94 protein-coding genes and 1 pseudogene (1 of these 95 running past the window's edge) are annotated in these 115,343 nt (G+C 38.2%); 33 read left to right on the top strand and 62 right to left on the bottom strand.

Annotated elements, in window-relative coordinates:
* From AAEU30_RS00475 to AAEU30_RS00465, 3 genes are all read right to left on the bottom strand, one after another.
* Positions 1-705, bottom strand: partial view of a sensor histidine kinase gene (locus AAEU30_RS00475; RefSeq protein ID WP_421958787.1) — the 5' portion only. 279 nt of this gene lie to the left of the window's left edge; 705 of the gene's 984 nt are visible here — the first part of the coding sequence; its start codon is at positions 703-705; the stop codon falls past the left edge of the window.
* 75 nt (positions 706-780) lie between these two features.
* Positions 781-2,646: a CIA30 family protein gene (locus AAEU30_RS00470; RefSeq protein ID WP_421958786.1), complete on the bottom strand. Its 1,866-nt coding sequence runs from the start codon at positions 2,644-2,646 to the stop codon at positions 781-783.
* A gap of 677 nt (positions 2,647-3,323) precedes the next feature.
* Positions 3,324-3,929 carry a short chain dehydrogenase gene (locus AAEU30_RS00465; protein WP_421958785.1) on the bottom strand — a complete coding sequence of 202 codons (606 nt, stop codon included), beginning with the start codon at positions 3,927-3,929 and terminating at the stop codon, positions 3,324-3,326.
* A 152-nt stretch (positions 3,930-4,081) separates the two neighbouring features.
* Between AAEU30_RS00465 and AAEU30_RS00460 the strand changes: the two genes are divergently transcribed.
* A complete protein-coding gene (locus AAEU30_RS00460; protein ID WP_421958784.1) occupies positions 4,082-4,963 on the top strand; it encodes a LysR family transcriptional regulator in 882 nt (293 codons plus the stop codon).
* 159 nt (positions 4,964-5,122) lie between these two features.
* Here AAEU30_RS00460 and AAEU30_RS00455 read toward each other — a convergent pair whose 3' ends face one another.
* On the bottom strand, positions 5,123-5,785 hold the full coding sequence (locus AAEU30_RS00455; RefSeq protein ID WP_421958783.1) for an FMN-dependent NADH-azoreductase: 663 nt from the start codon (positions 5,783-5,785) through the stop codon (positions 5,123-5,125).
* A 129-nt stretch (positions 5,786-5,914) separates the two neighbouring features.
* Here AAEU30_RS00455 and AAEU30_RS00450 point away from each other — a divergent pair, with 129 nt between their 5' ends.
* Positions 5,915-6,766: a LysR family transcriptional regulator gene (locus AAEU30_RS00450; protein WP_421958782.1), complete on the top strand. Its 852-nt coding sequence runs from the start codon at positions 5,915-5,917 to the stop codon at positions 6,764-6,766.
* 111 nt (positions 6,767-6,877) lie between these two features.
* Here the strand turns inward: AAEU30_RS00450 and AAEU30_RS00445 are convergent, their stop codons facing one another.
* The 5 genes from AAEU30_RS00445 to AAEU30_RS00425 all read right to left on the bottom strand — a co-directional run bounded on the left by AAEU30_RS00445 (position 6,878) and on the right by AAEU30_RS00425 (position 12,722).
* Complete coding sequence (locus AAEU30_RS00445) at positions 6,878-7,546, bottom strand: RloB family protein (RefSeq protein WP_421958781.1); 669 nt, start codon at positions 7,544-7,546, stop codon at positions 6,878-6,880.
* Positions 7,547-7,548: 2 nt separating this feature from the next.
* Positions 7,549-8,826, bottom strand: a complete 1,278-nt coding sequence (locus AAEU30_RS00440) for an AAA family ATPase (protein ID WP_421958780.1) — start codon at positions 8,824-8,826, stop codon at positions 7,549-7,551.
* A gap of 260 nt (positions 8,827-9,086) precedes the next feature.
* Positions 9,087-11,429: a S9 family peptidase gene (locus AAEU30_RS00435; RefSeq protein WP_421958779.1), complete on the bottom strand. Its 2,343-nt coding sequence runs from the start codon at positions 11,427-11,429 to the stop codon at positions 9,087-9,089.
* A gap of 147 nt (positions 11,430-11,576) precedes the next feature.
* Positions 11,577-12,221, bottom strand: coding sequence for a thiopurine S-methyltransferase (gene tmpT, locus AAEU30_RS00430; RefSeq protein WP_421958778.1), 645 nt, complete (start codon positions 12,219-12,221; stop codon positions 11,577-11,579).
* A gap of 9 nt (positions 12,222-12,230) precedes the next feature.
* Positions 12,231-12,722: a DUF2938 domain-containing protein gene (locus AAEU30_RS00425; RefSeq protein ID WP_421958777.1), complete on the bottom strand. Its 492-nt coding sequence runs from the start codon at positions 12,720-12,722 to the stop codon at positions 12,231-12,233.
* A 101-nt stretch (positions 12,723-12,823) separates the two neighbouring features.
* On the opposite strand from AAEU30_RS00425, the gene AAEU30_RS00420 reads away from it, so the two are divergent.
* Positions 12,824-13,714 carry a LysR family transcriptional regulator gene (locus tag AAEU30_RS00420; protein WP_421958776.1) on the top strand — a complete coding sequence of 297 codons (891 nt, stop codon included), beginning with the start codon at positions 12,824-12,826 and terminating at the stop codon, positions 13,712-13,714.
* Here the strand turns inward: AAEU30_RS00420 and AAEU30_RS00415 are convergent.
* Together AAEU30_RS00415 and AAEU30_RS00410 are read right to left on the bottom strand one after the other, a co-directional pair.
* Complete coding sequence (locus AAEU30_RS00415; protein WP_421958775.1) at positions 13,711-14,289, bottom strand: DJ-1/PfpI family protein; 579 nt, start codon at positions 14,287-14,289, stop codon at positions 13,711-13,713. The two genes, AAEU30_RS00420 and AAEU30_RS00415, sit on opposite strands and share 4 nt — an antisense overlap.
* A gap of 28 nt (positions 14,290-14,317) precedes the next feature.
* On the bottom strand, positions 14,318-15,694 hold the full coding sequence (locus tag AAEU30_RS00410) for a DNA recombination protein RmuC (protein ID WP_421959029.1): 1,377 nt from the start codon (positions 15,692-15,694) through the stop codon (positions 14,318-14,320).
* A 347-nt stretch (positions 15,695-16,041) separates the two neighbouring features.
* On the opposite strand from AAEU30_RS00410, the gene AAEU30_RS00405 reads away from it, so the two are divergent.
* Positions 16,042-16,590, top strand: a complete 549-nt coding sequence (locus tag AAEU30_RS00405; RefSeq protein WP_421958774.1) for a hypothetical protein — start codon at positions 16,042-16,044, stop codon at positions 16,588-16,590.
* On the opposite strand, the gene AAEU30_RS00400 is transcribed toward AAEU30_RS00405, so the two are convergent.
* The 5 genes from AAEU30_RS00400 to AAEU30_RS00380 form a co-directional block, all read right to left on the bottom strand.
* Positions 16,587-19,175 carry a protein kinase domain-containing protein gene (locus AAEU30_RS00400; protein ID WP_421958773.1) on the bottom strand — a complete coding sequence of 863 codons (2,589 nt, stop codon included), beginning with the start codon at positions 19,173-19,175 and terminating at the stop codon, positions 16,587-16,589. The two genes, AAEU30_RS00405 and AAEU30_RS00400, sit on opposite strands and share 4 nt — an antisense overlap.
* The gene (locus AAEU30_RS00395) at positions 19,159-20,148 is read right to left on the bottom strand and encodes an FHA domain-containing protein (protein WP_421958772.1); all 990 of its coding nucleotides are present in this window, start codon (positions 20,146-20,148) and stop codon (positions 19,159-19,161) included. The genes AAEU30_RS00400 and AAEU30_RS00395 overlap by 17 nt, the downstream gene beginning before the upstream one ends.
* A gap of 1,216 nt (positions 20,149-21,364) precedes the next feature.
* On the bottom strand, positions 21,365-24,514 hold the full coding sequence (locus AAEU30_RS00390) for an SNF2-related protein (protein ID WP_421958771.1): 3,150 nt from the start codon (positions 24,512-24,514) through the stop codon (positions 21,365-21,367).
* A gap of 403 nt (positions 24,515-24,917) precedes the next feature.
* Positions 24,918-25,880, bottom strand: a complete 963-nt coding sequence (locus tag AAEU30_RS00385; protein ID WP_421958770.1) for a transcriptional regulator — start codon at positions 25,878-25,880, stop codon at positions 24,918-24,920.
* Positions 25,881-25,894: 14 nt separating this feature from the next.
* A complete protein-coding gene (locus tag AAEU30_RS00380) occupies positions 25,895-27,133 on the bottom strand; it encodes an AAA family ATPase (RefSeq protein WP_421958769.1) in 1,239 nt (412 codons plus the stop codon).
* Between the two features lie 774 nt (positions 27,134-27,907).
* Between AAEU30_RS00380 and AAEU30_RS00375 the strand changes: the two genes are divergently transcribed.
* Positions 27,908-29,125 (top strand): replication protein A, encoded by a 1,218-nt coding sequence (locus AAEU30_RS00375; RefSeq protein WP_087534475.1) that lies wholly within the window; start codon positions 27,908-27,910, stop codon positions 29,123-29,125.
* A gap of 120 nt (positions 29,126-29,245) precedes the next feature.
* Here the strand turns inward: AAEU30_RS00375 and AAEU30_RS00370 are convergent, their stop codons facing one another.
* On the bottom strand, positions 29,246-30,121 hold the full coding sequence (locus tag AAEU30_RS00370; protein WP_421958768.1) for a DNA replication terminus site-binding protein: 876 nt from the start codon (positions 30,119-30,121) through the stop codon (positions 29,246-29,248).
* A gap of 999 nt (positions 30,122-31,120) precedes the next feature.
* On the opposite strand from AAEU30_RS00370, the gene AAEU30_RS00365 reads away from it, so the two are divergent.
* Complete coding sequence (locus AAEU30_RS00365; protein WP_421958767.1) at positions 31,121-32,470, top strand: class II 3-deoxy-7-phosphoheptulonate synthase; 1,350 nt, start codon at positions 31,121-31,123, stop codon at positions 32,468-32,470.
* Between the two features lie 74 nt (positions 32,471-32,544).
* On the opposite strand, the gene ppsR is transcribed toward AAEU30_RS00365, so the two are convergent.
* Positions 32,545-33,354 carry a posphoenolpyruvate synthetase regulatory kinase/phosphorylase PpsR gene (gene ppsR / locus AAEU30_RS00360; protein WP_421958766.1) on the bottom strand — a complete coding sequence of 270 codons (810 nt, stop codon included), beginning with the start codon at positions 33,352-33,354 and terminating at the stop codon, positions 32,545-32,547.
* Between the two features lie 155 nt (positions 33,355-33,509).
* Here ppsR and ppsA point away from each other — a divergent pair, with 155 nt between their 5' ends.
* Positions 33,510-35,885, top strand: coding sequence for a phosphoenolpyruvate synthase (ppsA, locus tag AAEU30_RS00355; RefSeq protein ID WP_421958765.1), 2,376 nt, complete (start codon positions 33,510-33,512; stop codon positions 35,883-35,885).
* A 69-nt stretch (positions 35,886-35,954) separates the two neighbouring features.
* On the opposite strand, the gene AAEU30_RS00350 is transcribed toward ppsA, so the two are convergent.
* On the bottom strand, positions 35,955-36,164 hold the full coding sequence (locus tag AAEU30_RS00350; RefSeq protein ID WP_421958764.1) for a hypothetical protein: 210 nt from the start codon (positions 36,162-36,164) through the stop codon (positions 35,955-35,957).
* 150 nt (positions 36,165-36,314) lie between these two features.
* Between AAEU30_RS00350 and ydiJ the strand changes: the two genes are divergently transcribed.
* Positions 36,315-39,359, top strand: a complete 3,045-nt coding sequence (gene ydiJ, locus AAEU30_RS00345; RefSeq protein ID WP_421958763.1) for a D-2-hydroxyglutarate dehydrogenase YdiJ — start codon at positions 36,315-36,317, stop codon at positions 39,357-39,359.
* 48 nt (positions 39,360-39,407) lie between these two features.
* On the opposite strand, the gene AAEU30_RS00340 is transcribed toward ydiJ, so the two are convergent.
* Both AAEU30_RS00340 and AAEU30_RS00335 read right to left on the bottom strand, forming a co-directional pair.
* The gene (locus AAEU30_RS00340) at positions 39,408-40,607 is read right to left on the bottom strand and encodes a cation:proton antiporter (RefSeq protein WP_421958762.1); all 1,200 of its coding nucleotides are present in this window, start codon (positions 40,605-40,607) and stop codon (positions 39,408-39,410) included.
* A complete protein-coding gene (locus AAEU30_RS00335) occupies positions 40,607-41,818 on the bottom strand; it encodes a tyrosine-type recombinase/integrase (protein WP_421958761.1) in 1,212 nt (403 codons plus the stop codon). The genes AAEU30_RS00340 and AAEU30_RS00335 overlap by 1 nt, the downstream gene beginning before the upstream one ends.
* A gap of 132 nt (positions 41,819-41,950) precedes the next feature.
* Here AAEU30_RS00335 and AAEU30_RS00330 point away from each other — a divergent pair, with 132 nt between their 5' ends.
* Positions 41,951-42,514, top strand: a complete 564-nt coding sequence (locus tag AAEU30_RS00330) for a lipid-binding SYLF domain-containing protein (protein ID WP_421958760.1) — start codon at positions 41,951-41,953, stop codon at positions 42,512-42,514.
* A 100-nt stretch (positions 42,515-42,614) separates the two neighbouring features.
* On the opposite strand, the gene AAEU30_RS00325 is transcribed toward AAEU30_RS00330, so the two are convergent.
* Positions 42,615-42,953 carry a DUF3693 domain-containing protein gene (locus tag AAEU30_RS00325; RefSeq protein WP_169017723.1) on the bottom strand — a complete coding sequence of 113 codons (339 nt, stop codon included), beginning with the start codon at positions 42,951-42,953 and terminating at the stop codon, positions 42,615-42,617.
* Between the two features lie 131 nt (positions 42,954-43,084).
* Between AAEU30_RS00325 and AAEU30_RS00320 the strand changes: the two genes are divergently transcribed.
* The 9 genes from AAEU30_RS00320 (at position 43,085) to AAEU30_RS00280 (ending at position 50,359) form a co-directional block, all read left to right on the top strand.
* A complete protein-coding gene (locus AAEU30_RS00320) occupies positions 43,085-43,285 on the top strand; it encodes a hypothetical protein (RefSeq protein ID WP_421958759.1) in 201 nt (66 codons plus the stop codon).
* Between the two features lies 1 nt (position 43,286).
* Complete coding sequence (locus AAEU30_RS00315) at positions 43,287-45,278, top strand: replication endonuclease (RefSeq protein WP_421958758.1); 1,992 nt, start codon at positions 43,287-43,289, stop codon at positions 45,276-45,278.
* Between the two features lie 39 nt (positions 45,279-45,317).
* Positions 45,318-45,635 carry a hypothetical protein gene (locus AAEU30_RS00310; protein ID WP_339691079.1) on the top strand — a complete coding sequence of 106 codons (318 nt, stop codon included), beginning with the start codon at positions 45,318-45,320 and terminating at the stop codon, positions 45,633-45,635.
* Between the two features lie 266 nt (positions 45,636-45,901).
* Complete coding sequence (locus AAEU30_RS00305) at positions 45,902-46,180, top strand: hypothetical protein (RefSeq protein WP_339691077.1); 279 nt, start codon at positions 45,902-45,904, stop codon at positions 46,178-46,180.
* A gap of 63 nt (positions 46,181-46,243) precedes the next feature.
* On the top strand, positions 46,244-47,863 hold the full coding sequence (locus tag AAEU30_RS00300; RefSeq protein ID WP_421958757.1) for a hypothetical protein: 1,620 nt from the start codon (positions 46,244-46,246) through the stop codon (positions 47,861-47,863).
* A 12-nt stretch (positions 47,864-47,875) separates the two neighbouring features.
* Positions 47,876-48,214 (top strand): DUF5455 family protein, encoded by a 339-nt coding sequence (locus tag AAEU30_RS00295; RefSeq protein ID WP_369678222.1) that lies wholly within the window; start codon positions 47,876-47,878, stop codon positions 48,212-48,214.
* Positions 48,215-48,216: 2 nt separating this feature from the next.
* Complete coding sequence (locus tag AAEU30_RS00290; RefSeq protein ID WP_421958756.1) at positions 48,217-49,458, top strand: zonular occludens toxin domain-containing protein; 1,242 nt, start codon at positions 48,217-48,219, stop codon at positions 49,456-49,458.
* 87 nt (positions 49,459-49,545) lie between these two features.
* Entirely contained in the window at positions 49,546-49,731 is a 186-nt protein-coding gene (locus tag AAEU30_RS00285; protein ID WP_421958755.1) for a hypothetical protein, read from the top strand.
* A gap of 217 nt (positions 49,732-49,948) precedes the next feature.
* On the top strand, positions 49,949-50,359 hold the full coding sequence (locus tag AAEU30_RS00280) for a hypothetical protein (RefSeq protein WP_421958754.1): 411 nt from the start codon (positions 49,949-49,951) through the stop codon (positions 50,357-50,359).
* Positions 50,360-50,384: 25 nt separating this feature from the next.
* Here AAEU30_RS00280 and AAEU30_RS00275 read toward each other — a convergent pair whose 3' ends face one another.
* Positions 50,385-51,143: a hypothetical protein gene (locus tag AAEU30_RS00275; RefSeq protein WP_421958753.1), complete on the bottom strand. Its 759-nt coding sequence runs from the start codon at positions 51,141-51,143 to the stop codon at positions 50,385-50,387.
* Positions 51,144-51,323: 180 nt separating this feature from the next.
* Between AAEU30_RS00275 and AAEU30_RS00270 the strand changes: the two genes are divergently transcribed.
* Positions 51,324-51,710, top strand: a complete 387-nt coding sequence (locus tag AAEU30_RS00270) for a hypothetical protein (protein WP_421958752.1) — start codon at positions 51,324-51,326, stop codon at positions 51,708-51,710.
* Positions 51,711-51,874: 164 nt separating this feature from the next.
* The gene (locus AAEU30_RS00265) at positions 51,875-52,198 is read left to right on the top strand and encodes a hypothetical protein (RefSeq protein WP_421958751.1); all 324 of its coding nucleotides are present in this window, start codon (positions 51,875-51,877) and stop codon (positions 52,196-52,198) included.
* Between the two features lie 412 nt (positions 52,199-52,610).
* Here the strand turns inward: AAEU30_RS00265 and AAEU30_RS00260 are convergent, their stop codons facing one another.
* From AAEU30_RS00260 to AAEU30_RS00205, 12 genes are all read right to left on the bottom strand, one after another.
* Entirely contained in the window at positions 52,611-54,011 is a 1,401-nt protein-coding gene (locus AAEU30_RS00260; protein WP_421958750.1) for a GGDEF domain-containing protein, read from the bottom strand.
* A gap of 87 nt (positions 54,012-54,098) precedes the next feature.
* Positions 54,099-55,142 carry a patatin-like phospholipase domain-containing protein gene (locus tag AAEU30_RS00255; RefSeq protein ID WP_421958749.1) on the bottom strand — a complete coding sequence of 348 codons (1,044 nt, stop codon included), beginning with the start codon at positions 55,140-55,142 and terminating at the stop codon, positions 54,099-54,101.
* A 66-nt stretch (positions 55,143-55,208) separates the two neighbouring features.
* Positions 55,209-56,615 carry an alanine/glycine:cation symporter family protein gene (locus tag AAEU30_RS00250; RefSeq protein ID WP_421958748.1) on the bottom strand — a complete coding sequence of 469 codons (1,407 nt, stop codon included), beginning with the start codon at positions 56,613-56,615 and terminating at the stop codon, positions 55,209-55,211.
* A gap of 408 nt (positions 56,616-57,023) precedes the next feature.
* Positions 57,024-57,470 (bottom strand): hypothetical protein, encoded by a 447-nt coding sequence (locus AAEU30_RS00245; protein WP_421958747.1) that lies wholly within the window; start codon positions 57,468-57,470, stop codon positions 57,024-57,026.
* Positions 57,471-57,473: 3 nt separating this feature from the next.
* Positions 57,474-58,505 carry a hypothetical protein gene (locus tag AAEU30_RS00240; protein WP_421958746.1) on the bottom strand — a complete coding sequence of 344 codons (1,032 nt, stop codon included), beginning with the start codon at positions 58,503-58,505 and terminating at the stop codon, positions 57,474-57,476.
* Positions 58,492-58,761: a hypothetical protein gene (locus AAEU30_RS00235; RefSeq protein ID WP_421958745.1), complete on the bottom strand. Its 270-nt coding sequence runs from the start codon at positions 58,759-58,761 to the stop codon at positions 58,492-58,494. The genes AAEU30_RS00240 and AAEU30_RS00235 overlap by 14 nt, the downstream gene beginning before the upstream one ends.
* On the bottom strand, positions 58,754-59,023 hold the full coding sequence (locus AAEU30_RS00230; protein WP_421958744.1) for a hypothetical protein: 270 nt from the start codon (positions 59,021-59,023) through the stop codon (positions 58,754-58,756). The genes AAEU30_RS00235 and AAEU30_RS00230 overlap by 8 nt, the downstream gene beginning before the upstream one ends.
* Positions 59,024-59,026: 3 nt before the next feature.
* Positions 59,027-61,891 carry an FtsK/SpoIIIE domain-containing protein gene (locus AAEU30_RS00225; protein ID WP_421958743.1) on the bottom strand — a complete coding sequence of 955 codons (2,865 nt, stop codon included), beginning with the start codon at positions 61,889-61,891 and terminating at the stop codon, positions 59,027-59,029.
* Between the two features lie 10 nt (positions 61,892-61,901).
* Entirely contained in the window at positions 61,902-62,561 is a 660-nt protein-coding gene (locus tag AAEU30_RS00220) for a hypothetical protein (RefSeq protein WP_421958742.1), read from the bottom strand.
* Between the two features lie 344 nt (positions 62,562-62,905).
* Entirely contained in the window at positions 62,906-63,889 is a 984-nt protein-coding gene (locus tag AAEU30_RS00215) for a patatin-like phospholipase family protein (protein ID WP_421958741.1), read from the bottom strand.
* 180 nt (positions 63,890-64,069) lie between these two features.
* Positions 64,070-65,068 carry an LLM class flavin-dependent oxidoreductase gene (locus tag AAEU30_RS00210; RefSeq protein ID WP_421958740.1) on the bottom strand — a complete coding sequence of 333 codons (999 nt, stop codon included), beginning with the start codon at positions 65,066-65,068 and terminating at the stop codon, positions 64,070-64,072.
* Positions 65,069-65,134: 66 nt separating this feature from the next.
* A complete protein-coding gene (locus AAEU30_RS00205) occupies positions 65,135-65,902 on the bottom strand; it encodes a siderophore-interacting protein (protein ID WP_421958739.1) in 768 nt (255 codons plus the stop codon).
* Positions 65,903-66,011: 109 nt separating this feature from the next.
* Here AAEU30_RS00205 and AAEU30_RS00200 point away from each other — a divergent pair, with 109 nt between their 5' ends.
* From AAEU30_RS00200 to AAEU30_RS00190, 3 genes are all read left to right on the top strand, one after another.
* Positions 66,012-66,440, top strand: coding sequence for a MarR family winged helix-turn-helix transcriptional regulator (locus tag AAEU30_RS00200; protein WP_421958738.1), 429 nt, complete (start codon positions 66,012-66,014; stop codon positions 66,438-66,440).
* 96 nt (positions 66,441-66,536) lie between these two features.
* Positions 66,537-66,950 carry a LexA family protein gene (locus AAEU30_RS00195; RefSeq protein WP_421958737.1) on the top strand — a complete coding sequence of 138 codons (414 nt, stop codon included), beginning with the start codon at positions 66,537-66,539 and terminating at the stop codon, positions 66,948-66,950.
* Complete coding sequence (locus tag AAEU30_RS00190) at positions 66,938-68,200, top strand: Y-family DNA polymerase (RefSeq protein ID WP_421958736.1); 1,263 nt, start codon at positions 66,938-66,940, stop codon at positions 68,198-68,200. Before AAEU30_RS00195 ends, AAEU30_RS00190 begins: the two co-directional genes overlap by 13 nt.
* On the opposite strand, the gene AAEU30_RS00185 is transcribed toward AAEU30_RS00190, so the two are convergent.
* The 7 genes from AAEU30_RS00185 to AAEU30_RS00155 all read right to left on the bottom strand — a co-directional run bounded on the left by AAEU30_RS00185 (position 68,195) and on the right by AAEU30_RS00155 (position 77,024).
* On the bottom strand, positions 68,195-68,662 hold the full coding sequence (locus tag AAEU30_RS00185; protein WP_421958735.1) for a hypothetical protein: 468 nt from the start codon (positions 68,660-68,662) through the stop codon (positions 68,195-68,197). The genes AAEU30_RS00190 and AAEU30_RS00185 overlap by 6 nt on opposite strands.
* A 147-nt stretch (positions 68,663-68,809) precedes the next feature.
* Complete coding sequence (locus AAEU30_RS00180; protein ID WP_421958734.1) at positions 68,810-75,097, bottom strand: M4 family metallopeptidase; 6,288 nt, start codon at positions 75,095-75,097, stop codon at positions 68,810-68,812.
* Between the two features lie 194 nt (positions 75,098-75,291).
* Entirely contained in the window at positions 75,292-75,810 is a 519-nt protein-coding gene (locus tag AAEU30_RS00175) for a DUF4240 domain-containing protein (protein WP_421958733.1), read from the bottom strand.
* Positions 75,807-76,001: a YwbE family protein gene (locus tag AAEU30_RS00170; RefSeq protein ID WP_087531427.1), complete on the bottom strand. Its 195-nt coding sequence runs from the start codon at positions 75,999-76,001 to the stop codon at positions 75,807-75,809. Before AAEU30_RS00170 ends, AAEU30_RS00175 begins: the two co-directional genes overlap by 4 nt.
* A gap of 58 nt (positions 76,002-76,059) precedes the next feature.
* Positions 76,060-76,521, bottom strand: coding sequence for a hypothetical protein (locus AAEU30_RS00165; RefSeq protein ID WP_421958732.1), 462 nt, complete (start codon positions 76,519-76,521; stop codon positions 76,060-76,062).
* A gap of 1 nt (position 76,522) precedes the next feature.
* Positions 76,523-76,810: a hypothetical protein gene (locus AAEU30_RS00160; protein ID WP_421958731.1), complete on the bottom strand. Its 288-nt coding sequence runs from the start codon at positions 76,808-76,810 to the stop codon at positions 76,523-76,525.
* The gene (locus tag AAEU30_RS00155; protein ID WP_421958730.1) at positions 76,803-77,024 is read right to left on the bottom strand and encodes a hypothetical protein; all 222 of its coding nucleotides are present in this window, start codon (positions 77,022-77,024) and stop codon (positions 76,803-76,805) included. The genes AAEU30_RS00160 and AAEU30_RS00155 overlap by 8 nt, the downstream gene beginning before the upstream one ends.
* A gap of 102 nt (positions 77,025-77,126) precedes the next feature.
* On the opposite strand from AAEU30_RS00155, the gene AAEU30_RS00150 reads away from it, so the two are divergent.
* Positions 77,127-77,933, top strand: a complete 807-nt coding sequence (locus AAEU30_RS00150) for an ion transporter (RefSeq protein WP_421959028.1) — start codon at positions 77,127-77,129, stop codon at positions 77,931-77,933.
* Positions 77,934-78,142: 209 nt separating this feature from the next.
* Here AAEU30_RS00150 and tnpA read toward each other — a convergent pair.
* Positions 78,143-78,518, bottom strand: a pseudogene (gene tnpA, locus AAEU30_RS00145) (IS200/IS605 family transposase).
* Between the two features lie 222 nt (positions 78,519-78,740).
* Here tnpA and AAEU30_RS00140 point away from each other — a divergent pair.
* The 3 genes from AAEU30_RS00140 to fhuF all read left to right on the top strand — a co-directional run bounded on the left by AAEU30_RS00140 (position 78,741) and on the right by fhuF (position 82,211).
* Positions 78,741-79,109 (top strand): hypothetical protein, encoded by a 369-nt coding sequence (locus tag AAEU30_RS00140; protein WP_421958729.1) that lies wholly within the window; start codon positions 78,741-78,743, stop codon positions 79,107-79,109.
* Positions 79,110-79,154: 45 nt separating this feature from the next.
* Positions 79,155-81,302: a TonB-dependent siderophore receptor gene (locus AAEU30_RS00135; RefSeq protein WP_498049580.1), complete on the top strand. Its 2,148-nt coding sequence runs from the start codon at positions 79,155-79,157 to the stop codon at positions 81,300-81,302.
* 123 nt (positions 81,303-81,425) lie between these two features.
* Complete coding sequence (gene fhuF, locus AAEU30_RS00130; RefSeq protein ID WP_421958728.1) at positions 81,426-82,211, top strand: siderophore-iron reductase FhuF; 786 nt, start codon at positions 81,426-81,428, stop codon at positions 82,209-82,211.
* Between the two features lie 63 nt (positions 82,212-82,274).
* On the opposite strand, the gene asd is transcribed toward fhuF, so the two are convergent.
* The 10 genes from asd to AAEU30_RS00080 all read right to left on the bottom strand — a co-directional run bounded on the left by asd (position 82,275) and on the right by AAEU30_RS00080 (position 96,784).
* Positions 82,275-83,411: an aspartate-semialdehyde dehydrogenase gene (gene asd / locus AAEU30_RS00125; RefSeq protein WP_421958727.1), complete on the bottom strand. Its 1,137-nt coding sequence runs from the start codon at positions 83,409-83,411 to the stop codon at positions 82,275-82,277.
* 168 nt (positions 83,412-83,579) lie between these two features.
* Positions 83,580-84,383, bottom strand: a complete 804-nt coding sequence (locus AAEU30_RS00120) for a polyphosphate kinase 2 family protein (RefSeq protein WP_421958726.1) — start codon at positions 84,381-84,383, stop codon at positions 83,580-83,582.
* 137 nt (positions 84,384-84,520) lie between these two features.
* The gene (locus AAEU30_RS00115) at positions 84,521-87,211 is read right to left on the bottom strand and encodes a TonB-dependent receptor domain-containing protein (protein WP_421958725.1); all 2,691 of its coding nucleotides are present in this window, start codon (positions 87,209-87,211) and stop codon (positions 84,521-84,523) included.
* A 72-nt stretch (positions 87,212-87,283) separates the two neighbouring features.
* On the bottom strand, positions 87,284-91,393 hold the full coding sequence (locus AAEU30_RS00110; protein ID WP_421958724.1) for a beta-helix domain-containing protein: 4,110 nt from the start codon (positions 91,391-91,393) through the stop codon (positions 87,284-87,286).
* A 290-nt stretch (positions 91,394-91,683) separates the two neighbouring features.
* Positions 91,684-92,991, bottom strand: coding sequence for a tetratricopeptide repeat protein (locus AAEU30_RS00105; RefSeq protein ID WP_421958723.1), 1,308 nt, complete (start codon positions 92,989-92,991; stop codon positions 91,684-91,686).
* A 47-nt stretch (positions 92,992-93,038) separates the two neighbouring features.
* Entirely contained in the window at positions 93,039-93,644 is a 606-nt protein-coding gene (locus tag AAEU30_RS00100) for an energy transducer TonB (RefSeq protein ID WP_421959026.1), read from the bottom strand.
* A gap of 15 nt (positions 93,645-93,659) precedes the next feature.
* Positions 93,660-94,070, bottom strand: a complete 411-nt coding sequence (locus AAEU30_RS00095) for an ExbD/TolR family protein (RefSeq protein ID WP_058559390.1) — start codon at positions 94,068-94,070, stop codon at positions 93,660-93,662.
* A gap of 49 nt (positions 94,071-94,119) precedes the next feature.
* Positions 94,120-94,647 carry a MotA/TolQ/ExbB proton channel family protein gene (locus AAEU30_RS00090; protein WP_256827525.1) on the bottom strand — a complete coding sequence of 176 codons (528 nt, stop codon included), beginning with the start codon at positions 94,645-94,647 and terminating at the stop codon, positions 94,120-94,122.
* A 3-nt stretch (positions 94,648-94,650) separates the two neighbouring features.
* Positions 94,651-96,018, bottom strand: a complete 1,368-nt coding sequence (locus tag AAEU30_RS00085; protein WP_421958722.1) for a MotA/TolQ/ExbB proton channel family protein — start codon at positions 96,016-96,018, stop codon at positions 94,651-94,653.
* A 13-nt stretch (positions 96,019-96,031) separates the two neighbouring features.
* Positions 96,032-96,784, bottom strand: coding sequence for a DUF3450 domain-containing protein (locus AAEU30_RS00080; RefSeq protein WP_421958721.1), 753 nt, complete (start codon positions 96,782-96,784; stop codon positions 96,032-96,034).
* Between the two features lie 497 nt (positions 96,785-97,281).
* On the opposite strand from AAEU30_RS00080, the gene AAEU30_RS00075 reads away from it, so the two are divergent.
* The gene (locus AAEU30_RS00075) at positions 97,282-98,103 is read left to right on the top strand and encodes a 2-keto-4-pentenoate hydratase (protein ID WP_421958720.1); all 822 of its coding nucleotides are present in this window, start codon (positions 97,282-97,284) and stop codon (positions 98,101-98,103) included.
* A 66-nt stretch (positions 98,104-98,169) separates the two neighbouring features.
* Here AAEU30_RS00075 and AAEU30_RS00070 read toward each other — a convergent pair whose 3' ends face one another.
* From AAEU30_RS00070 to AAEU30_RS00050, 5 genes are all read right to left on the bottom strand, one after another.
* On the bottom strand, positions 98,170-98,796 hold the full coding sequence (locus AAEU30_RS00070) for a DsbA family protein (protein ID WP_421958719.1): 627 nt from the start codon (positions 98,794-98,796) through the stop codon (positions 98,170-98,172).
* Positions 98,789-99,886, bottom strand: a complete 1,098-nt coding sequence (locus AAEU30_RS00065; RefSeq protein ID WP_421958718.1) for a GGDEF domain-containing protein — start codon at positions 99,884-99,886, stop codon at positions 98,789-98,791. The genes AAEU30_RS00070 and AAEU30_RS00065 overlap by 8 nt, the downstream gene beginning before the upstream one ends.
* A gap of 29 nt (positions 99,887-99,915) precedes the next feature.
* Positions 99,916-101,805, bottom strand: a complete 1,890-nt coding sequence (locus AAEU30_RS00060) for a methyl-accepting chemotaxis protein (protein ID WP_421958717.1) — start codon at positions 101,803-101,805, stop codon at positions 99,916-99,918.
* A gap of 326 nt (positions 101,806-102,131) precedes the next feature.
* On the bottom strand, positions 102,132-103,403 hold the full coding sequence (locus tag AAEU30_RS00055) for a sugar MFS transporter (RefSeq protein ID WP_421958716.1): 1,272 nt from the start codon (positions 103,401-103,403) through the stop codon (positions 102,132-102,134).
* Positions 103,404-103,562: 159 nt separating this feature from the next.
* The gene (locus AAEU30_RS00050; RefSeq protein ID WP_421958715.1) at positions 103,563-105,299 is read right to left on the bottom strand and encodes a polysaccharide lyase family 7 protein; all 1,737 of its coding nucleotides are present in this window, start codon (positions 105,297-105,299) and stop codon (positions 103,563-103,565) included.
* Positions 105,300-105,638: 339 nt separating this feature from the next.
* Here AAEU30_RS00050 and AAEU30_RS00045 point away from each other — a divergent pair, with 339 nt between their 5' ends.
* The gene (locus tag AAEU30_RS00045; protein WP_421958714.1) at positions 105,639-106,016 is read left to right on the top strand and encodes a hypothetical protein; all 378 of its coding nucleotides are present in this window, start codon (positions 105,639-105,641) and stop codon (positions 106,014-106,016) included.
* 153 nt (positions 106,017-106,169) lie between these two features.
* The gene (locus tag AAEU30_RS00040) at positions 106,170-106,394 is read left to right on the top strand and encodes a hypothetical protein (protein WP_421958713.1); all 225 of its coding nucleotides are present in this window, start codon (positions 106,170-106,172) and stop codon (positions 106,392-106,394) included.
* Positions 106,395-106,398: 4 nt separating this feature from the next.
* Here the strand turns inward: AAEU30_RS00040 and AAEU30_RS00035 are convergent, their stop codons facing one another.
* From AAEU30_RS00035 to AAEU30_RS00025, 3 genes are all read right to left on the bottom strand, one after another.
* Positions 106,399-106,911: an RNA methyltransferase gene (locus tag AAEU30_RS00035; protein WP_421958712.1), complete on the bottom strand. Its 513-nt coding sequence runs from the start codon at positions 106,909-106,911 to the stop codon at positions 106,399-106,401.
* Positions 106,911-107,408, bottom strand: coding sequence for a YcgN family cysteine cluster protein (locus AAEU30_RS00030; protein ID WP_421958711.1), 498 nt, complete (start codon positions 107,406-107,408; stop codon positions 106,911-106,913). Before AAEU30_RS00030 ends, AAEU30_RS00035 begins: the two co-directional genes overlap by 1 nt.
* 105 nt (positions 107,409-107,513) lie before the next feature.
* Positions 107,514-109,334 (bottom strand): DUF885 domain-containing protein, encoded by a 1,821-nt coding sequence (locus tag AAEU30_RS00025; protein ID WP_421958710.1) that lies wholly within the window; start codon positions 109,332-109,334, stop codon positions 107,514-107,516.
* Between the two features lie 146 nt (positions 109,335-109,480).
* Between AAEU30_RS00025 and AAEU30_RS00020 the strand changes: the two genes are divergently transcribed.
* Both AAEU30_RS00020 and AAEU30_RS00015 read left to right on the top strand, forming a co-directional pair.
* On the top strand, positions 109,481-110,746 hold the full coding sequence (locus AAEU30_RS00020) for a Xaa-Pro dipeptidase (RefSeq protein WP_421958709.1): 1,266 nt from the start codon (positions 109,481-109,483) through the stop codon (positions 110,744-110,746).
* 205 nt (positions 110,747-110,951) lie between these two features.
* Positions 110,952-113,363, top strand: coding sequence for a TonB-dependent receptor (locus AAEU30_RS00015; protein WP_421958708.1), 2,412 nt, complete (start codon positions 110,952-110,954; stop codon positions 113,361-113,363).
* Between the two features lie 56 nt (positions 113,364-113,419).
* Here the strand turns inward: AAEU30_RS00015 and adhP are convergent, their stop codons facing one another.
* Complete coding sequence (adhP, locus tag AAEU30_RS00010) at positions 113,420-114,430, bottom strand: alcohol dehydrogenase AdhP (RefSeq protein ID WP_421958707.1); 1,011 nt, start codon at positions 114,428-114,430, stop codon at positions 113,420-113,422.
* Between the two features lie 191 nt (positions 114,431-114,621).
* Between adhP and AAEU30_RS00005 the strand changes: the two genes are divergently transcribed.
* The gene (locus AAEU30_RS00005; protein WP_290210906.1) at positions 114,622-115,164 is read left to right on the top strand and encodes a GbsR/MarR family transcriptional regulator; all 543 of its coding nucleotides are present in this window, start codon (positions 114,622-114,624) and stop codon (positions 115,162-115,164) included.
* Positions 115,165-115,343 lie beyond the last annotated feature (179 nt).

Below are 115,343 nucleotides of genomic sequence, written 5' to 3'. Positions count from 1 at the left end.
AATATGAATATTTTTTAACTGCTCAGGCAAGGTGTAATTTACCTGCAGTTTTTCACCAAAGCGGGCTTTTTCAATATTTAAGTACTTCTCGATAATAGCAAGCTCTTGCTCAAGCGGGATCAATGTTTGTTCTGCTGTATCTAATGAATACCTAAGTATATCGGCGAGTTCATGCAATACCTCGTCAGCTAAATCAGGGTTAGTATGAATATAGGCCGAGATAGTATTGAGGCTATTAAACATAAAATGTGGGTTTAGCTGATAACGTAACGTGGCAAGTTGTGCTTTTTTGCGCGAATGCTTCTCGGTTGCGACCTTTTTTTTGCTCTCAATATAAAGACTTAAAAAGTAAATACATGAACCCCAAATCAAGCCGTTAAAAATAACAAAAATACCAAGAGGCCGATAATCATCATATAGACTTAGTAATACATTATCGGTCACAACGTTACCCGCTGCCATAAATGTTACGGCGATTAACCACTCAACAAATATTTTTGTATTGCCCTTATCACGAAGATAAAAAATTAAAGCAGCAGCAGCCCATACAGGTATCCAGTAAAAAGTAACAAACCAAACAAGAGAGGCAATCACGGTATCACTAGAAATAGGGGCTGAATTGGCGATTACCAGGCCAAATGCGTAAGCGATATCTACAATTAATAGAATACAGAAGCTGTATTTATAAAAAGGATGTTTAAACATAATTAAGATTCTTTTTTAAAACCATAACAAATAAACAAGGCCAAAACCAAACTTATTGATTTTGGCCTTGGCTGTTTAATAGTAACTAAACTCTTTAATTTCTAATGTATTGTTTAATATAGTGTCGGCTGCGCCAGGCATTTTTCGCCACATTAGATTGAATCCAGTAATTCTTTGCGCCGACCACGTAACAGGATTACCAAAGCCAAACTGTTTAAATTCACTAAAAGGAATGTCGATTGTTCGCCATTGTTCGCTCGGCTTAGCTAATACGCTAAAGTTATCCCAATCTTTAACATCACTTTGGTAAATTGCGAGAGCAAATGGCACCGTTGACCCTTTGTAAGTAAGTCGCACACCGGTAAAGCCTGATGCATCTACTGGCTGCGGGTATTTAATTTCTGCCCCTGCCCAAGCTCCAAAGTTTGTAGGTTTAGCCACTGCCGTACTAATCGTCATGCTGTGTGTATTTGACGTTAATTCAACGCTGGATTGGCCGCCCATTACCGCATCACTTAAACCTTGCCAAGGTGACTGACCGCTAAAGTCATCAATACTCTGTTGTGCCTTTGTACTTTGCGCTGTCTGATTACATGCAGGGCCTTGTGGCTCAATAGCTGCATTCTCTGCTATAAGTTTTTTACGGTTAACTTGCTCACCCGATTTATAAACCTGAGAAATAGTATGAATCGCGTTTATGTTTTCAACTGGGTTTTGCTCAAGCAAGATAAAACTTGCCTCAAAACCTGTTGCTAACTGGCCTATATTATTGCTTTGGTTTATTGCTTGCGCGCCATTAATGGTTGCAGCATCAATAATTTGTGCGTTTGTTAAGCCCGCCTTTTTTAGCGCATCTATTTCATTATGTAAGCCTAACCCATGCAAAGTATAAGGGTTACCTGCATCAGATCCCGTGCCAATCATAACGCCCGCTTGATGTAACTTTTTAATATTGGCATACGCAATACTGCGAGCTTGCCAGCTGTGATCTTTCCACTTTGATGGCTCTGGGACTTTCTCAAATAAGCAACCTTGTAGCTTACTAGGTACGGGTTTTAGTAATTCAGTCTGCGAGCTTAATGCGTGATTATGTTTTTCATCACTGTGATTATGATAAACCGCCAGCGTAGGAATATACGTCACCTTATTTTTTTTCATTAAGGCAATAAACTCATCATCAATCGCTTCACTATTAATACCGTGAGCAAGCGCAGTTGCTCCCGCTTTTATAGCTCGTTTACCATCAGCTAAGGTAGATACGTGCACAAAGTAAGGGAGGCCAGCTGCTTTTGAGCGTTTACCAAGCTGTGCTAACTGGCTATCTGTAAGAGAGCTGCCACTCCCCCCAAATGTTTCAATCACTGCTTTAGTAAGATGTGGATTAGTAGCCAGATGCTTTTGCCATAGTCCATCAATATCACTGTCGTTACTGATTTCATAAACGCTGCCACCAAATTGAGTACCGTGACCACCAGGGTTAGTAAATAAGGTACCGGCATAAAATAAGTTAGGCGTAACCTGCGTCACTTTTAACTTTGCCGCTTCATCAAGCGTTTGTTGAAATGAAAACAAATCAACAATATTAGTCACGCCTAGATATAAATTAGCGTTAAAATGCGACTTTACTGGTAAATATTGAAACTCTGTAAAATTGCTCCCTGAAGAGCCTAAATGTACGTGCAAATCAATCAGCCCTGGTAATGCAAATTGGTTTTTCGCGTTAAAGGTTTTATCAGCCTGCTGCTTCTCGCTCGACGCTTTAGTAATGTTTACTATTTTTCCATCATCAATATACAGACTACTCGGCGCTGAAAAATTTTGCGACCCATGCTGGTACACCCGTACATTATCGACTCGTAAGTCCATGGCGTGTACATTTAACTGAGCGACTAAACTTAATCCGATGAGTGTTTTTGTTATAGGTCTTGCTATAGCTTTCATTTTAAATTCCTTATCAACATAATTTCTGAGCTGTTGATATGAAATTTAGCGTTTTAAATTACCTCATTCATTAATGTTTGGCTGAACCGACACGGTTTGCACTTGAACCGACACAAACCTCTATTAATAACTTCACTCCCTACCTTGACCCTTAATCTTTTACCTAAGCTGTAAACCCCCGTTACGTTTTGATTAAAAATAACGCAGTTCAGGGTTGTAGTTAGCTATTAAACATTGATGAGTGTAGCGAGATCCAGAGCTTATTTATAAGCGAATTTTAGCGCTAAGAGAAATACGGCGGTTAAGGTATTGAGGGTAGTAAAAGGCATAGATATAGATAGAATTTTTACTTATTTCTTTAATTAGAGATCAATAACTATCTATTTCATCGTTTAAACTATTTAGATGAATGTGGTCTACACCATTTAACCATATGCTTATGACGAGGTATTTTTTTACATTCCAGATTAGAGCCAGCGCTTGACTCGCTAACATATTGCGAACTTGGTGCTATATTCGCGCAGCTAGATACAAATAATATAATCAATGCAGGGGTTAATTTTTTCATTTCACTACCTTTAAAAATATGTTCAAAAGCGCTCTGTGTAGGTTTACCAACTTCAAAGCGCTAATTAGTCTGTTTATTATGCTAACGTATTAATTTATAGCTGAGTAAATTAAGCATCAACAAAGATAACTTCGCCGTTAATAAAGCCATCTACCGAACGCTCGAATGCTTTACCTACTAAAGTGCTTGGCACTGGCTGAAACCCCGGCATCATCTCACCGTATACATCCCATGCTTCTTCAAGTACGGTAGGGTTAACCACGTTTATACGTATACCGCGCGGCATTTCTAGTGATACACACTTAGCAAAAGTGTCTATTGCGCCACTCGTTGTTGCATCAGCAATAGCAAATGGAATTGGTTTAACGTTTAAAATACCGCTAATCAGTGTAAATGAGCCTCCATCAGCAATGTACTTTTGACCAATTCGTACAAGATTAATTTGCCCCATCATTTTGCTCATAATGGTAGTCATCCACTGTGCTTCGCTCATATCAGCAAAAGTCTCGTACTCACATAAACCCACTGTATTTACTACCGCATCAAACTGGCCTACTTTTTCATACAGCTCAGTAATTGACTGCTCGCTGGTAATATCAACAATGTGGTCTACATCGCCAGAGCGACCTGCCGTAATAACTGTGTGCTTAGATAAGCCGGTTAATGCGGCTTGACCCATCTTTCCAAGTGCGCCGATTAAAATTACTGTTTTCATTGTTTGCTCCAATCATTTATTCAAATTAGTGTGTAGGAGCATAGTAATGGCGCGCTTAAACAATTAGAAACAAGCCTTTTTTGTAAGTGATACAAGAAAAGTTGGTAATGTGCTAAATTATATAGGGTCGTTTAAATATCAAAGGCAGCAATATGAGTAAACTAGATAGGTTAGATATAAAGCAACTGCGTATTTTCCAAGCCTTAATTCGCGAAAGAAATGCATCAAAAGCTGCAAATAAACTCGGTTTAACGCAACAAGCAGTAAGCGAGCAACTAAAAAAATTACGCGATATATTTAACGACCAGCTGTTTTTAAGAAAAACGTCTGGTTTTGTGCCTACACCTTATGCAGAAGAACTCTCGATAAACATAGACAAACTGCTAAATGATTTTCAGGCACTCCTTGCACCTAAGATCTTCGACCCACAAACGGTTAGCGGTGCATTTGTAATCGCAGCGACTGACTATGCACAACAAGTTGTTTTACCTGCGCTTGTAAAAGAATTAAGAGAACAGGCACCAAATTTAAAGCTAATAATAAGGGACTTTGAACTCGACCACCTGCACGAGCTAATGGAAAACGGAAAAGTAGACTTAGCCATAGCCTTTCCTGATTATATTCCAAGTACTTACCCCCTTATTAAATTATTTGAAGAGCAACATATTTGCGTTACATCCCCCAATTCATCGATAGCCGATACTAAACCAACACTGGCAAAAATAGCCAGCTACCCAAGCATTATTGCATCGCCTTCGCGGCCAAACTTTAAAGGCTCAATTGATGATTGGTTTAAAAGCTTTGACCTTACCCGTAACGTCGTGGTGTCGGCACCGTGTTTTTCTATAGTGCCTATGTACCTAGAAACCACTGACTCTATTGCGTTTCTTCCTTCACGCGCAGTGAGTTCAGATCTTGTAAAAATAGATCTACAACAACTACCTCCAGCGTTCGACGTAATAGCGGCTTGGCATCCACGCTACAGTAAAAACCCGTTGCACAAATGGGTAATATCAAAGTTGGAAGTAGAGTAAGTTAAAATATAGAAAATTTTTAGCGCTTAAACCCTCGTATACAAATTTTTCTAAAAGAAATAAATGAAAGGAACATCTAACCTTTTTCACCTATCAACACATCTGTAAACCCCCATTACGATTTGATTAAAAATAACGCAGAGCAGGGGGTGCTAACGATTAAATATTGATATGTGAAGCAAGCTCCATCGCTTGTTTGTGAGCATCAGCTAGTGATTGCTGATGACGCTCATCAGCAAATTCTTGATACTCTGAAGCAATTTCATAAATAGTACTCACGCCTAAATATTTGCTCAACGTACGTAAGTGCGGCACTAAGTGACTCATATGCTCACGTATGCCGCCTTGCTCAAAACCAAACTCACCAGTTGAAGTGATCACAACTAATGTTTTACCGTCCAGTAAAGGCTGCAGTGGAAAATCCCCACGAGCAAGATCAAAATCAAAGGTTTTATTAATACGTATTACTTGATCAAACCATGCCTTTAACTGTGCAGGCATGCCATAGTTATACATAGGCGAAGAAATCACAATAATATCAGCGGCAGCAATTTCAGCGATTAATGTGTCTGACAAAGCCAGTAACTGTTTTTGCTCTGCGGTTTTTTTATTCTCAGGGGTAAATACCGCGCCGATCCAGTCTTGGGTAATAAAAGGCGGCGGATTCATACCTACATCACGATAAATATACTCATCTATGCTTTGTTGCTGGGTAAAGTTATCTGTAAAACACTTAGCAATATTTTTAGAAATTGAATCGTAATCTGGATTGTCATTTTTTACGGATCTGATGCTTGCATCAATGTGAAGTAGGGTAGTCATACAGTTTATCCTGTTAGTAAGTGTGCAACAATCATCTAACTAATAGTGTTTTTTCACAAACGAGTTAACCTCAGTCATAAGTAAGTTATACTCATCTATAATTAATTTCATTATTTGTGAATATCACTTATGCAAGTTTCACTACAAGCGCTTAAAGCCTTTGAAGCTGCGGCACGTTTAGGCAGTTTCAAAGCCGCCGCGGATGAACTATCCATCACGCCAACCGCGATTTCACATCATGTAAATAACCTTGAAAGTCGTTTAAATGTGGATCTATTTTATCGCCAAGTTAGAAAGGTAGCCCTCACACCGACTGGTGAATATTTAAGTGCCGCAACGAGCGACGGCTTTAACCGCATAGACCAAGCATTAGCAACTGTGCAAGCTACAGGGGCAACCGTTAAAATAACCACGACTTCGTCACTCGCCGCACTGCGCTTAATACCCGCATTACAGGAGCTATCGGTCAGCCAGCCTAATCTTGAGGTGGATATATCAACCAGTGAAGCCGTTGATAAACAATTGCACACCTTACCCATTCGCTTTGGTCAGCAGCGCAATATAAACGCTGATGACATTATAAAAACCGAACGATTTAACGTATTCGGCTCATACAAAGTCGCCGATATCCCATGGCAAAATGGCTCTGTTACGCTCTATACCACAAAATGGAAAAACAACGCGCTGAGTGAGCCACCACTTAAACAATGGCTTACTCAAAACAACTTAGATCCTGCGTTATTTAGTATTAAAACATTTGATCAAGAGCTTTTTGGCATTCAAGAAGCTATGGCAGGCTCAGGACTGGTTTTTTGCTCAAGCACGCTGGTACAACGATTACTAAATACCGAGCTACTTAAAAGCTTTGATATCCAAGCAGTTGAATCAGAGTTTTGCTACTACATACCGGATAAACAACGCTTTCAAACCCGAGATACACGCCTCGTTTTAGAATGGCTAGAAGGGTTGCTGGATAGATAAAGAGCTATTAGTTTGTAGTGAGTTATATGAATCGAGAAGACTTCAGACTAATTTTGTTAAAGCTACCAAATTATACATTTTGCATTACAACTAAAATCAAAAGCACTATATTTAAGCTAATTGTAAATTTTGAAGATAATCAACAAGCTCATGTATATTAGTAGATGGATTGTCTGTATAATTCTGTCTTGCTGAAGCAGTTGAACGGATAGCGTTCTGTTTGGCAAACTCAATTTGGTCAATCAAAGTGATGAAAGTATTTTCACAACCTTTAGAATAATCTGGAAAAACCGCCTTTAACTCACGAAGTACCTCATTAGCTACGCTAGAGGAGCCCGTTGCATGATAAGGCTTTGTGGTATATTTAAAGTGTAATAATAACCAATATTCAAAACATGGAACTGACACACCAGCGTAAAATAAATTCGCAGGGCTTTTTTCCGATATTTTTCTTATTGTTTCTGCATATGTCTCATGAGAATCTTGATCAAAAATACAATATATTCGATCATAGCCATCGCCCTTATCTGCTTCCTGCTTAGTTAGTTTTTCGGCTCTTTCTAATACGCTTTTCGGACTTGAACCACATGTACCATCAATTTCTACATTTGCAGAGTTGAGTTTATAATAGTTCACTAACTCAGTAAAATAGTTAGGTTCTGTTTTCTCACCCTCACAAACTATCAATATTTTATCATACGAAGATCGTCTCGATTTTCTTCTTTTTAGCTCCTTTGCAACTTTAGCTTTTCTTCTATGATGAAGGTTATCTGATCCCATAACTACACCTCAGCACTTTTACAAGGCTTAATGAATGGTAAAGCCCCGTATCGCCCAGATAAATAACCCAATTCAATATTCTCTCGATCTTTTCTAGGGCTAAAATCTGTCAATGGATATACTGTTGTTGCTTGTGATTTATCCTTTTCACAGAACCAAATTTGATCACGCCTGAATACATCTTGATTCAAAATTGATGTTTCATGAGTAGTGAAAATTAGTTGAGCATTTTTAGGATTAGTTTTACTACTATGAAATAAGTTAACTAAATATTTAACCATCTTTGGATGTAAGTTATCATGTAATTCATCGACAATTAGAATGTAACCTTTCTCTAAAATATCAATCCATGGCCCTGCAAAGGAGAAGAATTTTTGTGTACCATCTGACTCTTCGGAAAAGTCTAAGGGAATTAACTTCCCAGACTTGGTTTTATGGACTGTTTTAATGTCAATAACTTCCTTCCCTTTCATTTCTTTAGTAATTTTTTCTTTCAACACTTCGGGAAAATCTTCAGGTAAAGAATTAGGGTCGAACTTCTCGGTTTCAATCTCAATATCATGAATATTAAAATCAGCCGACTGTAAAAAATCTAAAATTTGCTTTTTTGACTTTTCTTTTTCACATAGTGATGCTGTGTAACCTGGGCCCCAGCCACCAACATTAGAAGGTCTCAATTTGTCTTTGAACCAATTAAATGCAGGTTTTAACTGTTCACTATTTAATTGGACTGCTGTAGAGAGAAACAGTGCATTTGACCTAGTTGCATTTTGCCAAACACTTTTAGCTCCAGATAGATAATCACTAAACTTGTAGTCATATTCATTATTGTCTTCATCAAAAACACGCGAAAACCACCTTTGAGCCCTGCCTTTAGGATATGCAATCAACCACTCTGCTAGCAACTTTTCACTATTTAATGAAAATCCGTATTGAAACTTTACACCCTCATTAATAAAAATCATTTCGAACTCTGTAGGTTCATCAGGTGTCAAGTCATCAAATAAAAATGGAGTAACGGGTAAAGAGTCCCCTTCTTGACTTTTTGAAGCGGAATTCCTAACAATTGCCTCCATATCCATTAACGCACGAATTAAATTAGACTTGCCGGCCGCATTTGCGCCATAAATGACAGCAGAGCGAAGCAATGGTGTATTTGTAATAGCTTCAGGAATGAAGGTATTAGTTGCTTCTAGTTCTTCTCCTTTAGCTTTTACCATGCTAAAGACTTGCTCTTCTTTAATTGAACGATAGTTTTTAACAGTGAACTCGATAAACATTTTACACCTTGCTTAATATTATTTCTGGATGGATATTAGCATTTACAACTCACATGTCACCATTTAAGTCTAACTTTTTGACAGTTTTTGTCAAAAAAACAAATCTAATAGACAGTAGCATCTAAATTTATTAAGGTACTTCAGACTGAGGACTCTGTATTCAAACTTGAAATTTGTAAACCCCCGTTACATTTTGATTAAAAAAGCCACACACTAATAATTAGTATGTGGCTTTTTAGTCTCTAAACTAACTAATCAAGTTACTGATTCAGTAAGTTCTTTTCAAAAAACTCGGCCATCATTGTATGGTAATGCAGAGTCGTGCCTTTGCCTTCACGTAGGCTGTGTGAGCGGTTAGGGTATGAGAAAAACTCAAACTGTTTGTTGTGCTTTACAAGCTCGTCAATTAAACGTTCTGAACCTTGGTAATGCACGTTATCATCGCCAGTGCCGTGAATAAGCAATAGCTTACCGGTTAGGTTTTTAGCAAAGGTAATAGGCGAGGTGTTATCGTAGCTATCTGGGTCGGTATTTGGGTTACCCGCATAACGCTCTTGGTAAATGGTGTCGTATAAACGTATATCCGGCACGGGTGCTGAGGCTATACCCACTTTAAATTTATCACCATGGCGGAACAATAAGTTAAGTGTTGAGCTACCGCCCCCAGAGTGACCCCACACGCCAACGCGCTCGGTGTCGATTACATCCCAGCGTTTAGCCATGGCATCTAGCGCGTCTACTTGGTCTTGCACGGTAATTGAGCCAATTTTTTTATAAATCGATTTGCGCCAATCTCGGCCTTTTGGTGCGCGTGTACCGCGGTTATCAACCGATGCGACAATAAAACCTTTTTGGGTTAGCAGTGATTTATACAAATAGCTATTGCCTTCATAGCGGTCTTGTACTGTTGAGCCCCACGGTTCACCGTATACGTAAAAAACTATCGGGTATTTTTTACTTTTATCCATGTTCTCTGGGAACATAATATAGCCGTCAAGCTCGGTGCCATCCTGCGCATTCACTTTGAAGAATTCGTGATTTGGTAAGCTTTGCTCAGCGAGTTTTTCTTTTAGCTCTTTATTTTCAACTAAGGTTTTTACATTGCTGTGATCGCTCACTTTAATGATTTCTTTCGTCGGTGGTGTGCCAAATTTAGAGTAGCTGTGCATGGCCCATGAGGCATCTTTAGACATGTAATAGCTATTAGAGCCTTCAAACTCAGCAGGGGTTACACGCACAGGCTTGCTACTACCATCCAGTGGTGTGCTGTATAAATAGCGCTGGCCTGGGTTCTCTGGCGAGGCGATAAAGTACATAACGTTTTTTTCTTCATTGATAGTGAGCATATCAACAATATCGTAATCACCAGGTGTTAGGTCAATAATGGATTTTCCATCACGCGATACACGGTAAAGATGACGCCAGCCGTCACGTTCGCTGTGCCAAATAAAGAACTCGCCGTCTTTTGACCAATTGGCTTTATAAAACCATTCGATAAAGGCATCGTCTTTGTCTTCTAAAATTTTAGTCAGTTGCTGCTTTTGCCAGTCAAATAACCAAACCTTATTATGGCTTTGTGGACGATTTAAATCTTGGATCATTAATTCATCGCCTGTGCCTGCCCAGCTAATACGCGGAATGTAGCGATCGCGATTATCACCTTCGAGCTTTGCCCAGCGCGTTTGTTTGTCAGCGAGGCTTACCACACCAACACGTACTGCTGAGTTAGTTTCACCGGCTTTAGGATAAGGGAATTCTTTTAGAGTAGGGTAGAGTTCATCTGTGTTGTTGATCATAGTGAAAAATTTAACATCACTGGTATCAAGCTGCCAATAAGCGATTGATTTGTTGTCAGGGCTCCAACGAAAGCCATCAGCAATAGTGAATTCTTCTTCGTACACCCAATCAAAGTTGCCATTAACAATGGTAGCGCTGCCATCAGTTGTGAGCGCAGTTACATCGTTATTGCCAACCGCTTGCATATAAATATTGTTATCACGCACGTACGCTACTTTTGAGCTATCTGGCGAGAATTTAGCAAACATGAGCTTAGTTGGTTCAACGTCTGCGCCACCCAATTGCTGTAATTTATTAGTCTCAAGGTTAAGTAACCAAAAGTCACCACGACTGCGTGAGCGCCAAACTTGTTCACTATTGGTAAATACCATTAACCATTTACCGTCTTTTGACCATTGGTAGCTCTCGATTGCAAATGGCTCGTCTGCGTCTTCTGGCAGTAGCTTTTCAAACTCAACTAGAACTTTGCGACCTGTACCGTCAGCATTGTAAAATACAATGTCGTTACCTTTTACGCCGTGCTCTTTTTCATCATCGGTTTTGCTATTATCAGCGTCGTCTTTTTTATCTTTTTCACTTTCACGTTCTTCAAGCACTGTGTAGCCGGTGCCATCATCAAGCCATTTAAAGTATGTATTACGTTGTGCTTTGAAGTATTTATCTTTATAGATTTGCTCAAGGGTGAGTGGGTTACTAACTTGGCTCATCGCTGTACTCCCGGCGGTATTTTGCGTTACAGAGCAGCCAGATAACGACAGCCCGGCCAATACAGATAGTACTAAAGCCGAGGATTTAAGTAGTTTCATGTGGAGATCCTAAAGTGAGGTAATGCTTTTGTTATTGTTAAAGGTGTTTTGCAATAAGCTTACTTTAGCAAACTTTTTAATTAATAGTTTAAAGCTTATCGCAGATATCTATCCATCGGCCTTAAGTATTGCATGCAATATACAAAACTAGCAATTATTTTTACTCAATAACCATACGAATGCATTTGCAGGCTCAACACCTTTAATACCATTTTTTATAAGCTGGCATTTTACTAACTTAAGTGTATAAACACGGTGGTAATGATCAAATACTTCTTGAGCAGTCACACTATAAGGGGTTCCATCTCGTTTAGATTGATCATACACGCAACAAATAAGCAGCTGTGGCGCATTATTTGTGATCTGAATTAAATGAGCTGTATATTTTGCTCGCAACTCTAAGGGTAGAGCAACTAAAGCTCCGCGGTCGTATATTGCATCAACCACGCCAATTAATGTGCTGCTTAAAGAAAAAATATCTCCTACCCAAATAGTTAAGTTATTTGCCTGATAAAGTTTTAGTGCACCGTAAGTAGTGACTTTAGCTGTTAAACTTAATGAATCAAACAGTTGGATTATTGCCTCTTCACTTAGTTCGACACCAACAACCTTAAACTGTTTTTCTAAAAGCCAGCCAATGTCGTTTGTTTTACCACATAAAGGCACAAAAACTCGCCCATTTTGCTTTACGTTTAGGTTAGTAAAATAACGATCTAAATAAGGATTTACTTTTTGCTCATGAAAACCAATGTCATTATCTTGCCATCGTTTTAGCCAGTAATTATTCGTCATACCGATACCTTAAAATAATGTTAATACAAGCGTACTGAGATAAAGCCCGGCACCAAATACACAATGAGAGGCGCAGCTTTTGGCTCTAGCATGAACTGGCTTTTTAGTATTGCGGGCGGCAATACCAAGACCTAAGGCGGGTTGCATAACAAAAAATGGTATGCAAACTGTTATCAAGCCAAATAATAGAGCCTGCCAAAAGGAGGGGGAATATGACCAGTTACTTGGCATTATAATCAAGAATACCAAGGCAAAAATAATCCCTATTAAATAATGTATGACCCAACCTAACGCACATTCTTTATTTTGCGCTGTAGCCTTACCAATTGCAGTATGCCTAAATTGGCCTGTACGCATTAAACTCACCCAGCGACCTACCAAACAAAAGTTTAACGACGACACAGCAAACACTTTTGCAAGCACTATACTCCATACATCGAGCAATAGCGTTGCGCCAATGCCCAAAACAACCACTGCTATCCAATCAATATTTTCAAACATTAAAATTACTCTTTACTAGGAAAACTTGATTACAATGATATAGACTTACAAAAACGTTAAATACAAAGCTTTTATCAAACTTAAATTGCAAAAATGGAATCATGCTAGACGATATTGTGTTATTTGTGCGCATAGTGCAACAAGGTGGCTTATCTCAAGCTGGAGAGTATTTATCACTGCCTGCGGCTACCGTTACACGACGCTTACAACGCCTTGAGTCTCGACTTGGGCAAAAGTTGCTGCATCGTTCTGCGCGCCAATGCACACTGACTCAACAAGGGCAGGTTTATTACCAAAGCTACGTAAGTTTAGTTGAGCAGTTTGAACAAACCAGTCATCAACTTAATCAACAAAAAGAGCAACTAAGCGGTAAGCTCAAAGTGCTTGCGCCACTTAATATTTGCCATGGCTTTTTAAGGCCAATGTGGTTGTCGTTTACCAAAACCTACCCAGATATTCAATTAGAGCTAATTTTGAGTAATCAACTTGAAGATATAATAAAAAGCCAAGCCGATTTAGCACTACGAATAGGCCCACAAATAGACTCGTTATTGCAGCAAAAAAAGCTCGGGCAAGCTGATTCTATTTTAGTGGCTTCACCTGATTACTTAGCCAAGACCGCAGTGCTTAAAGAGCCAAGCGATCTTAAACAGCACAGTTTAATTGGAACAACACTGAGAAATAGTTGGCCACTCACCAATAGTCAAACACGTGCTAGTTACACACATAAGTGCCGCTTTAGTAGTATTTATAACGATACAGGTTTTGTTAAATATCAACTGTGCGGCCATCAAGGAGTAGGCTTACTGCCGCGGTTCGAAATCATAAATGAGCTTAAAACTGGCGAATTAGTCAGAGTGTTACCTGCTTGGCAAAGTCTGCCAAGGGAAATTTTTGCTATTTGGCCCAGCGGGCGTTTACTTAGTAAAAAATCGGTTTGTTTACGTGATTACATGCACGCATTTATACAACAGCAGCTCCCAGAGGGTTAAGTATTTTTGTGCCACTGAAATTCCATTTGCTTTGCCGTAAGCTCTGCATGTTCCAGGCTTATTAACTCAGCAACCAATTGTAAGCTCATATCAATACCTGCAGAAATACCGCCGGAGGTGGTAAATTTACCTTGTGACACCCAGCGCTTATTTGCGATCACATTTAGATTTGGGAATATACTGGCAAGATCAGTTTGATCTTCCCAATGCGTAGTAACCGTTAGATTATCGAGTAAATCAGCTCTGGCTAATAAAAATGCTCCCGTACACACAGAAGCAACTTTAGTAGCAGTGCCTGCGTTTTTTCGTATCCAGTTTATTACAGCTGGTTTTTCAAGCTCATGGGTATGCACACCACCAACAACGATTAACAAGTCAATAGCGGGATGATCTGCAAAACTGTAATGGGGGTTTACACTAAAGCCTGCACGCGCAAGTACTGGTTTGTTTTTCTCTGCCACAAAAAACACCTTCCAGTTATTATTTGCCAAGCGTTTAGCAGTACTAAATACTTCAAATGGGCCTGAAAAATCCAACACTTCAGCATCATCGTAAATATATATCCCTATGTTCATTTTGAGCCCTTTTAATGAAAACTTTAGATCAATCTAGCTCTAATTGCGCCCGTTCAACACTTTCTTTTGGGAGTTCTTTTTGTACTGATACACCAAGCTCTTTAAATTCAGAAGCTTGTTTAATTAAGTTACCTTTACCACGGTATAACTGTGAAAACGCTTTATCGTAGCTTTCTTTGGCTTTATCTAACTGTTTACCAACGCCTTCCATACTGGTTAAAAAGCCATTAAGTTTACTGTAAAAGCGTTCCGCGCGGTTTGCCAGCTCTTTTGAATACTTTGTTTGCTCTTCAAAACGCCAAAGTTGTTTAACAATATTTAAGCTAGTTAATAGGGTGGTGGGTGTGGCAACCAGTATATTTTGCTCTATCGCTTGTTGGTAAATATCACTTTGATATTTTAATGCTTCAACGAACGCAGATTCTATCGGCACAAACATGATAACGACTTCAGGGGAGTTAAGCCCGGGTAGGCGGTCGTACGATTTACTGGCTAATTCATTAATACGGGCTTTAACCGCCTCTACATGCTCTTTAATCGCTTGCTGAGCTTGTAGTTCATCATCTGCATTAACAAAGCGAGTGTAGGCATTCAACGATGTTTTAGCATCAATAACTAAGTGACGACCTTGCGGTAAATACACCACCACATCAGGGCGAAGGCGGCCGTCTTCGGTATTAAACGAAACCTCTCGTTCGTAATCCGTACCGGCTCGCAGCCCCGCGCTGTCTAACACGTTTTCAAGCATTAACTCGCCCCAATTACCTTGGGTTTTCTTTTGCCCTTGTAGTGCGTTGCTGAGCTTGTCTGCTTGTTCGGTAACGGCTTGGCTTTTAGCTTGTAAATGCAGTAACTCAATTTTAAGTGCTTCACGTTGTTTTGAGTCTTCAACATGAATAGATTCAAGCTTATCGCGAAAACCTTTAAGCTCACCTTGTACGGGCTTTAACAATTGCTCGATGCTTTCTTGATTGAGGGTTTTAAATTTTTGCGATTTGTCTTCTAGGATTTGATTAGCCAAATTTTCAAATTCTTTTTTAAGCTGCTCTTTACTGTCTTTAATATGTTGTAGCTGCTGCTCAAAATGAGTTTGTTTTTGTTCAAGCACAGTCCGTAAAGAATTAAGCTCTACATCTCGAGCATTAAATTCACTACGTAAAGACGTTAAATCAGCTTCGGCTTTGCGCCAATAATTATTATATTGCTGGCTGTGCTTTTCTTGTTCACTAAAGCGAGTTTTAAAATGCTGCGCTTCGTCTCTTTGCTCTTGGTAGCTTTGTTCAAGTAAATCTTGTTCATCAACTAATGCCACATACTGTTGTTGCTTTTCATTATATTGAGTTTGTAATGAGACGATCTGTTGCTGCTGCTCGTTAAGCTCTTTGTAAAGGCGCTTACGACGCATAGCTCCTATGATACTAAAAAGCACGGCACTAGCTGTAAAACCAACACCAACGCTAATCCAGTCGAAATTTGTAAGTAGCTGTAAATACATAAATAAACTTAATTAACCAAAAGACAATTCATCATAGCGAATCTAAAAATACCAAGATAGGTATTTTTGCTACTTCGAGAGCGAAATAATTATTACACGACATTACAGATGTTGTTTTTAGTTTCGTTTTATAAAAAATATCTTCTACACTGAAAGCAAATTAACCTAATCTTAGGTTATGCAGCAATTAATATGTGCTAACAAGCCTAAATTAGCTGCTGTAATTATAATGACCCCCTTATACAAGGATCGATCACATGAATAACATTCAAACTCCAAATATTGAAGTGCTTTGCCAACCAGATAATTACTTTTCGGTGAAAACCCTTACCGTGTTACCTCACGTTAATGAGAACTGGCTAACGTTTTTTGATAATGAAACAAACCCAACGGAGGAGTTAAGTGTTTTATTTGATAACGCAAAACAAGGTGTATCAAAAAGCACTGAGGCTAAACAATATGTTGAACTAATTATTCAGCTAGACCCTTCTGTTGCCGCTGATTGGGAGTTTTACGGTAATGGTGTTGAATATTGTGGTGCCGATAGTAACTGCCAATATAATCTATCAACTGAAATCACAAATGACGACACGTTAGTTTTACGCATTACTCAAGTAGTACCAACTTACGAATTTAACGGCGTAGATAAAGACAATTTAGATAAAGTTATTGAAGTCACCGAAGGTGAACATACTCAATATTTACCTATCTCATTTAGATACACAGCAAAACATCTGCCGACTAATAAAATTTATATGTCGCAGGACCCTAAAATTATAGTACGTAGACCTGGTGCTACACTTTAATTTAATACACTACCACAATTAAAAGAAGGGTCATATTGCTGCACTAAGCTTATAAACCCTTCTTTTTGACACCATGGCTTAAACCAAGGTAGCTTGAACCACATTGGGTGATAGCCTATTTCTAGTGACTTTTCGATATACATTAACGCTGATTGATACTCACCTATCACGCTATACACTAATGCTGCGCTAAACACGTATTCGTAATGGTCTGCTGCAATACTTATTGCTTTATTTAATGCCTGCAATGCGAGCTTTGCTTCGCCTAATTGGCTGTATGCTTGAGCTGCTTCTAAATAGCTATCCAATGTTTGCTGACTCTGAGTAAGTTCTATCACCTTTAAATAATTAGCTGGGTAAGATTCACTAAGTCCGAGTGATTTTTCAATATCTGCTAAATTTAGCCTAAAACCTATATGCTCAGGGTTAATATCAACGGCTTGCTGCGCAACGTGTAACGCCTGCTCAAATTCACCTTGTAATGAATAAGCAATGCTTAAATTACTTAAATCAGTGCTTTCGGGCTTAATGGCGATTGCCTGATTATATTGGTTTATTGCAACACTTAGTTCACCTTCGGTGAGTGCGATATCTGCGAGCAGTTGGTTTGCTGTATAGTTATTTGGACTTATGATTATTACTTCGTTGAGTAATTGTTTTGCCTCAGCTATTTTACCTTGCCACCACAACACAAGCGCCAAATTTTGTTTTATTATAGGATTAGGCCGTATTTTTAACGCCAGTTCAAATACTTGCTGTGCCTCAAGCAGTTGATCTTGTTGTAGATATAACATTCCTTTTAATTCGTAAAGCGTTAATGTACTGGCACCTACTTGTTTTGCTTTAGTTAAATACTGCTCCGCCGCTACCCAATCCTGCTTTGCTATCGCAATAAGCATGGCATTTTTAGCGAATGCAGGGGTGTTTTGATATTCAGAAGGCGCATTAAACAGCAGCTTACTAGCAATATCTAAATATCGCTTTTGCTGCGAGAGTTGATACAAACTCAGTGCAACTTCACGCAATAGCTCATAATTAGCATACAGTTGCGGGGTAAGTTCAATCGCTTCGGTAATACGTATAAATAACTGTTCTGAATGCAGCTCAACTTGTTGAACCTTTTGAAAGAGCGCAATATGCTCAATTTGTACGGTATCACTTAGCTCAGATAAGGTTAAATATTTACTATCAAAATCAGGAAAAAGCGCGGTTAACTGCTGTCTACTTGATTGATACATTTGGCTGTAGTTGTCCACAATAATAGGCCATTGTTTACGCGCTTTTACTGTCCAGTTTGGTGCCTCTAAACGAACAAGCGTTAAGTAACACTGCAACTGAGTGCAATTGAGCTCTGAACTAATAGCTTCTTGCAACCCTGTAGCTTGACTTAGTTTATTAAGCTGAGCAGTTAAATTAAGCTGTTTATGTTCACCCGTTACAATTGTGTCAACTTCATCACGAGAAATTAAATGTAAGTGCTTACTATTTATTATGCCTTGCCTTACAGCATCATCAATTGTCGCTTTTATCATATCAAGATCCGCATTAAGCATTGATTGTGCTTTTATTACAGGCGGTAAAAATGCAACATAATGTTCACTTGGTGGCTCATTAAGTTTATAAGTCAGCCCAACGGCCACCAAAGCAATCACAGATACGGCGACCAAAAAAGCGGGTTTAAAAAGGGATTTTTTTTGTATCGCGAGTTGCTCTATTGGAATAGTATCTTGTGCTAGGATTTCTTGTTGTTTAATGGCAATAACTACATCTTGCAACTTACGTGCAACCTGTTTGGCATCAACAGGACGAAGCTCTTTTTTTCGTTGCAAAAGTTGGTTTAATAAATCACATAATTCATTTGGTAGTTTAGGAATAATTTCATGTGCATTTAGAGCCTTCCCGTTAGCTATATTATTAGCCAGTGTTTTTGCTGAGCCTTCTCCAAATGGATGTCGGCCACTAACAAACAAAAATGCCAGCATACCAAACGAAAATAAATCACTGCGAAAGTCTAATGGTTGTTTATTTAGCTGCTCCGGCGACATCGCGCTAGCGCTACCAAAGCTAGATTCTAAACTTTGCTCTTTTAGTGGGTTACTCTGTAACGTAGCAATACCAAAGTCAGTTATTTTTAATTCATGATTGTCGATAAGTATATTGCCTGGTTTTAAATCACAGTGCATTACACCTTGGCTATGCGCATGAACGAGTCCAGCGCACAGTTGTTGTAATAAATTAAGCTTTTCTTCAATTGTCGTTATGTGCTGGTGTTGAAACTGGAGTAACGTTTTACCTTTAAGATACTCCATAACAATACATATTTGCTGCTCATACAACAGCACATCGTGCACTTGTACTATATTTGGATGGTTCAAACGAGCTAAAAGCTGGGCCTCTACAAGTGGGTCACTATGATTTACTAGATGTTCTGTAGATTTTAATATTTTAATCGCAACATAGCGCTTTAAACGTGTATCTTCAGCAAGGTACACACTTCCCATACCTCCTTGGTTAAGTAACTTTATCAGTTTATAGTTAGTGATGATCTGATTAAATTTTAATACTGTTTCATGCTCTAACGACATCCGAGGTACTCTCTAATTCACATCCTTTATAAATTGTAAAAGATGAGCCAGCAAACCGTACTTTTCGCAGTTGTCTTTCAATTATATTTTCAGCGTCATGAACATTTGTTAAAACTTCTGAAAATTGCTTGCGAGCACGATGTATCTGTATATTTAAATAGCGCATGTCGACACCTAAATCTTTCACTAATTGCTCCGTATTAACCCACCCCTGGTTTGCAGGTAATACTCCTTTTTTAGCATCTTGCGCTCTATAGCGTGCTAAATTTAAGGTTAAATAGTGATGACAGCGTACATGCAGGTCATAATCTTTATTATTTATATGATGTTGAATTTTTAATGCTGAAGTTTCTTCATCCAAACTAAGGTTAAAAATAAAATCTAAATCACTAATATACAACTGGGGTACTGAGCTCATTTGAGTAGTCACTTCTAAGTGACTAGATAAAAACATCCAATTGTCATGCCCTAATGAAATAATGCTATTATCTTCTAATACCTCTTGGTTAACATGCTGTGAATCTTCTAATGACTCTAGCAACCACTGCCCTGTCTCTTTTTGATAAATCACAGCGCTATCTGGTTGTGATTCAGGCAGCAGATGATAATGTTTAAGCTTAATTGATTCTGCGGTTTTATTTTGCTGTTCATCTAATTTTATTAACTGATCTGCTGGAGCACTTAGATCTTTTACAACATAAGTCGTGTCAGAGTTACCTGCGAAGTAAATTTTATCACCTACGCTTAACGCTTCACTTTCATCTTTGGCCAAACGCTTATGGTTTAACCAAGTGCCGTTAAGACTCAAATCTTTGATATACCACTTATCGTTTAACCACTCGATGATAGTGTGTATTTTTGACACGCTTAAGTCATTCACAAGTGTATCGACAGAATACTGGAAACGCCCAAAACTATGGTGCGCATATAAAAAGCAATATTCACTTGTATTTTTATTAATTAAATAAGCCATTATCAATACCTTAAATCAAATGATGAGGTAGATATCTAACTATTGATATTACAACGAATTACCAAGAATAGACACAACCTAACAAAAATAAAACACAAGAAATTAACATTTCATTGCATTTACGGTTTTCTCCGCATACAACTGCGGTTAGATAACAATATTTTAGAAAGAAAAATAGCAAATAAATATTACGTGTTATTACAGCAAACGAATGTGAAAGGGTAACTAAAAAGAGTAATTAACTTTGCTAAAAATTCAAATCAGTATAAAGGGGCAGATTTTTCAAATGCATAAAAAAAGCCAGCTCAAAGTGAGCTGGCTCAATATTACTAAAATAAGTAACTAAATAGGGAAATCAACATGATGCATGGGTAAACTGCAATTTAACCACACGCAATTAAGTAGACGCCCACAATTTACATTAGTTCAAAAAAGTTGATAAAAGATCAAATTAGTAAAATAGAGCACGCATTTTACTCAAGTATAAAAAAAGCCAACTCAAAGTGAGCTGGCTCAATATTACTAAATAAGTAACTAAACGGGGAAATCAACATGATGCATGGGTAAACTGCAATTTAACCACACGCAATATAGTAGACGTCCACAATTTACATTAGTTCAAAAAAGTTGATAAAAGATCAAATTAGTAAAATAGAGCACGCATTTTACTCAAGTATAAAAAAAGCCAGCTCAAAGTGAACTGGCTCAATATTACTAAATTAGTAACTAAACGGGGAAATCAACATGATGCATGGGTAAACTGCAATTTAACCACACGCAATTAAGTAGACGCTTACAATTAAAATTAGTTCAAAAAAATTTAATAAAAGATCAAATTAGTAAAATAGAGCACGCATTTTACTCAAGCATAAAAAAAGCCAGCTCAAAGTGAACTGGCTCAATATTACTAAATTAGTAACTAAACGGGGAAATCAACATGATGCATGGGTAAACTGCAATTTAACCACACGCAATATAGTAGACACTTACAATTTAAGTTAGTTCAAAAAAAGTTGATAAAAGATCAAATTAGTAAAATAGAGCACGCATTTTACTCAAGCATGAAAAAAGCCAGCTCAAAGTGAGCTGGCTCAATATTACTAAATTAGTAACTAAATAGGGAAATCAACATGATGCGTATGTAAACTGCAATTTAACCACACGCATATAAGTAGACGAATAAAACCTTATTTAGTTCAAAAAAATTAAAAAAACTTTACTGCTTTATTAATGACAACATTTGGCTTTCATCAAAACTTGTAAAACTCATTGATTTATCAGTAAATAATGCATCTACTAATGCTTGCTTTTCTTGCTGCATTTTAAACACTTTCTGCTCGATTGAATTAGCCATTATTAACTTATAAACAAATACAGGGTTGGTTTGTCCAATGCGATACGCACGATCGGTTGCCTGCTTTTCAACAGCAGGGTTCCACCAAGGATCAAAATGTATAACCGTATCGGCTTGAGTTAGATTAAGACCAGTCCCCCCAGCTTTAAGGCTGATTAGAAATACTGATGTATTCCCCTGAGTAAACTCATCAATCACTTTTTCTCTATGGCGAGTTTGACCTGTGAGTAAACTATATTTAATCGCTAAATGGTTAAGCTGCTCAGCAAGTATATCCAGTACAGATGTGAACTGGCTAAAAATAATTACCTTACGACCTTGCGATAACATTATTGGCAGATGCTTACTTAGCCATTCTAATTTAGCACTACCAGCTTGTGTTTGCGGTTCTACTAATCGGGGATGACAACATACTTGCCTAAGCTTTAATAGTGCATCTAAGAATGCTAGCTTGCTCTTTTGCACTCCTTGAGCAGCAAATAAGTTTATCATTTTCTCCTCTAACGAGTTAGTGATCCCTTCATACAGTGATTTTTGTTGTGCTTCAAATTCAAACTCTTTGACTAGCTCAGTTTTAAGTGGCAGCTCTTGAGCAACTTCTGCCTTAGTTCGACGCAGGATAAAAGGCATGATTAGAGACTTTAATTCATTGGCTCTATCGTTATCACCATCACGCTCAATAGGAACTTGAAAGTGCTGCTTAAAATGACTAACAGAGCCAAGCAAAGAACTCATGGCAAAGTCGAGTAACGATTTAAGTTCAAATAAATTATTTTCAATTGGGGTACCACTCAAACACAATTTAAAATCAGCGTTCAACCGCTTTACTAAACGAGACACTTGAGCGTTATCATTTTTAATATATTGAGCTTCATCAAGGATGATATTTTCAAAGTACAATGGAGTGTAATACGCTATATCCCGCTTTAATAAGGGGTAAGTCGTTAATATACAATCTGACTGTGCAAGGTGTTGTAATTGTTCTATACGTGAAGCACCAAAGATTGTGGTAATTTTTAAACTACTGGTAAATTTTTCGATTTCATTTTGCCAGTTACTTACTAGACTTGTAGGACAAACAATAAGTGTAGGTCCAGCTTGCACTTTTTTCTTTGAGTTAGCTAAGAAAGCAATAACTTGCAATGTTTTGCCAAGCCCCATATCGTCAGCAAGAATACCGCCTAATTTATGCCGTTTCAAAAACTCTAACCAATCAACTCCTTGCTGCTGATAGTCGCGTAATATAACCCCGTCATTGAGGCCTGAGAGAGGCTTGTTTTTTATGCTATTTGAGTGTTCAAGTTCACTAAGATAAGACTCTAAATTATCATCAACTAAATTTACGGTTAAACAGTCTAACGCCATTAGCTGCGGCAAAAATGACAATGGGATCAATAATTCATCCCTTGTCTTTATGAGCTCAAAGCGGTTTGTGAAGTCATTAAGGGTATTAAACGCTCTCTTATCTATTACAGCAAAGCTTTTACCACTAGAAAAATAGAAAAACTGATCACTTTGTCTGTTTAAAGATTGAAAATCAGGATTTTCATTAGCAAGAACAGTCGCTGCTTTAGATTTAGGGATCAATATTTTACTAACTATTTGATGCCCTTTTCCGCGTTTAATATCAAGTGACACCGATAGACGAGACTTTTTGATAACAAGGTTTTTATCTGCAACTTTCCAGCCTCGTAACTTTAGACTAGGAATAACATCGTATTTAAACCAATGCTGATAGATAGAACTTTGTTTATTAAAAATAAACTTCTCTTGTAAAGGCCCTTTACAACTCTCAAAACCGAGGTTAATTAATTCAGTAATAACCGTATTTTCAACAGCCGAGTTTAGGATGTGAGTGGGGGCAGAGTTTGGAGGATAATTTTTCCCCTGATAATTAAACTGCAGATTAAGATTAAACTGATTATTACTGTTATCTACTTCAATTACGGCTTGGGTTTCAGTGTGACGTTTTAACTTTTGCTGCGCTGAACGCTTATAATGTGGAATAACACCATCACCAAAATTAGACGTTATTTGTTTATAAACACGCGCTAAATTATCTTTATGTATAGCAGGAATAGACTGAATATGAGCAACTTCTTCACCACTAAGTGGTGTACGAATACGGCCAATCTTTAATGTGTCTGTATCAAGGTAAGTCGGTGGGGTGGTTTTTAATAACAGCCAAGAGTCTTTATTATTGATACCTACTTCAAGCTGCATAAGCTCTGAAGAGTCAGACCAGTTGAAACTTAAATCAACAGCGCTATCTGGCTTGATCGGCTTTCGTGCACGACCAAAAAACAGCCTTTGGGTTGCGATAAGTTGCTGTAATGCAGCAAACCCCCATTGACCCTTGAGCTCTAGGTTCCCGAGGGCATTTTGTGAACGGATCCAACTAAAAAGTCTAAAATCACTTTCGAGTAAATCTGTAGGAGTAACAAAACTATTTAGCTGTTGGTCAGTGAGATTACGGCCTAAAGTATAATTATGCTCACTTGATGAAGCCGCTATTTTTGGCGTTAAAACGACTTTAGACGCGTCAACTTCAAGCACAAATAATAAAACGTTTTTTGCTATGTCTGATTGGTTTTGTTTAATTTCCTTAAGCTCATCAAACCAATCATTCATAATATAATCTTGGCCATACTCGCCAGAATTATCAATTTTTAGTTTTAATAACACAGCGGCCAGATGCCGGCAGTTAGTTTTTGCATTACATGAGCAATGGCGGTCAACAGAAAAACCATTTGCTAATTTTTTAATCTCGATATGTTGGGTAAAAGTACTTCCTTCATTACCAAACATTGAAGCATCGATGACTGAAAAGTCGCTATTATGCTCTAACCAATTAATTTGACCATTGGCTAAATACTCTTTTGCCTGCACTAGAACCTGCGGGCTAAATAGTTGTTTAATAAACCGCTCAGAAAGAGGAAACAAGGTTGCTTGTTCTTGTTTAATTTCTTCAAAAATAGCAAGTAGATCAGATTTTGATAAATTAGCAGACATAGCGCCTAGGGCAGTATAAATAAAAAATAATTTTCCCAGTATATGATTTATCGCTCAAGAGAAAAAGCATTAAAGTACTAATTCAAACTGGTTGGAGTAGATAAGTTAGTAAAAAATCGGTTTATAGAAAAAATTAGGTAAAACAGAACTAACGAACAACAAACGCACAAGTTATATACAAGTTAATAACAAACAGGGGACTATACAGATCAAATTTTTACTAAGTACTAGTGAATATGATGACTGAAAGGATAATAGCGTGTGTTTTGTTAGTAAAATAGTGATCTAAGAGGCTTAAATGAACATTACAGGGTGAAAAAGATCATTATTTTACTAACAATATAAGGTGTTGAGATCATATTTTTACTAACAAAAGCATGATCTCAGATCAGTATTTTATTAACTAATTAAAAGCTTTAAGAAGTTTGGTTAACTGTTCTAAGCGCTTGTCTGTCATAACTTTATTATCTATTTTAATAGATAAATCACCACTTTTCAGATTACGTTGAACGCTAATAAAATCATTTTCAAGAACAGCTTCTTTACGTTGTACAGACTGTGGCTCTGCAGTCAGTAATTTAGTTATAGCCAATGCTCTTTTTTCATCACCCTCTATTTGGCTAAGACTTTTATCATCAGCCAACTCTATAACTAAGTTTATAAACGCACTTTCGTCTCGCTCTTTTGCTGCAATGAGTTTTTTTGCAACCTCACGGCCAACGTGATTAGCAGTAGGATAGAGTGATAAAACGCTCTCAGGGAGCTTTTCATAGGCTTTAATAGCATCTGCAACCGCAGTATGGGAAACTCCCTCTATAGCCGCTATTTCGCGATATGACCCCTTTTTACCTTGTTCGATTAACTCATCTTTTGTGTATTGATACGCTTGGCCTAATTCCCAAAGACTCGGTGCAATATATTGATCCGAAGAAACAGCTAAAATTCTAGCATCTAAATCAGTAAAATCAGCAGAGCTAAGTACCATATAATCAGCATTACTTAGGATACAGGCCATACGGCGGCGTGAACCGGCTAAGACGAGAGTCTCGTTGCCTTTATCCCAACATAATGCAGGGTGTTGGTTACGGCCATCTTGTGCAATTGCAGGCAGTATATCAGCTACTGACTTCTCGTTTAATAGTGCTTGGACACGGCGATTTTTACCATAAACTTTTGTTGTTTGTTCAATTTGTTCATGGGGGATAACTTTACAGATCAATGTAATAGACCGTGAAGGATCGCTAGGTGCAGGCATTTTTATAACATCACCAGCACTTGCTTGCTCTAAAAGCTCATCAAGATTACTGTTGCCAATAGAGGTAGCAAAAGGATCTAAGCTGGTGTCATTTTTACGTTTTTTAGCCATTTTTATTAACTACCTTACTTAGGGTTTTTTAATTGTGATTCGGTTGATTTCCAATTAGAACGGATCAACATTTCTAGCTCATCAACTACATCCTTGATATTTTCTTGAGCACGAAGTAGAGATTCTCGGCTTGCAAGACTATCAGAAGTTTTTTGATCAAAAATGGTATTAAAAGATGATGAACTAGCAGTAATTGCAGAGCTATGATTAATCGGGTAACTCATTACTTGACGACCAAAAGCACTACGTACGTCTTTAACAATGTCGCGCTGAGAGTGATTACCCTTTACATAATTAGTCACTAAGAATTGCATGAAATCCCAACCTTCGTGACCTAAAGATGCCACAGTGTGATAAATTTCACCTAAGCGCTTTAAATATTTATTGTTAGCGTCAAAATCAACCGCTTCAGGGTGAACGGGTATTAACATGGCTGTTGATGACATTAAAGCGTTATAAAACATAAAGTTAAGAGAAGGTGCAGTATCAATTAAAATGATATCAAATTGATCTTTTACCGGCTCAATAACTTTTTCTAGTAATTTATGGTAATGGCGAGTTTTATCATAACTCGAACTATCTTTTAATAATGTTGCTGTTTCATGCTCAAAATAAAAGTCATCCATTCCTGAAGGTAACATTCTAATATTGGGAATATGAGTAGGTAAAAAAGAATTAGATACCAATTGTGGCCAGGTTTCACCATCGTCAAGTTCAATACAGTCACGCATTAAGTCGCCAACTGTAATAGGATCCGGTTCACTTGGAGGAAAAAAGCTAGATGAAGAACCTTGCGGATCCAAATCGATGATACCAATACGATAACGTTTAATATTTGTAGTCGCTAACGCAGCTGCAATATTAACCATGCTCGTTGTTTTGCCACAACCACCTTTGAGAGAATTTATTACAATAACTTGTAGTTTATCATCTTCATTGCGGTGATCAGGCTGAATATCCATAATATCAGCCATTGCAAAGATATTAACTAAAGTATACGCATAATGCCCATTAGCACCACGTTTGATATTCAATTCATCAAAGTCACCATTATCATGGCGACGTTTTAACGTTCTATTGTTACATCCTAAAAGGTCTGCTGCTGCTTTTTGAGTATAGGTACGTAATTCTTTTTCTTCTGATTTCAAATGCGCACGATAATGCTGAATACGTCCTTCTAAAGATTTTTCTGCAACTTCTGCTGTTGCTTTTAAAAGCCGATAAGTGGCTAAGGCATTATTATGAATTGACATGCTTTATTCCTCAAAGTTAGGCTATAAGTATAATGTCCATTCAAATCGCTGTAAACAAGTATTTATAGCGACATGTATTTTAAATAGAAGACATTAAAAACTTAATTTATAAATTTTAGATTGCTTAGTATAAATAAAGAAGATTAAAGGTGGTTAAATATATAAGGTAGTAAAGGTTAGAGGATAAAATATATAGCATAAGTATATGATTTTAATCAATAATAGCTAAAATATTAGATCAGGTTTATACTTAGTTAAGATCAGATCTTTAATAACTGATAGATCACATTTTTACTAACTAGTAATTCAACTTGTAACTTATGCACAGCTTGGCCACAAAGTTAGTCACAAAAAGTTAGTGTGAGATCAATTTTTTACTAAGTAAAATAGTAAGTTATACACTGCAGAAGTGTTTATCTAGTACATTTAATTAGTATAGATCTGATCTGTAGTAAGTACAGATCAGATCTATGCTAACTCAAATCACCTTTATACACAGGCAAAATAAAAATTAGCGATTATTGTCGTGTGTTTTTGCTAAATAAAACAGTTTTACCTGACAAAAAAGCAATTGAGTTAGTAAAATTTCGGTTTGAAGCTGTTACCTTAGTATAAAACTGATCTCAAAAACATGATTTACACTTGTAGTTAGTAAAATAGTGATCTAAAGATATATTTTAAACTCAGATCAAGTTTATACTAACTTAAACATTTAACTTTTCTCGTTATATGTGTTGTTATTAACTTTCGCAATAAAATTTGGAAATAAGAACAATGAGCCGAAAGGTTAACATCTCGGTAGATAACTTGCCCGATACTTTACGGGGTCAAATCCACGGGGTGGAAAGTGCAATCGATAATGAAAGCTTAGCATTATTTACTGATAATAAAGATGTACGCATTTCAATTGAAAATGCAGCACATGGATTGCGAGCATACTCGAATACATTTAACCATTATGATTTGTGGGGACGTTTTGTTCGCTCTGGTCATAAAAAATTACCACTTGAAGAAGCCCCTAAAAAGACAATCATTACGCGTAAAATTTCTGAAAAAGTCGATGGCATTTTATACGATGGTGAAATAAAGATAACACCGGCTGTTGTGAGCTCTCGAAAAGATGGCGAAGATGTTGAGTTTTTGGTTTGGCCATCAGATCGTGAAGAAAAAGTTGAACGAGCACTTATTCGTTTAGCCTCTAAGGGTAAAATCGTTAAAATAAATTTTAAGTCCGGTATTCAATATGCTGTGGTTTTTTCGATGAATGAATTGGCACAAGAGTTAAAAGCTGTTGGTCAATCAATGCCGTACCCACAAATTAAAGAAGCATTAGAAGCTTTACAAGGTTCTAAACTTTCCTTTAAATATTCTGCAACAGATACAAAGAATACAGATATTGATGATTCATTTTATGAGTCGAACATGAACTTTTTATCATCATTACATTTTAGTGGTAAAAAAGGGCAGGGCGGCAATGTAAAATGTGTTGCTTGCCTAAACGCATTTGTTCATAACATGATCGATAACTTAGAATATAAAGGCTATTATTTTAATAGTGCTCAAGAATTAAAACGGGGTTTGTCTCGTTGGATGATGCTGCGTTTGTACCATCTTTGGCGCTATGCTGCTCCAGGTAAAACATACCATTTTAGATTATTATCAATTATGGAAAAATACGGTTCAATTTATTCAACTGATGACATAACTGAAAATAAACTCAAAGCGTTACGTCGTGATATGACGACCACCATGAAAGATTTAATCGAAAAAGGAGCAATCTCAGAATACAGCATCACAAATGTTAAAGATGATAAAACAGGTAATATTATTGATTACACATATGAGATGCATCCATCAGATCAATTCTGCGATGAGATTCTTACACTTAACAAACAAAATAAACGTATTGAGATTCAAGGTGGAAAACGAATTGTAGAAAATGCAGTTTTGATCGATGAAGATAAAATAGAAGAAATAGTCGAAGATAATTAATTTTTGCAGCCTTTAGTTTTTACTAAAGGCTTTTTTGTATTACTCAAGCTAATGAGTAATCGTATTAGTTTGAAAAGAAAAGCTATTTAACATAATAAAGTTGTATGGAATAGCGTTAAATTAATCCGTCACTTGCTCTAAGTAAAGTCTATCAACTAAGAAATCATATTCTCTCTTTCTAGGATGACTGTCGGGCTTAATATAATTAGGTAGAGTGCCGAGTTTCACATCGGGCTCTGGATTTATTAAAATAAAAGGTAACGCTGCACTGACATGATATCTATTTTGCGCAGTGTATCTCACATTTACCTGGGGACTTACTCTTGTAGGCCTGCGAATTCTTAATTTTTCTTTATCCCCCAAGCTTGCAACGCGAACTTGCTCTTGAGCAACAAGTGCCTGCCAATTATGTTGATCTATCATTCTCGGATTAGAATACCCGGCTGATTTTTCGAGCATTGCTAAAGCCATTTTTTTAGTTAGCGTTTTAGTTGCATGCTTGTGCATCCAAGTAAAACGAACAGAAAAAGGGGAGTCGTGCTCAAAGTGAACTTTTCTATATGCGGCTAGAGTGATTAAATTTGGTACGGCATTATGAACGGCTTCAAATCGAGCATCATTATTATCAATCGATAATATACACTCTTTGAAAGCTGCTTTTGCTTTATTCAGCTGTTGGATGCGCGCAACCAGACTTTCTTTATTCGCATTTTTTAATACTAATAATCCTGGATGACGTTTAAGAACACGTGAACTAAAACCAGACTTTTTGTATACATCAGAAAACGAATTTAAAATTGACTTATGCGCGACTTGACCTGATTGTTTTATTACCTCGATAGTGTGCGGAACTATCTTTTCATCATTACTTTCTATTTCAGGTAGCTGATAAAATTCAGCTTTAGAATACTCACACTCTCTTAAGTCTTCTATTAATAAATTAGTAAGATCATTTAATAAGTCAAACTGACTTCGGATTTGTACTTTTGATACCATAAGAACACATCATACAACAACTATTTACTATAGCATAGCATTTATCAAGATCTTGTCTATCTCCTGATTGCTATTACTCTAATATTCTTCATTTGCTGAGTGTATTATTGACTAAATTTAAGTATGATGTGTTCTTAATTTTGTAGCTATCTGAAATTGTTATATTGCGATTGTTACTACTATTAGCGTTTGTTATTTACGTAAATTTGGAATCAATAAAAATTATCTAATGGGGTTTATATATATCTTACTAATTTGGTGTGGGCATTTATTAATTTGTTTGTGCATTTTATCAAGCTTTCGCATTTAAGAACCATAGTATGAATTTGGTACATTTCTAATGTTCGTAAGATAAAATCAAAATGGAGTCAGGGTACGGAAAATATACGCACTAGGTGCGGTGTTTTATAAATGATATGAATATGTTATTACATGGTTTGACATTTAAATTACCAGTGGAGTATATGCAAGCTCATGAGTTCCATGTTGAGAGTACAGTTACCCAAAACCAGCTACTGAGCTTACGAATGAATAGCATAGTAAATAGTAAGATATGTATTTACCAAACTCGCACTGCGAATTTAATTTATTAGTTACCCGAAGGCACAATCAAAAAATTAAGCACCTTTAAAACCTCTCCTAGCACAAGAGTCAAACCTTTTCCATGGAAAGCGAAATTATTTAAAATAACAGTGTAAAGCTGAGAGTACACTCTGTTATAGCTGAGGTATGATGTGTTCTTTTATGCTTTTGTTATCTTTATCGATACATTTTAAAAATGTACTGCCTTCAAGAATATATTTAATAGCCTATTATCAGTTACTTAACTAATCCTGGTTTATTTATAAAGAACATTTCAGAAGTTGACAGGGGTATAAAACAACCTTTTAATTTATGTCATAACTAAATAATTGATAATACGTGAATATAGTCCTTGAACAGGGGGGCTGCATACGTTAATTTCTTTGTATCAGGTAATAGTAGGAATGAGGAAATATTATGCAGTCGTGGAACCCAAATAGCTGGAGAGAACTCCCTATACTTCAGCAGCCACAGTATCCAGATCAAGAAGCCCTTAAAACAGTAGAAGGGCAATTAAAGAGTGCACCGCCTTTAGTGTTTGCTGAAGAAACACGCAGTCTTTTTAAACAACTTGAAGATGTGTGTGAAGGTCGTGCCTTTTTACTTCAAGGTGGCGATTGTGCAGAGTCTTTTAGTGATTTTAATGCGGCAAATATTCGTGACACATTTAAAACAATTTTACAGATGGCCGTTGTTCTTACTTATGGTGGCAAATGTCCGGTAGTTAAAATTGCACGTATGGCAGGTCAGTACGCTAAACCACGCTCAGCTGATATGGAAACAATTGATGGTGTATCTTTACCATCGTACCGTGGTGATATAATCAATAACTTTGAGTTTACTGAAGAAGCCCGTATTCCAGATCCACAACGTTTAATGACGGCGTATCATCACAGTGCTGCAACACTTAACTTACTCCGAGCGTTTGCACAAGGTGGCTTAGCAGATTTACATCAGGTAAACCGTTGGAACATGGGTTTTGTAGCTGCAAACCCGTTAAAGGCTAAATACCAACAGCTTGCTGATAAAATTCAAGACGCATTAGAGTTCATGGAAGTATGTGGCATAAATTCTTCAATAGCCCCAAGCTTAAAAGAAACTGACTTATATACGTCTCATGAAGCTTTATTATTAGGTTATGAAGAAGCCCTTACACGTCGTGATCACCTATCGGGCGACTGGTATGATTGTTCTGCACACTTTGTTTGGATTGGAGAGCGTACTCGTCAACTAGATCACGCACATATTGAGTTCTTCAAAGGGATAAAGAACCCTATTGGTGTTAAAGTTGGCCCTGGTATGGACCCAGATGAACTTATCCGTTTAATTGATGCAGTAAACCCAGATAATATTCCAGGTCGCCTTACACTTATAACGCGTATGGGTGCAGACGTATTACCAGAAAAACTACCAGCACTTGTACGTAAAGTACAACAAGAAGGTCGCAAAGTAATTTGGAGCTCTGATCCAATGCACGGTAATACTGAAAAAGCGACATCAGGTTATAAAACCCGTAGCTTTGATAATATCCTACGTGAGATCAGCCAGTTCTTTGCTGTTCATAAAGCTGAAGGTTCATATGCAGGTGGTGTTCATTTAGAGATGACAGGCCAGCATGTAACAGAGTGTACCGGTGGTGCTTATGGGTTATCAGATGATGACTTAGCACAACGCTACCGTACTCAATGTGACCCACGCTTGAACGCAGATCAAGTTTTAGAGCTTGGCTTTTTAGTAGCGGACTTATTAAAAGACGCACGTAAATAATATTTTTCAAAAGTAAAAAGCCACTTAAAAGTGGCTTTTTTTATGTCCGATATCTGTATTTGAAATTAAATAAGTTAGTACTTACGTCGTTCAAGATTAGTATCAGATATAATCTTAGCTGAAATTTCTTCTACAGAGTGATGAGTCGAGTTTAAATAAGCCAGTTTATGCTTTTTATACAACATCTCAACTTCACGTACTTCAATTCTACATTGCTTTAACGAAGCGTATTTTGAATTAGCCATTCGTCTTTGCCTAATATCAGCAAGTCGAACAGGGTCAATTGTTAAACCAAACAGTTTATGCTTATAGGCAGTTAAACATTCGGGTAATTTACCTGTTTCTAAATCGTCCTCAGTTAAAGGGTAGTTTGCTGCTTTAATACCGAATTGCAAAGCAAGATATAAACTAGTCGGCGTTTTACCACTTCGACTAACGCCAACTAATATGATATCTGCCTCAGCATAATTTTTTATATTGGCACCATCATCATTTGTTAATGCATAATTGACTGCATCAATCCTGAAATCATAGCTTTTTTCATGCATTGAATGTGTTCGGTGGACTTTTGGAACTGGTGCAACATTTAACTCTTTACCTATTTTATCACTGTAAGTTGATAAAAAATCATAACAAACAGCGCACGAAGAACTAATAATTTCACTCAATTCATGATTTACAAAAGTATAAAACACAAAAGGCTGCTCGCCATCGCGTTGAGCTGTTTTGTCTATTAACTGTCTAACTTCGTTCGCTTTTTGTTCGGTTTCTACAAACGGGATTGTTTTATGATTAAATTTGACCGGAAATAGCGACAGTGTCGCATGGCCAAATACCTCTGAAGTAATGGCTGTGCCATCAGAAATATAAAATGCAGTTCTCATATTAACCTTTTTATTACCTATTGTAGTAAATTGAGCCCATATACGGTTTACGTATGGACTGTTGCCAGTGTAGAATGAAGGTGACCTTTTTAGAAGGTTTTCTTTCTTAACTCTCACAGTTAATACTACAATTTGTTTTTTTGGAGAAAGATCCCGTGCAAGAATACGTTCTCTGGTATCAAGAGCTTGGTATGCAAGATGTTCCACGTGTTGGTGGTAAAAATGCCTCACTCGGCGAAATGATTTCAAACCTAGCTAACGCTGGTGTGCAAGTCCCTGGTGGTTTTGCAACAACTGCAGACGCTTTTAATGAGTTTTTAGAACAATCAGGACTCAATGCAAAAATCCATGACATCTTAGACACACTTGATGTTGATGATGTAAACACACTAGCCAAAGTAGGTGCTGATATCCGCCAATGGATTATCGACACACCATTCCAACCTAATTTAGACCAAGCAATCCGCCAAGCTTATAGCCAACTCCACGGCGATACAGCAGCTGATGTTTCATTCGCAGTACGTTCATCTGCAACTGCCGAAGATATGCCTGATGCATCATTTGCAGGTCAGCAAGAAACCTTCTTAAATGTTCGTGGTATAGACTCCGTAATGGTCGCCATTAAACATGTATTCGCTTCTTTATTTAATGACCGTGCAATTTCATACCGTGTACACCAAGGATATGATCATCGTGGCGTTGCTTTATCTGCGGGTATCCAGCGCATGGTTCGTTCAGATAAATCAGCATCAGGTGTAATGTTCAGTATTGATACTGAATCTGGTTTTGAAGATGTTGTTTTTGTAACATCAAGCTATGGTTTAGGTGAAATGGTTGTACAGGGCGCAGTTAACCCTGACGAATTTTATGTACACAAACCGACTCTTGCTAAAGGTAAGCCTTCAGTTGTACGCCGTAATATCGGTTCTAAAGCTATTCAAATGATTTATTCAGATGACGAAGCTCATGGCAAGCAAGTTGAAATTGTAGATGTAGATAACGCACTTTCTAACAAATTCTCAATCACAGATGCTGAAGTAGAAGAACTTGCTAAGCAAGCTGTGATCATTGAAAAACATTACGGCCGCGCGATGGATATCGAGTGGGCCAAAGACGGTAACGACGGTAAACTATATATCGTTCAAGCTCGTCCAGAAACAGTTCGTTCAAACGAAGACACAAACGTGATGGAGCGCTTCCAATTAAATGGCAGCAGCAATGTTGTTGTTGAAGGACGTGCCATTGGCCATAAGATTGGTTCAGGTATTGTTCGTGTACTTAACTCAATCGATGAAATGGATCAGGTACAAGTAGGCGATATCTTAGTCACTGATATGACAGATCCAGATTGGGAACCAATCATGAAACGTGCTGCAGCGATTGTTACAAATCGTGGTGGTCGTACGTGTCATGCTGCAATTATTGCACGTGAACTGGGTATTCCTGCTGTAGTAGGGTGTGGTAATGCAACCGACCTAATCACAGCTGGGCAAGAAGTAACTGTTTCATGTGCTGAAGGTGATACCGGTTTCATCTACGAAGGTATTTTAGATTTTGAAGTCCTCACTTCACGTGTTGATAAAATGCCAGAATTACCAATGAAAATTATGATGAATGTTGGTAATCCTGATCGTGCATTTGACTTTGCTCGCCTACCTCACGCAGGTGTTGGTCTGGCCCGTGTTGAGTTTATTATTAACCGCATGATTGGCGTTCACCCTAAGGCACTGCTTAATTTTGATGCTCAAACTGATGCATTAAAAGAAGAAATTACCGACATGATTGCCGGCTATGATTCGCCAGTAGAGTTTTATATTTCTAAACTTGTTGAAGGTATTTCAACACTAGGTTGTGCTTTTGCACCAGAGCGTGTAATTGTTCGAATGTCTGATTTTAAATCAAACGAATATGCAAACTTAGTTGGCGGCCAACAATACGAGCCAGAAGAAGAAAACCCAATGATTGGTTTCCGTGGTGCAGCACGTTACATCTCGGAAGATTTCCGTGACTGTTTTGCCTTAGAATGTGAAGCAATAAAACGTGTTCGTAATCAAATGGATATGACCAACATAGAGATCATGATCCCATTCGTACGTACCCTTGAAGAAGGTAAGCGTGTGATTGAATTACTTGAGGAACATGGCCTTAAACGTGGCGAAAATGGCTTAAAAGTAATCATGATGTGTGAACTTCCTTCAAACGCACTTTTAGCTGAAGAATTTTTAGAGCACTTTGATGGTTTCTCTATCGGTTCTAACGATTTAACACAGTTAACGCTTGGACTAGACCGAGATTCAGGCTTAATAGCACACCTTTTTGATGAGCGTAATCCAGCTATTAAAAAGCTTTTATCTATGGCTATTCAAACTGCCAAAGCAAAAGGTAAATACGTGGGTATTTGTGGCCAAGGCCCATCTGACCATGAAGACTTTGCTGCATGGTTAGTAGAGCAGGGCATCGATTCTGTTTCTCTTAATCCAGATACAGTGCTTGAAACATGGTTATACCTTGCTAAAAAACTAGCAAGTTAATCCATCGTATTGATAAAAAATGCCAGCTATATTGCTGGCATTTTTGTTTACTCTATTATTTTTATTAAATTAGCGAGCTAACTTTTTGTCTAAAAATGCGCATGATTTTGTTAACGCTTTCTGGCATAAACTTAGGTAATGCCGTGCTTTAGGGTAGTAAAACGAAAAGCACATTAAACCCGCAATAAAAAATATTAAAGATGGACCAGGCACAACCGCAAAAAACAATCCTAGCAGCATGAAAAAGCTACCAAGTAAAATTAACAAACATTTTTTCATATTTTATAACTCGTCACTCAATTCACTAAATTGAGTATAATTAATACACGGCTAAATACGATAAAAAGAGTGTTACAAACTGTAAAAACATCAATTTTCTATCTCTATTTGCATGGTATAATGTAACAAATGTCTTAATTTATCACCGTCATGATAGCAACAATAAGTCAACAAGATAGCGCCAGCGAATTAGTAGTAAGTTATTTAGAAACAATCACTAACAAGGGATTTTCCGGAGATACGGATGCAACTTATGGTACACGCCTTACTGCATCAACCGACAACAGTATCTATCAACAAATTCCACAGGGAGTTATTTTTCCTAAATCTGAAAAAGATATTCAAATAGCCCTCCAAACTGCTGCACAAGATCCATTCCTGTCACTAACCTTCGGCCCACGCGGTGGAGGAACAGGAACTAATGGTCAATCTTTAACTCCCGGTATTGTTGTTGATTTGTCCCGTTACATGCGTGAGATTTTAGAAATAAATACAGATGAAGGCTGGGTTCGTGTGCAAACCGGTGTAATAAAAGATCAACTTAATGATTTTTTACGCCCATATGGTTTTTTCTTTGCCCCAGATTTATCGACCAGTAATCGCGCAACAATAGGTGGCATGGTTAACACTGACGCGTCAGGCCAAGGCTCTCTCGTTTATGGTAAAACCAGTGACCATGTTTTAGGTTTAACCACCTTTTTGGTCGATGGCACACAAATGACTACAAACCCAATAGCCATTGATAAAGCCAAATTAATTGCTGAGCAAGACACCGTCATTGGTAATTTATACGCCACTGTATTAAATGTTTGTTTGGATAACCGTGATGCTATATTACAAAAATTCCCTCGTTTAAATAGGTTTTTAACCGGGTATGATCTAGAGCATGTGCTAAGTGATGACTTACAAACTTTTGATATGAGTCGTTTGATCACAGGTTCTGAAGGGTCACTCGGTATTGTTACTGAAGCAAAACTTAACATCACATCAATCGCCGAATTCAAAACCCTAATAAATATTAAATATGATAGTTTTGATTCTGCGCTACGCCATTCTCCTTTTTTAGTCGAAGCCCGTGCCACATCAGTAGAAACGGTCGATAGTAAAGTTCTGAACTTAGCACGACAAGATATTGTATGGCATTCAGTATCGGACTTAATAACAGATGTTGAAAATAAAGATATGCAAGGGCTCAACATGGTTGAGTTTAATGCTGTCTCGCCTGAAGATATCAAAGATAAAGTAGACACCTTGTGCCGTTTACTAGATGAATGTGTTAAAAATCAAGCTAATGGTGTTATTGGATATCAGCTAACCAGTGACAAGGCCGACATTCTAAAAATTTATGGTATGCGAAAAAAATCAGTCGGCTTACTTGGCAATGCTAAAGGCTCCCAAAAACCATTGGCCTTTGCAGAAGATACTGCTGTCCCGCCCGAAAATTTAGCTGATTTTATCGTCGAATTTAGAGCGTTGCTCGATAGCCATAACTTACAATATGGTATGTTTGGCCATGTTGACGCGGGGGTATTGCATGTACGTCCAGCGCTAGATATGTGTGACCCAAAACAAGAACAGTTATTACGCGTAATATCTGATGAAGTAGTAAAACTCACTACAAAATATGGCGGACTAATGTGGGGCGAGCACGGCAAAGGCTACCGCAGTGAATATGGTCCTGAATTTTTTGGTGATCACCTGTTTAAACAATTACGCATCATAAAAGCTGCTTTTGATCCGCATAATCGGATAAACCCCGGTAAAATATGCACTCCTATTGAAAGTGAAGACTCACTAGTCAGTGTTGATGGACAAAAGCGTTCGTGGTTCGATAAGCAAATATCTGTTGATGTAAAAACCAGTTTTAACAATGCTATGACCTGCAACGGTAATGGCATTTGCTTTAATTACGATGAAAAATCACCGATGTGCCCATCGTACAAAGTAACTGGAGACCGTCGCAATTCGCCTAAAGGGCGTGCAAGTTTAATGCGCGAGTGGTTACGTTTACAAGAATCTAAAGACATTGATTTACTCGAAGTAGAAAAGCAACTTAATCAAGGTGAAGTGATCACTTGGTGGGAACGCTATCAACATAACCGCGATAAAAATAAAGGCGTTTATGATTTTTCTCACGAAGTAAAAGAATCAATGGATGAGTGTTTAGCTTGCAAAGCATGTACTACCGCGTGCCCAATAAAAGTTGATGTGCCAACATTTAGGTCACGGTTTTTAAATTATTATCATAGTTATTATGCAAGGCCACTTAAAGATTACCTTGTAGCCAACATTGAAAATAGTGCTCCGGTAATGGCATCTTTTTCAAAAGTTATAAACCCAATTGTAAATACAAAATTGGTTTCGGCTTTAATAAGAAAAACGGTTGGCTATGTAGATACTCCAACACTAAGCTCGCCACGTTTAACAAAGCGTATAGGTAAAGCACATAATTTTAATTTTGAAAAACTATCAGCACTTTCTAGTGCAGAACAAAATGAATATGTTTTAATTGTACAAGACCCATTTACCAGTTTTTATGAAGCCGAATTAGTAGAGAGCTTTATTAAGGTGATCATAGCCCTTGGCAAAAAACCTATTTTATTACCGTTTAAACCAAATGGTAAACCACAACACGTTAAAGGTTTTTTAAATGAATTTAAACGCACGGCAAAAAATGCTGCGCAATTTTTAAATTCATTATCTGAAATTAACGCTCCACTTGTTGGTTTAGATGCATCTTTAGTTATGTGCTATCGCGATGAATATAATTCTATATTAGGTGAACTACGTGGTGACTTTGAAGTTTTGCTTGCTCATGAATGGTTAGCAACTCAGTCATTTAAAGCATTGGCAAATAAAATCTCAAACGACACACAGTTTACGTTATTAAGTCACTGCACAGAAACAACTGCCATGCCAAAAGCGGCTAATGTTTGGCAAAATATATTTTCTGATTTACGTTTGTCATTAAATACAACTGCAACAGGATGTTGTGGTATGGCAGGTACCTATGGCCACGAAGCACAAAACCAAAATAACTCACGGGCACTTTATGAAATGAGTTGGCAAAGTGTTATCAAAAAGAACAAACCTGAACAATTACTTGCAACTGGTTTTTCGTGTCGTAGCCAGGTTAAGCGTTATGAAAAGTTCAAACCAAAACACCCCATTGAGTTACTCGCTCAAATACTATAAATAATTTTAAAAGCGGTAAGACTTTACTTACCGTTTTTTAATTAAAATTTATTTTTTATAACTGTCAGCAATTGGCTTGGTACTCATGCCATGAATAAATACACTAAATAAAATTGTTGTCATAGCGATAGTCGCAATCTGTAATTTATTTTCAATTTGCGTGTCTATTATCATCATAGTAAATACGATTGATGCTAAACCTCTCGGGCCAAACCAAGCGAAGGTAAAACGATCTTTAATTTTTAAATTTGTAAATTGCAAACTAATCATCACAGGTATAATGCGCAAAGCAGTAACACTTAATATTGCAAATAAAGCTATCTGCCAATTCAGTTTTGGGAAAACTAAATAACTACAAACAAAACCAAATAAACACCAAATTAGTAAACCTGTAAAATCTGCTATGTGTTCACTGTCTTCAACTAGCTTTTCTCTTAAAGTTTGTTCTGTGAACCTGTCAAAAATTAAACCAGCAACAAATACTGCGATAAAACCACTACTGTGAACACTTTGAGCAATTGAAAAAATTGCCATCGCCATACCAATAACTAAAAATGGGCTGGTGTTATTTGAAAAATAATGGCGTTGCATTGCAAACTTAATTAGAGGGATAAACACTGCCATGGCTGTGATCGCAATAAACAGTGCAAGGCCAAGTTCCCGAACAAATATCTCTGCGACTGATAAAATTGAAAATGATTTTTCAGGTTCTTGTGCTAATAGCATTAAAAGTAAAAATACAGGAACACACAAACCATCATTTAAACCGCTTTCCGTATTAATTCCTTCACGTATTTTTTCTGGCACTTGATTACTATTTAATAAACCCTTACTTAATGCTGCATCTGTTGGTGTTAAAATAATCGCAACTAACGCAGCTTGCACTAAAGTTAACTCTGTAAACATAAAGCTTGCAACCGTAATCCCTGAAAATAAAGTCAGAGGTAAGGCTAAAAACAATAATAGGCTAGGGTATTGAAAGCTATGTTTTAAAACAGAAAGTTTAGTTTTTGCTGCATCAGTAAATAAAAAAATGCTCAAAGTTAATTCTATTAAAGGTAATAACTTATCCAGATCAGCATTCAAGTATTTTGATTCGTTTGGAGCTTCAGGTATAAAAAACGCAATCAGCATTCCAACTAAAACAAAAAACATAGGGCCAGTTACTTCGACAATTTCAAGCTGTCTAATAGAAATCGAATAGGCTAAAAAAGCCAAGCCGATACTTGCTAATACAAAGTATTCCATTAAATTTTCCTTTTAATACCAGATTTAGCACGTTCTTTTATATTTGTTTGAATATAAATTTGATCGGTCGTCGCTATTTTGGCATGACCTAAATCTTCAGATAAATGTTTTAAAGGCCGAGTTTGAGCATCATGAGTCGCACCAGTATGGCGTAGCCAGTGAGCAGTAGCCGACTCTAATTGTTCTGCATCATCAGTAAAACCATCTTCTAATAAAGATTGCTTTGCTAAATCAAAACTTTGTTGAACTAACCGACGTATTTGCCTAACAGTCATCCCACCTTGACCACGAATTTTATGCACCAATGGATCTGACTCATCAACGCGGGGAAGGGCAGTTAAACCACGATAAAGTCGATAACGCTTTAAATATTCAATAAAATCTTCACTTAAAGTAACGTCTCTTAATTTATTACCTTTACCCATTATTCGTAAAAACCAGAAGCCATCGTTATCTTGCCAAAAATGTGACATTACAGGTGACCATTGTGGACGCTCTGATAATTCTGAAATCCGTAAATATAATCCTTTTAAGCAGGCTAAAGTAAAAAGATTTCTTTCAAAGTCTGGTTGCTGTTCACATTTGTCGCGCGTAACACCGAATACATATTCCCATTGAATGTCACTTAGCGTATCTGGTATTTTAATTTGCGATTGCACAACTAAATAAGGGCTATTTTTTTTAACTACAGGAACAAAGTTAGCAAATGTCTTTTCTTCTAAAATTGCAAATTTATAAAATACATTCAGGGCGGTGAACATTGCAGCTAAGGTTTGTTGGCTAGCAATGGATTCTTTACGCATGAAAGGGCGCCAATTTTCGTTTAACCTGCGTATTCCTTGCTCGTCTTTATAGCGCCACTGGACTGAAGTTGTTGACCAAGCAGAATCTGGCTCAACCATAAAATCTACATAACTTTCAATGTCTTCACGTTTTAATTCGAATACGGATTTTTCTGCAATTAACCAAGACCATAAATAAAAACGTTCAAGTTCATTTCTAAATCGGTTATAAGTAGCCTCAGATTTTCGGCCATACACATATAAAAACTGGTATAAAAATTCTAACTCAATTTTTGATTCAGCAACAGTCAAGCCAACTTGCTGTATAAAGGAGGCAAGTTCTGGGTATTCTGATTGCAATGTATCATCTTCAAGGTGAGCAATTTGATACCGTAATTGTTTTAATGTATCGACCAAAGCAACAAGCATATTGAGCTAATTTCTATTAAAATAAGATAGTTACAGTTTAATTGTAAAGTCCGATACTGTCTAGTATTAGACATTAAACAGTTCTAAAATATTAATTATCTCTTTGCTGTTGTCGGTATTTAAGGAAAGCATATGAAAAAGTTTATTGTTTTAAGTTTAGTTGCTCTAACTTTAGTATTATCTGGGTGTGCTACAACAGGTAGCGCTTCGCCAAGTGAAAAACGTACTTTAGTACAAAATATGCGTGCTGATACGTTAGCTAAATTATATACAGAAAAGCCCGATGTAAAACAGCAAATTGCTGGTTCTGCAGGCTATGCTGTATTCGATAACGCTAATGTAAATGTTGTACTTGCCAGCTTTGGTGGTGGTTATGGTGTAGTAAAAAATAACTTAACAGGTAAATCAACCTATATGAATATGGGTGAAGCCGGTTTAGGGCTTGGTTTAGGTGTAAAAGATTTTAATGTAGTTATGGTTTTTCATGATCAAGCTGCATTAAACCGTTTTGTTGAACATGGTTGGGCCTTTGGTGGAAATGCCGATGCAGCTGCAAAATACCAAGATCAAGGTGGAGCTATAGTGGCAGAAGCCATTGCAGATCAAGTAACTGTTTATTCATTAACCGAAAATGGCCTGGCATTACAAGCTATATTAAAAGGCACTAAGTTTTGGGTAGATTCTGAGCTAAACTAAACATTTAAAACCCTTCTAAAAGTGGGCTAGTTTGTATGATTACGCCCACTTTAATTCAAACCAGCCAATTTAACATAACGTAATTTATGGGCTATCGCTATTACGCAAATGCGTCCTCAGTTGGAGCGTTTGCTAGTCCTGCAACTAGTGTTAGCGCTACACATGCTGCACTAATCTTTTTTACAATATCAGACCAGATTTGACCTTCTTCCTTCGATTTTGATTTTTCGATAGCAAGTTTCAACAATGCTTCTTTTTGATCCATACCAATGGTATTCGCCATAAAAATGCACTGATTCGCTGTTAGATGACGTGTTCCCTTTTTAATTTGGGACATATTACCAGAGTTAAATTCTTCAAAATCAGAAATAACTTGTTTATCCTGACTGTAACCCATGAAATTTTTATATTTTTCAATTAGTTCGTAACTAAAGTTCATAGCATTTCTCCTCGCTAAGTTAATTATAACTGTCAATCTTGATAAATAAAAAGTTGACAACTGTCAAGCGTGAAAGTTAGACTCCAAAACATTCAAGAATGACAGTTTGTCACCTTTATAGGATTAAGGATATGACTTTAGAAATAATCCAAGAATTGGATTCCACGTTATCAATGTACCTTTTGGATAATTTTTCTATCTCAATTTCTGAGCCTGTAACTATGGTTCTTTGGCTAACTTCTTATTCTTTTATGATCTTAATGGCTTTGGTTACTATCAACCAATTAACCCAAGATACCTATTCATCTTCATCAAATGATGATGAGGTTTGAAATGAACTCATTATCTAACGCCCAATATTCTCAAGTTTTCCCGTTAAATACTGCAATGAATTTAACTGCAAACTTGCACCCTGCGAACACTGCAAAGGACGTTTTCGAGAACCTTTCTAAGCCAATGAAAGAACGCTTTTTTGACTTTGAATCATGGCGAAATCGTATTTTTGAGCGTCATTCAAACCTTGCTCATATGCTTAGCACCGGTTACTTTTTGGCTGAAAAATTCAACAATTTAGCTGAAGCAAACAAGCGTTTAAAATCTGCTGATACCGTTTTAACCCTTGGAAATTTTAAACACGGTCATATAAATTTATCTTGTTCAGACGATGAATTATGCGAAATTGCTGAGCAAAAAGCGCGCTATTGCGAGCTTAAAATAAGTAAAAACGGCCACACTTTATCTGTATTTAACATCCTGGTTAAATACTTAAATTCCTTTGATATTCAGGAGCCTGAATTAGTTACACCTTATTGCACACACTTTGCAGCTGACTCTTTAACAGGTATTTTAAATCGCTTTGCCGACCCTATTTTCTGGCGTCGTAAATTACGTAAAATCCAAGCGTTTACTATTGAACAATTAGCGCGGGATTTAAGACTCGTACATAAAAAAGCGAGTGCTTATGTATCACAACCAACCATCCAGAACCGCCGAGAACGTAAGCGTAAATCAGCCGAAATAATGTCTGATTTATTTGTTGTTCCAAACGATGCAAACCCGTTTGATGAGTTCGAAACACTGCAATCAATTATTGAACGTTCGCATACATCCGGTAAACAACAAGCGGCTGAATTAATGGTTCGTATTCGTGGTTTTGAAGAACTAGCAGACATGCATGGCCATCGTGGCGAGTTCTATACATTATCTGCGCCTAGTCGTTTTCATGCAGTTCACCATACTGGTAGACCTAACAATAAATATGATGGGTCAACACCTCAAGATGCACAGGAATATTTTAACGGTATTTGGAAACGTGCCCGCGCCCTATTCTCTAAACAAAATTTACGCCCGTATGGGTTTCGTGTTGTTGAACCACATCATGACGGTTGCCCACACTGGCACATGCTTTTATTCATGGAAAAAGGCGATGCAATACAAGTTCGCGCAATCATGAAAAAACTGTGTACGGAAGATACACCTACCGAATTTAGAACAAGCACCACTCGCTTTAAGGCCATTACGATTAATAAAAGTAAAGGCTCTGCTGCTGGTTACATTGCTAAATACATCACTAAAGCGGTGACTGGTGACAGCATAGACAAGGTAATTTGCTCCCAAGCGGGTGAAATGAAAATACTCCCAGCGGATGCCGCAGAACGTGCATCTACTTGGGCGAGCACGTTTGATATTAGACGTTTTCAGCAAATTGGCGGCCCTTCGGTCACTCTTTGGCGTGAACTTAGACGATTAGGCCAAGGTGATACTGGCAAATGTGAGGTTGCAGACGCAATGAATACAACACTAGATACAGTTTCAAAATACGCACTTGAGAAGGTACGCCAAGCCGCTGATTCATCAGATTGGAAAGCGTTTTGTCTTGCAATGGGTGGCGTACAAGTTAAACGCAAAGACCAAACCTTACGCATTCACTACCAGCTCCCCGATATTGTTGACCGTATCACGGGGGAAATTAGCCGCAGCGAAACCAAATCGCCCTACTTTGCTACTAAATACGGCGACCAACCAGCAAATCGTATTCTTGGTGTTGCATGGGATGCTGTTGTTGTTATCACTCGGCGCGGTACTACCCAGATACTCACTGAAAAAGATATTAAAGCACAACGTAAAATCATGTGCGGTGTCTCTGAGCAGATACAAGGCTGGCACGATGATGGTCGTTTATTCGCACCTAGTGATGAAGATATGCAGTTCCTTGAAGCGTGCGTTCTTGAGGATTATCAAAACATGTGTCTATTCATGGACTATGAAGCTTTGGCTGGCAACATTTCGAGCGACGAAGTCGTGAGCTTGGACTTGTGTCATTAACTGTAACTATTAATAAAATTAAACCCAATTGGAGAAATTATGAATATTGAAGGCGCTATAACAGACCTAGTAAAAGTTAACCGCACAGACGATAAAGGCGCTGCTTTGCCTACGACTGGTGAGTTTAAGTTACATACTAAAAACCCTGCTCAAATTCTATCTGTGAAATTATCAGCAGAACAATACAGCAATGGCACGTATCAACAGTTAGAAGGTTTGCAGTCTGACCCTAACGGCTGGGGCTTAAAGCCTGTTTTACTCAATATTGAATATTACGAAGGTGCTAACGTTGCGCGTCAAATGGATTGGAAAGGTTTCCGTTTGCATAGCTTACCAACTGAAAATAAGCCTAAGTAATTTTGATTATCCCTCAAATAATACCAGCCCTTAAGGTGATTATTATGGATATGGAACACTTAATAGTCGCAGCAATTATGCTCGGCTCATTTTATGCGGGATTCCTCAGTGGAAACCGTTAACAGTATTGATCCAGTGCTTGCGAAAATCATTGGGTCAGCAGTTCTTTGCTGGTTGTCAGGCTATGGCGCAGGCAAAGTTTATAACTTCGTGAGTGAAATTTTTAAAAAAGGCTCACGTTCACAATAGTACAAGGAAACTTAATAATGAATCAAAATCTACCCGCAGTGATTGCGACTAAACGTAAACCGCTTGTAAGTAAAAAGGTATTAGCCCCTGCATTAATGCTTGGTGCTATGGCTTTTTCAATGACTGCAAGTGCAGCACTTGATGCAACCGTTGTTGCTGATATTCAAGCCGAAGTATTAGGCGATGTTGGAACTGCTGTTGCCGCTGGTTTTGCAGTACTAGCAGTTGTTTTAGCATCATCAATCGGTTTCTCTTTACTTGGTACATTTATCAAGAAAGGTGCAAGCGGCGGCTAATTAATATAGTCGTTTTATGGCGGGGTTCGCTCCGCCTGTTCCCTCGAACTAAAGGCGTTAATTATGCGATTATTGATTTATACATTGGCGCTTATTAGCGCTTTTTTTGTTTCAGCTGATGATGAGTACGACCCTGATACTCTTATACCAGCAAAAAACGAAGATATAACAGGTTATACAATTTGTTATAAACTTATCACGGACAGGTATCCACTTTTTAACCCTGTACAATCAGTAACAACAATTCAAGGTACAGACCCTTCATCATGTTTAGATAATACATATCAGGGGATTGGTTCTTATTCTGGTATCTCATACACTTTTAATCATGAAACTATCAAACGCAATGACTCTAATTATTTATTTGTTGAGTATTCTTTTAAAGCAGATGAAGAACAACCCACAGCTTGGAAAAATAATGTTGTTGCCATGGGTGCTGAAGTTTATAAGACACAATCTTCAAACTTTTATACATGCCCACCTGACGGTAGTCCTGAACACATTATTAAAGTTGGTGAAAATCAATGTGCAAAGCCTAAATTTGCGGATTGCCCTGCTGGCTATCATTCTAAAGGTGCATCAAAAGCATTAGGTTCTAGTGAATGTGTTCCTAAAGACTGTCCTGCTGCTGGCGCTGGCGAAAATCTATATACCAGCCCTAATTTGGGTGTTCCTTTCTCTGGTGGGGGCATGTATTGCAATGATGGCTGTGCCTACTCTGTTACTCCTTCTCAAATATCTTCACCTAAGCATGCCGCTGGAACTAGTCAAGGTGTAGCGTGTGGAGATAAACCTTATGATAACAAAAAGCTTGCAGATGAAGGTGAAGATGATAAATGTGCAATAGCTACAAATGGTTCAGTTGATATTATGAGTTGCCCTAACGCTAACCCAACAACACCGGAAACTGACCCGCACAATAACGATGATTCAAAAGTTGGTGAAGAAGGTAAACCAGAAAAACCTAAAGATAATTGTGCTGCTGGTGACTCTGAGTGCAATCTTCAAAATATTGAAAAACAAATTGAAAACAGCTCAAACAGTATCATTAAAAATGACAACGAACTTCACAATAAAAAAATAGATGCTGATACCAAGAACACACAAGCTGTATTAAATATTATGGAAAGCGTCGATACTTCTATCCTATTGCAAACTAGCCAAGACGATAAATTACACGCTGTTACCGTCTCAAAATTTAACAAGCTTATAGATGCTGTAAATGGTCTTGATGTAGGTGGCGGCGGTGGTGGAAATGGCACAGGTAACGGGGCTAATAATGGCACTTGTGTTGGTGAAGGCTGCTCTGATGACTCTAAGTATCAAGGTGACTGTGAAGGTGAATTATGTGATTTAGATATAAAGCCAGAATTAGAGCAAATCGATAGCGATATTATTGACTGGTTCAATGAAAAAATCACTTTACCGACTGAACTCACATCTTCATTTTCAACAATGCAGAATTTTATAACGTCTAATTTCGCCTCATTTAATGGTACATGTGTTCCTTTTACCTTAGACGTTTCTATTGCTGGAAATCAAAAATCAATTGCGGTCAGCCAGCATTGCGAACCCTATGAAACGTATTTTAAGCCCCTCGTTGAGTGGTTACTTTGGACTTTAACAGCAATGACTTTATTAAACATGGCTGCTCAAGTTTTTCGTTCATTCTCTGCTGTTTAAGGATTTATTACTATGCCATTACTCGCTGCAATACCCGCATTTTTAGCAAGTTTAGCGGCTGCTGCTTCACAGTTCTTTGCTTACATAATTTATAAGTATGGTCGAAAACTCGTTTTAGGCGCTGCTTTCATAATTGCGTATACCGCTATTATTGTCGTCTTTGTATCAACCCTCAATAGCGAATTTTCAAAATTACTTTCTACATTGCCAAACAATAGCTTTTCACAGGCTGGTTTATCACTTGTACCATCTAATGCGATTACATGCGCGGGTATCATAATCGCAGTAAAAATAGCGCAGATGGTTTACAACTTCACGATTGGCATTCTCAAAATTAAATTTAAGGCTTAACTATGTCTAAAGGTATTTTTGTTGAGGGTGTTAAACGCTCTGGTAAAACTAAATATGCAATTGATCTAATCCATGACTATTTAAAACGTGGGCGTCGAGTCGCTACGAACCTAGACTTATATTTAGATAAAATGGGCGATATTAAAAACCCTCATGTAATTCGTATACCCGACCATCCGAGAAGTTTAGACTTAGTAAACTTAGGGTGCGGTTATCCAGAACTAGAAGAAAGCGATTCTAATTATGATGAATCAAAAAATGGTTTAGTGGTTATCGATGAATTATTAACACATCTAAATTCACGATCATTTAAAGATAAAGACCGACTGGCCATCGTGAGCTGGTTTGTTCAAATGGGAAAATATGGCTGGGACTTAGTTTTAATTGGTCAAGACTTTGAAGGGGTCGATAAACAGCTTAGGGATACCACAATAGACCAACGCGTTAACGTAAAATCAGGGGCTAACTATTTTGGCTTTGGATTTGTAAACGGGCTAGCGCATAAAATCTTTGATGTATTTAACGTTCCTAAGTTTTCAGTTGCCCGTTTTTATGATGGAAAATCAAAAACACGTAAAGCCCAGGGCTACCAGTTTTATATAAAATCTTGGTGCCACCCTTGGTATAACACAGCGCAAAAGTTCCTACCTGATTTAATGACTAATAAACGTGGCGATTTAATAGATATGCGCGCTGCTTACTCTATGGTGCCTACTGAACAATTAAAAAAATGGTATTTAATACGCGATAAAATCAACGAAACCATTGAGAAAAAAGCGGACGCTAAAAACGAACCTAAAGAACCAGTTTTAAAGAATTGGCACAAAATAGCTATTTCCGCCCTACTTGTCTACGGGCTTTATTATTACTTTTCATCCGATACACCACAGATAAACACTGTAAGTAAATCAACTACAGCAGATGTATCAACGTCTAATAATCCACAGCAAAACACTGATCAAACCCCTGACATTATCAGTGGTGTTTATATTACGTGCTCTGTCGCTTCATCAACAAGCAAACTGTATTGTTTTGAAAAAGCAGGTGAACCGTTTTACCCAAACGATATAGAAATACTAGTAATAGCGGTCTCAAATTGTAGCGCTCAGCTCTATGTTGATAAAAAGCCATATAAAGTTTATTGCAACCCTAAGCGCGTTGATTCTTGGTCATCAGCTAAACCTGAAACAAATACATCAACCCAAGACGATACCCAAGAAAGTAGTTTTTTAGCCGCTAATTAGCGCGGCCATCACTCTAGCGCTTGCCGCAGATGATGGCCGCGCTTAGCGGCCATATAACCTAATTAACAACCCGTCACTGGTGACACTATGACTAGAAATCAAAAGTACGAACAAAAGCAAAAAGACAAAGGGTTAAAAAAAGTAACCCTTTGGATACCTGATGATTCAGAAGTTGAAATAAAACAGATGATAGATTTTTTAATCGATAACCCTGACCACATACCCTTTATGGCTCGAAGTGTTATAACTGGTCGCATGAAAAAGGCAGTTTAGCGTACCTATGGCGCAGCCATGTAGACCGCACACTTTTATTAATTTAGCATCACAGTTTATCGGTCGTAACCAAGCGCAGCGCAACCCCAGCCCTTAGTTACTCTATATCGCGCTTGCGCCCTTGATAAGCCATTACGGAATTATTGATAATGCTCAATCCGAGATTAACACCTATGCCAAGTTCACATTGTGATTTTTAATAAAGGAGTAAATCACAATGGGAAACTTTAAATTGCAATTTGTGTCATTATTCGGCTATGACTATGCAAAAGGAGCTAAAGAACTGGGTGTTAGTGAACGTCAAGTAAGGCGTTACGTGAAAGCAAATAAAGCATCTAAACCAATCGAGATATTAATCTCTATTATGCATCGCGGTTACTTGCCACCAACTGGCCCATGGGCAGATTGTAGAATTTCCTATCACGACAACGTAATGTCTACACCTTGGGGAAAGGTTAAACCATCCGATGTGCAACTCGTTCATCGTTATAAATGGTCAGCAAAGGAACATGAATCCATGTATAAAACACTGAAAGAACAAAATAAGACGCAAGATGTATATTTATCTGACCTACAAAGCCAACTGTTGGATATAATTGGGGAGATTGCTGAGAGAACAGGGAGTTAATTCAGTAAGGGCTTTCAGCCCTTATTTAGTTTTTATCTATTTTTTGAAATAGCTCAGGTATCATCCGTTCACTAAACCCACCAATAATAGAAAGTAATGCTAAACTATAAAGGTTATCACTTGCAAAGCTTAAAGCTAACCCTGATTTAGATAACAAATATATTATTCCTCCAGATATTGAACCGAGCAATCCAGTAAACGACGCTTGTAAAAATATATACTTTTTACTTAATTTTGCATCAAAGTTAATCTTATCATTTCTCTGTAAAACGGAAAATAATGAGCCTATACAACCGCATGATATGCAAATATACAACATATTAAATATAGCCTCTGAAAAGCTATATAGAATAATGCTCATTGAACTATAAACTAATGTTAACAATACCGAGAACAGTATAAATATACTTTTTAACTGATAGTTTGTTCTTAATTTTTTTATTCTAGATTCAATTACATTATAAGTTTCATCACATTCATCTAAGGTACTAGCTTTTAAAGAAACTATTAATGCATTGCAAACGCTACCTAATATATTTTCATAAACTGTATCTGGAATATCTTCTGGAATTTGCTCGTATAATTCATAAAACCTTGATGCAGCTCTGTCAGATATAACATCTACCGTATCTTGGTATTCCCAACCTATGTTACCGCTTTCTGTTTCGAAAACTATACAATGAGGTGAAGAGCGGTATATATGCTTTATAACTGTTCCACTTTCACAAATAGATCCAACTGTATATTTCGTTTTATCATCAACATTCTTTAATGTTGGTTCCATATTCAACCTGCTATAATTTTAAATTATTCGGTAAGCCATTATTATTGATTGCTTTTCGACCTATCATTATAAATTCATTTTGCTGCTCTTTTTTTGCATCATACCATAACTTACCGCATTTACTTTTGCTATTGGTTGTACCTGATATAATTTAGACTTATAAATAATGGAACTTACCATATGGAATTGAACTACCTAAAATTATATTTTTCACTCTCCCTCACTGGCTTAACAATTTTTGCTGGTATCGAAAGTTACTATTCATACAAAGCATATGTATTAGCAAAGGAGGCAAAAGCCTATGCAATTCAAGCCCAGCGTGATGCTAAAGCAGCATCTGCCAGAGAAAAGCTTAGATTGGATAAATTAGCTAAAGAGCAAGCAAATAGACAGAAAACAATTAACAATGCTCAAAAAACTAACAATGAAATTTGTTCTTATTGGACTAAAGAATATTTACAAAATAGAACTGAATATAACAAATCTATGAAGGATGGGGCTTGTGAAAGAGCTATGAAACCACCCGTTCAATCATCTACGCCAGTTATCAATTTAAGAGGTAACTAGCGTCAAACTGTCACACCTGACAGCACTATTAAACTATTAATAAAAAAGGGCTTTTCGCCCTTTTCTTTAATATTACGTACCATGAATTATAGGCTATCTTTAAAGGTGACTTTTAATTTTAAATACATTAAAATCATAAACTTAAATATTAACAAAGGATTGCTATGTATAAATTTATAATTTTTTTATTTCTAACTACACTTCTAACAGGCTGTGCAAGCCATTCTTCTCGTCAAGTTTTTAAAACAGACTCAGGTGAGAATTTAAACATCACTGGAACATCTTCGCCCAGTCTATTTATAACTATATATATAAATGGAGAAGTTGTTATTAATTCTATGCCTATCCTTTCTGATGAAATGGTTGGTGAATATAATTCTTCAAAAGTTAGAGCTAAGTGTAAGTTCGAATCTCAAATGTTTGGCTCAAAAAAAGAATGTGATGTCTATGTAAATGGCAAGTATGCTGCTAATTTATACTTTAGATAAAGACAACCTGTCAACAATGATCGTGGGTTAAGTTATTAATAAAAAAGGGCTTTCTGCCCTTTCTTAATATTACGTACCGTAATTTATGGGCTATTAGTAATAAGCCAAAATAATCGATAGCTTATATTTTTCAATCGTGGATTCAAATCTGAAATGCATTACGTTTAGGCTTGGTAGTAAAGCTCTAAGAGAAACAATTAACGAAGTATTATCAACTGAATGGGCGGAATCTTAATCAGTAACTAACGACTAACTGTCCCAGCTGACGCTTAAGTTAAATAATTAATAATAAAGGGCTTTTCGCCCTTTTCTTTAATATTAGTAACCATACTTTATGACCCATTAGGCATTGTTTAGCTTGATGAAAATATCACTTTCAATCATGACTTAAACATTTACGTTTAAATCACTATTAGTCACCCTCATAAACAACTACTTTATTACGGCCTGTTTCTTTTGCGGTATATAACGCTTTATCAGCATTTGAAATTATATAATCAACTTTCTCTGTTTGAGTTACTTCACTTACACCAATAGACGCTGTTACATTGCTGTATATATCTGTGTAGCCTTCAATATGGGTTTGTTCGATTTCTGTTCGTATTTTTTCAGCAATTCTATGTGCGCCTGATTTATCTGTTGAAGGTAATAAAATAGCAAATTCTTCTCCGCCTAATCGACAAACTAAATCTGTTTTTCGTACATTCATAGCCAGTTTTTTTGCTATTTCTATCAGTACTTTATCACCAACTAAATGCCCTGCTTTGTCATTAACGAGTTTAAAGTGATCAATATCAACCATTAATAAGCAACTTGGGTTTTCTTTACTTTTGGAATTACCAATTTCTTTTTCTGCTAAATCCATGAATCGGCGTCTATTAGCTAATCCTGTAAGGCTGTCATGTGTAGCAGCTTTAAGTAGAGCAAATTCAGCAATGCGTCTTTTTTCATCAACTCGTTCTTGAATTATCGCGCTTGAAATTATTAATATAATGATAAACCAAGATATAATAACAACATATAAACCAAATAAGTCTTCGACTTCACTAGATACTATTGTTTTTATAAATAAGTATCCGATTAATACAGGCACAACATAGCCCAACATGACTTGGAAACGTGCTATTCGCCCACCAATATGTGGTGATAGTAAAGCATAAACAGCCCCACTGTCAGCATTAATACACAGCACACTTAACGCCAATAACAAACCATAGGTTGTTGTTAAAATAGACATTTCACCAAAGAAATTGGATATTCCATACGCATAGCCGATGATCGACAGCATAGGGACTGCCATTCCAATAAAAGCGAGTAATTGGCTTGTTATTTTTTTATTCAAGCTTGTAAAAATCATCGATAATGATAAACACGCTAGCATTATGGCTGTATTTATTCCCATAGAATTAGATAAACCTAATTTATGCTCATTATTTATTACTGCTTGAAAAGGTGTGATATGACGGGCTAAATCTGTGTTGAAATAGTTATCAAATATAATAGTTGATGAAATAACTAAACTCAGAAGACTAAAAATAGGCTTTATATATTTTGATATTTTTTTCTGTTGAAGTAATACAGTCAAACTAATAAAAATAACACTTAAAGCCGTTAAAGGGTTTGTTGCCGCCCCATTTAGTAGTGGACGATACAGCTGAGGTGCGGAAAAAATATAGCCAGTGATTGAAAGTAATATTAATAAGAAACAACCTAATGAAAATGCTTTGGCCATTACTTTTACATAACGAATTCGCTGATCATATGTCAGCGCTTGTTGTTCATTATGTAACTTTTCAAATGTAGCTATCGCCATACTCTATACCGTTTAGTGCTCTTTTTCAGAGGCTTATGATATAGATTTGAATAAATTAAGCAATTGTTATCGCATTTATAACATTTATTATTCTATTAAAGTGGGCTTCATTTTATTATTCAACTGTTGATCAAATGCATCAGCTAGTTTTTCAGTTTCATTAAATACTGTACGCCAATATTTAATTCGGGTGTCAGCATCGAGATCAGTAAAGTCAGTTCTGTCTGGAATTTTTCCATAAGGAAGGTTTGCTATAAATTCCTGTGATGGTGAAATCATGACGACATTGTCATAATTTTCAGGGGCAACTGCACGTTTTAAACTTTTATCAAACCACCCTGCTTTTGGTGTTGAGTTAAAATGTGGATATAAAATTAACCCTGGGTTATTTATTTTTAAGTCAAAATGGTAATCAATAATTCCGCCGTCGCGGTACATACCTGGTGGTGAACCTGCAATATTTTTTATGCCTTGCATTACAAGGGGAATTGACCCAGATGCAAGTAATGCATCTTTTAAATTATCAGTGGTTAAATCTAATTGTGTGGTTTTAAATTTATAACTGTCTTCAAGAGTAAAATCACTGTTTGGCGCTTGGTATATAAAGCGTTCATATTGCTTGGTTAAAAACCGGCGGTTTACGCGATTACTCAAATAGCTTTTGGTTAAACCCAATAACTGCAGTGCCTTTTTCTCACTTGCTACCAAACCGTTTGATTTTGCTACAATAAAATGTGATTTAAACACAGGGTTATTAATTATTTCAGCAACGCCGTTATCACCAAAAACGTCTTCAAGTAAGGCTCGCGCTTTTTGTGTGATTTCTTCAGGGGTTGGTTTATTGGTTGCATAACGAGTTTCACTGTATGATTTTGCTAACCGTGTTATAGCCGCAACTGGGTCGTTTTGTGAAAAACACGCTGCACGAAATGCACCGGCAGATGAACCAATTAAGTTTAATTGCTGTGTTCTGCCTTTAAAAAATTCGCCAAAAAGGTATTTATCTAAACCAAATAAGGTAAACCATTTTGGCCCACCGCTTGCGCCTAAAAATGAGGTAAAAAGCTCAGGCTTTAAGCCTTGTTCATTTATTCTTTTTGCTGCCGTTTTACCAGCGTGTATTTCAATCATCGAATATCTTAGTCTACTTAACGTTCAAACTGCATAAATATGCATATTGAGCGTTTTGAAAATGAGTTAATGCCAAATACCTTTTTCTGTTTTACCCTGAATATTAACCTTGTTTGCATTAAATTCAGGCTCTGCGTTTTGTGCTCTTTGTTTATTATAATCCGCAGTTACAGCAAGTATTGTTGGCGTTAAGATGATGATAGCAATAACATTAACCACCGTCATTAACCCTAACGCAATATCGGCTAAATCCCACACTTCTTTTAACGTGGCCGACGCGCCCCACATCATCATAGACAGATATAAAAGCGTATAAATACCACGCCCGAGTTTGTTATCGAGTTTAAATAAATGCAGGTTACTCTCAGCATAAGCATAATTTGCCACTACAGAGGTAAATGCAAATAACGTAATGGCGGCTGCAACAAAGTATACGCCGCCTTGTGCCAAGTGCGCGGTCATGGCTTCTTGGGTTAACCTAATTCCTTCCATTTCGCCGCTGATATTAACATCGGCTAGTAATATAATCACAGCGGTACAACTACACAGTACGATGGTGTCAAAAAACACCCCCAGCATCTGAATATAACCCTGAGTAACGGGATGGTTTGGGATTGGAGTCGCACTGGCGGAAGCATGAGGTACACTCCCCGCGCCTGCTTCGTTTGAATACAGCCCACGTTGAATACCATTTTTAATTGCTGCGCCCATTGCGCCTGCACCTGCTTCTTGCAGGCCAAATGCTGATAATAATATATCTTCTATCATGGCAGGTACTTGGCTAAAGTTTATAATGGTTATGATCACCGCAGCTAATACAAATACTATGCCCATGATTGGCACTACGCGCTCTGCAAAACGGGCGATTGCTTTAAAGCCACCGAGTATAATTGATCCCGCAAGCACCGTAATAACAATACCAGAATAAAAGGTTGGAATTTCAAACGCGTAATTAAGTGCATCGGTTATGGTATTTGTTTGCATTGCACTAAACGTAAAACCGTAACCTAAAAACAAACACAGAGCGAATGCGATTGCGAGAGCTTTGCTGCCTATGCCCTGTTGAATATAGTAAGCGGGCCCGCCTCTAAATTCGCCGTTACTATCGCGCACTTTATACACTTGTCCCAGTACGCTTTCGGCAAACCCCGTGGCCATACCTAAAATGGCAATCATCCACATCCAAAATATCGCGCCGCTGCCGCCAAGTGATATAGCAACAGCAACACCGGCTAAATTACCCGTGCCTACTCGCGCGCTTAGCCCAGTGCATAAGGCTTGAAATGAGCTGATATCGTTTTTATCGCCTTTACTACTGGTGCGCAATAACGAAAACATGTGCTTAAACTTTAAGATTTGAATAAGCTTTAAACGCACTGAAAACCATATACCCGTAAACAATAAAATGTAAATAAGTATTTGTCCTTCGCCCCACAGTAAGTTATTAATTGTGCCTACAATCAAATCGAACATGCTTTCCCTTTATAATTTTTATAAATAATATTGGAATATTAATTCTTAATATTAGAATATTTAATTAATACAACTTTATCTGTATCGTATAAATTAGCAAGTATTACATGACTATAACGGTAAAAAGAATGCTTACAATACACCATAAATAGACTCTTCATTGATTACATTTCATTCGCAGTTTTTAATAGTTTATCTATGAGGTAGTACGCCCGTACAATTAAAAAGCCACCAGCATGTACTATTTGGTTTTTTTATTAAAGTAATGACAGGGTATTGCTCTTATTAAATTAGGACTTGGTCGGTGGGATATTTAATTTGCAAAAGTGCATTAAAAAGCGAGTCAGCTTTGACTCGCGTTGATTTTAATAAATTGGAATAACTAAAAAGTGCTGATATCAGCTTGAGCTATATTGGCTTAACATGAGAATTAGCCGCTTGTTTTTTTGCTGCAACTGATTTTTGCTGCTCTTCAACTTGCTTAGCCATATTCTCACTGGTCCTTAGTGTGCGATCTCGCTCTTGTGATTGGTTACTCAAAAGAGACATCATATCGGTAAACTGCTCATGATGATGTGCTGCTTGATTTAAAAGCTTTTGTAGCTGCTCAAAGTGTTCAGCACAACGCTCTTTTACTTGCGTTACTTTCACATTCTGTTCTAACAGCTCATCGTATGTACTGATCAAGGGTGTCATCTCGCGCGTATTTACTCCTCGACCAGCAGCATCATTCCATTGTGTACGTAAGTGCTCCCAATACTCACTGTAATCAGACTTTGAGAACGTCGTGTTTTCAGCCTCTTCATTTAATATGTTCAGTTTCATGCGATAGAAACTCGGTTCAAATGATGACATTATTTATCCCGCCATTGTAAGAGGTTGATCGTATGAAAGTAATAAAGAGATTTTATCCTGTAAGGTGTATTTTAAACTAAACGCCTGATCCTGTAGTGACTCTTGCTGGCCTTCTAAGCTTTTTAGGTATAAAAAAGCATCGTTGGTGTCTGCAGATAATGTTCCTATCCGCGATGTTTGTTGCTCACAGGTTTCTTTAAAAGCGATGAGTAAAAGGTTAATTTTTTCTAGCGTTTCTAAGCATTCTTTAGAATAAGATTGGCTATATTGAGATTCACGTTTAGTGTGAGTTGCAACTTCCCGCGCTTGCTCTGCTAAGTGTGTTGCGTTTTGCGCATCTTTTATAGCATAGCGAGAGCCATTTAATTGAGTCGTTGCTCTTGTCACTTCTATTCTAGCCGCACTTTCTGCACTCAGTGCAGAATTCACTTCCCCATTTCGTTGACTAACGCTTGAGTGCGCACGACTGACTCTTGCTTCTTCTTGATAAGTACTTACCGGCTCATAGTCATAAAGATCATTGCCATTTCTATCTCTACCACGGTATATTTTTCGTGGTGGTAAACTTCTGACATGATTTAATGCACTTTGAGCCCTTGCTAATTCAGCTTTAGCACTTGCTAATTTACTCTCTGCGTCAATTCTTTGTGCTGTACATCGGCGTAAATGTGTATTGGCAGAGCCCAACCACACATCAGCCTTACGTTCTTGGTTATGCCAAAAGGTTTGTAATTCTCGTGACTCTTCTAAACTTTGCTCACTATGATTTAATGTATTAGTTGCAACTTCAACTTGATGTTCTACCCGAGTATTACGCATATGCGCATGTTCAAGGGCTGCTTCGTAGTTTAAAACTAACGTTTCGTATAGTTCATGCACAGCAAAAACATCAGCCTTTGCAAGCTCTAAAAAGTTTTGAGTAATTGCATGTAGCTGCTGCGTTTCAAACACCAGCGAACTTGCCAATTCCATTTGATAATCAGTTTGATAATCTAATTCTTCTAATTGAGAAACTAACCACCTAGGTTGCATCACTAACATCCTTATCAGATTGCAAAGAGCTATTGCATATATCTCGCCATTGCTCTACTGCCTCTATCAATCGCTCGGTCTGGGCAAATACAATATTAAGCTCAGACTCAACATCCTCTGCACCCAAACCAAGGTAATGCTCTCGTAAAGCAAACCAGCGAGCACGTAATGACTCTAAAGATGACTCAACACCGCTTTGAGTACGCTCAGTAGCAGCAACAAGCGTTTGTAATGACTCATTTATTTCAGCATTAGCCATGCAGATAGGTCCTTATTAATGCAAGCTTTTGAATTAGTTGTGTCGATAAATCATTACAACGCGTATTAGCGAGTGCATTCGATAAATCTTCAATTTCAGATAGCTTTTTTTCCAGTTCCATTTGCATATCGCTAGGAAGCTTAATCATTACTTGCTGTGCTTCAGCAGTAAGTAAACCGACTTGCTTCCTAACTTGACTGCTAAATGATTCAAGCTCCGCCACTAATAATGGAATTTGCTCTTCAACATTATCTAATGACATACACTAAGCCCATTTAGCATATAGATTTGATAAATGCTCAAAGTTCTCATGCAAAATAACATCTTGTGAGTAGCAGTAAGGTTTAAATTTTGTTGGCCTATTTTGCATTTGATCTATATGTAATGCGTAAATAGGTTTTTTACCATCAGCTTGCAATTTTGCTGCATCACGGGTTTTCAAAAACCTAAAACTATCTTCTTCAGACATCTGTAAAGCTACTTTGTGGCGAAAGCTTTCAATATCATTACGGTCAAATGCTTTGGTTACAGAGCGAACGTTATCAAAGCTCAAGACCAAATGAATGCCATATTCCGAGCCTTGTTCAAGTAGCGTAGCTAAATTAACACCGCCATCATCACTGTAGGCTTTCATACCAAATGAGTTGTCTTTTTTAACCAGCTCTTTAACACGCTGGGCTTCATTAACAATAAGGAATATAGAAGGCTCTAATAGCATTTCTTCCTCATCCATATGCTGGCGCTTTTCAAACTGCGCCATAACACTGGTTAAATGAGTGCTAAAATCTTTAAAGCTTTCACTAAATGAGGCGTGATTATTTAATACACTGTCGTTCGCTGCAGACAATACGCCACACCATTGCGAGCCTTTAATACTGCGATCAAGAATATGTACTTGGTATTGTGAGCTTTGTGCGTTGATAGGCAATTGTGCCACCATATAGCTCAACATGCCTAAACGAGCTTCATTACTGTCACCTACCAATAACATATGTTCATGCGCACGCCTGCGTAATATTACTTTTGCTTGGCCATGAATGTTCATTTCTTTACCAAGCCACAATACCGATGGGCGCTCTATTGGATACCATTCATTGTCATTTAAACCACCAAAATGGTGTGGTTTATTAGCGTATGATATCCATTCGTCTTCACTTAAACGTTGTGGTGCAGTAAAAAGTGTCTGTAGTTGGGTATTATCTTTTATTTCTGGTTGTTCTGAACCATCAAGTAAAATTGTATTATTTGTTCCCTGCCACTTATTTGATAACTGCTCTAACATTTGCTCTCTTTGCTGTTCATCAATATAAGCAACTCGTCCTGTATCACAAGGAAGTTCATTCGCACCACCATTGTGGCTAACAACAACCTGACCGGTTTCAGTACAACCTCTGATTAATTGCTTTCCTTTAGAACCAAACTCTTGTAAAGAGGTTACTTCTTCACCGCTCATTTTCATCGCAACACGTAAATTAATATTGCTAAACGTAGCTTGTGGCTGTGACATGCCAGGAACAGTAAATTTTTGAGAGCCTACAAACATATGAATACCAGCGCTTCGGCTTTGTGAAGCAATGCTGATCATCAGTTGTGATCCTAACCCCGTTTTATCATCTTCAAATATCGTTTGATATTCATCAATAATAAGCATTAAGCGAGGTAATTTGCCATTTGGCGACCCTGCTTTTCTATAACTTATAAAATCAGACAGTCCTAAGTTTTTAAACATCTCATTACGACGGTTCATTTCGTCAAGCAACTCTTGTAAAACACTGCGCGCAAGTTGCGGGCTGGTGCTTAAAGAGACAACGCGTGCATGAGGTAATTTAGGGTAACTTTGAAACTCAACGCCCTGTTTTCCATCAATTAAATAAAACTGTAGATCTTCAGGACTGTAACGGCTAGCTAATGAAAGTATAAAAGCATGATAAAGGTTAGACTTACCGGCACCTGTCATCGCCGCTAACATTCCATGTGAAGATGGCTGCTTATTTCGTTCACCAAACCACAGTTCAATATCATTTTTACGACTGCCAGACCCACCAATGGGCGCAGAAATAACTTCCATTGAATCTTCTTGCCACCAAAGTTCAGGGTCCATTTCAATTACATCTGAAAAACCTAATTTAGTTTCTTTTGGCTTAGCGCGGCTTAGGCCATCTAAAATCGCGTTTATAGTATCAGTGCTTCTAACTGAGTCTCTGTAGCCTTTACCTAAATTCCAAGGTAGCTGATTTTCATTTTTATAGATATGTTTTAAATCAGGGAATAGTACCGATAGCTCTGCACCGTTAGGTAATGCTTTATCGCTGTCTAAATCAAGGATAACCATTTTACCCGCTTTTGGACCTGTACTGGCTATCTTAGCTAATAACTCTATTGAACGGCGGTCATATGCTTGCGGGAAGTCCTTTGCAACGATTAATTCAAACTTTGCGTTACCAAGAATTTCTTCATCTACATCAATCAAGCGTTCAGTATTATTATCTAAAAAGCTGTTTTGAATACGCACTATATCTGTCAGTATTTCTTCGAGTACTCGAGAAACATCGTTATCAACCATACGTTTAAACGGTAAACGTTTAGTGTATGGGAAACTTTGTCCCATTTTAATTGGATCAATGAGAGTAAATTGAGATGAATATGGCAGCATTGCTGCAAGTCGAAACACAAGCGTGTTAATGATTGTTATTGAATCATCACCCTGAGCGAACGAGTAGCAATTATCAGATGAATAAAAAGGGATTTCTTTTGGTACTTGAATAACTTGCTTTCCTGATTCCCCAAAACTATAGGTGATCTCTTCAAGTCCTACGACCAGATTTTTTGGTAAGTAGTTATGAGCAAAGTCATATTCTTCCCAATTTACGCTATCAAGTTGTGCTCTTAATGGCTCAGGCAGTCGTGCGCATATATTTCGCAAGTCAGCCGCAGCCTTTGCGGCATTCTGTTTACTTGCTTCATATTCGGCATTCATATTATTTATTGCATTAGGGAATACTTTCCCTTTCAACGTAGCAACTGTATTTTGTATCGGTTTTATTGTGGCAAGTACACTGTCTTTTACTTGTTCACGTGTCGTTTTGCGCGCATCATTCGAGCTTATTAGTTCAACATCATCATTATACATTTCAGTAGCCTTAAAACATGTTCTTATACAAATAACCCGCAACGACTAAAACGAAGATGCTAGTTAGCATTAATCTCTTCATAATTCCTTTACGTCGTAGAGCTTTGGCTGCTTTTTCTTCTGCTAGTTCTTGCAATAGTTTTTGTTCTTCTTCTTCGCGAATCCGTTCGTCTTCCATTAGCTGGTGATAACGAGAGTAGAATGTTATTTCTTGTGACTTTAATTTATTTATGTGCTCTTGAGCTGCGTCGCAGCGCTCTTTTAACGCTGACAAGTCTTGCTGTAGTTCATCGTTAACGTCAGAATCTAATGCGATTGTGTCATGTAAGTTCTGTAACAGTGTTACTGTTTTAAGTGATTCATTAATAGTGGTGAGATTACGACGCAGTAGCAACACTTCCTCTCCTTCGTCGCCATCTTCATCTATGTGCTCGAAAAGATCGTCAGTTGTTTTAAAGTTCTTTGAATTAAAGATTTCTTCGATAAATTTTATTCTGAGTTCGAAGGCATCGACCTGTTCTTTTATCAAGGCTTGCTTAGATGATTTATCTTCTTCATTTTTTATTATCTGGTTACTTGCTTGCGTACCTAATTGATGTAAAGGTAAAAATGCTTTTTTAAACTCGTCGATATTATCGAACAGTTCATTTCCATCCACTGAAATAGTCATCTTTGTTTAAGATTCCATCGCTGATTTTATTACTGCAACAATTAAACGTAACGTTACAGACCTTCATCCGATCTACAGTAACTCAATCTGTAAGTTGTGATGATCGTATTGTTCGAACTAAGCTAAGCATAAAGAATATATTATCTTAGAGAACACCCCATACTATAAATTAAAATATTTAATGTCAATTGACCCCTAAGATATTAACGCGTTGTTACTTCTATATTTTATTTCTTTGAATAATATGAGATTGGTTGTGGTAGGTTGTATATTAGACAGTTGATGAGGTGGCTGACAAAGAAAAAGATATAAAAATAAGTAGGAAAACTGTATTACGGGCTGTGTTACCCGTAATACTTTTGCTGTGTTTTATTAGAGTCATATTGGTCACTGAGGTAGTGATTACCCGCAGCGAGCCCTAGCTTGTAATCATTGCGTAAATCTGCATCAGTACTGCCGAGTAATTTACTGTTTAATTTGCTTCGTGCAAAAATCTGAATCACTTGGAGATCTTCAGGCGGATTTTCCATGAAGTTTAGTTCTTCTAAATATGCTTGTTCGTGTTGTAGCAAATAATCGAGTGATTTAGGACAATAACCTGATGCACACACAAATGTTTTAAGCTTATTCACCCAAGCCGATTGTACTGGCAAGCTGGCATCCACTGTTCGAATAACAACAATTTTGCGCGCACCTCGGTTGTAAGCCTCTCTTACAGGCAGCGGCGCAGCTAAACCACCATCTAAAAAGAAGTCATCGTCGGCTAAAGCACATGTACTGCATTCAGCCTCTTCGTTTGCAGCTGTTTTATCAAGCCAAGGTGTTAATCTAACGCCTTGTTTATATAAAAATGGTAACGCACTTGATGCCTTTAATAGCTCTCGCCATTGCTTTCCCTCACCAGTTGGAGTTAAAAAGTATGGCTTTCTATCCCGTGCGTTTGTTGCTGTGATCAATAGCTCTCTTTTACCTAGGCTGGTTTTAGCCGTTTTAAAATCAAGTGCACGGTTAAACTCTGTGGTTTTATCAAAGTACCAATCAAGATCAACAATACTTTTACCAAGTAACCCTCTTCCTAACTGAAAGAAACGCTTGTTACGAGATAACCCTCTAATAAGACGTTTAGCATAGCCTTTTTGGCGCGCTAAAAAGCTAGTCAGGTTTTGTGAGCCTGCTGATGTGCCAATAAAAAGGTCGAATGGGTCGTATTGGTGCTCAAGCCATGCATCTAGTACACCCGCGGTGAAAATTCCTCGTTGACCACCCCCTTCTGCGATCAATGCTGTTTTATTGAAAGTTTCTGTGGTTGTAAGGTCATGAGGTTTCACGGTGAGCCTTCCTTAAGTATGTTGCTTAGTTTATACCTTCATTCTAATGAGTTTTATTAAAACGTTAAAATTGATTATATAAATCGAATTGATTAATAAAACAGAACGGTAAACTGCTTGGTTTACCGCTGTTTTGATGTATAACTAGAGTAGCAAGCGCAAAATGTATACTCGCTTAATTTAGCTGCTTTTTAATGTGCTTAAGATTTCAAGAGCTCTGTGCCTGTCTTGGCTGTGGTATAGATCATTGGTAAATATGAACTCATCTACTCCAAGCTCTTTTACTATCATTTCGAGCTTATGTTTAATGGTCACAGGGCTGCCCACAACGGATAAACCTAAAAAGTTATCAACCTGTGCTTGCTCTTGCTCGCTCCAAAGTTCATCCATACTCGTAACCGGAGGCTTTAACCAAAGGGCATGGCCGCGTAATAGTGCCAGTACTCGTTGCTTTGACGTGGTTGCTAAGTGTTGTGCTTGCTGATCTGTATCTGCTGCAACAACAGGTAAACCAAGCATCACATAGGGTTTGTCTAATACTGCTGAGGGCTTAAACTCACGGCGGTACAAGGCGATCGCATCATATAAAAAACGCGGCGCAAAATGCCCTGCAAACGCATAAGGCAGGCCTTTTTTAGCCGCCAATTGGGCGCTATATAAACTAGAGCCGAGCAACCAAATGGGCACATTCGTGTTTTCGCCCGGTATAGCCCGTACTGGAGAGTCACCATCACTTGGGCCAAGTAATGATTGCAACTCGGTAACTTCATCGGCAAAATTTTCAGCTCTGCGCTCATCACGTCTAAGTGCTCGGCTTGTTATGTGGTCACTTCCTGGGGCGCGGCCTAAACCTAAATCAATACGCCCAGGGTATAAACTCTCAAGTGTACCAAATTGTTCCGCAACGATAAGTGGTGGGTGATTCGGTAACATTACGCCACCAGCACCTACACGGATATTACGTGTTTGCCCAGCGATATGCCCAATTAATACCGATGTTGCGGCACATACAATACCTGGCATATTGTGATGCTCAGCCATCCAAAAGCGATTAAAGCCTAATTCATCTGCTTGTTGTGCATACGCAACACTATTTGCCAGGGTTTGCGATACAGTTTCATGCTCTTTCATTGGGCTAAGCTCTAACAATGAAAAATGTATATTGTTAAGTACAGTCATAACACGCTCTATTTATATTCAATATAAGTATACAGTGGTGCCACAAGTGTATTTTTCAAATGCCGTTCAAGCATTTGATTGGTGCTGTTTTTCGACTTTCAAACCATCGGCTGTTATGCCTTGCTTCCAATAGGCTGAACAGACAATACTCTCGCGTTCAATCGAAAAACGTTCTCGTAAAAGGGTGTTTATTTCACGTATCAATGATGATTCAAGGGCCATAAAGACGAGTGGTTTGGTATGACTTTGGCCTAATTCGGTGATCACAGCATTGATTAAATCAGTGTGTGGTTGCTCACTAATAAGCCAATTAACGTGGTGTTTATTTTTGATTGTATCTAAGTCAATAATATCCTTCTTATCAGGTACATGAATAATAGCATTCACGGTAGCACTGGCTGGTAACTTCTGTAAGTAACCATTTATTGCATTAACAGAGGTTAAATCACCCAATAGTAGGTAGTCTGATTGACTAAAGTCTGAGAGCTTTTTAGGCCCAGGCCCTGCAATACCGACTTTATCACCCACTTTGGCATACTTAGCCCAATTAGTGGCAACTCCGCTGTGTTGATTAATAACAAAATCCAAGCTAATTGCACCGCTTTGTGAATCTATTTTACGTATTGTGTATGAGCGCATAACTGCCGGCTTATCAGCTTTTAGATCAAGTTCAACGTCGGTTTGTCCTTCATGAGGGAAAAGTACTTTGACATAAGCACCTTGTTGATCACGTGGGAAGTCATCAAACTCCTCAGAGCCAACTACAATACGCATTAAATGCGGCGCTATTTGTGTGGTACTGATCACGTGTGCACGACGTATTTTTTTACTCATGTTTGTCTCCAATTATTTAATAAAACAATGATTGTTTGCACAACGACCCACTGGTTGATAAAATCAACTATATACTTTTAATTGACTTTGTCAACTAACTAGGTGTTTTATGACACAACAAAATTTAGCCGCTACTTTATTTGCTCTTGCCCAGAGCTACCGCGTGACCGTACGAAATTCAATTAACGCTAACGAGTTAGGTATCAACGCATTACATGTGCGCTGCTTACACATTATTGCCCAAACGCCCGGTTGCACTGCAAACGATATTGTTCAGCAAACACAACGTGATAAAGCTCAAATAGCACGTTTGATCAAAGAGTTAATAAAGCTCGATTTAGTAACCAAATGCGCCGATGAAAACGACAAGCGCTGTTTTATCCTCTCGTTTACCACTGCGGGTGAGCAGTTATTACAAAAGCTGCATGCTGCGGAGCAAAGTGTTGATGCTTTACTATGCAAAGGGTTAGATCAGAGCCAGATTGATAATTTTTTGCATACAGCTAACACTATGATCAGCAATATAAAAAATGACTAAAATAGACCGTTTTCGCTTGCGATACTGATCTAACCCTTGGCATTTTAACTTGCCAAGCACTATACTGTACAAATATACAGTTAAGTGTGTTTTAGTATGCGTGTTATCCCTATTTATATCGAAGCTGGCGTATGTGGATTTGAATCCCCCGCAGCACAATACAAAGAATTAGGCCTATCGCTTGATCAATTATTAATAAAACATCCTGATGCTACGTTTATCGGTGTTGCCTCAGGAGAGTCAATGCAAGGGGTGGGTATTTTTGATGGCGATTTACTGTTAGTCGACAGAGTTGAAGACGCTAAAAATGGCGATGTGATTGTAGCCAATTTAAATGGCTTATTTGTGTGTAAGCTACTAGATAAAACTAACGCACAACTATTGTCAGCGTCCCCTGCTTATGGGCCTGTACAACTATCAGCCAATGATGAGTTTCAATTAGAAGGCGTTGTTACTCGCTCTATTCGCCTACATCGTTTAAGCCCTGAGCTACACCAATGTATGCCTTAGTCGATGCGGTGTCATTTTATGCCAGTGCCGAAAAGGTGTTCGACCCTGCAATTAGGCGAAAGCCCGTTGTTGTACTAACTAACAATGATGGCTGTGTGTGCGCAGTATGCCCGATTGCTCGTAAGTTAAATATTCCAAAATTTCAGCCGTACTTTAAAGTAAAGCATTTACTCGCTAAACATAACGTAATTATTCGCTCATCTAACTATGAGCTGTATGCCGACTTAAGCGACAAAATGATGAATGTGATCAGCCGTTTTTGTGATAACCAACATATCTATTCGATTGATGAATCATTTTTACACTTTAATGGCTTTGCGCCTTTAATTAAAGATTGGCATCAATATGGGCAAATGATACGCCATACAGTGTGGCAAGAAACCAAATTGCCTGTTGGTGTGGGCTTTGGCCCTACACCAACATTGGCTAAAGCCGCCAACCATGCCGCTAAAAAACTTAATGGCTTTAATGGCGTTGCGGTAATTGATGATGAGCGCTCGCGTAAACACATATTAAGTTTGATGGATGTTAGTGATGTGTGGGGCGTGGGTAGACGTATAGCAAAAAAGCTCAAGCTATTAAATATACACTCTGCGCTTGATTTAGCGCAGCAAGAGCCAAGGCGTATTAAACGCCAATTTAGTGTTGTGCTTGAACGTACTGTGAGTGAGTTAAATGGGATAAGCTGTTTAAATTGGGACGAAGTACGCCAAGATAAACGCGAGATATTTTCAACCCGTAGTTTTGGCAAGCGCTTAACTGACCCTATCGCGTTAAAAACAGCCCTTGTAAATCACTGTGTCGTGGTCGCAAAAAAACTGCGCCAGCAACGCTCAGTAACTAAACGATTACTATTATTTGTAGCCAGCTCCCCACATGAGCAGTATTACTATAAAAAATCATTAATTTATGACTTCACTGTACCCAGTGCTGATAGCCGTGTATTAGTCCATGCAGTAACTAGTTTGTTCGATCAGCTTTATCAACCAGGGGTGATGTTTTATAAATGTGGTGTCGGTGCACTCGAGCTAAACTCGGTGCAATTTCAACAAGCTGATTTATTTACTGTCTCAAAGGATAACATTAAATTGATGCAGTGCTTAGATACCATAAACCAGCGATACGGCAGTGATACACTCAGCCTTGCTAGCCAACAACAAACACAATCGTGGCATATGAAACGCGCGTTTTTATCGCCGCAATACACCACTCGATGGCATGCCTTACCTAAAATAACATGTGACTTATAGACGCTGTAGTTCAAAGATACATTCAACGTCTGTGTTTTCAATACTGTACTGTATTTTATGATCGGCTAAAAAGCGTAAAGTTTGACTGGTATCGAGGTTATCACTGTCATTCTCACAGCGGTTATGACGAAGCGTCATAGTGAGGCCTTCACTGGTGTATTTAAACTTGGTGGTCACTAAGCAAAAGTTAGGCACTTTATTTGTTTGTGTCCCATTGTGTAATGAGTTAAAAGTAATTAGACCACCCAAACGAAAACCTAAATCTGGCTTCGTGGTATCGAGCCACTGTAGTTCTCCAGAATCACAAAAAGCGGGATCACCAGATACCCGTTCATAACTACCAATTTTGCTGTTCAATAAACTTTCAAACTTAGTTTTGTTACTCGGTAACACTGTTTTTGCATTAATAGCACTGCTTACTAAAATGCAACTAAAGCAAAGTAGAAATTTATAATAACGCATTAAAAAACCTAGTTTTTAAGGATAGAACCAGCATAGCACATTCAGCTCTGAACTTTTTAAAAACAGTATGAAATTCTACCCTAAAAACAAAACCCCCTGCAATTTGCAAGGGGTTTTAACAATTTTAAAGGCACTTATAGATAGAGGTTATAGATGATAATTTATTGACCTTCTATATACTCCCATAGTTAAAAGTAATAAGAGTATGAAGGCAACAGAACCACCCCCACCTTTTTCACCGCCTTCGTTGCTAGGCTGTACAACCTGAGGCACGTTATTAACTGTAACAGTAACAGCTTGCTCAACCTCTTCTTCACCGTCAGAGACAATGACTTTAAATGCAAGCTCACTTGATTGACTCACGCTCGGGGCTGTGAACGTAAGTCTATTTGTATTTACATTTTCAAGTGCTACTTCAATACCTTTTGTTTGTACCCAAGCATATGTGAGTTCAGCTGACTCTTTGTCTGAAGCCGTTGCTGTAACAGTTACATCGGCAGCTTCATCAACAACAATGGTAGCATGGCTTAATTCAACACTTGGTAACTGGTTAACATGTAAAAAAGCTATTTCATAATCATGAGAAAATTGTTCATATCCATCAGAAATAATCAGACTAACAACCACATCAGCAGATTCCGTTAACTCACCAACATTGAGCATCACTTTTCCATTAGTGTCTGTTTCACTGATTGAAATTTGTGGATGATCAACATTCCAATCAAACGTTAAGTTATCACCATCAGGGTCAATAGCACCTGAAGCATCTAATTCAACGGCTGTTAATTCTTCAACACTTTGAGGAATTAAAGCATTTAACACGGGTGCTTTGTTCAGGCTTTCTTCTGCTAATTTCGCAACAACCTCAATTACCCCATTCACTTCGCCATCGAGGTCAAACTCACTACCATCAACAATAGTAAATGTAGCACAACCAGGACACGCTCGTTCATACACGTTACCAGAAAGTGTAGGTACAGATTGCCACCCCGTACTTGATAATACACGAACCTGTAGATGCGAGCTTAATAGTGAGTTAACGTGTTGAGGTATCCCAATTTCAGCACTATTTGCCATATTTGCAAGGGTGATATTTAAATTAACCAAATCACTCTTAGCTTGGAAGTGTGGCTCAACTATATCTAACTCAGTAAAGTATTCAGCTAAGATCTGTTCATCAATAGACATGTCGGCAATAGTACCGTTATCTGAGCTTTGCTTAATTGTACCTACAGATAAATGATTGAATTGATCAACACTCTGTACAAAGTCCCCCGATGCCAATATAGCAGTGTGAGTAAGTGCAGAGTTATCTAGGTAATCAGCAATACCATCTTTGTCACCGTCACCCATACCTTCTTCAAAATCAGGTATGCCATCACCATCATTATCAGCCTCACGATCATCAAATGTAACATCGTCTATCACTTGTAACTTAATAACTTTAGATACCACAACTTCATTATCAACTTTACCTGTCATTGACAGTTCAAAAAAGTCGCCATCAAGTGTACTTGGATCAAAATTAACAGTCCAACCAGACTCACTCGAAAGGTATTGAGCAAACGCAATATCTGAAGATACCTCAAGTTCAAGATCATACTGGGAAGTTGATGAAGGTAACCCTAAAACTTTAACTTCTGCAGAGAAATTATTTAATGACCGCTGCACTGTTTTATTGATTATTTTACCATTTTGACGCAAGTCTATTGTTAACGAAGGAGAAGCCTCCTCTTCCAAATATACCAACGTGCTGGTGTTGTTCTTATCAACAAAGACATGACTTCTGCCATTAAGCGTAATAACTGCAGGATTATCAGACGAAGGACGTTCTAACTCAACTTTGATGGGCCCATACAAATATGTTGAAAAGTAATAGTTTCGATTATTCATATTCAAAGAAAAGCTGGTATAAGTTGAAGGACTCTCACCATGGATGAACAAATCAACAACAATTTTACCACTTTGATATACTTGGGTATAAGGCTGAATACTCACTTCAGGATAAATACTAGCAATTAAATTACCGGTTGCACTATTGCCCGCACCATCAGTAACCGTAATAGGTACTTGTACATTACCTGTTCTAAACATAAAGCTACTGTCAATTTCTAACGAACTAATACCTGATGCAGCCTCATCAATTACATAGCTATTTGTAATAACATCTTTAAGCCCTACTAAGGTATTGCCATAAAAAGAAACAGAATATCCCTCTCGGATCGCTGGAGGTGTAGTATCAACAATCGTCACTGTTTGAATCGCAATTGTTTCGTTACCAACAAAATCGCGCGCTACCCAGCTTATTTGATGCTCACCTAAAGGAAATGCCGATCCATTTTGCATATACACATCCGGCTCTAAGCGCCCATTATCAGTCACCTCAGGCAAAAAGACATTTGGTACATAGGTATTTTCAGATGTGGCTTCAATAGTAATTGGTTCAAGGTTACCAAAAACGGGGGCTTGATTTTCACCTAAACTTGCATTATCCGGGTGGCTATCTTCGCTGTCATGTACACCGTCAGAATCACTGTCTGTGGCTCGAGGGTTAGTTTGAAGGTTAAACTCTTCTAAATTAGATAAGCCATCATAATCAATGTCAATAGTGGCATCGTATGGCTCGAGTACATTAAGGTCATTTTCATATTCCCAATAATCAGGAATACCATCCTCATCAGAGTCCACGCTAGTATCAAGTTCCGTAAACCATTTAAAGTTATCAAATGATACCCTCTGATAGTTCTGTGAAGTCTTTTCAAATTTAACTTTTACAATATTATATCCATCACCAACAGGTAATAATAAACGTGATGTAGAGTGTTCAGATTCAATGAAAGTGCCGTTCACACTGACTTCTAAAAGGTGGCTATAATTAGTTTGGTAGTCAAAGCTAATAAAACCAGAAGAAAAAATCCCCGCAATAGCAAAACCTGAAACACCTGTAGCATCATTCTGCGCTAGGATTAAACTCGCATTGCCATCAGTGAACCAATCTGTATTTCTTTCCCAGGTTCCTATATTCAAAGCAAGCTTAGTAAAATGATTCGGTAACCTTCCCTCTTCAAAACTTTCATTTAGCAGCTCAAAACGTTGAGGTGTCGATGTTGAGTCACTAGCACTACTTTGTGCATAAAACTCTTGGATGTTAGTGAAACTGTCGTTATCAAAATCAGAGTTCGCATCAGATGCATCAACCGGTAACAAGTTATGAGTAACTTCGTAAGCATCTGACATTTCATCGTTATCAGAATCACCAGATGTAGGGTTTGTACCTAAGTTAAACTCTTCAAGCGCTGACAAACCATCAAAGTCATGGTCAGACAGTGCATCTGTAGGGTCTAATCGATCAAGCCCGTACTTTAATTCCCAGTAATCTGGAAGTTGATCTTGATCGGTATCTGTTAGGTCACCTTCAGAATAATAAACAAAATTATCAAGCCAAACGGTATCTTCTCCAGTTGAGGCTGAACCATCTTTAGCATATTTAAACTCTAGTCGATGAAGGCCACTAGGAACATCAATAATGACTGTTGTAAACGAAGAGGAGTCTTGAGTTTGGCTGTTAAAAACGTTTACGCCATCAATAAAGACATATAGATGATCACAACATGACTCAGACTCTACCTTATAGTCGAACACTAAAATACCATTTGCAAATAAACCTGAAATATCAAAGCTACTAAATTGAGAGTCACCTATATCACCAGCTCGAATACTCTGCAGTCCATCCGTTGTATAATCATTAGTAAGAAACCAAGGAGCTGTTGAACCTTCCACTTGATTAAACCAAACAGGTAAAGTGGGTGATTCAAAGGAAGAGGTAATATTTAAAAGTTCAGGAAAAGAGCTTGAAAGTTGAGGATCAGTGCCTGAAAAATATTCTGATAAATTATCAAAACCATCATTATCTGGATCTTGAGTTGCATCTGAAGCATCATCAAGGTGCAGAGCATTATCATATTCCCAACCATCTGGCATTGTGTCGCCATCTGTGTCTGAGTTATTAGGAAGGCCATTATTTAAAAACTCAAGAAGGTTTGATAGCCCATCATGATCAAAGTCGAGGGCTGCATCTTCACTGCTATAAATATCAAGTCCATGCATTAACTCCCATGAGTCGGCAATACCATCTTCATCTGAGTCTAAAAAGTCACTACCAATATATATATTATCAATAAAAACTGCATCTTCTTCGCTTGAAAAAGAGCCATCTTTAACATAGGTAAACTTCAACGTATTAAAACCAGCAGAAACAGGTATTGATATTGTTTGCCAATCGAAAGTCCCTGATTCATGGACAACAATCTCATCATTCAAATAAACGTTTAAAAAGTCATACCCTGCCTCAGTTCTAAGCATGTAATTAAAGCTAACAAAGCGTTGTTCAGCCGTTACAAAGTTAAATTCAACACTGGTTTGATGCGAGTCATCGATGTCGTTATTGGTGAGAATAAAACCTTGTGAACCACCAACTTCTACTATCTGCCAAGGCGTTACGGAGTTTGAAGAAATAAATTCACTAGGTAACTGACCATCATCAAAGTTAAACACGGTTTCGTCAAGAACACTAGGAGTAGAATTTGCGTCAGATGGATCACTGCCCCCCAAAAATTCGATGACATTAACCCAAGTGTCACTATCTAAATCTAACTGCGCGTCAGTTGAATCAAGTGGGTTTAGCTCAAAAGATACTTCCCACCCATCAGGCATTTTATCTGAATCTGAATCAGCAATAAGTGGGTCGGTTAAATGAACGTTTAACTCATCATAGTCAGATAAATCATCCTCATCAGAATCTTGAGCATTAGGCAATGTATTTGCTTGGTACTCTTCTAGATTTGTTAAACCATCTTGGTCCAAATCGAGTGAAGCATCAGCATCAGTACTTGGATCTAAACCATACAAAAGCTCCCAGTTATCATCCATATAATCTGAGTCAGCATCAATAAACTGAATGTTATCGCAACTTATTCCGACATTTTGAAATGCAGTAATAACATCAACAGCCTTATACGATAAGTCAATTGCAGAGTTAATTGCACCGCAAGCGCCATCTATGAAATCAGTCGAGTTCACCCAATAGTTTTGGTTTGCATTGAGCATAATCTCAAATGCTTTACGGGGATCCCAGCCTTCGGTGTTAGACAATAAGTAAAATGCCCGATTAAAAACACCACTACTGTGGTGAACATCCATACCATAATAAAAATCACTTGCCCTATCTATCGAATAGCCATCAAGAGAAGGGGTTTCAAAATAGCGTAATGCTGGGGTCGCTATTGAAATGTCAGCACCAGAAAGCCAGTCAGTTTGTTCATGTAAAAAGTACTCAGCGGTTTCACCAGCCATATCAGAAAACGACTCATTAATACCTCCAGACTGATCGTAATATAAAAGATCAGAATTTTGACTAGTAAAACCATGACTAACTTCATGTGAAACAATATCTAGAGAGACTAAAGGGTGATATAAGTCAGATCCATCACCAAACGTCATAGCTTCACCATTCCAGGTGGCATTGTCCCAATTTTCACCATAGTGAACACGCATCAACAATTGAAAAGTTAATGGTGCAGTGTCATACCATTGTTGATACATATCAAAAACAGCAGTCCCAAAAGCATGTGCATCATTGAGTGGCGAGTAAGCACCATTAATCTCTTTATGTGTATTGCGCTCGCATGCAAATGAGAAAGCTTCAGATGGCTCAAAACCTGACTCCATAGAGACCGTTTTTACTTTTTCGTTTTCTAAAAAGCACACGTCGCCAACCTGAGTTATATCAAGCGCATCCAGGTCTGTTCCATATTCATATTGCCCGGTTTTTAAATTACCGCCAGGTCCAACGGCATGTGCAGATTTAATATTATTCCACTGCTTAAAAATCCGATAATCTAATTCACTGATAAGCGCCGTAGGCTTGCTCTCAATACCATCGGCATCAACTTGTAGCTCAATTAGTCTTACATAATGAGATTGTCCATTTTCAATAAAAATAAAACGCTCATTGCTAAGAACTTCAATCGGAGAATTTGTAGCTAACTTATTACTTTGTAATATAGTGGTTACCGCAATTGACTCATTAAATTCAGTATTTGATGTTTTCTTTAATGAAGCCTCATCAATATTTTTAGCAAAAAAACCACTAATATGTTGATTAGTTTGTTTTACTCGCACTTGCTGACCCCAAATAGGCACTTCAGCAAAATATTGTTGTAGCTTTTTATTTCGATCAATTTTTGAAAATTTAGCACTATCTAATTCGACAAAATATGAATTACCAGTAGATTGAATTGTTGAAGAACTTTGCGCTAACAAGGCCTTTACTTCTAAACTCGACGAAGTTGTAACACGTTGCGAAATCGCAGCATTACTACCAAAAGAGTTTAATAAGCTAAACGCAATTAGGCTTATTGAAAGTGGTTTATACATAACATTCCTATGTCGTATATTATTATTATTCAGTAGACGTTCATTTAACAAACAGCTAAAAATAACACAAAAAAGCGAAATTAGGTACGTGTTTTTTTTCAAATATAGATACATAAAGCCAAGAAAATAAGAGGAATGTTAAGGTTACATTACGCAGTAACCTTTAATTGGAAAATTAATGAAAGGAACTTATATTACTGCCAATACTTTGCGAAGAGCTGTGGGTAGGTTAATTTTAAAAACTTTGGCTTGTCTTTAAAACGTTTGCCTTTTGGTTGGTCTAGCCCTGAAGGCACAAACGGTAATTCATCGTCATTACGCTCTTCATAGAGTAAACCGGCAATCAGGTCATATTCATCTAAATATGGGTACGGTTGCTCATTAAGATGATAAACAGGTGTGCACTGTGCTAATGAGTCAGGGTTTTGCAAAGCTTCATTGAATACCTGCTTGCCACGTGAGATTAACCAACAACGAAACTCTGAAAAGCCATAATCGTCGTTACAGCCAGCCATAACAAACGCTGCACCAAATAAATCCCAGGTATAGCTTTGACGCATGCAGATACTAAACTGTTTATCAAAGGCGATTAGTTGTTCGTCATTTAAATCCGCTAATAATGTTTTTAAGCGTTGAGTAACAGATTCAGGATCTGCTGTTTTATCATCAACAGTGACTAATCGCCAAAAATCAGACTCAGTGAATTCACTCATGAAACAATCTCTTTAACACGCCCTACTTGGCCGTCTTCTAACTGCACCTTAATGCCATGAGGGTGATTCGGTGATTTAGTCAATAAACGCGAAACAATGCCGTTAGTTAATGTGCCACTACGTTGATCTTGTTTTAAAACAATGTTGACTTCAGTGCCAGGGGAAATTTGAGAACGAGTAGGAACAGCCATAAATATATCTCTTTTACTATTTTGCTCGATTATAGCGGTATGTGAGGTCTACACCAAATTAAACTACAGTGAGAGTAATCGAATGTTGTTCACTCGCTGTTAAAATTGAAATTACACGCGTCTCAATATCAGATGCTTTGCCAATTATTTGAAAATCTAATCCTTGGCCATTGCCATCAAGTATACAACTTAGGTAATTGTCTGCAATTGTGATTTGGCTTATTCTTTTGACATCAACCTGTGATACTTTTTTTATTGGTGCCTGGTTTACAATTAACTGATTGTCAGCTCTGGTAATGGCATTAACAAGAGCATGTTGTTTTATAAACTTATCACTGTAACGACGAGAAAATGCCCAAAATGCTATTGCGATAATAAAGCCATTACTAAAAATAGGTATAGGGTCATCATTCGTTGGTGCTGTGATTTGATAAATACCTAAAATGAAAAATATCACAGCAAGAGCTAATAAACTGCGCTGCTTTTGTTTATTAGATAGGTTTGAAAAAATGGTTATCATGTTAAAGTGAATCCGCTAAAAAAATAATTGCTTGAGGCTTTATGTTGATTACTGAAAGCTGTCCTTTTATTTCATTTTCAAACGCTGGTAGTTGTTGTTTGCTGTTAGCCTCGGATAAGGCTAACTCATCAATAAAGTAACAAGTAACCTTTAAACTACCTGCTGGTTTTTTTAAATCCACATCATGCGTTAAATAAGCAAAGCCGCTACAGTTATTTTTTATATTCTCACAGGCAGCAGTTAACGCTTTACGAAGCGTATTATCGAGTCGTTTTTCTGTTTTAGTCATTTCTAGTTGTTTGCTCTGTGGTTCTGCTTCTTTTGTATTCGTCGTAGCTATCTTCTTGGCGTTTAATGCACTCGTGATATTCTTTATCAGCCATATAGTTACATTCATCTAAACGTGCTGATTGAATTTCATGATAACGGCTATCTGATGTACACGCAGACAAGATAAAAACAATTGAAGCACTAAAAAGTAGCTTCAGTATATTGAAAATCATTAAAAATTCCTTACATTTTATACCGCAAAACTAATTCATCACACTCGGTTTTGCTGTATATTGCAAACGTTTTAAGTTAATTACCATTAAGGCTGTATTATGATGTTGTCGCAGTTACAAGAGCTGTTCCAGCGTATCGATAAAAGTAAAATATTTCAATCATTTGTTATCGCCGTTATTGTGATCTCTGCGTTAACTGTAGGCGCACATACCTACTCCTTACACCCAACAGCAGAATTTGCTTTGCACTGGATGGATATAGCAATCACTGCATTTTTCCTCGTAGAGCTTGTTATTCGCTATTTTGCGAGTAAAGGAATTAAAGATTTCTTTTCCAAAGGTTGGAATATATTCGACTTTATCATTGTGGTAGGCAGTTTATACCCTGCGGCAGGTTCAACCATATTTATTGCTAGGTTATTAAGAATTTTCCGCGTATTGCGGTTAGTATCTATGATCCCCGAACTGCGTTTGCTGGTTAACTCTCTACTCAAAGCTATTCCACAAATGGGCTATATCGGTTTATTAATGTTTGTGATTTTTTATATTTACGCAGCAATGGGCAGCATGTTATTTGCTGATATAAACCCCGTATTATGGGGGGATGTGTCGATTTCAATGTTAACTCTCTTTAGAATTGCTACATTCGAAGATTGGACCGACGTCATGTACGAAACCATGGCAGTTTATAAGTTAAGCTGGATTTTCTATCTTACGTTTATATTCTTAACGGCATTTATATTTTTAAATATGATGGTCGGGGCTATTTTAGAAGTTATGTCTGAAGAGCATCGTAACGCTCGAGAAGAGCAGATAAACGACGATGACATGCCTGCAACCAAAGGCCAAATAACTCAACTAAAGGATGAAATAGCTGAATTAAAACAATTACTTAATAACAAAGGATAACTCATAGTAAATTTTAGGGCTCGCTTTATCACCGAGCCCTTTATGTTCACCGTAAAACCGCTCTTACGGGTTTAGGGAACGTAGGCGTGAAACTTGTCGCTATAAAGCAGTTTTAAGCTAAATATTGAAAAGCACTAAACTGGCATTTATACTATTAAAGAATTGGCCGCAAGCGACCGAGTTCAAAGGAGCCCTAATTGGACCCCGTGTTATTCTTTATTGTCTAATTCGGTTAGCTGATTTTGCACATACGCTCTAATCTTATCTTCGTTAGCACTTCCTATCGTTTCGGAAAAATAACTCTGAGTCCACAGCTTACCCCCTAAAAGTATCGCCTCTTTACATCTGGATAAAGTCTAAAGAATTCTCTCGCCGAAATACTCTTTGCTATCTGCATTATTTTAATAGGTGACATTTTCGCTTCACTTCGAACTACCATATGAAAGTGATCTTCTGGTATTTCTAACTCGATTATATCAATGTCATAGTCGTAACCAATCTTTGAATAATTGCTTTCATCTCTGCCCTATAAGGCTCTGAGAACACTTTATGTCGATATTTAGGGATCCACATTAAGTGGTACATGATCCTAAAAACGTGATGCGTATTTCTTTGAAGTTCCATGTGTTCGATACGCTCTATTAAATAAAAAAACAATATGCTGAATAGTAATTATTTGCATTAAGGTTAGCTGTATGATACTTTCCAAATTATAGGTACAGGGTGTTGCGGATTTTAATTAATTGGAGACAAGAGAAAAGCTCTTCTTGTCTCTTGGTTACTAAATCAATGTTAAAGGATATACATATGGATAATTTTAAACCGCCGCAATATCAATGGATTAATGATTCTAAAACTAAACAAACCAATGCCCCACTTTTTGGTGTTTCGCCAATGCAGGATTACTCACAATTAATGCAATTGGGTATAAACACTCTAAGCGAGCGCATTAAAAAAGTTAATTCTCCTACCAGTGGAGTACATCCTACACAGTTACAAAAAGAATTTGCAGCCATTGATCTAAACACACCTTTGAATGATATAAATCAAGTACTTAAAGAGCTAGATCAGCTTTATTTGAAGCACGCAATATACTTTTTTGCTGGGGATATCAAAAACCCACTGCATGATTTTGCAACTAGTCATGACTTTCAACATGACATAACAATGGCTTAAGCATAGGCCTCACTATTTATATACGTAATAGGACTACGAATAAAAATGAAAAAGACTAACTACTTTAAACTCACGCCTGTCGCACTTTCTTGTTTAGCGATATTTAGCCAATCTTTACAGGCCGAGCAAAAAAAGCATAGCGATATGGAAGTACTCACAGTCGTTGGTGAACAAAGCAATGCCCGAGGCTATAAAGTTGAGCAAATGAGTACAGCAACGGGTTTAGAATTGTCATTTCTAGAAACACCACAATCAACCACAGTCGTGACTGAGCAAGCGATGAAAGATCAACAACTAAACTCAGTTATTGAAGTGATGAGCAGCGTAACAGGGATTAATACCCGACCTTCTGACAACGACCGCTATTCAATCAGCGCCCGTGGTATTGGCGTAAGCAGTATTTTATATGACGGAGTGGCAACAACCTACGATACTCGCTTTAACTATGGTGACAACTTGATGGATAGCGCAATTTATCAGCGCATAGAAGTTGTTCGCGGTGCAACAGGTTTGATGCTGGGGGCGGGTAGCCCGTCGGCTGCGATTAATTTAGTTCGTAAGCGTCCGACAGAAGAGTTTCAAGCAAGCGTAAGCCTAAGTACAGGTTCATGGCAACAGTTACGCGGTATTGTTGATTTATCGGGAGGCTTAAATCAAGACGCAAGTGTTCGAGGTCGAGTCGTCGTAGCGTATCAAGATCGTGAAAGCTATCAGCATCGTTACGAGCAGCAACGACAAACTCTATACGGTATTATCGAAGCAGATATAGGTAGTAATACATTACTGACGTTAGGTGCTGACTATCAAGACACCAAACCTGAAGGCACTATGTCAGGCGGATTACCGTTATTTGACAACCAAGGCAATAGAACTAACTACAGCCATCATATATCAACAGCCCCACGCTGGGCGTCATCTAAAACCAAAGCGTTGAATAGCTTTGCTACAATTGAACATAATTTTAGTGATGACTGGCAACTCAAAGCAAGCTACATCTATGGCGATAACGATTTAGAATTTGATGTGTTATGGGCTACAGGTAACCCAGATCCAATAACCAACGAAGGTATGATACCTGGCTCATTGGCATTTATTGACGGTAATCGAACCCAATATACATTCGACTTAAAATTAACGGGTCACTTTACCCTCTTTGACCGCTCACAACAAATTCTAGTTGGCGCAAATCAACAGAAGCAAGAGTTTGCCAATCCATATTATGGCTCTTTAGATGAGGCTCTACCTTTAGGTGACTTTAGAGATAAAGGTTTTACATATCCGACCCCTACATGGAGCGATGAAGTTCTGTATGGCTCATGGGGAGAAACAAAACAACAAGCAATATACTTTGCCTCTGAAATTGAGTTAACCGACTCACTTTCTATGGTAATAGGTGGGCGTATTGATAATTGGGAAACTGACCAAGATAATTTTGGCACCATTCATGATTACGAAGTTGATAATGAATTTACCAGCTATGTCGGCGCCACCTATGCTATTGGGCAAAATGTATCACTGTATGCCAACTACACAGATATTTTTACACCACAAAGTAGAGTGCAAGCTGATGGCAGTTACCTCGATCCTGTTAAAGGAAAAAACTATGAAGCAGGTATTAAAGCCAGCTTATTTGAAGAAGCGTTAGACACCTCACTCTCGGTGTTTGAGATCCGTCAAGATAACGTTGGTGAAGCAACGGGAGAAACCTTACCTGGAACAACGGTTCCTATATACCGCGGTATTGATGGCACTAAAACACAAGGATTCGAATTTGAAGCCAATGGTTCAATCAATGAGCAATGGAACGTCTATTTTGGTTATAGTCAATTTGAAACAGAAGACCCTGATGGTGAAAAAATAACAACCACCAGCCCAAAACATCAAGTAAAGCTCTTCACTACCTATGAATTAGATAACTGGGTAAATGGCTTACAACTGGGTGCTGGTGTTAATTGGCAAAGTGAGATCCACAGAGATGTTACTAAGCCAGATAGAAGCTCAGTGGAGGTTAGCCAGCAAAGTTATGGGCTTGTTCGATTAATGGCAAGATACAATGTAAACGATCAACTAACATTGCGCGCTAATTTAGACAACGCATTCGATAAACGTTATTACAGCCAATTAGGCTTTTATAACCAGTTTCAATATGGCGCACCACGAAACTTTAGCATCACTGCTCAATATAGTTTCTAAGTAACTCGACATTATTGCGAATTGCTATTATGCCGCCTCTGTATGAGGCGGCATAAAATACACTTTAAAGACGCAATTTTGTGAAGAAACTTCCACCCCAGCATAATGAAAGTACAAACATACATGGCGTTACACAATACCACTGAGCTAAACTCTTTACTGGAGCGACAGGCTCCATTTTATAGTCAGCATTTTAAAATTATTGAGCCACATCAACCTCTCCCCAAAAACTGCCAACCATTATCACAACAGTTAAATAAACCGCATTATACAGAAGCACTCGTTACATTTTCTAAGAGCTATCAACAACCGCAACAAGAATCAATCGACTTTAGCGCATTACATTCTATGTGGAGCCAATGGTTTTTCGGCTTTTTGCTTCCGCCACTATTAGAATACGCATTAAAAAGCCAAGCGAGTGTATTGCATGCTGCAATGAACCTTAAAAACTGGCATTGGACTTATCATCAAACGGGGCGAGTAGAATGTTTCTATTTAGTACTTAGAGAAGAGCAAATTCAAAGACCGACTGAGTTACCCATCACATTGCTAGAGCGGTTACTTGTTAAGCTGATAAACCCTATTGTAAAACAACTAAGCACCCTGTCGCCGGTGTCAGAAAAGTTATTTTATAGTCATGTTGCGTACTGTTTTTATTGGTATTTGTCAGAGATGCCGTTAGCTCAAGAATTCAAATTTAATTTACTAACCCAGTTATTTAGTAAAGACACATTATTACTCGCTAAAGACGCTACTTTGCCACACCCTTTATGGCGCAAAATTAGACTTAAAAATAGTGAGTACCCACGTATTATGTGTTGTTTACGGCATAAATTACCTAACACACCAATGTGTAATATTTGCCCATTGAACAAAAATAAGCACAAGGTCTGTAAAACAATGACATAAAGGCTCTGTAAAGAGCCTTTATAGAATATTTGAGCAAAGTTTTTTGCTCAAATATAATCTCATTTAGCCTTCAACAATAATGCGTAGCATACGACGAAGTGGCTCTGCAGCACCCCATAGTAATTGATCACCCACGGTAAACGCACTGATGTACTCAGGGCCCATAGATAATTTACGAATTCGACCAATTGGGATATTCAATGTGCCTGTAACTTTAACGGGTGTTAAATCTGTCGCGGTGATATCACGTTCATTGGGTACCACTTTTACCCACTCGTTATGAGAGGCTAAAATCTCCTCAATTTTTTCAACGCTGATATCTTCGCGTAATTTAATGGTCATGGCTTGTGAGTGACAACGCATAGCACCAATGCGCACGCATAAACCATCAACAGGGACAGGCTGCTTAGATGAACCTAAGATTTTGTTGGCTTCAACCTGTGCTTTCCACTCTTCTTTCGATTGCCCTGATGGCATAGGCACATCAATCCACGGAATTAAGCTGCCTGCTAACGGTACACCAAATTGATCTTGAGGTAGCTCGCTTGATGCAATTTGCTCAGTTACAAGTTTGTCTATTTCTAAAATGGCCGCTTGCGGGTCTGCAAGCTTATCTGCAACGCTTGCGTGAATAGAGCCCATTTGAGCAATAAGCTCTTTCATATTACGAGCGCCGGCACCTGAAGCTGCTTGGTAAGTCATTGGGCTTACCCACTCAATCAAGTCTTGCTCAAATAAACCACCTAAAGCAAGCAGCATTAATGAAACCGTACAGTTACCGCCTACATAAGTTTTAACACCTTGTTCAAGACCTTGTTCTATGACGTCTTTATTAACAGGATCAAGCACGATTATACTGTCATCTGACATACGCAGAGCTGACGCTGCATCTATCCAATAGCCATTCCAACCTGATTCTCTAAGGAGTGGATATACCGCTTTTGTGTAATCACCGCCTTGGCAGGTAATAACAATATCCATTTTAGCAAGCTCTTCAATACTATTGGCATCAAGTAAAGGTTTGGCAGTTCCAGCTATATCAGGCCCTAACTGACCTGTTTGAGAGGTGGTAAAAAAAGTGGTGTCAATATTGGCAAAGTCATTTTCTTGCTGCATACGTTCTAATAATACTGAGCCAACCATGCCCCTCCAACCGACTAATCCTACTTTTTTCATTGTTTGTTCCACTATTTGAGTCATAAGAAATACCTAATACGTTAAAAATTGAAGTTCATTGCGTGAGACTTAATTTTTAGACGAGTTAATCTAGCATTGCGGTAAATGCAAAACCAGTAATAGTCATAGAACATAAAAATATTTCATATTGATTTCTAATAATTACCCAAACCATCTCAATGGGTATCAACATCAATCAATAGTTATCTCTTCTAAACTGGGATCTAAAGCTGGTGGAGAAATATCTATTCCTTTGCGTAACTGCTTAACGACTGTTTTCAGTACATCAATTCGAGCAAACCATTTATATTGTGCAGCAATTATATACCATGGCACTGATTGGGTATGAGTAAGGTTAAACATAGTATTGATTGCATTTACATACTCACCACGCTTTTGGCGGTTACGAATGTCCTCACTGGTGAGTTTCCAGCGTTTATAAGGGTCTTCTAAACGCCCTTCAAAGCGCTTTAGTTGCTCATCGCTACTGATATTTAAAAACAACTTAACAATACGAACATCATCATCAATTAATAAACGCTCAAATTCATTAATCTCTTGATAAGCCCGTTGCCACTGCTGTGAAGTGGCAATTCCCTCAACTCGTTCTACCAAAACACGGCCATAATAGGATCGATCAAAAATGGCAATAGTGCCTGGCGAAGGCAACTTAGTCATAAATCGATACAAATAATGTTTGCCTTGCTCTTCAGACGTTGGCGCAGCAATGGGATAAACCTTAAAACCACGCGGGTCAAGTCGCTGCGTTAAACGCCTAATTGCCCCACCTTTTCCCGCTGCATCCCAACCTTCAAAAACAATAATAGCGCGACGCCCTTGATGGAAATAAGCTTGCTGTACATGTAATAATTCAGTTTGCCAGTGTTTGAGCTGCCGTTTATAGGTTTTTTTATCTTTAATGCTAGGCCACTGATGTTGTGATTCGTCGAGTTGTAATTGACTTTTATTACGTTTAATTTTACTGACTGTATGCACATTAAATCCTTTTCAACAAGCTACTCTAGCTTATGTAGTTTTCAATAAGCATAGCAAACAGATGGGCAAAAAAAAGCCCTACAAATGTAGGGCAATGAATTGAGGTTATTGTATTCGCCTTCCTAGGCTAAATTAGATTAAAACTCATAAGAGTATGCAATACTAAATTTAGTGCCTTCTTCTTTTTTCCATAGTGATAAACCTTCTTGCTCAATTTCTTTATCTTGACCAAGAATATTTTCAACTTTAAATTTAACTTTACTGCTAAAATTTGGAAAGTAAGAATAAACCAAATCTAATGAATGGAATGACTGTTCCTCAGCATCTTCATTACCACGAGTACCTGGTACGATTATTCTAGGCCCAAACACATTATAAACTAATGATGTTGAATGGAAGCCATCATCGGAGTCATAACCCATTTGTAAGTTAGTTACCCATTCAGAGTGACCTACAAGTCGACGTTCATTATTTGTTACAATGTTAGAAACGGAATCAGCTTCTAATGCATCTTTTAATTGCTGTTCAAATAAAGAATCTACGCCATCAGAATCATCAATACCAAGGTTCACTGATGAATCTGACAAAGTTAAATTACCTGATACAAATATATTAGCTAAAGACGAGTCAATAAAGCTAAAGTCAGATAAAAAGTCTAACTCGATACCCGTTAACTCACCAGACTCTGCATTAGCTGTTAATAGCTGTGGTGCAGCACCACCAACCCCTGCAAGCTCAACCATTTCAATTGGATTCTCAATATCTTTATGGAATAAAGCAACTGAGAAGTTATTTCCTGATTGCATATACCATTCGAATCTAAAGTCAATGTTCTTTAATTTAGAGCTTTGTAAGCTAGGTGAACCACGCACTAAAAACTCAGTTAACGGATCAACATAGTAACTAGAGCTAACATCACGCATATCAGGACGAATGGTAGTTTCGCTTAAGTTTAACCGAAATTGCATTTCTTCATCCATAATATAAGTAACCGCAAGAGACGGAAAGAAATCGTCATCTTTAATTGCTACTTCGGTGATTTCATCAGTCGTTGCGTCAAATACATTACTGTGTGCTTTAAACGGCACAGATACTTGTGCAAAATCTTCCCAACGTACACCACCTGTAAAGCGCCATGTATTATCTAAGAAATAATCAGCCATGAAATAATAAGCATCTAGCTTATTCGCTGCAGTGTATGAATCTCCATCAGCTGTTCTATCATCAAAAATTCCTGAACCAGTGGAGCTGGCGTAGAAATCATCATTGTTGATATTATCATTAGTGAAAATTTCATCTAAACGAGAACCATAGCTGTATTCATCAGCAATACCACGGTGGGTAATACCAAAACGCGTATTAGAAGCATCACGAGATTTTTCGGAAAAATCGCCACCCGCTTTTAATTCAAGCTCATAGCCATCACCATAAAATGGCATGCCCATATTCCAGCCCCAAGTATCTACCTTATCATGTAGGGTTTGAAACTCTCGGCTTAAATTTGTTGCAGAAACATCTTGTAATTGTTCAGATTCAAAAACCCCATCGCTATAATTTTTTTGAAAAATAGCGTCAACCATACCTGGTGCATCACGATTAGCACGGCTAGTGCCTGCGTACCAATCAACAAATAGGTTGTTATACTCTATAAAATTATGAGTACCTTTTAACTGGCTAGAAAACATTTCGCGTTCTTCATACACGACATCGACACGACGTAATTCACGAGTTCCTTCTTCTGACTCATTGGCATCATAGAAGTTACGGTCACGCACACGATCACGCATATCATGTAAAGCAATATTAGTTAGTTCTACTTTATGATTTGAATTAAATTCATAACCCAAGTTTAAAGTTCCACTCCAGCGAACACTTTGTTCTGTAGAAGTACCATCATAATATTGCGCGAAACATTTGTCTTCACAGCCTAAGCTACCTAAGTTGGTGCCATTTTGCTCTTGGCTAACTTCCCACTCGTTTTCATACGAAACAGCCGCTAGTACACCAAAAGTACCTAAGTCACTCTCAAAGCGATCACCAAGTGCAACTGAAAAATCCATACCTAATGGGACATCTTTTTCGGTTGGTCCAATGTTCCAATCAAGTGAAGACATTAATGCCTGACGCTGCTCAAGAGTGGTATCAAGGTTACCTTCAATACCATCAGCTGCAAAAGCATTAATAAACTCTTGAGGTAATGCGCGTGTACCATCATCACGCCCCATCCAATCATCACCACCACCTTCATAGAAATAACCTGTTTCACTATTACTGGTATCATATGAAGTACCAACATCAATTTTGAATAAGAAATCGCTCGGGATAGACTTAGTTCTGATGTTAACGTTACCACCACCAAAATGCGCTGGCATGTCAGGTGAAAATGATTTTTGTACACTTAAGCTTTCTATGATGTCTGATGGAAATAAATCCAAAGGAACAACTGAACGCGTAGGATCGGGACTTGGTACATACATCCCATTTAATTGTGTACTTGAGTAACGCTCACCTAAACCACGTACATAGATAAATTTGCCATCTACAAGGGTTAAGCCTGTTACACGGCGCAGTGCTGAAGCAGCATCACCATCGCCCGTTCTTGAGATTTGGTCGGCACCCATAATATCTGCAACAAACGCTTGATTTTGACGCTCTTGCAATACGGCACCTGCACTTCCTTTTAAACGCTGCCCAACAGCAACCACTTCTTCTATCTCTTGGTCAGATTCTTGCGCTTGCGCAGAACTTATCGACAAACCCAAAAGAGCAGCAACAACCGCGTAATTTAGCTTTGAACGACCAAGTTTAGAGGGGTTAAAAGAATTCATTATTATACTCCGAAACATGAACTAGAAGCTGGGTGAGAGCGAACTCTCACCCATGGTTAAAAAGAAGGGAGGTTATTCAAGACCTACTTTTACCCAACCTGCTGTCCAGTCTGTTTGTGCATCCATTGCACCGATGTAATCAACTTTATCGAAGAAGTTGTTTAAGCTTGATGAGTCAAAACCTTGACCAAGTAATGCTGACTCTGACGTTGGCATGTAGCCATTATCGCTTAAACCTAGCATCGCAGCCTCCATTACAGAGTTACCATCTTGAGCTGTAAACCAAGCCTGTGCAGTATCACCATTAATTGTTTGCTCAGTGAAATTGTTTTCAGCAGAACATGCAACTACAGAGTTAGTTATAGATAACTTACCGTCTTCTGCGTGAGGCACAGAATCCGACCCGATACGTAAACAATTACTGTAGTTATCAGGGCCTGTCACCACTAAGTTTTTAATAATACCTGCAGTACCTGCACGTAATCTCACGCCATTTACATCAGCAGCACCAATAATAGTTACATTGGAAATTGTTGGCATTGTCAGTGGTGACGCTTCTGAATCAAACTCAGAGTTATCAGCTTCGATTGCATTATCACCATTAGTTGAACCTTGTTTGATAAGTACATATTGAGCATTACCAGTCCAGCCAAATGACCAATCCAGAGAATCATCTCCGATATTAGTTAATACCAAGTGGCTGATACTTGCTGTACCACCAAAGAACTCAACGCCGTCATCCAGGTTTTCATGAACGTGGATGTAATCAAGCTCTGTTTGACTACCTACGCCCGCAATTGTAATACCGTTAAGCTCATCACCATTACCCAGTGTTTTACCGGCTTGTTTTACAACAACGTATTTTAATGTACCTGAATTATCTTCTGGGTCTGTTCCACCGAATAAACCTGCATCACCTTCAGCCGGGACACCACAGTTTGCAAGCTCATCAGCTGTTGTTTCGCCTTCTTGGTCACCACATGAATTAGCTGGTGCATTACCTAGTAACACTAAGCCACCCCATTGACCAATATCAGTTTCAGCACCCGTCATATCTTGAATAGATGTCATCGTGATTGGTTGAGTTGCAGAGCCAACGGCTTCGATTTTAGAGCCACGACGAACAACTAAGAAGTCATCACCTGACTCACCTATTAAAGTTGTACCAAACTGAACATAAAGAGTTGCGCTATCAGTGCGGTCACCACCTACAGCAGTACGGCCTTTTAAAATCCAGTGAGCGTCATTCGTAAGGGTTACATCTGAAGTAAACACGACATCTTGTGTTAATGCGTAAACAGGTTTATCAGTAATTTGTGGGAAGCTTGCAGAAACATCTGTAGCAAGGTTCTGAGCTAGCGCGTTTTCAATATCTGTTGGGAAGTTAGGCGTTACAGCAACGGTCCAACCGTCCATCCAGTTATTATCACCATCGAATGCACCAATGTAATCAGTTTTAGTAAAGAATCCATCAAGCTCTGAAGCATCAACACCTGCACCTAATAGAGGAGAACCTGACTTAGGTGTGAATCCGTCAGTCGCTAAGTTTAAGTTAGCTGACGTGAGTGTTTGGTTACCTGTTTGACCTTCAAACCAAGATTGTACATTACCTGAGCCGATTGCTTCATCACCAAAATTATTATCAGCGTTACATGCAACTACTGAGTTTTCAATTGATAACTCACCTGACTCTGCATTAGCAACTGAATCTGAGCCTACACGTAAACAGTTTTGATAACCATCAGGACCTGTGATTACAACGTTGCGAAGGACACCCGCTGTACCAGCTCGAAGACGAATACCATTAACACCATCAGCACCGACAACGGTAACATTTGAAATAAGAGGTTTAGTAAGAGGTGTTGCATTTGAATCAAACTCAGAGTTATCAGCTTCGAATGCGTTGTCACCGCCTACAGAACTTTGTTGAATATAAACGTTTTGAGCGCGGCCAGTCCAACCGAATGACCAATCGAATGCATCATCACCGATGTCAGTTAATACAACATTACGCACACTAACTGAACCACCAAAGAATTCGATACCGTCATCTAGGTTTTGATGGACTTGAATGTATTCAACTTTTGTTTTAGAGCCAACACCAGCAAAGGTAATACCATTTAGCTCATCGCCATTACCGAGTGTTTTACCAGCATGTTTTACAAGTACATAGCGAACAACACCTGAATTATCTTCTGAGTCTGTACCACCAAATAAGCCAGCATCACCTTCAGCAGGTACACCACAGTTGGTAAGTTCATCAGCGGTTGTTTCACCTTCTTGGTCACCACAAGAGTTTGCTGGTGCATTACCTAAAAGAACTAAACCACCCCATTGACCTATGCCTGTTTCAGCACCTGTCATATCTTGGATAGACGTCATAGTAATTGGCGCCGTTGCATTACCATTTGCATTAATTTGAGAGCCACGACGAACAACTAAGAAGTCATCACCTGTCTCACCAATTAATGTAGTACCTGCTTGAATATAAAGTGTTGCACTATTTTCACGGTCACCACCAACGGCGGTACGACCATTTAAAATCCAGTGTACATCGTTTGTTAATGTTACATCAGCAGTGAATTCAGTATCTTCGGTTAAGCGGTATACAGGTTTATCAGTAATTTGTGGGAACTCACTTGATACATCCGTTGCAAAACCTTGAGCTTGTGCGTTCTCAATATCAGTTGGGAAACCACCGTTAATCGCAACTGTCCAACCTTCCATCCAGTTAGTCGTGCCATCAAATGCACCAACTTGGCCATTTGCTAATAGTGGTGATCCTGCCAATGGCATATAACCATTGTCATCAAGCATTAAATCAGCAGGAGTTAATGTTTGGTTAGCGTCTTGTCCTTCAAACCACGCTTGAACAGTACCGCCATTAATGGTCTCGCTGCCAAAGTTGTTAGCAGGTGTTTGACATGCAACGATAGAGTTGGTGATAGTTAAAGAGCCATCTTCAGCACGAGGCACTGAATCAGAGCCCACACGCAAACAGTTTTCATATGTTGCAGGGCCTGTTACAAAAACATTCTTAAGAACACCAGCCGTACCCGCACGAAGACGAATACCGTTATTTGCATCTGCGCCAACAATTGTTACATTTTCGATAGTTGGCATAGTAAGCGGTGATGCTTGTGAATCAAACTCTGAGTTATCAGCTTCGATTGCATTATCACCCACATTTGCTGCTTGTTGGATGTAAACATTAGTTGCTTTACCGGTCCAGCCAAATGACCAATCCAGTGAATCATCGCCAATGTTAGTAAGAACAACATTGCTTACATTAACAGTACCGCCAAAGAATTCGATACCATCATCTAGGTTTTCGTGTACTTGGATATAATCTACCGTTGTTTCAGAACCAACACCTGCGAATGTAATACCATTTAGTTCATCACCATTACCTAGTGTCTTACCAGCTTGCTTAACTAAAACATACTTTAAAGTACCTGAGTTATCGGTTGCATCTTCACCACCGAACAAGCCAGCATCACCTTCAGCAGGAACACCACAATTTGCAAGTTCATCAGCTGTTGTTTCACCTTCCTGGTCACCACATGAGTTAGCGGGTGCATTACCAAGTAATACTAAGCCACCCCATTGACCAATAGTGGTTTCGCCACCTGTTACATCTTGAATAGATGTCATTGTGATAGGTTGAGATACTGTACCTACAGATTCTATCTGCGAACCACGGCGGACAACTAAGAAATCGTCACCTGACTCACCAATTAATGTAGTACCTTGCTGTATGTATAACACTGCATTATCTGCACGGTCATTACCAACAGCAGTTCTACCTTGTAAGATCCAGTGAGCATCATTGGTTAAACTAGCATCAACTGTAAATACAGTATCCGCAGCTAGTTTATATACTGGCTTATCAGTAATTTCAGGATATGAACTTGAAACATCTGTAGCTAAACCTTGAGTAAAAGCATTTTCAATATCCGTTGGGAAACCTGTTGTCGCATTTTGTGAGTCATCACGACTTGAGTCATCGCCGCCATTATCACCACCGTTGTCGCCACCATTTTCATAATTATTATTAATAGTGTCGCCTTCATTCACAGTCGTATTGGTATCGCCTTCTTTAACGACTAAATCACCACCACAACCTGCTAAAGAAACTGCTGCTGCTACTAAACTAACTTTAAATAAGTCAGATAATTTCATTGTTCACTCCGTTAAGATATTTAATATTTAATTATTTTGTTAGCGCATTAAGTTAAAACTCAAGTCAACTTAAAACACGCTCGACATGTTCTAAGGTCACTTGAGTTTTTCAACGGGGTCTACCTTACGGCAGCTATATGACAAACGGGTTACACTTTAATAAACATAAAATGACAATATGGATTGCATAAATAACAATGCCTTAGGGTAATATAAAACGAAAAAAACCGCCCGAAGGCGGTTTTGGTGTTGCGATTATAAACTGGGCGTTACTAACGTATTATTAGCAACTAAAGCAAAGCTGTACGTAATGTTTCAGCATGTACTTTTTCATTCTTCACATACTTGATCCATTGCTCAGCTAAACGTTGCGATTTTTTGTGTTTTTCAGCTTGTTCAAACGCTAAAATCGACGCATCAAAATTCTTTAAATTATATTGCGCCATACCAAGAGCAACATACACGTTAGATTCAAAATCCAAGCCCCCTTTATCAAGGGCTGCACGGGCAGCATCGGCTGCTTCTTCATAGTTTTGCGTATTAATAAGCACTTCAGCTAAGCGTTGATCATATTTACCATGCGATGATAAATCAGCGGCTTTGGCAAAATATTGCACCGATTTATCATCTTCTTTGGCTTGCACCATAGCCTCTGCAATAAAGGCATAGTTCTTCGCTGATTGTTCTAAAGCACCTGACTCCATGGCGTGTTTCATAACATCGGCCGCTTTATAAGATAAACCGTTATACATATAAACTTGGGCAAGCTGGGTCAGCTCAGATTTTGATTTCAAAAAGCCTTGCTGATAAGCCGCTTCTAAAACAGCTAACTGTTTTTTCTCTGCACCTGTTTCACCATACATACCACCTAGTTGTACCCAGTACTCAGGTTTGTTGTAAAGTTTTACCATGCGCTCAAGAACTTCTACGACTTTTTGTGGTTGATTAAGCGAGTAATACATAGCACGCTGTAATACTAACCAGTTCTCTTTGGGCTCTTTGCCTTCACTGTCTGCTTGGGCAATCGCTTGGTTGATACTATCAACACCTTTGCTATAGTCTTTCATTTGGTAATAAGCTTGCGCTTTTAACACATGATAAGCATCGGTTTTAGGCTTAGTATTAAGTTTGTCCCAATCGTTTAAGAATGAGATAACTTTATCGTAATCACCATTAGCCATTGCTAATTGCGCCAAACTAAATGTGGTGCTTAAACGAAGACTTTCTGGAATTGCCTCTGCATTAACCACGTTCTCAAATGAAGCAATTGCTTGTGGTAAATCGTTTTCGTTATAGTAAATAAAACCATAAAAGTTATACATCATGGCTATTTCATATTCGTTCATACTTGATGCACGCTCTTTTATGCTATCAAGGGCTTCTAATCCGGCTTTTGCGTCACCGTCATCAGCAAGCTTTTGTGCACGCGCTAATTGGCTGTAAACTTTCTCGCGCAATGCTGGAACTCGTTTAGTTTTTTGCTCTTGTGCGTAAGCCGTTGCCATGCTCACACCTGGTAAAAAACTAGCAATACTCGGCAGCAAAATACTACTGGTGAATGCTGTTGCACAAATAAGTGCAATTTTTAATGGTTTCATAATCGCCTCGCTTCTCTATCCGTTTATCTAGTGCTCTTAATGAAGTACTAGCCGTTAATTTGGAAAGATATTTTGTTCTGTACACCCGCAACTTCAACAGCTTCGCCGTTAACAACGCGTGGTTTATATTTAAATTTAAGTGCCGCATCCATCGCTGCACGATCAAATAGTGACTCTGGTTCAGCTCTAACAACAACAGGGTTACGTACTGTGCCTTGCTTGGTTACTGTAAACTCAACAATCACATAACCTTCAATACCGCGCGAAAGTGCTCTTCGTGGGTAAACAGGTGCCACTTTTACTATTGGTAAATATTCACCGTCACTTGACTCCAGCGCTAACCCGCCAGCAAGGTTTACGTCCGCTTCTACATTGGCACCAAAATCAAAGTTTGATGCACTCGCATTAGGATCACTACTTTGCATCTGCGGTGAATCCATTGGCGGAGGTGGCTCTTTTGGCTTTGGTGGCTTTTGTGGTTTACGTTCTTTCTTTTGCACCGTTTCTTCTTTTTTAAGACGAACAAAGTCAAGTACGTTGCCTTTAACGGGCTCACTCATAGCCCCTTCACCGCCAGTTATTAACGCTTGCATACCTAAGAACAAGAAAAACGTAACAACACCGGCAATCACTAATGCAACTAAATATCGCAACATATCAGTTCCTTATTATGCTTCTTGCGCAGCAATTGAAACGTCAAACGCACCTGCAGCACGTGATGCATCCATCACTTTAATTAATACTTCAGTGGTGGCTTTTTTATCCGCTTGAATAACAACGCTACCTTGTGGGTTTTCAGCTTTTAAGCGTTCAATATTTGCTTGTACTGCACGTTCATCAACTTTGCGTTTGTTGATCCAAATCTCACCTGTATCAGAAATCGCAACCAAGATATTCGCACGTTCTTTTTTAACAGCGGTTGCAGCTTCCGGGCGGTTTACATCTATACCGGCTTCTTTAACAAAAGACGCTGTTACAATGAAGAAGATAAGCATAATGAAAACAACGTCTAGCATTGGCGTCATGTTAATTTCTTCTGCTTCGTCTTCTTGTAATAAATTACCTAATGGGGCTCTCATCGTTTACTCCTTGGTAAAGCAGCCAGTTGACTGCTTTACTAAATTTTTATTAGTGGTCTAAAACCATATTGTCTTCAAGTAACTCTACTTCACGCTTGGCACGGCGTTGTAAAAATGTAGAAGCAAATACACCAGATAGTGCGCCAACCATTCCCGCCATTGTTGGGATAGTGGCTTTAGATACACCTGATGCCATTGAGCGTGCGCTGCCAGTACCAGTCACAGCCATTACATCAAATACTTCTATCATCCCCGTTACTGTGCCTAATAAGCCAAGTAGCGGACAAAGTGCAACCATTACATTGATTAACGCTAAGTTGGTATTAAGTTGCATACCAGCACGTGAAATCATGGCTTGGCGTATTTGCTCAGCATTCCAGCTATTTCGCTCAGGGCGATTTCGCCAAGTTGCTTTTACATCACGCTTGTATTGCTTATAACCTTTGAAGAAAAATATAAATCGCTCGAGTATCAATAACCACATCGCGAAGATTAACACTCCGATGACCAAGAGGACTTGGCCACCAGTGTCGAGAAAATCACGGATAGCATTGATTGAATCAATCAATAGCACCATGGTTTATGCTCCTTTCTCGCTACGTTCAGCGATAATACCTGCGCTTTGCTCTTGGATTATTAACAAGATGTTTTTAGCGCGGGTGTTCAGCAAGGTGTATAAAAATACAGTTGGGATTGCCACAACCAGACCAAGTACCGTTGTTACAAGTGCTTGAGAAATACCACCCGCCATTAGTTTAGGGTCGCCTGTACCAAACAAGGTGATTGCTTGGAAGGTATTGATCATACCGGTTACAGTACCAAGTAAACCAAGTAGTGGTGCAACGACAGAGATAATTTTGATAAGCGTTAAGTTACGTGTAATTTTAGGCATTTCACGTAAAATTGCTTCGCTTAACTTAAGCTCTAATGTGTCATAAGCAACATCTGGGTATTGGTCTTTAACTTTCATTACACGACCAAGTGGGTTGTCATCACGAGCAACTGTGTCTTTAAGCTGACGACGCACTTTGCCACCAATCAACATAAGCGATAAGAAACGTTCAATTGCAATAAGTAATGCGATAACACCCACACCTAAGATAACGTAGCCGACTGTTCCACCTTGGTGAACACGTTCCTCAGTGTCAGGTGCTTGTACTAATAAACCAAGGATTGAACCACCTGTTGGGTCAAGTGCAAATTGCACAACACCTGAATCAGCATTTTGTAACTCTTCTGCAGTCGCTGTAAAACGCGCTACTGGCTGACGAGTTAACTGACTAATGGTATTTGTTGCCGCGTTGTATTCTAAGTATTTACCGTTTGAGATAAGGTTAAATGCACCAACACGAACCACTTCTTGTTGTGCTTTAGCGCCACCTTCAACAATTACATCAGTATTAAAGCGCGTGACTTTACCTTGCTCTGTCATTTCGCGTTGTAGCTCGTACCACACTTTCTCGATATCTTCGATTGACGCAAGGTTTGATGTTGAGCCCATTTTAACAGCAAGCTCATCCATAAATTTACTACGGTCTTGAATTTGCGCTGACACAACCGATGTCATAAATTTATTGCTTGAATCCCCAGCAACTTGTTGCAGTACACCAAACAGTTCTTTTAATGAACCCATGCGGTTTGACAAAGTGTCTGTTAGGTTGGCTAATTTAACTTCGTTCTCTTCAAATTGAGTTTCAAGACGCTCAGATTGTGCAAGCATTTGATTACGCTTAGCCTGTGTGTCTTTAAGCATTTGCACTTGTTCGTTTTGACGTGATTTAAATTCTTGTTCACGTTGTTGATTTTGTGCAGATTGCGCAGATTTACCTTGCTCTAAGGTTTTTAGCAACGAATCTAAATCCATTGGTTCTGCCGCTACGCTTGAGCAAGCAAAGCCAAGGCCTGTCACTAACACGGCCATTTTTGTCATTTTGGTTAATAATTTCATTGTCATAAACCTCTTATTCAGCCGCGTGTACTGGTAGTGTTAACATATCTGGGGCAAGTTGCTTACGAGCAATGCGTAAACCTTTACTGATTTGGCTAATTGTTGAATCAGGTAGCGTTACAAATGACTTTGTATTTTGATCCCAGCTTCCTGCTTTTTTCCCATCTCGTGTTAAATAGATAAGCTCTAAGCGACCAATGCGCAGAAAGTCAACTTCACGTTCTTGGCCTTCAACACTTAACAATGCTGTATACGCTTCAATTGTACGTCCGTAATCAACTTCGACTTGGTATGCTTCTAATAGGCGGCGGAATTTCTCACTTGAATTGATATCAGCACGGTCCATCATTTCTTTTAAAGAAGTAATACGTTTTGCACGTTCATCTTTTAAGAAAGGCACATCCAGGGCAACAAATTGCTCAAGACCTGTGATCATACGAATCATTAATGGGGTGATTTGACGCTCAATAACCGATACCTTATCCATAGAAGCGTTCAAATCTTCCATTTCTGTTAGTTGATTATTAAGTTGCTTCGTTAATTGGGCGTTATAAACAGCTAAGCCATCAATTTCTTTATTTAGGGCAGAAAACTGTTGCAGACGTCCTTGCATTGAATCTGCAATCTTGTCTATTTTTGTTTGTGATTGCGCAGCTGATTGGTTTATTTCGCTGCTTTTGTCGATTACCTTATCTAGTTCATTTGCATGTACTGCTGCAGACGCTGCTACAATACCTGCTAGAATCAATGGTTTAACGCCTTTCATCGCATACACCTTACTCGTTAATTACTATTGGTTTGATTTAATGAGCGAGATTCTATAGTTTGTAAATGACAAGAGTGTTGCGCTAAAAAGTCTTTTTTATGACAGCTGTAACAAAAGTAAATTTTAGTGGATTATGAGTGACATTTTTGTACGGTGTGATGGAAGGTTAAATTCATTTAACAATTCCCCTTATGAATTCCCCCCTAAATAGTTCAAAAAATCTCTAAAACCAACATACAATGTGATTGAATATCTATTATTGTATCCAACTCAGCAAACTTGATATTATTTTGCACGACCTCCCCTAACCTATTTTAAACTAGACACTTTTCGTACCCATTTAGAAAATAAATATTTAACAACTTATTACACACCACGCATAAAAATTCATAATTATGGCTTTTTTTGCACATTTATAGCGTTTATACTGCCCTCAGTTTAAAACTTAAACTTATAAATTAGCATTTCAATTTCATCCAACATTGTGAGAATACTTTATGCCAACATCTTTATCTAAAGAGCAAATAAGCCAATTAGCCACTGTACTTTCAGACGCACGTAAAGACGCAACAATTCTTGATACTTTTCCAGGACCAATTCCAAGTACTTTAGAAGAAGCATATGTAGTACAAAATGGTTCAATAGATGCATCAAATGATAAAATTGTTGGTTGGAAAGTCGGTATGGTACCGCCAGAACTAAGAGAGCAATATGGTGATGAACGTATCTTAGGCCCGGTATTTGAAAACGTGTATGTTGAATTAAATGATAACCAAGCTAAAGGTGAAGAGTTTGAACTGCCAGTCTATGCAGGCGGGTTTATAGCAATAGAAGCTGAACTTGTGATTGAAACTAATCAAGATATTTTACCTGGTACGGTTAACACTGCACAGGGCGTTGAACACCTAGTAAAGAATGTATATGCCGGTATTGAAATAGCAAGTAGCCCTGTGGTTGATCTAAACAGCTATGGCCCAACAGCAATTATTGCTGATATTGGTAATCAGTACGGGATGATCAAAGGAAGCGCTATTGAAAACTGGCAAGACAAAATAGCTAATATGAATACCAGTGTTAGCATTAATGACAAACTTATTAATGAAGCCCCTACTGACGGTATACTAAACGGCCCAATGGCTGCGTTTGCATTTATGATTGAGTGTTGTGCTAAACGCGGGATCACTTTACCAGCCGGTTCATTTTGTAGCTCAGGTGCTATAACGGGTGTTCATGAGACCTTAGTTGGCGCGAAATCAACAGTAAAATTTGGTGATGTTTGTACTATGAATTTTGTTTTAGTTGATAATAAAGCAAAGTAAGCAAGCCCTAAATATAGTTCAGTACATAAGAGCGGTAAAATACCGCTCTTATAATTTCACCAAAAATCACAGGCTCTGTAATACCTTATTTATTTGTGAATAGGTGGTATCTGCATCTGTGTAATTTATAGCAATAGGGTGTAATCTGTTATTATATTTTAATACCAAAGAAGGAAACCCTTGAATAGGCAAGCTTCGGGTATAGTCTAATTCGCTTAGCAATTTGTCATTAACTAATACACTGTTCAATTGTAGTTTAAACTCCTCAGCGGTACACAAGTCCATTTGCTGTGCTAATTGACAAAGCACATCTTCATCAGAGGGATTTTTTGCATCTAAATAATAGGCTTGTTGAATAGCTGCAACCATTTCACTTTCTTTATTGGCATCACGCGCAATAATAGCAGCTCGACACGATGGGTAAGTCGAACGTCTAGGTTTACATAATTGCCAAAAATCAAAATTAAACTCAGTACCCAACTTACTGTGTATATTTCGCCAAGTGTTTTGTAGCATGGCCTGCATTTGTAAGGGCATAGGGCTATCTGAATCAGGTGCTAAACCACCTACTTTATATACAATGTTTACATCATCATTCAAAAGGGTTTTCAATTTAGACCAAGTTGGAGCATAACCCCAACACCAACTACACATAGGATCATGAACATAAATTAGTTCAGCTTTGTTATTCATTACATTCCTTTTTCAATGATGAAACCACACAGTTTCTACCTGCACTTTTAGCATTATAAAGATGATCATCAGCCACTTTAACTGCTTCATTAAATTCATGTATTTGATTCACTTGAGCAACACCAATGCTGCACGTTACATTAATTTGAAACTCTGTGAAAACAATGGGGTTTAACTCAATATGATTGCGCAATTTATCAGCAACTCTTTGCGCTGCAATCAAGCCTATTTGAGGTAAAACTATCATGAACTCTTCGCCGCCATAACGAACTTTTATATCGGATGCGCGTAATTGATTTTCTAACATCTGACTAAACTCAATTAACACTTGATCACCCACACCATGGCCATACTTGTCATTGATTGCTTTGAAGTGGTCAAGATCAACAAGTAACACACTAAGGGGTAAATATTGTTCAGGTCTAGATTTAACCAAAGGTAAAAAATGGTTCGTAATGAAACGACGATTTGCAAGTCCAGTAAGTTGATCTGTGTGCGCATCTTGTTTTTGCAACAAGGTCATTTGTGCAATGGCTAAATGGCTTTTATTGCGAAAATATTCACCAATTAAGGTAAATAAAAAGACCAGACTGAAAGCAAGCGTAAATCTGATTTCTTCGGCATATTTATAATCAACTTGACCAATATCAGGCCCAAATAACAGCAAAACAGTAAGCAGTAGTAATATTGAAACAACCACCAAACCCAAGCGAAAACCTAATGTTGAGAAAGCTACAATAGGGTAAAACATTAACCAATAGAGCGCGGTATTATCTTTTCCCCCGGTATATGCAAGTGCTAAACAAAGCACACAAATAATACTCATCACTATGAGCGCTACACCGGTCAACTTTCCTGTTTTGATAAAATAAAATGCGCACAATAAAAGCGTTATATCTGATAACAGCATCATTGTCGTTAAAACTCGATCGTAATACTGATAATTTAAAACAACTAATACAGTGATAAGCACAACAGCCACTAGAATCATCGTAAAAAATGTAAATGCTCTTCGCTGCTTTTCAGCACTGTATACATTTTCAATATTAATTAAGTTTAGCCAACTTGGTTGGTTTAAAGATTTAGTCATATAATTTAGGCCCCTCTTTAAAACAACTATTAAACTTTAAACCGCAATACCATTTTTTCAAGCTCATCAAATTGTGATTTCAAACGTGTACATTCATGCAATGTATTATTGAGATTCGTTTGCCCTTGTTGAGACAACTCACTAATCGTATGAATATCATTATCAAGAGACTGAATAACCTGGTTTTGCTCAGTTGTAGCATTGGCAACACTGTGATTAACATTATCAATCGCGTCAATGGCTTTAGTAACATCAGCCATTTTTTCACCCGCACTATGTGCTTGTTTAACACTGTTGGCACTTTCAACTAAGCTTGATTTCATAACAGAAACAGCGCTTTCTGAGCCCTGCTGTAATTGAGTAACTGTGCTTTCAATTTCTTGTGTTGACTGTTGAGTGCGCTGTGCTAATTGGCGTACTTCATCAGCAACAACGGCAAACCCTCTACCAGCTTCACCGGCCCTTGCAGCTTCAATTGCTGCGTTCAAGGCTAGCAAATTAGTTTGTTCACTTACGCCTTTAATTACTTCTAATACTTGCTCAATACTTGCTGAGTGTTGGGCTACAGCATTAATGGTTTTTTGAGCCTGCTCCATATTGTTTGATAATAAGTTAATAGCACTAATATTATCATTTAATGCATGCTGGCTTTGAACCGATTGGGTATTTGCTTCAGTTGCAAGACTAGAAGCATGCCCTGCGCTATTTGATATCTCTACAGCACTGGATGATAACTGGTTTATTGCTGTAGCAACACTGTCTGTTCGTTTAGTTTGATCGCTGTACATTGTTAAAGTTGATTCGGTTTGCTGAACCAAACTTTCAACGGCACGTTCAAGCTCGACAGTCGTTGTTTTAACTTGTTCAATAGAGGTATGAATTTTGTCTATAAATGCATTAAAATAAACAGATAATTCACCAAACTCATCATCGTTTTCAATCTCAAGACGCTTCGTTAAGTCGCCCTCACCTTGCGCGATATCTTTGATTGCATCGTTTAACCGTTCCATTGGCCGCATTAAATACTTTAATGAAAATTGCATCATTAAAATAATAGCCACAACACCAAGTATCATATAAGTCGCCGCCATATTACGAAACGAAGCAACAGAGGAATAAGCAATTTCTTTATCAATCACAACACCTAGGTACCAATTTACATTTTCAATGCCTTTAATTTTGGTAAACGAGACAAGGTGATCTAAACCATCCATATTAACTTCTACAAATTCTGAATTAAGAGGCAGGTTTGTGCTAAACAATTGATCCATATTTTGATCGTTTAATTTAGTATTTGGGTGACTAAGAATACGCCCATTACTATCAAGTAAAAAGCCATAGCCAAAGCCTAAGAAGTCAATTTCGTTAACAATCTCTGTAATAGTTTGCATATCGATATCGGCACCTGCTACACCACTAAAACGACCATTAATGGTAATAGGCGCAACAGCAGAAATTGTTAATTCATTCGTAGTAACGTCAATATAAGGTGTAGTAAACGCAGTGTTAGATTTATTTTCAACTAGCTTATACCAAGGTCTAGAAGTCGCATCATAATCAGCAGGCAACACAATTGTTTGATCATTAAGCACAAACTGACCATCAGGTTTACCGATATAAGTATTTTTAAAATTACCAGCCATTTCGGCTGTATTAAGCTGCGTTAAAGTTAATGCTTTATCGTCGCTTGCTTGGTGTGTATTAGCAATTGCGATAACAATCGCTAATTTATTATTTAACCAGTTTGCGATATTTTGAGAAACAGACTGAGAGCTTTCTTGCAATACAGAAGCAAGTTGCTGCTGAGTTTGTGCTCGCATAGATATAAAGTTGTTAATCGTAAACAAGCCAAGCACTAACACCAATACTATTGATGCTGCAATGGTGACTTTGGTGGTGAATTTGAACGAACTAAGCATATTCAGCCTATATTAATTATTTTTGTTAGCACCTTAGTTTTAGCAAAAAATCGGCGATTTGTCTCATTTTATCGATATATGTTACTAGTTTACACACAATTATATAATACAGTGCATTGGAGCCAACGGCGTTTAGCGTTAAATTTTTTAATTAAACAGCTTTGGAACGTTCCCATAAACTCTAATTAATATTTAATTGAATACGTATTCAAACGATATAAAAATAAATTTATAAAGGGCAATAACCTAAGGCTGAGGTTAATTTGTCAGGAATAAAAAATGCACTTATATAAATAAGTGCATTTGAAGAAAGTTACAACATTGAATTAGCTAATTTTTTGTTGCCATTTATTAGATAACCTAACAACATTTAAACCATACCAAGCTATAAATGCATAGCAAATAACTGGTACATAAAAGCTATCTTGAATATTCACTGTGTCTGCAATATAACCTTGTAATAACGGCACCAGTGCCCCCCCTACAATTGCTAAACATAGCCAACCTGAGCCTTTACTTGTTAAAGAGCCAAGGCCCTCTATAGCGACAGAAAATATTGTTGGGAACATGATTGAATTAAACAAACCAATAGCTAATACGCTATAAAGCGCAACGTTACCTTGAGTAAATATCGTTAGTAACAACAGTACAATAACCGCACACGCATTGAATGCTAACGCTTTTGAAGGTGCGATTTTTTGTAATAGTACAGAGCCAATAAAACGGCCAACCATTGCTCCACCCCAATAGTAGGCAATTAACGCAGACGCAGCATGCTCTTCAAGTCCAGCAATATGTTCTTCACCAAAAAAGTTTACTAAAAAACTACCAATTGCAACCTCACCACCAACGTAACAAAAAATAGCAACCACACCCATTATTAAATGTGGCGCTTGCGTTAAAGAGTGGTCCTTTGCTTTACAGTCCTGCTCTTCTTTGTGGGCAGTAATTTCAGGTAACTTTAAAAATGCAAACACGACTGCGATTGTCAGTAATGCTGCCGCTAACATTAAATAAGGTATTTTTACAGACTCTGCTGTAGCAGCACCAGCCGTTAACGACCCTGCAGCACCAAAAAATAAAATGCCACCCACATATGGACCGACTGTTGTGCCTAAGGAGTTTAATGCCTGAGCCAAGTTTAAACGCGATGAAGCCGTTTTATCAGGACCAAGGGCTGCAACATAAGGGTTAGCTGACACTTGTAATACTGTTATACCACCAGCCAAAACAAATAATGCCGTTAAAAATAGCCAGTATTCATGTACTACAACAGCAGGGTAAAACAGCAAACACCCTATTGACGCTACTATTAATCCGGTTAGTACACCATTTTTATAGCCAAATTTATTAACTAACAACCCAGCAGGCAAAGACACTATAAAATAAGCACCAAAGAAACAAAACTGAACCAGCATTGCTTCTGTGTAACTTAAATCAAATACCCCTTTTAAACGCGGGATCAAAACATCATTTAAAACAGTAATAAAACCCCAGAGAAAAAATAGGGTTGTCATTGCCGTTAATGCTGGCAGGTAGTTTTTATTCGACTGCGAATCATTAGTGGCAAAGCTTTGGTTTGTATTTATTTCACTCACGTGATTTTCACTCCATTAACAAGTTGTGATCGATTCTACACATTGAGAAAATAAGATCACAAACTTTTGTTAGGAACGTTCCATAAAACTGGGCGCTCAGCCTTATATGAGGTCCTGTATTATAACAACAAACATTTATAGCCACCGGAAATAAATGTGTTAATTATGTGAAGTAAATAAGCGATAGAATGAGGCTTGTACATAATCACTTGGATCACCAGTATTATTTTGATTATATACACCTGCTTTAAAATACATATATTGATCATCGCCGGTATGATACCCGCTATTGCTCATATCAACTGATTGAGTTACATCAGGCTTACCATCACGCATAATAGTAACCAACAAGGTATTTCCAGTTACTTTTATGGAATAAGTAAAGATTTCACCAAGTTCAATACCATCAACAGGATCAACTGCTGTGCTACTACTTGTGCCGATCATGTTATAAAGCTGATCATTTCCACCATTAGGTTCATGAGCTAGGTAAATTGAGCCTTTGATGTTGTCTTTTAATTTACGGTAATACAGGCGCGCTGGTTCATCGTCTTTTGCATGAATTTGCCCAATAATAACGCGTCCAACCTGAGAGCTTTCACCAGTTGTAGTTACGTAATCAACTTTAAGTGTCGCTGTTAATTCACCGTCAATGCCACCAGCTGCATTTTTATCATCCGACGAATAGGTAGAAAATACCCAGTTATTTTTGTTTATCCCCTGCGTGCTGATACTCGTATCACCCGCTCTAAGCATTTCGCGTAGTTCACTACGGCTATAGCTTGTGTTAGTTGATGTCTTTGGAGCATCAATCTCAACCTTAAAAACCATTGCCCCATCATCTGCAGTATAAAACCATTGAGGATGCTCATAACCAGCTGCTAGCTGAGATTCTGAGATAGAATCAGACTTACCATCAGCATTGTCATCAATGGGTGCGCCTAAATACCACTGAGACAAATCAAAATTACCCGAAGGTGGCAAATTCGGATCTAACGTCGATGCTTTTAAAGTAGCCCTAGATAACTCAATCCAATTAAGTTCAAATTCACCAGCTGTAAATAAAACCTTGAGCGTATGCTCACCGGATGACAATACACCTAATTGAATATTTTTAGTTTCCCATTGTGTTGTTGCTGGTACTGCTAAGCGACCTTTTTCTAGGTCATCAACATAAATAATAATTGAACCACCGCCATTAGCAGAAGAAACACGCAGCTTCGCATTATACTCACCACCACTGCCCACATTAATAGGATACGCTAACCACTCTCCATCGGTAATAAAATCTATGTTATAGTTTCCTGTGATATCAGACGTCTGCTCTATATCAACATCATCATCGCGGTATTCCCCACCTTGATTCCCAGCAGTTGAGTCATAAAAAGCGCTATAATCTTCAGCCTCAATTAACCCTGGTATAGCAAAAGTGTCTTGCTCATTGGTTGCGCTAAATGTAACTTTCGCTATGCTTGTTTGATTGTGATTCGAATTAACCAAGCTGGCTAATCTAAAATAACGAGCAGTTACATTTTCATCTAAGTTGAATGTTTCAAATTCAAGATTACTCGTTGAATTAACTGTATCCAGATGGGTAGACCAATTTTTGTTGTCATTAGATGACTCGAATCTAAAATAAATTGCATCCTCGTCACCGTCATAAAATGAAATATGCACAGCACTTAGTGTAATAGGCGATGAAAAATCAAAGTTAATCCATTGATAAGGTTCATCCTCTGCTGAGTCAGTTGTTACAGGTTCGTTATCTTGTGCCGTCTGCGTTTCATCATCTACTGAAGTAGCCTCATTAGTTGGTGATGATGAGCCACAGCCTGCTAGCCCTAACAGCAAAAAACTACAAACTAAGATAAAACAAAACAATGATTTAAACTTCATTAGCGCCTCGTAAATTTAAATTGTGTGTATTACCAATAAACGCCAAATTGCAAAAATTGGTAAAGTGTAAAACTCAAAAACTCTAGCACAACATTACAATTTGGCTAACAAATATTTAAATAAAAAATAACTAACAGCTATTATTTAACGTAACAACTTATCTATACAAACCAGTTTAAAAGGCTTTTATTTGATTTCCTCTCTAATAAAATCGAGCAGAAAAGAGCTTACCAAGTGCGGTTACCAATTATTCCTCAGTTTCAAATTAAAGATTAGAGCAAAACAAAAAAACCAGACTATACTCAGTTAGGCATTCAAAATAATAAGCAAGGATTGAACATGACAAAAGCGCTTCCTTATCTACTAACCACTGCATCTATCCTTGTTAGTACGAATGCTTATAGTAAATCATGGGATTTTAAAATTGAGCCTTACGTAATGTTTACCAGTATCGATGGCGACTCTCGTTTTGGGACTGTGGATACCCCTCTTGCGGTGGATTTCGATACCATATTAAATAACTTAGACAGTGGCTTTATGCTCAGAGGAGAGGCTTTTAATCAAAACAACTGGGGCGTTATATTCGATTGGGCTTATATGGATTTAAGTAAATCTAAGTCACAGCCTGTGCTGGGGGTATTAGACGCAAGAGTAAGGCAAGGTGTTTTGGAAGTCGCTGTAGCTTATAAACAATCGAGTCCAAGTATAGGCAATTAGGTCAATTATATCGGTTTACGGCGATGGGACAACACCTATCAATTTACACTTGAGCCAAATAGACTCCCCTCTAGCTCTATAATTGATAGAGGTGAAGGTTGGATTGATATTATATTAGGTTACAAGGTCGATAAACAATTAGCCGAAAACTGGTTGTTTACCTCTTCGGGCGATATTGGTGGTTTTGGCCTAGCCGCCAAGCTAACTGGGAGCTTAAAGCTGGGTGTGAGCTATAAATTCAGTGAACATTGGGATGTATCAGCACTTTATAAAGGCACATATGTTGATTACAGCACTGGTGATAAAGCAGACAAGAGTCATTTTGAATACAAAACAATCACTCATGGGCCAATAATCAGTGCGTCTTATCAATTTTAAAGGCTTACTTCTTGACCCATTTCATTTTATTATTTGTGTCACGACTTTCTATTATCGTTTCATCAGAACTATTTACACCGCCGAGCTTTGCAAGCCTGTCATATAATACGACATTGCAGGTGGCTGCTAAATTCATACAACCAATTGTTGGAATGTAGACAACTTCATCACACCAATTTAAGACTTCTTTGCTGATGGAACCATCTTCTGGGCCAAAAATATAAAAGGCGTTTTCCGGATGAGTAAACTCAGGCAGTGGTGTCGCACCTTCAATGAGCTCAATAACAACGGCTTTAGCACCTTCTGGTTTTGCTTGTTGAAGATCATCGACGGATGTTAGTGGGATGCGTTCAATGACGTTTTTAGTGTCAGTGTGAAACTTTTTTGCATTAAGATAACGCGTACCTGTGAAAAACACATGTTTAGCATTATAACAACCAGCCGCACGCAGTACCCCACCTACATTGGTAGGGCTTTTAGGGTTTATTAAACCAATGGTAGCAACTAAATCAGTCATTAATCCGTATCCTGAGTTGGCCAGTAGGCAACATATAAATCAAAATCGTCTAAATCAACATCGCAATCTTTAACTGTTTTGTCTCGCACTGAAATATCAAGCTCGTGCATTAACTCTTTGCTGCCGCCATTATTTAATGGGTGCCATGAGGCAAGCCCCCTACCTTCGTGTAAACGACGATAGCTACAGCTTTGTGGCATAAAGAAAATACTTTCGAGGTTTTCTTTGGTTAATTTTACACAAGAAGGAACCAATACTTGTCTATTTTCATACTCACTGCAACCACACGTTTGGTTATCTAGGTATTGGCAAACAATATTGGTGAAAATAAGTTCTTCGCCTTCACGAAGCTGATCTGTTGCAGTAAATTCATCTTCATCTTCACTGTCAATAAATGTGTTTAAGCAGCATTTACCACAGCCGTCACAAATGGCTTCCCATTCAGGTTGTGACATTTGTTCAAGTGACTTTTTAAGCCAAAATTGATTTTCTAACATGTTAAAACTCAGCGCCCCTAAGAGCGCGCATTCTACCGCAAACAACCATAGTGCGCAAAGCAACACACTTTACGCACTTAGGTGTTAATAGAAGAACTAGTTAGCCTATTTTTGTATCTCTACCCAACGTTTAATTTTTGCTTCTAGAATTGGCATAGGCAATGCGCCATCTATTAATATTTGTGTATGAAACTCTTTAATATTAAATTTATTACCTAATGCTTTTTTACAGTAATCACGTAATTCTTGGATTTTAAACTGCCCTAACTTATAAGAAAGCGCCTGTCCTGGCCAAGCAATGTAACGCTCTACTTCTGCAGTAACATCACTTAGCGCCATTGAAGAATTAGCTAGCATATAGTCAATGCCTTGCTGACGAGTCCACCCTTTGGCATGAAAACCGGTATCAAGTACTAAACGCATAGCACGAAGCTGCTCATCGGCTAAACGACCGTACCACATATATGGGTCGGTAAATAAGCCGAGTTCTTTTCCTAAGCTTTCTGCATATAGTGCCCAACCTTCGGCGAATACGGTGTAGCCACCAAACTTACGAAAATCAGGTAATGACTGCACTTCTTGCTGTAATGCAATTTGAAAATGGTGTCCCGGTGCCGCTTCATGGATAGACAAAGTCTCAAGTAAAAACTTAGGCTGGGCTTTTAGGTTAAATGTATTAATGTAAAAAATGCCTGGTCGTGAACCATCCGGTGCAGGTGATTGATACGACGCCCCTGCCGCAGATTCAGCTCGAAAATCCTCTACCGCCTTAACGACATAATCAGCTTTAGGAGCAATATTAAATAATTTAGGTACTTGCGCATCAATTTTTAATTTAACGGCTTCATAAGCTGCAATTAATTGCTCAGGAGTATCAAAATAAAATTTATCAGAATCTCGTAAGTGAGTAAAAAACTCGGCTAGACTCCCTTTAAAGCCAACCGTTTCTTTTACTGCTTTCATTTCATTAAGAATACGTGAGACTTCTTTTAAACCAATTTCATGGATTTCATCAGCTGATAAACTTAAGGTTGTATTTTTCTTAATTTGATATTCATACCAGGCTTTACCATTTGGTAAATCACTGTAACCGACCGTCTCACGGCTATTTGGAATATACGTATCAGCTAAAAAGTTACTCATTTTTGTATAAGCCGGCACTAATTCATTCATTATCAGTGCACTGTATTGAGCCGTGAGTTGTTGCTTTTGAGCTGTAGTAAAATGTTCTGGTAGTTGTTTAATCGGACTGTAAAATAATGACTGCTCTGCGCCAGAAACTATATGGGCTTGAAATTGTGGCAATAATTTTTCAGCTAATGGTTTTGGTAATACAACTCCCGCACTGATCCCCTGCTCCATCGCAGATTGTACACTGTTTAACCATGTTACAAACCCTTGCGCACGCACAATAAAATTTTCATAATCTTGATAAGTAACAAATGGCTGCGCACTTTGCCCAGAGCCAAATCCTGCGAAGGTATTATGCGCACCAGACATTTGATTTATTGGTAATAAATAACTTGGAAAATTAAAGCCCTCAATCGTTAACGCTAAATCCCGTGCTAATATTTCGTAGCTCAATAGAGCTTGACCGGTTAACTGGCTATCATCAATTGTAGCTAAACGCTGCTGGAAATCTTTATAAAATGCCAGTTTTTTACCACGGCTTTGCTCAGTACTTGGTGCTGTAAATTGATTATTATATTGACTATAACCGATGTAAGTAGCACTTAGTGGGCTAAATTGTAATGAGTCTACAAAATACTCTGCTACGAGTGTATTTAATTGTTGTTCGGCAACGTTGGCTGTACCTGTTGTTGATGCAGGCTGCTTGTTTTGTAAATTATTATTCTCAATATTGGCGCACGCCGTTAAAGCACTAAGCACACTAGCTACAAGCAATGTTAACTTAAAATTTTTCATAATTATCCCTGAGTGTAAGTATTAACGACAATTATGCGTCGTATGTTTAACTAAATAAAGAAAATAAGATACTTAACGCGTTTTGTTTACAGCTTAAAAACTGCTTGCTACATTGCTATATAAAATAATCTAAAATTAGAAAATAAATGAATAAATTATCTCTTGCCATTTCACTGAGTTTGTTATGTGTTAGTGCATTTAATACTCAAGCAACCACTTATATTAGTGCTAAAGCAATGCTTGATGTTAATAATGGTAAATTAATCAATGCCCCATTGATCCAAATTGATAATGGGATCATTACAAAAATCACGACCGAACAAGCTCCTAAGCTACAACAAGGTGATGAGCATATTGAGCTGCCTGAATTAACAATTCTGCCAGGGTTGATGGATATGCACGTGCATTTAACCAGCGATCCTACAGTGCCTCGTAGTCAGCGAATTGGCCAATCTATTCCGCGTAAAGCAATTAAAGCCGCCTACTTCGCTGAAAAAACATTAAAAGCGGGTTTCACCACTTTACGAAATGTAGGCGCTGAAGGTTACAGTGTCATTGCAGTAAGAGATGGTATAAATGCAGGGGATATACCCGGCCCCCGTATTTGGGCGGCAGGCCCCTCACTGGGTGTAACAGGTGGACACTGTGATAACAACCGCCTACCGCCTGAAATGAAATATACCGCTGAAGGAGTGGCTGATGGCCCATGGGCCGCGCGTGCAAAAGTACGTGAAAATATAAAATATGGGGCAAATGTCATTAAGTTTTGCGCAACAGGAGGCGTATTCTCAAAAGGCACTAAAGTGGGCATTCAGCAATATAGCCAAGATGAAATGAATGCGATTGTTGATGAAGCGCATATGCGTGGATTAACTGTTGCAGCTCACGCACATGGGACTAGTGGTATTAAAGCTGCCATAGTCGCAGGTGTAGACAGTGTGGAACATGTGAGTTACGTAGATGATGAAGCAATTAGTTTAGCTAAAAAGCATGGCACTTGGTTTTCAATGGATATTTATAACACTGAATATACCCTAACCTATGGAGAGCAAAACGGCGTCGCAGAAGAAAACCTAGCAAAAGAGCGTCTTGTTTCAAAAAGACAGCGCGATAGTTTCTCTCGTGCTGTAAAAGCTGGTGTCAAAATGGTGTTTGGTACTGATGCTGCTATTTATCCACATGGTGATAACGCTAAACAGTTTTCACGTATGGTTGAATTTGGTATGACACCACTGCAAGCCATACAAGCCGCCACAATCAATAGTGCAAAATTATTAAAGGTTGATACCCAACTTGGTCAGCTAAAGCCTGGGTTTGCAGCAGATATTATAGCAGTAAAAGGCAACCCTCTTAGTAATATTAGTAAGCTTGAAAATGTTGAATTTGTAATGAAAGCAGGTAAAGCATACTAGCAAATAAATAATGCGGGGCTAAATGTTAGCCCTGTGATCAATTTTTACCCTCCACTGATTGTTCTTCCAAGCCTATGTTAACCTTATAAATAAACAAAGTTACAATTTTGTATACACGCTAAATAATTACCGATTTTTATATATTAATACTTGTAATACAAATGCAACACATTATCATTGCGTAAAATTTCAATGGTAGCTATTTATGACAACACATAAACTTTCTTTAATTACCCTCGCATGTTTGACATCTTTTAACGCAATATCTGCTGAACAGACAGATCTTGAACATATAACAGTTTACCAAAAGCAAAACCAAGTCGTACTTAACTCTGGACTGGCGACTAAGTCTGATATGTCCCTAATGGAAACCCCTGCCCCTATCGTAGTTGTAGATCAAGAATTAATAAATTCACAGGGTGTCGATAACTTGCAAGATTTAGCACGTAATATCAGCGGTGTAACTCAAGCAGGTAATAACTATGGTATTGGTGATAACCTAATTATTCGTGGCTTAGGAGCTAACTACACCTATGATGGTATGTACGGTGGTGCAGGTTTAGGTAACACCTTTAACCCAACTCGATCGCTGACTAATGTTGAAGCAGTAGAAGTTCTTAAAGGTCCAGCAACCGGTTTATACGGCATGGGAAGTGCGGGTGGTGTGATAAACCTAATTGAAAAGAAACCAGAGTTTGAAGCAAACCATTCAGTACAAGCTGAAGTAGGCCAATGGAACACATATTCCCTATCGTTTGATAGTACTGATGCTATCACAGATAACCTTGCATACAGAGTGAATGCCAAAACCGCGCGCAGTGACGGTTACCGTGACTTAAAAGATGATAGAGATGAAATTTACACTGCATTAAAATATGTGTTCGATGACAAGCAAGATATTATGATATCAGCAGCTTATATAAAAGATGCTATTGCCGTTGACTCTATTGGCCATCCTATTCGTATTTATAGTGCTGAGGCAGTTAATGGTAAAACGGCAGCAGAAGTGACAGCAGCCGATTTAGTAAACGATCCCACAGGTCAAGGTCTACAATTAACCGATGCTCAACGACAAGAACTAGCTAGCTCTTTGTCTGATTCAGATGGTTTAACTCCCTATTCGTTCGGTCATAACGGCATTATATCTCCAATGGCTAAAGACAATGAAGGTGAAGAGTTACGCTTTAAGCTAACTCATAACTATTATTTAACTGATAATTTATTTCTAAATCAACAATTACAATACCGTAATTACGAATCGAGTTTTGCTCGTCAAACAGGTGCATATAACTATGTATACTCACAACGCAGTGGTGTAACTAACCTTGAGCCCCGTGCACCACTTGTTATTGACGATGTACTTTATCCTTACGCTGCACGCAGACAAGAGTTTCGCCAAGTACAAGCCGATGAAAAGTCATGGCAATACTTTGCAGACTTACGCTATGACTTTAGCTTAGGTGATATCGATAACGAATTATTAGTTAATGCCAATTATGAAGACCGAGACGTACGCTTTACTCAATACTCTATTTGGGATAAAGATTACGTACTGACCGATGAAAACGGCGACATCACTTATCAAGGTTCGTTACCTTATATTTTAGATATTCGTGACCCAAATTGGGCCGAAGGTCAATTTAGTGATTACGACCCACTTAAAACCAGTAACTACAATAAGAAAGTACAAGCCTGGGGCGTAGGTATTCAACATGTGGCCTACATACACGATACGTTTACTACGCGCGTAGGTTTAGCCTTTAACGAAATCACTCAGAAATATGAACATTTTGGTGTTGATGAACGTTACCGTGCAAGTGCGGCAGCTGCAACACCTGAGGCCAGCACCTCGGATAATGGCTTAACCTATAACTTAGGTGCTACTTATAAACCGACTGATGATATTTCTGTATTTGTAAATCATTCAAAAGGTCGTACAGCGTACAGTGTATTAGGCTCTGTTTCAGGTAATGAAGCTGACCGTGAAGACGCTGAGTCGCTTAGTACTGATTTGGGTATCAGAATGAAAGCCTTTGACGACCAATTACTGGCCTCATTAGTGGTGTTTGATACCGCACGCACCAACTTGGAATATGACAACCCAGCATTTGATGATATGAACCCAGACTCATCAATTCCTGAGAGCTTCTTCGATGGTGAAGAGAAAACCCAAGGTGTTGAATTTGATTTAAATGCCTATTTGAATGAGCAATGGAAAGTAAATATCAATGGTGTTTATCAAGACGCTCGTGATAAGAAAAACCCGAATTCAAGTACCTTTGATGCACGTCAAAAAGGTGTGCCTTATGTGACTGCAAGTACTTGGTTAACCTACAGTGCACAATGGTTTGAACTAGCTCAGCCACTCAAAATAAGTGCCGGGGTAAAATATGTAGATGACCGTAGCACTAATTCGTCATCATTTAGCATTCCTGATGGTTACGTACCAAGCTATACGATTTACGATGCAGCCCTTAGCTACAATACCGATAAATGGGGTGTACAGTTGAACTTAAACAATCTTTTCAACAAAGTATATTACTCTAAAGCCATGTTTTTGGGTGGTATGCCAGGTGAAGAGCGCAACGCTAAGTTAACCTTGAGTTATAAACTGTAAGCTATCATAACTATATTATTAAAGCGCACATTGTGTGCGCTTTACATACTTGTTTATTAAATAGTCACGACAATCCGGCCATTAATTTCACCTTTGAGCATATCGTCAAAAATGTCATTAATATCATCAAGGCGTTTTTCTTCAATAATAGCTTTAACTTTACCCTGTGCAGCAAATTCCAAACATTCTTGTAAATCTTTACGGGTACCAACAATTGAGCCCACGACAGAAACCCCATTCAATACAGTGTCAAATATAGGCAGCGGCATTTCCTCTGGCGGCAATCCAACTAATACACATTTACCACCGCGTCGTACACTTTTATACGCTTGCTCAAAACCAGGCTTTGATACAGCGGTACACACAACTGCATGCGCCCCCCCGACTTTTTCAAAAATAGTTTCACTAGGTACACACTGTTTAAAATCAAGTGTTATGTCTGCGCCAAGCTCAGTGGCTAAATCAAGCTTCTCTTTTCCTGTATCAACTGCAATAACATTTAAGCCCATGGCCTTTGCATACTGCACTGCAAGGTGCCCCAATCCTCCAACACCAACAATAGCAACCCATTGCCCTGGTTTTGCCTCTGATACTTTTAATGCTTTATAAGTGGTCACACCCGCACAAAATAAAGGGGCGGCTTCTGAAAAGCCTAAACCATCTGGGATCTTCACCACGTAATCACCATGAGCTAAACAATACTCAGCATAACCGCCATCAATTGAGTACCCTGTATTATGCTGTGATAAACACAGTGTTTCTTTACCATCTAAACAAAATTCACAATGACCGCACGCACTGTAAAGCCAAGGAACACCCACTCTATCACCCACTTTTAAATGGTGGATATTACTGCCCAACTGTTCAATAACCCCCACTCCCTCATGCCCCGGCACTAACGGCATTTTAGGTTTAACAGGCCAATCGCCATGACAGGCATGTAAATCGGTATGGCAAACACCACATGCAGCAATTTTAACTAACACATCATTTGCACCCACTGTAGGGATTGGCAAATCAGTAATTTCTAAACGACCTTTATACTCATTATTTACAGCAGCTTTCATAATTTAGTTCCTTGTGAGAGATGTTATTATTTGGTACAGCTTACCTCACTGTATAACAATTTACCTTAATCTAAATCAAACTTTAGTCGAACAAAAAACCAACAAAAACATCACGCATTTACCAGTAAATCTTGCTATCAAGCTTCAGCGTGCTAGCATAGTTTTCATTATTTATTGAAACTTAAAAAGCTATGACATTATCTGAAAAAAACTATGCATTTGTAATGCATTGTGGCGAAATGGGCAGCCGTTGGGGATTTAACCGTACTATTGGTCAAATGTGTGGGTTACTTATTATTACCAAAGAGCCTATGACAGCAAATGAAATTGCAGATGCACTGAGTATTTCTCGTGGTAATGTCAGTATGGGTATTAAAGAGCTGCAATCTTGGCGCTTAATTAAAGTGCAGCACATACCTGGCGATCGTAAAGAATATTACGCACCAGCCGGTACAATTTGGGACATGGCCAACCGCGTATTTGAAGAGCGAAAAAAACGTGAGATAGACCCAACACTCAGCCTACTACGTGACAATATTTTAGAAGAAGCCCACAACGATGATGAACGTTTCGCACAGCAACAAATGCAAGAAATTCACGACTTGCTAGAGACAGTCACCAAATGGTCAGCCGAATTACAGCGCCTAAGCCCAGAACAACTGCAAAGCCTAATGAAACTCGGCTCAGGCATAGGTAAAGTACTCGACTTTAAAGACAAGATATTGAAGAAGTAGAGTTTGCGAGGGACGAGAGTAAAGTTAGCGAGCTTTATGGCTCTAGGTTCAAGGTTCTTATATGGACTCCCTAAGTAAATCAACAAAAACTATCTTTAAAACAAGTATAGATGCGCGCTTATATACGGGCTTTATTGAGGAGCTACCTCGCCCTAAAATGTATTCGCACCAATAGGCAA

It is taken from the genome of Pseudoalteromonas mucoides (assembly GCF_049257175.1).
Classification (GTDB): Bacteria; Pseudomonadota; Gammaproteobacteria; order Enterobacterales; family Alteromonadaceae; genus Pseudoalteromonas.
Note: the sequence above shows the minus strand (reverse complement) of the source record. Positions and strands in the feature narration are given on the sequence as shown.

Coding starts and splice junctions, on each gene's coding strand:
- AAEU30_RS00470 (WP_421958786.1), bottom strand. CDS start 2,646: ATGAAAGCTATAGCAAGACCTATAACAAAAACACTCATCGGATTAAGT.
- AAEU30_RS00465 (WP_421958785.1), bottom strand. CDS start 3,929: ATGAAAACAGTAATTTTAATCGGCGCACTTGGAAAGATGGGTCAAGCC.
- AAEU30_RS00460 (WP_421958784.1), top strand. CDS start 4,082: ATGAGTAAACTAGATAGGTTAGATATAAAGCAACTGCGTATTTTCCAA.
- AAEU30_RS00455 (WP_421958783.1), bottom strand. CDS start 5,785: ATGACTACCCTACTTCACATTGATGCAAGCATCAGATCCGTAAAAAAT.
- AAEU30_RS00450 (WP_421958782.1), top strand. CDS start 5,915: ATGCAAGTTTCACTACAAGCGCTTAAAGCCTTTGAAGCTGCGGCACGT.
- AAEU30_RS00445 (WP_421958781.1), bottom strand. CDS start 7,546: ATGGGATCAGATAACCTTCATCATAGAAGAAAAGCTAAAGTTGCAAAG.
- AAEU30_RS00440 (WP_421958780.1), bottom strand. CDS start 8,826: ATGTTTATCGAGTTCACTGTTAAAAACTATCGTTCAATTAAAGAAGAG.
- AAEU30_RS00435 (WP_421958779.1), bottom strand. CDS start 11,429: ATGAAACTACTTAAATCCTCGGCTTTAGTACTATCTGTATTGGCCGGG.
- tmpT (WP_421958778.1), bottom strand. CDS start 12,221: ATGACGAATAATTACTGGCTAAAACGATGGCAAGATAATGACATTGGT.
- AAEU30_RS00425 (WP_421958777.1), bottom strand. CDS start 12,722: ATGTTTGAAAATATTGATTGGATAGCAGTGGTTGTTTTGGGCATTGGC.
- AAEU30_RS00420 (WP_421958776.1), top strand. CDS start 12,824: ATGCTAGACGATATTGTGTTATTTGTGCGCATAGTGCAACAAGGTGGC.
- AAEU30_RS00415 (WP_421958775.1), bottom strand. CDS start 14,289: ATGAACATAGGGATATATATTTACGATGATGCTGAAGTGTTGGATTTT.
- AAEU30_RS00410 (WP_421959029.1), bottom strand. CDS start 15,694: ATGCGTCGTAAGCGCCTTTACAAAGAGCTTAACGAGCAGCAGCAACAG.
- AAEU30_RS00405 (WP_421958774.1), top strand. CDS start 16,042: ATGAATAACATTCAAACTCCAAATATTGAAGTGCTTTGCCAACCAGAT.
- AAEU30_RS00400 (WP_421958773.1), bottom strand. CDS start 19,175: ATGTCGTTAGAGCATGAAACAGTATTAAAATTTAATCAGATCATCACT.
- AAEU30_RS00395 (WP_421958772.1), bottom strand. CDS start 20,148: ATGGCTTATTTAATTAATAAAAATACAAGTGAATATTGCTTTTTATAT.
- AAEU30_RS00390 (WP_421958771.1), bottom strand. CDS start 24,514: ATGTCTGCTAATTTATCAAAATCTGATCTACTTGCTATTTTTGAAGAA.
- AAEU30_RS00385 (WP_421958770.1), bottom strand. CDS start 25,880: ATGGCTAAAAAACGTAAAAATGACACCAGCTTAGATCCTTTTGCTACC.
- AAEU30_RS00380 (WP_421958769.1), bottom strand. CDS start 27,133: ATGTCAATTCATAATAATGCCTTAGCCACTTATCGGCTTTTAAAAGCA.
- AAEU30_RS00375 (WP_087534475.1), top strand. CDS start 27,908: ATGAGCCGAAAGGTTAACATCTCGGTAGATAACTTGCCCGATACTTTA.
- AAEU30_RS00370 (WP_421958768.1), bottom strand. CDS start 30,121: ATGGTATCAAAAGTACAAATCCGAAGTCAGTTTGACTTATTAAATGAT.
- AAEU30_RS00365 (WP_421958767.1), top strand. CDS start 31,121: ATGCAGTCGTGGAACCCAAATAGCTGGAGAGAACTCCCTATACTTCAG.
- ppsR (WP_421958766.1), bottom strand. CDS start 33,354: ATGAGAACTGCATTTTATATTTCTGATGGCACAGCCATTACTTCAGAG.
- AAEU30_RS00350 (WP_421958764.1), bottom strand. CDS start 36,164: ATGAAAAAATGTTTGTTAATTTTACTTGGTAGCTTTTTCATGCTGCTA.
- ydiJ (WP_421958763.1), top strand. CDS start 36,315: ATGATAGCAACAATAAGTCAACAAGATAGCGCCAGCGAATTAGTAGTA.
- AAEU30_RS00340 (WP_421958762.1), bottom strand. CDS start 40,607: ATGGAATACTTTGTATTAGCAAGTATCGGCTTGGCTTTTTTAGCCTAT.
- AAEU30_RS00335 (WP_421958761.1), bottom strand. CDS start 41,818: ATGCTTGTTGCTTTGGTCGATACATTAAAACAATTACGGTATCAAATT.
- AAEU30_RS00330 (WP_421958760.1), top strand. CDS start 41,951: ATGAAAAAGTTTATTGTTTTAAGTTTAGTTGCTCTAACTTTAGTATTA.
- AAEU30_RS00325 (WP_169017723.1), bottom strand. CDS start 42,953: ATGAACTTTAGTTACGAACTAATTGAAAAATATAAAAATTTCATGGGT.
- AAEU30_RS00320 (WP_421958759.1), top strand. CDS start 43,085: ATGACTTTAGAAATAATCCAAGAATTGGATTCCACGTTATCAATGTAC.
- AAEU30_RS00315 (WP_421958758.1), top strand. CDS start 43,287: ATGAACTCATTATCTAACGCCCAATATTCTCAAGTTTTCCCGTTAAAT.
- AAEU30_RS00310 (WP_339691079.1), top strand. CDS start 45,318: ATGAATATTGAAGGCGCTATAACAGACCTAGTAAAAGTTAACCGCACA.
- AAEU30_RS00305 (WP_339691077.1), top strand. CDS start 45,902: ATGAATCAAAATCTACCCGCAGTGATTGCGACTAAACGTAAACCGCTT.
- AAEU30_RS00300 (WP_421958757.1), top strand. CDS start 46,244: ATGCGATTATTGATTTATACATTGGCGCTTATTAGCGCTTTTTTTGTT.
- AAEU30_RS00295 (WP_369678222.1), top strand. CDS start 47,876: ATGCCATTACTCGCTGCAATACCCGCATTTTTAGCAAGTTTAGCGGCT.
- AAEU30_RS00290 (WP_421958756.1), top strand. CDS start 48,217: ATGTCTAAAGGTATTTTTGTTGAGGGTGTTAAACGCTCTGGTAAAACT.
- AAEU30_RS00285 (WP_421958755.1), top strand. CDS start 49,546: ATGACTAGAAATCAAAAGTACGAACAAAAGCAAAAAGACAAAGGGTTA.
- AAEU30_RS00280 (WP_421958754.1), top strand. CDS start 49,949: ATGGGAAACTTTAAATTGCAATTTGTGTCATTATTCGGCTATGACTAT.
- AAEU30_RS00275 (WP_421958753.1), bottom strand. CDS start 51,143: ATGGAACCAACATTAAAGAATGTTGATGATAAAACGAAATATACAGTT.
- AAEU30_RS00270 (WP_421958752.1), top strand. CDS start 51,324: ATGGAATTGAACTACCTAAAATTATATTTTTCACTCTCCCTCACTGGC.
- AAEU30_RS00265 (WP_421958751.1), top strand. CDS start 51,875: ATGTATAAATTTATAATTTTTTTATTTCTAACTACACTTCTAACAGGC.
- AAEU30_RS00260 (WP_421958750.1), bottom strand. CDS start 54,011: ATGGCGATAGCTACATTTGAAAAGTTACATAATGAACAACAAGCGCTG.
- AAEU30_RS00255 (WP_421958749.1), bottom strand. CDS start 55,142: ATGATTGAAATACACGCTGGTAAAACGGCAGCAAAAAGAATAAATGAA.
- AAEU30_RS00250 (WP_421958748.1), bottom strand. CDS start 56,615: ATGTTCGATTTGATTGTAGGCACAATTAATAACTTACTGTGGGGCGAA.
- AAEU30_RS00245 (WP_421958747.1), bottom strand. CDS start 57,470: ATGTCATCATTTGAACCGAGTTTCTATCGCATGAAACTGAACATATTA.
- AAEU30_RS00235 (WP_421958745.1), bottom strand. CDS start 58,761: ATGGCTAATGCTGAAATAAATGAGTCATTACAAACGCTTGTTGCTGCT.
- AAEU30_RS00230 (WP_421958744.1), bottom strand. CDS start 59,023: ATGTCATTAGATAATGTTGAAGAGCAAATTCCATTATTAGTGGCGGAG.
- AAEU30_RS00225 (WP_421958743.1), bottom strand. CDS start 61,891: ATGTATAATGATGATGTTGAACTAATAAGCTCGAATGATGCGCGCAAA.
- AAEU30_RS00220 (WP_421958742.1), bottom strand. CDS start 62,561: ATGACTATTTCAGTGGATGGAAATGAACTGTTCGATAATATCGACGAG.
- AAEU30_RS00210 (WP_421958740.1), bottom strand. CDS start 65,068: ATGACTGTACTTAACAATATACATTTTTCATTGTTAGAGCTTAGCCCA.
- AAEU30_RS00205 (WP_421958739.1), bottom strand. CDS start 65,902: ATGAGTAAAAAAATACGTCGTGCACACGTGATCAGTACCACACAAATA.
- AAEU30_RS00200 (WP_421958738.1), top strand. CDS start 66,012: ATGACACAACAAAATTTAGCCGCTACTTTATTTGCTCTTGCCCAGAGC.
- AAEU30_RS00195 (WP_421958737.1), top strand. CDS start 66,537: ATGCGTGTTATCCCTATTTATATCGAAGCTGGCGTATGTGGATTTGAA.
- AAEU30_RS00190 (WP_421958736.1), top strand. CDS start 66,938: ATGTATGCCTTAGTCGATGCGGTGTCATTTTATGCCAGTGCCGAAAAG.
- AAEU30_RS00185 (WP_421958735.1), bottom strand. CDS start 68,662: ATGCGTTATTATAAATTTCTACTTTGCTTTAGTTGCATTTTAGTAAGC.
- AAEU30_RS00180 (WP_421958734.1), bottom strand. CDS start 75,097: ATGTATAAACCACTTTCAATAAGCCTAATTGCGTTTAGCTTATTAAAC.
- AAEU30_RS00175 (WP_421958733.1), bottom strand. CDS start 75,810: ATGAGTGAATTCACTGAGTCTGATTTTTGGCGATTAGTCACTGTTGAT.
- AAEU30_RS00170 (WP_087531427.1), bottom strand. CDS start 76,001: ATGGCTGTTCCTACTCGTTCTCAAATTTCCCCTGGCACTGAAGTCAAC.
- AAEU30_RS00165 (WP_421958732.1), bottom strand. CDS start 76,521: ATGATAACCATTTTTTCAAACCTATCTAATAAACAAAAGCAGCGCAGT.
- AAEU30_RS00160 (WP_421958731.1), bottom strand. CDS start 76,810: ATGACTAAAACAGAAAAACGACTCGATAATACGCTTCGTAAAGCGTTA.
- AAEU30_RS00155 (WP_421958730.1), bottom strand. CDS start 77,024: ATGATTTTCAATATACTGAAGCTACTTTTTAGTGCTTCAATTGTTTTT.
- AAEU30_RS00150 (WP_421959028.1), top strand. CDS start 77,127: ATGTTGTCGCAGTTACAAGAGCTGTTCCAGCGTATCGATAAAAGTAAA.
- AAEU30_RS00140 (WP_421958729.1), top strand. CDS start 78,741: ATGGATAATTTTAAACCGCCGCAATATCAATGGATTAATGATTCTAAA.
- AAEU30_RS00135 (WP_498049580.1), top strand. CDS start 79,155: ATGAAAAAGACTAACTACTTTAAACTCACGCCTGTCGCACTTTCTTGT.
- fhuF (WP_421958728.1), top strand. CDS start 81,426: ATGGCGTTACACAATACCACTGAGCTAAACTCTTTACTGGAGCGACAG.
- asd (WP_421958727.1), bottom strand. CDS start 83,411: ATGACTCAAATAGTGGAACAAACAATGAAAAAAGTAGGATTAGTCGGT.
- AAEU30_RS00115 (WP_421958725.1), bottom strand. CDS start 87,211: ATGAATTCTTTTAACCCCTCTAAACTTGGTCGTTCAAAGCTAAATTAC.
- AAEU30_RS00110 (WP_421958724.1), bottom strand. CDS start 91,393: ATGAAATTATCTGACTTATTTAAAGTTAGTTTAGTAGCAGCAGCAGTT.
- AAEU30_RS00105 (WP_421958723.1), bottom strand. CDS start 92,991: ATGAAACCATTAAAAATTGCACTTATTTGTGCAACAGCATTCACCAGT.
- AAEU30_RS00095 (WP_058559390.1), bottom strand. CDS start 94,070: ATGAGAGCCCCATTAGGTAATTTATTACAAGAAGACGAAGCAGAAGAA.
- AAEU30_RS00090 (WP_256827525.1), bottom strand. CDS start 94,647: ATGGTGCTATTGATTGATTCAATCAATGCTATCCGTGATTTTCTCGAC.
- AAEU30_RS00085 (WP_421958722.1), bottom strand. CDS start 96,018: ATGAAATTATTAACCAAAATGACAAAAATGGCCGTGTTAGTGACAGGC.
- AAEU30_RS00080 (WP_421958721.1), bottom strand. CDS start 96,784: ATGAAAGGCGTTAAACCATTGATTCTAGCAGGTATTGTAGCAGCGTCT.
- AAEU30_RS00075 (WP_421958720.1), top strand. CDS start 97,282: ATGCCAACATCTTTATCTAAAGAGCAAATAAGCCAATTAGCCACTGTA.
- AAEU30_RS00070 (WP_421958719.1), bottom strand. CDS start 98,796: ATGAATAACAAAGCTGAACTAATTTATGTTCATGATCCTATGTGTAGT.
- AAEU30_RS00065 (WP_421958718.1), bottom strand. CDS start 99,886: ATGACTAAATCTTTAAACCAACCAAGTTGGCTAAACTTAATTAATATT.
- AAEU30_RS00060 (WP_421958717.1), bottom strand. CDS start 101,805: ATGCTTAGTTCGTTCAAATTCACCACCAAAGTCACCATTGCAGCATCA.
- AAEU30_RS00050 (WP_421958715.1), bottom strand. CDS start 105,299: ATGAAGTTTAAATCATTGTTTTGTTTTATCTTAGTTTGTAGTTTTTTG.
- AAEU30_RS00045 (WP_421958714.1), top strand. CDS start 105,639: ATGACAAAAGCGCTTCCTTATCTACTAACCACTGCATCTATCCTTGTT.
- AAEU30_RS00035 (WP_421958712.1), bottom strand. CDS start 106,911: ATGACTGATTTAGTTGCTACCATTGGTTTAATAAACCCTAAAAGCCCT.
- AAEU30_RS00030 (WP_421958711.1), bottom strand. CDS start 107,408: ATGTTAGAAAATCAATTTTGGCTTAAAAAGTCACTTGAACAAATGTCA.
- AAEU30_RS00025 (WP_421958710.1), bottom strand. CDS start 109,334: ATGAAAAATTTTAAGTTAACATTGCTTGTAGCTAGTGTGCTTAGTGCT.
- AAEU30_RS00020 (WP_421958709.1), top strand. CDS start 109,481: ATGAATAAATTATCTCTTGCCATTTCACTGAGTTTGTTATGTGTTAGT.
- AAEU30_RS00015 (WP_421958708.1), top strand. CDS start 110,952: ATGACAACACATAAACTTTCTTTAATTACCCTCGCATGTTTGACATCT.
- adhP (WP_421958707.1), bottom strand. CDS start 114,430: ATGAAAGCTGCTGTAAATAATGAGTATAAAGGTCGTTTAGAAATTACT.
- AAEU30_RS00005 (WP_290210906.1), top strand. CDS start 114,622: ATGACATTATCTGAAAAAAACTATGCATTTGTAATGCATTGTGGCGAA.